General features: G+C 54.4%; 102 protein-coding genes and 1 riboswitch (1 of these 103 running past the window's edge). Of the genes, 77 read left to right on the forward strand and 25 right to left on the reverse strand.

Annotated elements, in window-relative coordinates:
- Positions 1–76 precede the first annotated feature (76 nt).
- Entirely contained in the window at positions 77–1,513 is a 1,437-nt protein-coding gene (locus IAE55_RS08595) for a SpoVR family protein (RefSeq protein WP_200631734.1), read from the reverse strand.
- A gap of 264 nt (positions 1,514–1,777) precedes the next feature.
- Here IAE55_RS08595 and IAE55_RS08600 point away from each other — a divergent pair, with 264 nt between their 5' ends.
- The 12 genes from IAE55_RS08600 (at position 1,778) to IAE55_RS08655 (ending at position 17,740) form a co-directional block, all read left to right on the forward strand.
- On the forward strand, positions 1,778–3,565 hold the full coding sequence (locus IAE55_RS08600) for a sensor histidine kinase (RefSeq protein WP_200631735.1): 1,788 nt from the start codon (positions 1,778–1,780) through the stop codon (positions 3,563–3,565).
- Positions 3,558–5,102 carry a response regulator transcription factor gene (locus IAE55_RS08605; protein WP_145946929.1) on the forward strand — a complete coding sequence of 515 codons (1,545 nt, stop codon included), beginning with the start codon at positions 3,558–3,560 and terminating at the stop codon, positions 5,100–5,102. The genes IAE55_RS08600 and IAE55_RS08605 overlap by 8 nt, the downstream gene beginning before the upstream one ends.
- A 243-nt stretch (positions 5,103–5,345) precedes the next feature.
- Positions 5,346–6,329 (forward strand): ABC transporter permease, encoded by a 984-nt coding sequence (locus IAE55_RS08610; protein ID WP_116232201.1) that lies wholly within the window; start codon positions 5,346–5,348, stop codon positions 6,327–6,329.
- 16 nt (positions 6,330–6,345) lie between these two features.
- Positions 6,346–7,245, forward strand: coding sequence for a carbohydrate ABC transporter permease (locus tag IAE55_RS08615; protein ID WP_076170554.1), 900 nt, complete (start codon positions 6,346–6,348; stop codon positions 7,243–7,245).
- A 109-nt stretch (positions 7,246–7,354) separates the two neighbouring features.
- Positions 7,355–9,052, forward strand: coding sequence for an ABC transporter substrate-binding protein (locus IAE55_RS08620; RefSeq protein ID WP_200631736.1), 1,698 nt, complete (start codon positions 7,355–7,357; stop codon positions 9,050–9,052).
- A gap of 501 nt (positions 9,053–9,553) precedes the next feature.
- The gene (locus IAE55_RS08625; RefSeq protein ID WP_145946933.1) at positions 9,554–11,281 is read left to right on the forward strand and encodes an ABC transporter substrate-binding protein; all 1,728 of its coding nucleotides are present in this window, start codon (positions 9,554–9,556) and stop codon (positions 11,279–11,281) included.
- 212 nt (positions 11,282–11,493) lie between these two features.
- Positions 11,494–12,168, forward strand: coding sequence for a nicotinamide riboside transporter PnuC (pnuC, locus tag IAE55_RS08630; protein ID WP_200631737.1), 675 nt, complete (start codon positions 11,494–11,496; stop codon positions 12,166–12,168).
- Entirely contained in the window at positions 12,168–13,175 is a 1,008-nt protein-coding gene (locus IAE55_RS08635) for an AAA family ATPase (protein ID WP_200631738.1), read from the forward strand. The genes pnuC and IAE55_RS08635 overlap by 1 nt, the downstream gene beginning before the upstream one ends.
- A gap of 131 nt (positions 13,176–13,306) precedes the next feature.
- Positions 13,307–15,010 (forward strand): molecular chaperone HscC, encoded by a 1,704-nt coding sequence (locus IAE55_RS08640; RefSeq protein WP_200631740.1) that lies wholly within the window; start codon positions 13,307–13,309, stop codon positions 15,008–15,010.
- Complete coding sequence (locus tag IAE55_RS08645; RefSeq protein WP_200631741.1) at positions 15,007–16,359, forward strand: J domain-containing protein; 1,353 nt, start codon at positions 15,007–15,009, stop codon at positions 16,357–16,359. Before IAE55_RS08640 ends, IAE55_RS08645 begins: the two co-directional genes overlap by 4 nt.
- Before the next feature lie 15 nt (positions 16,360–16,374).
- On the forward strand, positions 16,375–17,094 hold the full coding sequence (locus IAE55_RS08650; protein WP_200631742.1) for a DUF1266 domain-containing protein: 720 nt from the start codon (positions 16,375–16,377) through the stop codon (positions 17,092–17,094).
- A gap of 91 nt (positions 17,095–17,185) precedes the next feature.
- A complete protein-coding gene (locus IAE55_RS08655) occupies positions 17,186–17,740 on the forward strand; it encodes an NADAR family protein (RefSeq protein ID WP_186381968.1) in 555 nt (184 codons plus the stop codon).
- 295 nt (positions 17,741–18,035) lie between these two features.
- On the opposite strand, the gene yhbH is transcribed toward IAE55_RS08655, so the two are convergent.
- Positions 18,036–19,193: a sporulation protein YhbH gene (yhbH, locus tag IAE55_RS08660; RefSeq protein ID WP_145160244.1), complete on the reverse strand. Its 1,158-nt coding sequence runs from the start codon at positions 19,191–19,193 to the stop codon at positions 18,036–18,038.
- Between the two features lie 238 nt (positions 19,194–19,431).
- Positions 19,432–19,541: riboswitch (TPP riboswitch) on the forward strand.
- 143 nt (positions 19,542–19,684) lie between these two features.
- On the opposite strand from yhbH, the gene thiE reads away from it, so the two are divergent.
- The 6 genes from thiE (at position 19,685) to IAE55_RS08690 (ending at position 27,678) form a co-directional block, all read left to right on the forward strand.
- Entirely contained in the window at positions 19,685–20,332 is a 648-nt protein-coding gene (gene thiE, locus IAE55_RS08665) for a thiamine phosphate synthase (protein ID WP_105441808.1), read from the forward strand.
- A complete protein-coding gene (gene thiS / locus IAE55_RS08670) occupies positions 20,316–20,513 on the forward strand; it encodes a sulfur carrier protein ThiS (RefSeq protein WP_089545768.1) in 198 nt (65 codons plus the stop codon). The genes thiE and thiS overlap by 17 nt, the downstream gene beginning before the upstream one ends.
- 8 nt (positions 20,514–20,521) lie before the next feature.
- Positions 20,522–21,301 carry a thiazole synthase gene (locus tag IAE55_RS08675; RefSeq protein ID WP_105441807.1) on the forward strand — a complete coding sequence of 260 codons (780 nt, stop codon included), beginning with the start codon at positions 20,522–20,524 and terminating at the stop codon, positions 21,299–21,301.
- Positions 21,302–21,328: 27 nt separating this feature from the next.
- Positions 21,329–22,483, forward strand: coding sequence for a glycine oxidase ThiO (thiO, locus tag IAE55_RS08680; protein WP_200631744.1), 1,155 nt, complete (start codon positions 21,329–21,331; stop codon positions 22,481–22,483).
- Between the two features lie 563 nt (positions 22,484–23,046).
- Positions 23,047–24,273: an S-layer homology domain-containing protein gene (locus IAE55_RS08685; RefSeq protein WP_200631745.1), complete on the forward strand. Its 1,227-nt coding sequence runs from the start codon at positions 23,047–23,049 to the stop codon at positions 24,271–24,273.
- A 675-nt stretch (positions 24,274–24,948) separates the two neighbouring features.
- Complete coding sequence (locus IAE55_RS08690) at positions 24,949–27,678, forward strand: DUF5704 domain-containing protein (RefSeq protein WP_234489411.1); 2,730 nt, start codon at positions 24,949–24,951, stop codon at positions 27,676–27,678.
- A gap of 78 nt (positions 27,679–27,756) precedes the next feature.
- Here IAE55_RS08690 and IAE55_RS08695 read toward each other — a convergent pair whose 3' ends face one another.
- From IAE55_RS08695 to IAE55_RS08715, 5 genes are all read right to left on the reverse strand, one after another.
- Positions 27,757–28,602 (reverse strand): carbohydrate ABC transporter permease, encoded by an 846-nt coding sequence (locus tag IAE55_RS08695; protein ID WP_397344938.1) that lies wholly within the window; start codon positions 28,600–28,602, stop codon positions 27,757–27,759.
- Positions 28,603–28,656: 54 nt separating this feature from the next.
- On the reverse strand, positions 28,657–29,538 hold the full coding sequence (locus IAE55_RS08700; RefSeq protein ID WP_089545774.1) for a carbohydrate ABC transporter permease: 882 nt from the start codon (positions 29,536–29,538) through the stop codon (positions 28,657–28,659).
- A gap of 94 nt (positions 29,539–29,632) precedes the next feature.
- Complete coding sequence (locus IAE55_RS08705) at positions 29,633–30,970, reverse strand: extracellular solute-binding protein (RefSeq protein WP_145025376.1); 1,338 nt, start codon at positions 30,968–30,970, stop codon at positions 29,633–29,635.
- A 119-nt stretch (positions 30,971–31,089) separates the two neighbouring features.
- Positions 31,090–31,884: a response regulator transcription factor gene (locus IAE55_RS08710; protein WP_200631754.1), complete on the reverse strand. Its 795-nt coding sequence runs from the start codon at positions 31,882–31,884 to the stop codon at positions 31,090–31,092.
- A gap of 2 nt (positions 31,885–31,886) precedes the next feature.
- On the reverse strand, positions 31,887–33,650 hold the full coding sequence (locus IAE55_RS08715) for a sensor histidine kinase (protein ID WP_200631757.1): 1,764 nt from the start codon (positions 33,648–33,650) through the stop codon (positions 31,887–31,889).
- Between the two features lie 252 nt (positions 33,651–33,902).
- On the opposite strand from IAE55_RS08715, the gene IAE55_RS08720 reads away from it, so the two are divergent.
- The 8 genes from IAE55_RS08720 (at position 33,903) to IAE55_RS08755 (ending at position 45,611) form a co-directional block, all read left to right on the forward strand.
- Complete coding sequence (locus IAE55_RS08720) at positions 33,903–35,468, forward strand: response regulator transcription factor (RefSeq protein ID WP_234489412.1); 1,566 nt, start codon at positions 33,903–33,905, stop codon at positions 35,466–35,468.
- A gap of 4 nt (positions 35,469–35,472) precedes the next feature.
- Positions 35,473–37,275 (forward strand): sensor histidine kinase, encoded by a 1,803-nt coding sequence (locus tag IAE55_RS08725; protein ID WP_200632162.1) that lies wholly within the window; start codon positions 35,473–35,475, stop codon positions 37,273–37,275.
- A 26-nt stretch (positions 37,276–37,301) separates the two neighbouring features.
- Positions 37,302–38,846: a response regulator transcription factor gene (locus IAE55_RS08730; RefSeq protein WP_200631759.1), complete on the forward strand. Its 1,545-nt coding sequence runs from the start codon at positions 37,302–37,304 to the stop codon at positions 38,844–38,846.
- Between the two features lie 131 nt (positions 38,847–38,977).
- Entirely contained in the window at positions 38,978–40,672 is a 1,695-nt protein-coding gene (locus IAE55_RS08735; protein ID WP_200631760.1) for an ABC transporter substrate-binding protein, read from the forward strand.
- A gap of 90 nt (positions 40,673–40,762) precedes the next feature.
- Positions 40,763–41,722 (forward strand): ABC transporter permease, encoded by a 960-nt coding sequence (locus IAE55_RS08740; protein ID WP_152400901.1) that lies wholly within the window; start codon positions 40,763–40,765, stop codon positions 41,720–41,722.
- A gap of 2 nt (positions 41,723–41,724) precedes the next feature.
- The gene (locus IAE55_RS08745; protein ID WP_186320158.1) at positions 41,725–42,684 is read left to right on the forward strand and encodes a carbohydrate ABC transporter permease; all 960 of its coding nucleotides are present in this window, start codon (positions 41,725–41,727) and stop codon (positions 42,682–42,684) included.
- A gap of 156 nt (positions 42,685–42,840) precedes the next feature.
- Positions 42,841–43,857 (forward strand): endo-1,4-beta-xylanase, encoded by a 1,017-nt coding sequence (locus IAE55_RS08750; protein WP_200631762.1) that lies wholly within the window; start codon positions 42,841–42,843, stop codon positions 43,855–43,857.
- A gap of 467 nt (positions 43,858–44,324) precedes the next feature.
- Positions 44,325–45,611: a glycoside hydrolase family 30 beta sandwich domain-containing protein gene (locus IAE55_RS08755; protein ID WP_200631764.1), complete on the forward strand. Its 1,287-nt coding sequence runs from the start codon at positions 44,325–44,327 to the stop codon at positions 45,609–45,611.
- A gap of 163 nt (positions 45,612–45,774) precedes the next feature.
- Here the strand turns inward: IAE55_RS08755 and IAE55_RS08760 are convergent, their stop codons facing one another.
- The gene (locus IAE55_RS08760; protein WP_145160218.1) at positions 45,775–47,010 is read right to left on the reverse strand and encodes an MFS transporter; all 1,236 of its coding nucleotides are present in this window, start codon (positions 47,008–47,010) and stop codon (positions 45,775–45,777) included.
- A gap of 485 nt (positions 47,011–47,495) precedes the next feature.
- On the opposite strand from IAE55_RS08760, the gene IAE55_RS08765 reads away from it, so the two are divergent.
- The 15 genes from IAE55_RS08765 (at position 47,496) to fba (ending at position 64,319) form a co-directional block, all read left to right on the forward strand.
- A complete protein-coding gene (locus IAE55_RS08765; RefSeq protein ID WP_105441794.1) occupies positions 47,496–48,674 on the forward strand; it encodes an ROK family transcriptional regulator in 1,179 nt (392 codons plus the stop codon).
- Positions 48,675–48,698: 24 nt separating this feature from the next.
- The gene (locus IAE55_RS08770; RefSeq protein ID WP_200631768.1) at positions 48,699–49,706 is read left to right on the forward strand and encodes an asparaginase; all 1,008 of its coding nucleotides are present in this window, start codon (positions 48,699–48,701) and stop codon (positions 49,704–49,706) included.
- Between the two features lie 247 nt (positions 49,707–49,953).
- On the forward strand, positions 49,954–51,603 hold the full coding sequence (locus IAE55_RS08775; protein ID WP_105441793.1) for a peptide ABC transporter substrate-binding protein: 1,650 nt from the start codon (positions 49,954–49,956) through the stop codon (positions 51,601–51,603).
- Between the two features lie 124 nt (positions 51,604–51,727).
- Positions 51,728–52,663 (forward strand): ABC transporter permease, encoded by a 936-nt coding sequence (locus IAE55_RS08780; protein ID WP_076170525.1) that lies wholly within the window; start codon positions 51,728–51,730, stop codon positions 52,661–52,663.
- Between the two features lie 13 nt (positions 52,664–52,676).
- Positions 52,677–53,591 (forward strand): ABC transporter permease, encoded by a 915-nt coding sequence (locus tag IAE55_RS08785; protein ID WP_234489443.1) that lies wholly within the window; start codon positions 52,677–52,679, stop codon positions 53,589–53,591.
- A 12-nt stretch (positions 53,592–53,603) separates the two neighbouring features.
- Complete coding sequence (locus IAE55_RS08790; protein ID WP_200631769.1) at positions 53,604–54,614, forward strand: ABC transporter ATP-binding protein; 1,011 nt, start codon at positions 53,604–53,606, stop codon at positions 54,612–54,614.
- Positions 54,611–55,630, forward strand: a complete 1,020-nt coding sequence (locus tag IAE55_RS08795; protein ID WP_105441789.1) for an ABC transporter ATP-binding protein — start codon at positions 54,611–54,613, stop codon at positions 55,628–55,630. Before IAE55_RS08790 ends, IAE55_RS08795 begins: the two co-directional genes overlap by 4 nt.
- A complete protein-coding gene (gene pepV / locus IAE55_RS08800; RefSeq protein ID WP_145160210.1) occupies positions 55,627–57,060 on the forward strand; it encodes a dipeptidase PepV in 1,434 nt (477 codons plus the stop codon). Before IAE55_RS08795 ends, pepV begins: the two co-directional genes overlap by 4 nt.
- A 42-nt stretch (positions 57,061–57,102) precedes the next feature.
- The gene (locus tag IAE55_RS08805) at positions 57,103–58,560 is read left to right on the forward strand and encodes a leucyl aminopeptidase family protein (protein ID WP_200631771.1); all 1,458 of its coding nucleotides are present in this window, start codon (positions 57,103–57,105) and stop codon (positions 58,558–58,560) included.
- The gene (locus tag IAE55_RS08810) at positions 58,557–59,261 is read left to right on the forward strand and encodes a copper homeostasis protein CutC (protein WP_145160206.1); all 705 of its coding nucleotides are present in this window, start codon (positions 58,557–58,559) and stop codon (positions 59,259–59,261) included. Before IAE55_RS08805 ends, IAE55_RS08810 begins: the two co-directional genes overlap by 4 nt.
- Before the next feature lie 32 nt (positions 59,262–59,293).
- The gene (locus tag IAE55_RS08815; protein ID WP_234489413.1) at positions 59,294–60,250 is read left to right on the forward strand and encodes an ROK family protein; all 957 of its coding nucleotides are present in this window, start codon (positions 59,294–59,296) and stop codon (positions 60,248–60,250) included.
- 280 nt (positions 60,251–60,530) lie between these two features.
- Positions 60,531–61,592, forward strand: coding sequence for an SIS domain-containing protein (locus tag IAE55_RS08820; protein ID WP_145160202.1), 1,062 nt, complete (start codon positions 60,531–60,533; stop codon positions 61,590–61,592).
- A gap of 20 nt (positions 61,593–61,612) precedes the next feature.
- A complete protein-coding gene (locus IAE55_RS08825; RefSeq protein ID WP_145160200.1) occupies positions 61,613–62,398 on the forward strand; it encodes a DeoR/GlpR family DNA-binding transcription regulator in 786 nt (261 codons plus the stop codon).
- A gap of 30 nt (positions 62,399–62,428) precedes the next feature.
- Entirely contained in the window at positions 62,429–63,433 is a 1,005-nt protein-coding gene (locus tag IAE55_RS08830) for an ROK family protein (RefSeq protein ID WP_145160198.1), read from the forward strand.
- Positions 63,434–63,455: 22 nt separating this feature from the next.
- Positions 63,456–64,319 (forward strand): class II fructose-1,6-bisphosphate aldolase, encoded by an 864-nt coding sequence (fba, locus tag IAE55_RS08835; RefSeq protein ID WP_076170514.1) that lies wholly within the window; start codon positions 63,456–63,458, stop codon positions 64,317–64,319.
- Between the two features lie 87 nt (positions 64,320–64,406).
- On the opposite strand, the gene IAE55_RS08840 is transcribed toward fba, so the two are convergent.
- The gene (locus IAE55_RS08840) at positions 64,407–65,081 is read right to left on the reverse strand and encodes a TetR/AcrR family transcriptional regulator (protein ID WP_145160196.1); all 675 of its coding nucleotides are present in this window, start codon (positions 65,079–65,081) and stop codon (positions 64,407–64,409) included.
- A 284-nt stretch (positions 65,082–65,365) separates the two neighbouring features.
- Between IAE55_RS08840 and IAE55_RS08845 the strand changes: the two genes are divergently transcribed.
- From IAE55_RS08845 to IAE55_RS08870, 6 genes are all read left to right on the forward strand, one after another.
- Positions 65,366–66,118 (forward strand): SDR family NAD(P)-dependent oxidoreductase, encoded by a 753-nt coding sequence (locus IAE55_RS08845; RefSeq protein ID WP_145136115.1) that lies wholly within the window; start codon positions 65,366–65,368, stop codon positions 66,116–66,118.
- 158 nt (positions 66,119–66,276) lie between these two features.
- A complete protein-coding gene (locus tag IAE55_RS08850; protein ID WP_200631773.1) occupies positions 66,277–67,446 on the forward strand; it encodes a DUF4349 domain-containing protein in 1,170 nt (389 codons plus the stop codon).
- A 146-nt stretch (positions 67,447–67,592) separates the two neighbouring features.
- Positions 67,593–68,273, forward strand: a complete 681-nt coding sequence (locus IAE55_RS08855) for a Na-translocating system protein MpsC family protein (protein ID WP_105441777.1) — start codon at positions 67,593–67,595, stop codon at positions 68,271–68,273.
- A 114-nt stretch (positions 68,274–68,387) separates the two neighbouring features.
- Complete coding sequence (locus IAE55_RS08860; protein ID WP_186381966.1) at positions 68,388–68,774, forward strand: response regulator; 387 nt, start codon at positions 68,388–68,390, stop codon at positions 68,772–68,774.
- 86 nt (positions 68,775–68,860) lie between these two features.
- Positions 68,861–69,637, forward strand: coding sequence for a delta-lactam-biosynthetic de-N-acetylase (gene pdaA, locus IAE55_RS08865; RefSeq protein ID WP_076170508.1), 777 nt, complete (start codon positions 68,861–68,863; stop codon positions 69,635–69,637).
- Positions 69,638–69,820: 183 nt separating this feature from the next.
- A complete protein-coding gene (locus IAE55_RS08870; RefSeq protein ID WP_145160190.1) occupies positions 69,821–70,978 on the forward strand; it encodes a phosphodiester glycosidase family protein in 1,158 nt (385 codons plus the stop codon).
- Positions 70,979–71,014: 36 nt separating this feature from the next.
- Here the strand turns inward: IAE55_RS08870 and IAE55_RS08875 are convergent, their stop codons facing one another.
- Positions 71,015–71,866, reverse strand: coding sequence for a DegV family protein (locus tag IAE55_RS08875; protein ID WP_145160188.1), 852 nt, complete (start codon positions 71,864–71,866; stop codon positions 71,015–71,017).
- A 49-nt stretch (positions 71,867–71,915) separates the two neighbouring features.
- Positions 71,916–72,353, reverse strand: a complete 438-nt coding sequence (locus tag IAE55_RS08880) for a hypothetical protein (RefSeq protein WP_105441772.1) — start codon at positions 72,351–72,353, stop codon at positions 71,916–71,918.
- Positions 72,354–72,584: 231 nt separating this feature from the next.
- Here IAE55_RS08880 and IAE55_RS08885 point away from each other — a divergent pair, with 231 nt between their 5' ends.
- A complete protein-coding gene (locus IAE55_RS08885; RefSeq protein ID WP_105441771.1) occupies positions 72,585–72,965 on the forward strand; it encodes a DUF423 domain-containing protein in 381 nt (126 codons plus the stop codon).
- 106 nt (positions 72,966–73,071) lie between these two features.
- Here the strand turns inward: IAE55_RS08885 and IAE55_RS08890 are convergent, their stop codons facing one another.
- Positions 73,072–73,602, reverse strand: a complete 531-nt coding sequence (locus tag IAE55_RS08890; protein WP_105441770.1) for a hypothetical protein — start codon at positions 73,600–73,602, stop codon at positions 73,072–73,074.
- Between the two features lie 216 nt (positions 73,603–73,818).
- Between IAE55_RS08890 and IAE55_RS08895 the strand changes: the two genes are divergently transcribed.
- Entirely contained in the window at positions 73,819–74,121 is a 303-nt protein-coding gene (locus tag IAE55_RS08895) for a YunC family protein (protein WP_076170502.1), read from the forward strand.
- Positions 74,122–74,242: 121 nt separating this feature from the next.
- On the opposite strand, the gene mtnA is transcribed toward IAE55_RS08895, so the two are convergent.
- Positions 74,243–75,328, reverse strand: coding sequence for an S-methyl-5-thioribose-1-phosphate isomerase (gene mtnA, locus IAE55_RS08900; RefSeq protein ID WP_145136099.1), 1,086 nt, complete (start codon positions 75,326–75,328; stop codon positions 74,243–74,245).
- Positions 75,325–76,548: an S-methyl-5-thioribose kinase gene (gene mtnK, locus IAE55_RS08905; RefSeq protein ID WP_200631775.1), complete on the reverse strand. Its 1,224-nt coding sequence runs from the start codon at positions 76,546–76,548 to the stop codon at positions 75,325–75,327. Before mtnK ends, mtnA begins: the two co-directional genes overlap by 4 nt.
- 321 nt (positions 76,549–76,869) lie before the next feature.
- Here mtnK and IAE55_RS08910 point away from each other — a divergent pair, with 321 nt between their 5' ends.
- The 6 genes from IAE55_RS08910 to sufB all read left to right on the forward strand — a co-directional run bounded on the left by IAE55_RS08910 (position 76,870) and on the right by sufB (position 83,118).
- Positions 76,870–77,331, forward strand: a complete 462-nt coding sequence (locus IAE55_RS08910; protein ID WP_076170500.1) for a Dps family protein — start codon at positions 76,870–76,872, stop codon at positions 77,329–77,331.
- A 616-nt stretch (positions 77,332–77,947) separates the two neighbouring features.
- A complete protein-coding gene (gene sufC, locus IAE55_RS08915; RefSeq protein ID WP_105441768.1) occupies positions 77,948–78,730 on the forward strand; it encodes a Fe-S cluster assembly ATPase SufC in 783 nt (260 codons plus the stop codon).
- 25 nt (positions 78,731–78,755) lie between these two features.
- Positions 78,756–80,060, forward strand: a complete 1,305-nt coding sequence (sufD, locus tag IAE55_RS08920; RefSeq protein ID WP_076170498.1) for a Fe-S cluster assembly protein SufD — start codon at positions 78,756–78,758, stop codon at positions 80,058–80,060.
- On the forward strand, positions 80,057–81,268 hold the full coding sequence (locus tag IAE55_RS08925) for a cysteine desulfurase (RefSeq protein WP_076170497.1): 1,212 nt from the start codon (positions 80,057–80,059) through the stop codon (positions 81,266–81,268). Before sufD ends, IAE55_RS08925 begins: the two co-directional genes overlap by 4 nt.
- Positions 81,268–81,699 (forward strand): Fe-S cluster assembly sulfur transfer protein SufU, encoded by a 432-nt coding sequence (gene sufU / locus IAE55_RS08930; protein WP_116232670.1) that lies wholly within the window; start codon positions 81,268–81,270, stop codon positions 81,697–81,699. Before IAE55_RS08925 ends, sufU begins: the two co-directional genes overlap by 1 nt.
- A 21-nt stretch (positions 81,700–81,720) precedes the next feature.
- The gene (gene sufB, locus IAE55_RS08935) at positions 81,721–83,118 is read left to right on the forward strand and encodes a Fe-S cluster assembly protein SufB (RefSeq protein ID WP_076170496.1); all 1,398 of its coding nucleotides are present in this window, start codon (positions 81,721–81,723) and stop codon (positions 83,116–83,118) included.
- A 228-nt stretch (positions 83,119–83,346) separates the two neighbouring features.
- Here the strand turns inward: sufB and IAE55_RS08940 are convergent, their stop codons facing one another.
- The gene (locus IAE55_RS08940) at positions 83,347–84,396 is read right to left on the reverse strand and encodes an HD-GYP domain-containing protein (protein ID WP_145160182.1); all 1,050 of its coding nucleotides are present in this window, start codon (positions 84,394–84,396) and stop codon (positions 83,347–83,349) included.
- Positions 84,397–84,485: 89 nt separating this feature from the next.
- Positions 84,486–85,214, reverse strand: coding sequence for a molybdopterin converting factor subunit 1 (moaD, locus tag IAE55_RS08945; RefSeq protein ID WP_145160180.1), 729 nt, complete (start codon positions 85,212–85,214; stop codon positions 84,486–84,488).
- Positions 85,215–85,344: 130 nt separating this feature from the next.
- Between moaD and IAE55_RS08950 the strand changes: the two genes are divergently transcribed.
- The 10 genes from IAE55_RS08950 (at position 85,345) to IAE55_RS08995 (ending at position 94,862) form a co-directional block, all read left to right on the forward strand.
- Complete coding sequence (locus IAE55_RS08950) at positions 85,345–86,781, forward strand: bifunctional metallophosphatase/5'-nucleotidase (protein WP_438822529.1); 1,437 nt, start codon at positions 85,345–85,347, stop codon at positions 86,779–86,781.
- Between the two features lie 21 nt (positions 86,782–86,802).
- Complete coding sequence (locus tag IAE55_RS08955; RefSeq protein WP_105441764.1) at positions 86,803–87,630, forward strand: undecaprenyl-diphosphate phosphatase; 828 nt, start codon at positions 86,803–86,805, stop codon at positions 87,628–87,630.
- A gap of 134 nt (positions 87,631–87,764) precedes the next feature.
- Positions 87,765–88,847, forward strand: coding sequence for an HD-GYP domain-containing protein (locus IAE55_RS08960; protein ID WP_234489446.1), 1,083 nt, complete (start codon positions 87,765–87,767; stop codon positions 88,845–88,847).
- Between the two features lie 298 nt (positions 88,848–89,145).
- A complete protein-coding gene (yfkAB, locus tag IAE55_RS08965) occupies positions 89,146–90,279 on the forward strand; it encodes a radical SAM/CxCxxxxC motif protein YfkAB (RefSeq protein ID WP_145160176.1) in 1,134 nt (377 codons plus the stop codon).
- Between the two features lie 34 nt (positions 90,280–90,313).
- Positions 90,314–91,657, forward strand: a complete 1,344-nt coding sequence (locus tag IAE55_RS08970; RefSeq protein ID WP_438822528.1) for a hemolysin family protein — start codon at positions 90,314–90,316, stop codon at positions 91,655–91,657.
- Positions 91,658–91,667: 10 nt separating this feature from the next.
- On the forward strand, positions 91,668–92,699 hold the full coding sequence (gene ytvI / locus IAE55_RS08975; RefSeq protein WP_076170488.1) for a sporulation integral membrane protein YtvI: 1,032 nt from the start codon (positions 91,668–91,670) through the stop codon (positions 92,697–92,699).
- A gap of 246 nt (positions 92,700–92,945) precedes the next feature.
- Positions 92,946–93,188, forward strand: coding sequence for a spore coat associated protein CotJA (locus IAE55_RS08980; protein WP_145136083.1), 243 nt, complete (start codon positions 92,946–92,948; stop codon positions 93,186–93,188).
- Positions 93,172–93,447 (forward strand): spore coat protein CotJB, encoded by a 276-nt coding sequence (locus IAE55_RS08985; protein ID WP_076170486.1) that lies wholly within the window; start codon positions 93,172–93,174, stop codon positions 93,445–93,447. The genes IAE55_RS08980 and IAE55_RS08985 overlap by 17 nt, the downstream gene beginning before the upstream one ends.
- A gap of 35 nt (positions 93,448–93,482) precedes the next feature.
- On the forward strand, positions 93,483–94,052 hold the full coding sequence (locus tag IAE55_RS08990) for a manganese catalase family protein (protein ID WP_116232253.1): 570 nt from the start codon (positions 93,483–93,485) through the stop codon (positions 94,050–94,052).
- 123 nt (positions 94,053–94,175) lie between these two features.
- Entirely contained in the window at positions 94,176–94,862 is a 687-nt protein-coding gene (locus IAE55_RS08995) for an HAD family hydrolase (RefSeq protein WP_145025294.1), read from the forward strand.
- Between the two features lie 62 nt (positions 94,863–94,924).
- Here the strand turns inward: IAE55_RS08995 and IAE55_RS09000 are convergent, their stop codons facing one another.
- The 6 genes from IAE55_RS09000 to IAE55_RS09025 are packed head-to-tail and all read right to left on the reverse strand — an operon-like array spanning position 94,925 to position 101,596.
- On the reverse strand, positions 94,925–96,085 hold the full coding sequence (locus IAE55_RS09000) for a YheC/YheD family endospore coat-associated protein (protein WP_145160172.1): 1,161 nt from the start codon (positions 96,083–96,085) through the stop codon (positions 94,925–94,927).
- Entirely contained in the window at positions 96,067–96,588 is a 522-nt protein-coding gene (locus tag IAE55_RS09005) for a GNAT family N-acetyltransferase (protein ID WP_089545810.1), read from the reverse strand. The genes IAE55_RS09000 and IAE55_RS09005 overlap by 19 nt, the downstream gene beginning before the upstream one ends.
- Before the next feature lie 22 nt (positions 96,589–96,610).
- The gene (locus IAE55_RS09010) at positions 96,611–97,717 is read right to left on the reverse strand and encodes a YheC/YheD family endospore coat-associated protein (RefSeq protein ID WP_105441881.1); all 1,107 of its coding nucleotides are present in this window, start codon (positions 97,715–97,717) and stop codon (positions 96,611–96,613) included.
- Positions 97,718–97,719: 2 nt separating this feature from the next.
- On the reverse strand, positions 97,720–99,096 hold the full coding sequence (locus IAE55_RS09015; RefSeq protein WP_105441757.1) for a YheC/YheD family endospore coat-associated protein: 1,377 nt from the start codon (positions 99,094–99,096) through the stop codon (positions 97,720–97,722).
- The gene (locus IAE55_RS09020; protein ID WP_105441756.1) at positions 99,096–100,217 is read right to left on the reverse strand and encodes a YheC/YheD family endospore coat-associated protein; all 1,122 of its coding nucleotides are present in this window, start codon (positions 100,215–100,217) and stop codon (positions 99,096–99,098) included. The genes IAE55_RS09015 and IAE55_RS09020 overlap by 1 nt, the downstream gene beginning before the upstream one ends.
- 11 nt (positions 100,218–100,228) lie before the next feature.
- Positions 100,229–101,596, reverse strand: a complete 1,368-nt coding sequence (locus IAE55_RS09025; protein WP_200631777.1) for a YheC/YheD family endospore coat-associated protein — start codon at positions 101,594–101,596, stop codon at positions 100,229–100,231.
- A 291-nt stretch (positions 101,597–101,887) separates the two neighbouring features.
- Here IAE55_RS09025 and IAE55_RS09030 point away from each other — a divergent pair, with 291 nt between their 5' ends.
- From IAE55_RS09030 to IAE55_RS09040, 3 genes are all read left to right on the forward strand, one after another.
- A complete protein-coding gene (locus IAE55_RS09030; RefSeq protein WP_089545814.1) occupies positions 101,888–102,235 on the forward strand; it encodes a YlbF family regulator in 348 nt (115 codons plus the stop codon).
- A gap of 84 nt (positions 102,236–102,319) precedes the next feature.
- Positions 102,320–102,607, forward strand: coding sequence for a hypothetical protein (locus IAE55_RS09035; RefSeq protein WP_076170477.1), 288 nt, complete (start codon positions 102,320–102,322; stop codon positions 102,605–102,607).
- A 128-nt stretch (positions 102,608–102,735) separates the two neighbouring features.
- The gene (locus tag IAE55_RS09040) at positions 102,736–104,070 is read left to right on the forward strand and encodes a DRTGG domain-containing protein (RefSeq protein ID WP_152400974.1); all 1,335 of its coding nucleotides are present in this window, start codon (positions 102,736–102,738) and stop codon (positions 104,068–104,070) included.
- A 187-nt stretch (positions 104,071–104,257) separates the two neighbouring features.
- Here the strand turns inward: IAE55_RS09040 and IAE55_RS09045 are convergent, their stop codons facing one another.
- The 3 genes from IAE55_RS09045 to IAE55_RS09055 are packed head-to-tail and all read right to left on the reverse strand — an operon-like array spanning position 104,258 to position 105,453.
- The gene (locus tag IAE55_RS09045) at positions 104,258–104,596 is read right to left on the reverse strand and encodes a YtpI family protein (RefSeq protein WP_308737496.1); all 339 of its coding nucleotides are present in this window, start codon (positions 104,594–104,596) and stop codon (positions 104,258–104,260) included.
- Positions 104,597–104,619: 23 nt separating this feature from the next.
- Positions 104,620–105,123: a hypothetical protein gene (locus IAE55_RS09050; protein ID WP_076170475.1), complete on the reverse strand. Its 504-nt coding sequence runs from the start codon at positions 105,121–105,123 to the stop codon at positions 104,620–104,622.
- A gap of 3 nt (positions 105,124–105,126) precedes the next feature.
- On the reverse strand, positions 105,127–105,453 hold the full coding sequence (locus tag IAE55_RS09055) for a YtrH family sporulation protein (RefSeq protein WP_076170474.1): 327 nt from the start codon (positions 105,451–105,453) through the stop codon (positions 105,127–105,129).
- 155 nt (positions 105,454–105,608) lie between these two features.
- On the opposite strand from IAE55_RS09055, the gene IAE55_RS09060 reads away from it, so the two are divergent.
- From IAE55_RS09060 to citZ, 9 genes are all read left to right on the forward strand, one after another.
- Positions 105,609–109,277 carry a DNA polymerase III subunit alpha gene (locus IAE55_RS09060; protein WP_200631779.1) on the forward strand — a complete coding sequence of 1,223 codons (3,669 nt, stop codon included), beginning with the start codon at positions 105,609–105,611 and terminating at the stop codon, positions 109,275–109,277.
- Positions 109,278–109,506: 229 nt separating this feature from the next.
- Complete coding sequence (locus tag IAE55_RS09065; protein WP_200631781.1) at positions 109,507–110,013, forward strand: phosphatidylglycerophosphatase A family protein; 507 nt, start codon at positions 109,507–109,509, stop codon at positions 110,011–110,013.
- 135 nt (positions 110,014–110,148) lie between these two features.
- Positions 110,149–110,337: a glutamate decarboxylase gene (locus IAE55_RS09070; RefSeq protein WP_076170471.1), complete on the forward strand. Its 189-nt coding sequence runs from the start codon at positions 110,149–110,151 to the stop codon at positions 110,335–110,337.
- Between the two features lie 77 nt (positions 110,338–110,414).
- Entirely contained in the window at positions 110,415–111,305 is an 891-nt protein-coding gene (accD, locus tag IAE55_RS09075) for an acetyl-CoA carboxylase, carboxyltransferase subunit beta (protein ID WP_200631783.1), read from the forward strand.
- Positions 111,306–112,289: an acetyl-CoA carboxylase carboxyltransferase subunit alpha gene (locus tag IAE55_RS09080; protein WP_076170469.1), complete on the forward strand. Its 984-nt coding sequence runs from the start codon at positions 111,306–111,308 to the stop codon at positions 112,287–112,289.
- A 136-nt stretch (positions 112,290–112,425) separates the two neighbouring features.
- Positions 112,426–113,850 (forward strand): pyruvate kinase, encoded by a 1,425-nt coding sequence (gene pyk, locus IAE55_RS09085; RefSeq protein ID WP_105441753.1) that lies wholly within the window; start codon positions 112,426–112,428, stop codon positions 113,848–113,850.
- 179 nt (positions 113,851–114,029) lie between these two features.
- Complete coding sequence (locus IAE55_RS09090) at positions 114,030–114,539, forward strand: acyl-CoA thioesterase (protein ID WP_200631785.1); 510 nt, start codon at positions 114,030–114,032, stop codon at positions 114,537–114,539.
- A complete protein-coding gene (locus IAE55_RS09095; RefSeq protein ID WP_076170466.1) occupies positions 114,536–114,937 on the forward strand; it encodes an FxsA family protein in 402 nt (133 codons plus the stop codon). Before IAE55_RS09090 ends, IAE55_RS09095 begins: the two co-directional genes overlap by 4 nt.
- A 339-nt stretch (positions 114,938–115,276) precedes the next feature.
- Positions 115,277–115,343, forward strand: partial view of a citrate synthase gene (gene citZ, locus IAE55_RS09100; RefSeq protein WP_089545820.1) — the 5' end (the start) only. The gene runs 1,049 nt beyond the window's last position; 67 of the gene's 1,116 nt are visible here — the first part of the coding sequence; it begins with the start codon at positions 115,277–115,279; its stop codon lies beyond the right edge, outside the window.

Below are 115,343 nucleotides of genomic sequence, written 5' to 3' on the forward strand. Positions count from 1 at the left end.
AACGATCCGGCATCGGAGCGGTCAACGAAGCTCAACATTTACATGATCTGCTCCAATGAGCGGCTTAGAACCTCCCTCACACGAACCGCCGATGCAGCTTCTTGCCGTCGTAGGAGAACATTACCTTTTTGTCCTCGACGATGGTCTCGAGATGCACGGTGCGGCCCCACAGCTGATACACATAAGGCAGCGTGCGCTCCATGTACTTCAGGTCGAGCTCGATGCCCTCGTACATATGCTTGATCACCATCTCGCCGGTCCGCAGGTAATCGCCGTCCTCGACGACGAGGTAAGGGCTGCCGCCGTTGACTCGGGCGAAGACGAGCTGGTCGCGGATGTTTTCCCAGCTTTTATCGGTGATTTTCCACTCGGGGCCCTTTTTCTCGAAGACGTACAGGTCCAGATCCTCGGTCAGCTGCTTCGTCATGTAGTTGCGGATAAAGGAAATGTCCGAATCGAATTCGCGCACCTCGAAAATTTTCTCACGGCCCTGCCCGGGTTTGCGGCCGCCGAATTCGATTTCCTCCTTGGTCGGATGGTCCCAGCGGCGCTCGATGTCCTCGAAGATTTTCAGCCCTAAATAGTATGGATTCAGGCTGTGCCGGGACGGCTGCACGACCGAAGAGTTGAGCTTGGCGAATTCGATCGTCTCGTCGCTCGTCAGGTCCAGCTCGCGGATGATCCGCTGATGCCAGTACGAAGCCCAGCCTTCGTTCATGATTTTGGTCTCCATCTGCGGCCAGAAATAGAGCATTTCGTCACGGAGCATCGTCATAATGTCGCGCTGCCAGTCCTCCAGCACTTCGGAAAATTCCTGGATGAACCAGACGATGTCCTTTTCCGGTTCAGGCGGGAATTTACGGTTAGTCGTGCTTTCCTGGGACTCAGGCTCCGGCTTGTGATCGAGGTTCCACAAGTCGTCGTATTCGCCGGGCTGGGTCTGGATTTTGCCGGACTCTTTTTGCGCTTTCAGCTTCATTTCCATATAGCGCTGCTTATCCAGATGCTGCGGCTTGATCAGCTGCGGGTCGACATGCTCCTGGACGGCCAGCACGGCATCGATGAAACGCTCCACAACTTCGGTGCCATGCTCGAGTTCGTATTGGCTGATCCGTTCCGCGGTGGCCGACATGCTCTCGACCATGTTGCGGTTGGTGGCGGAGAAGCGGTAGTTGTTTTTGAAAAAGTCGCAGTGCGCCAAGACGTGGGCCACGATGAGCTTGTTCTGGATCAGGGAGTTGCCGTCGAGCAGAAAGGCGTAGCACGGATTGGAGTTGATGACCAGCTCATAGATTTTGCTCAGGCCGAAGTCGTACTGCATTTTCATTTTGTTGAACGTCTTGCCGAAGCTCCAGTGTGAAAAACGGGTAGGCATCCCGTAAGCACCGAAGGTGTAAATAATGTCCGCCGGACAAATTTCGTAGCGCATCGGATAATAATCCAGGCCGAAGCCGTCAGCGATCTCCATAATTTCACTAATGGCGTATTCCAGCTGTTTGATCTCGTCGCTCATTCGTTCATTGCTCCTTCCTTCTGCGGAAGAATAAAATATGATATCGGGACTATATTTCAATATATTCAGCAGCACCTCAAGTATGAACTGACATGGCCGGCTGAAAGTCCGGATTCGGTCCCGGATCATGTTGTTGGCAAATCCCAGCAGCCCGGAAATTAATGCAGTCTTCATGTCGATTTATGTTAGAATATAAGAGCATGACTCTGAGGTTTCCTATTTACGAAAGCGTTTTATATTTTTGCGGGCGGTGACTGCGTTACCATGTGGAAGTACTTTGTGCAAGCTACCAACAACATGAGGATCCGGAATAAATTGATCTTTTCCTACCTGTTCGTCGTCATGATCCCCGTGCTGATCGTGGGGGGCATCATTACCGCCTATTTCAGACAGGATGCATTGGACAATGCGATAGAGCAGACAGCCAACGATGTGGATAAAATCAAAAGCCAGCTGTCCACCATGCTGTCCGTACCGATCTCGATTTCCAACAAGCTGTACTTGGACGATAACCTGAAGGACCTGGTCAATACAAATTACACGACCATTCTGCAAATGGTGCAGGCCTATTCGAAATATAACGATTTTGATGAGCTTCCACGGCTCTATAACGAAATCAGCAACGTCCGCTTCTACCATTACAACAGGACGATGATCAACAACACCCAGTTTATTAACGTTACCGCCAAGATTGAGGGGGAAGAATGGTTCCAAACGGCCATGAACAACCCGCGGATCGGCTGGTTTTTTATGGAGGGCAGCGACATCGGCACCGAAAAGAAGCTGAGCCTGGTGCGCCGGATCAAGTTCAAGGATTACCGAACCCCGGGAGTGCTGGTCATTACGCTCAACCAGAGCATGCTGAACTCGATCCTGAGCAAGGAAACGTTCAATACGCTCATTGCGGATGACAGCGGATACATTGTGGCCGCCAAAAATCCGCAGAACGTCGGCAAAACGCTGAAACAGCTGGATTTGAACATCGATATGCATCAAGGACAGGAACAGACGATCAGCCGGCGCGTCAACGGGGTGTCCTCCAACATTATCGTGGACAAGCTGACGCCGCAGACGAGCTTGAACGGCCTCAGCGTCGTATCTGTCTTTTCGACTCAGGGCATTGTCCAGGACGCCAAAAAGGTCGGATGGATCGGCATGGCGCTGGTGATCGGCGTGCTGATCCTGGCACTCACGCTGATATTCGTCGTATCCAAGCTGACGACCAACCGGCTTCTGCATTTGAGCAGACAGCTGAACAAGGTGGCCAGGGGAAACTTCGATACAATTTCCTTCCTGGATGGCAACGACGAAATCGGGCAGCTCTCCCGCCAGTTCAACTATATGGTCCGAAGCATCAACGACCTGCTGAACCAGGTGTATGAGAGCAATGAGAAAAACACCAAGCTTGAGGTTGCGCAAAAAGAAATCAAGCTCAAAATGATGGCCAGCCAGATCAACCCGCACTTTTTGTTCAATGCCCTGGAATCGATCCGGATGAAGGCTCATTTGAACGGGGAGAAGGAGATCGCCAACATTGTGCGGCTGCTGGGCAAGCTGATGCGCAAAAATCTCGAAATCGGCAGTGTGAAAAAAACGCTGAAAGAGGAAATGGACATTGTCCGCGCGTATTTGGAAATCCAGAAATTCCGCTATGAGGACCGCTTGAGCTACGAGCTGATCGTCGAGCCGGAAACCGAACGGGTGCTGCTTCCGCCGCTGATCATTCAGCCGCTGGTGGAGAATGCGATTATCCATGGCCTGGAAGGCAAGGAAGTGGACGGGATGCTGCGCGTCCGCTGCTCGATGAAGGAAGACATGCTGCATGTCGAGGTTATCGATAACGGGGCCGGCATGTCGGAGGAACGCAGGCAATTTGTTCTGGCGACGCTGGATGCGGAAGAAGGGGAAGGCAACCGCATCGGCTTGCGGAACATCCATCAGCGAATTAAGCTGACGTATGGAGACGACTTCGGACTGCATATTACGAGTATCCCGGGACAGGGAACCAAGATGGAATTCATGATACCAACAGGGGGAGAAATGCATGTTTAACGTTTTGATTGTGGATGACGAACCGATGATCCGCGAAGGTCTCAAGACGATTATCGACTGGGAGAGCTTCGGGTTTACGGTGGTGGATACGGCGGCCAACGGCCGGGATGGGCTGGATAAAATCAAAGAGCTGAAGCCCGATCTGACCATCATCGATATCCGCATGCCGGGCATGACCGGTCTTGACGTCATTGAAGAGGCCCGGGCCGCCATGATCTCGACGCATTTTCTAATTTTGAGCGGATATGCCGATTTTGATTATGCCAAGCGGGCGATCGGTTACGGCGTAAACGGATACCTGCTGAAGCCGCTGGATGAGGAGGAGCTCGGGGAGGAGCTGCAGCGGATCGGGGCGATTCTGACCCGGGAGAAGCAATCGCATCGTTCCGCGGAAGAGGACCATGTCTACCGTGCGCATCTGCTTGAATCCTTTCTGCTGCAGGAAGAAGCGCTTCGGGATCCGGCGACGGTCATGCAGCTGGGGCTGGACTGGACGAGGTATCAGATCGTCCTGCTCGAAATCCATGGATCGGCGGACGATGCACCTTTAGCCGCCTTAAGACGAAAGCTGTCGGGCCATTTTGACGAAGCGGATCGCGTCATTGTGTTTCCAGCGGGGGCATATGAAGCTTTGCTGTGGGACCGGGGGATGTCCCGGGAAGACGATGCTGCCCACTGTTACGCGGTATGGAATGCGCTGCTGCCGGATAACAAGGGCTGGTTTGCCGCCGCCGGGGGAACGGTCACCGATATCTCGCTCATTGGACAATCGTATGCGGAGGCCGCCGAGCTGCTGCACCATCGTTTTTTGTTCCATGAAGAGCGTTTGATGCTGCCCGGAGATTTGACCCTAATGGCAGAGTCATACCCGGAGAAGGCGCCGCTCGATCCAACTGGAGAAATCGAACTGTCGGATATGCTGTATTATGCGCTGGACATCCGGAGCATGGAAGCGGTCGGCCGCTTTTTTGACGAGCTGGAGGAGCGGGTTGTCGGTTTCGGGCAGGCTGAGCAGGCCGTGAAGTCGGCGGTGACCCATATTTTGACCATGGCCATCAACAAGCTGTCGGGACAGAACCAGGCATTGTATCCACTTCTGCAGGATGCGCCGCTCTTCATTACGGAGGCATTCCGCCAGCCGACATGGGAGCAGCTGAAAGCGGTAGCGGCCGCCCATTTGAGCAGCCTGATCGAGAGGATCGGTGGCGGGAGCAAGGATGCGGTGCTGAAGCAGATGATCGATTTTATTCACCGGAACTACAAGGAGAACCTGAAGCTGGAGCTCCTGGCTCAGGTGTTTAATTACAACAGCGCTTACTTGGGGAAAATGTTCAAAAACTATACAGGCGAGAATTTCAATGCGTTCCTCGACAACGTGCGGATTGAGCACGCGAAAGAGCTGTTATCCCAGGGACTCAAGGTGCATCAAGTGGCGGCATGTGTCGGATATGCGAACGTGGACTATTTTCACAGCAAATTCAAAAAATACGTCGGGGCGTCCCCGTCGTCATTCCGGAAAAAGGAGCCTTCCGAGTAGTCTCTTATCTTTCAAGATCCTGCGGGATGATTTTGGCTATACCGTCTTTCAAAAACGTTTTCGAGGCGAATTTCCCCCTGAAAATTAGATTTTTGGGGGAATTTTTGTGTAAAGTCATGTCACATTTCGACTTTGAAAGCGTTATATCTAATTTTTATATGATTTTAGGTGAAATCCGATGGGTATTTTTATAAGCGCTTCATTTAGTAAGATTGAGTTATCAATTAGAGGAGGGGTTATTGAATGGAAGCGCTCACACCTAACACCATTCCCCGCAGCGGTCAAGATACTGCTAAAGCTCCAAAGCGTAAACGAAAGGGGGGTTTCTGGAGTACGGTGCTCCAGCAAAAATATTTATATTTAATGTCGCTCCCTTTTGTCATTTGGGTGTTCGTGTTCAGTTACCTGCCGCTTTGGGGCTGGACGATGGCCTTTCAAAACTATAAACCGGCAAGGTCATTCTCCGAGCAGAAATGGGTAGGATTTAAATATTTCCATGAGCTGTTCCAAGACGACCGGTTTTATCTGGTGCTGCGGAACACGCTGGCGATGAGCTTCATGGGCCTCATTCTGGGATTCGTGGTTCCGATCTTCTTCGCGATTCTCCTTAATGAGCTGCGTGGTATGTTCTTCAAACGGTTCGTGCAGACGGTTTCTTACCTGCCGCACTTTGTATCCTGGGTCGTTGTAGCAGGCATTATTACGAAAATGCTTTCAATCGATGGCGGTGCGGTCAACCAGATTCTGATGGCGCTCCACCTCACGGACGAACCTATACAGTTCATGGCGAAGGGAAACTGGTTCTGGTACATTGTAACCGGTTCCGATGTCTGGAAGGAAACAGGCTGGAATACGATCATCTATTTGGCAGCGATTACAGGGATTGACCCGGAGCTGTACGAAGCATCCCGCGTCGACGGCGCGAGCCGCTGGAGACAGATGTGGCACATTACGCTGCCGGGCATCCGTTCGACGATCTCGGTACTCCTGATTATGTCGATTGGCCACTTGATCAGCATCGGCTTCGAGAAACAATTCCTGCTCGGCAACAACCTGGTGACGGATTACTCGGAGGTTCTCGATCTGTACGCACTGAATTACGGTCTGAATATGGGCAGGTTCTCATACGGTACCGCCATCGGCATATTCAACTCTGTAGTCAGCATCATCCTGTTGTTTACGGCTAATGGCATTTTCAAAAAGGTTACGAAAGAAAGCATTATGTAGGAGGCGAGAAGTCGAGATGCCAAACAAAGCGTTTAATGCGACCCGATCCGATAAGATCTTCGATATATGCAACATCATCTTCATGGCGATCGTGCTGATCGTTACGCTGTATCCGTTTCTGAACGTGCTCGCCATATCGCTGAACGATTCCATCGATACGGTGCGTGGTGGCATCACCATCTGGCCGCGTGCGTTCACATTTGAAAACTATAAGACGATATTTGCTTATGACACTTTGCTTCAAGGCTTGAAAATTTCCATTTTGCGTACGATCGTCGGTGCTGTTCTGGGGCTGCTCAGCGCATCGATGCTGGCCTATACGCTCAGCCGGCCTGATTTTCAGGCCCGGAAGTTCGTATCGACATTCCTGGCGATGACGATGTACTTCTCCGGCGGCCTGATCCCGGGATACATCCTGATGCGCGACCTGAACCTGATCGGCACGTTCTGGGTATATGTTCTGCCGGGTCTCGTCAGTGCATTCAACGTATTTATCGTCCGTTCCTTTATCGACGGCTTGCCTTATGCCCTTCAGGAATCGGCCAAGCTGGACGGAGCCAACGATTTTACGGTATACTGGCGCATTATCCTACCGCTCTGTAAACCGGTTCTTGCGACGATCGCGCTGTTCCTTGCCGTAGGTCAGTGGAACTCCTGGTTCGATACGTACCTGTACAACGGCAGCAACGCCACCTGGACCACCCTGCAGTACGAGCTGATGAAGGTGCTGCAGAGCACGCAGCAGGGCGGCGGAGCGATCAACGCCAACGATATGGCCAAGCAAATGGCCCAGATTTCGCCGGAATCGATCAAGATGGCCATTACCATCGTCGTGACCGTGCCGATCCTGATCGTCTATCCGTTCCTGCAGAAATATTTTGTGAGCGGCATGACGCTGGGCGCGGTCAAATCGTAAAAAAACGCTTTTTCAGAAGTTACATTCTTATATAGAGGTATCAGCAGGCTAGCCTGTTATACAAAATAGATAAAGAAAAAGATTAGACATCATGGGGAGGGTTTACGCAATGCAAAAGAAAGCGTTCAAGGTAACCGCGATTTCTCTGATCATCGCATCAATGCTAGCGGTTGCGGGCTGCGGCGGAGGCAAGGAGGATACCGCGGCCAAAGATACAGGCGATACGACATCGCCGATCACCTTCAGTTTTTTCGGTGCGGATGCGAGTCCGAACTGGAACAAAATGCAGGATGAAGTCGGCAAGGAAATCACAGCGAAAACAGGGGTTACGATCAACGCGGAGTATGCCGTATCCGGCGGAGGTCAGGATAAGATTTCCCTGATGGCCGCGAGCGGTGACTATCCGGACCTGATCTTCGCGAAAGGCGACGTCAACAAGCTGGTGGATGCCGGCGCGATGCTCGACCTGACCGATCTGATCGACAAGTACGCGCCAAACCTGAAGAAGGTATATGGCGGTTACATGGACCGTCTGAAGTACAGCAACGATGACCAAGCCATCTATGTGCTGCCGACCAATGCGGCGGTGAACCAGCAGTATTTTGACGCCGGCGGCGGCTTTGAAATCCAGAATGCCGTGCTGAAAGAGCTGGGCTATCCGGAAGTGAAAACCGTCAAGGATTTTGAAAACGTGCTGAAAGCTTATAAAGAGAAGCATCCGACGATTGACGGCCAGCCAACCATTCCGTTGACGCTGGATGCGGACGACTGGAGAATTATGATCACCGTAACGAACCCGGCGTTCCTCGCAACTGGAGCACCGGACGACGGCGAGTATTTCATCAATCCGCAAACCTATGAGGCTCAGCTGCACTACAAGCGTCCGGAGGAAAAAGAGTACTTCCGCTGGCTGAACCATATGTACAACGAAGGCCTGCTGGATAAGGAAACGTTTGTACAGAAGAGCGACCAGTATAAGTCCAAAATTTCGAGCGGACGCGTGCTTGGCCTGATCGACCAGGAATGGGGTTATTCCGACGCAGAGAACGCATTGAAATCTGCTGGCAAGGATGAAAGAACTTACGCTCACTTGCCGGTAACCTTGTCGGAAGAATATAAGGACCACTCCTTCCAGGACACAGGCTTTACATCCGGATGGGGCATCGGTATCACGAACAACTGTAAGGATCCGGTTCGGGCGATTAAATTCCTCGATTGGCTCGCTTCCGACGAAGGGCAAGTATTGATCAACTGGGGTATCGAAGGCAAGCACTACAATGTTGTAGATGGCAAGCGCGTCATTCCTCAAGAAATTCAGGATAAGAAAATCAAAGACGCTTCCAACTTTACGAAAACATCGGGCATTGGCCTGTACACGACTTTCTCCGCTCACTATGGTGACGGTGTGAAAGATCCATCAGGCAGCTACTATACAACGAACTTCCCGGATCAAATCGTAGCCAGCTACACGGAAGCCGAGAAAGAAACGCTGAAAGCTTACGGCGCTACGACCTGGAAGGACCTGTTCCCTTCAGAGAAGGATTTCCCGGTTAAGCCTTGGGGAGCAGCGTACAACATCTCGGTTGAAGAGGGCTCAGATTATACCGTAATGTACCAGAAAACGCAGGACATTATCCGCAAGCGCATTCCGGAAGCGATCCTGACGACGCCGGACAAATTCGACGCAGTCTATGACAACATGATCAAGGAACTGAACGCCGCCGGAGCGGAAAAAATGGAACAGCAATACACCGAGCTGGTGAAGGACCGTGTCGAGTTGTGGGGCGGAACGACCGAAGCGAAGTAATTCGAATTTTTAAAAAAGAGCGATAATTTCATCAGGTAGGGCCTGCTCATAGCAGTAGGTCCTATTTGTAATGGATTTTTGTGACTTCATTTGCTTTTGTACCTTATATAATATAAATGCCGGAATAGACTATTTTATTAGCATTATTACGGGTATTTGTGATCGTAAACGCATTAAAAATTAAATTTAAAAATATGTATTAAAATGACTTGACAGTCGTTTTTAAATCTTTTATGATTCAAATATGAAAGCACTTTCATTACACATTTTCCCTGTAGGCTGTTTTCGAAAACGTTTTAAACAAAGAGGTGGAGTCGAACAAGAAACCAGAGATGTGATGTGAGGAAGTTTAGTTATCTGAGTTTTGTAAACGTATTCAATTCATCTAGGTTTCGGCACAACATGCGGCAGTGCCCAGCGTCCGTACGACGTTGATGCAATGCCGGCTCTTGAATGCAGCACGAAGTAATTCCATTAGTAATGAAGGGGGATATGATTCACATGAAGGGAAACACAAAGAAGAAGTTTGGAATGCTGCTCCTCGCCAGTGTGCTGCTCGTTTCCGCAGGCTGCAGCAGCTCAGGGGGCGACAGCAAATCCGCCGATTCCGGCAGCTCGTCTTCCAATGCAGCGCAGGATGCGAAGGCAGACGATACGAGCCCGATCACGTTCTCGTTCTTTGGCGCTGACGCCAGCCCGAACTGGAACAAGATGCAGGATGAAGTCGGTAAAGAAATTACGAAGAAAACTGGCGTGACCATCAATGCGGAGTATGCCGTATCCGGCGCAGGCACCGATAAAATATCCCTGATGGCTGCGAGCGGCGACTATCCTGATTTTATCTTTGCCAAAGGCGACGTCGACAAGCTGGTGGAAGCCGGCGCGATGATCGACCTGACTGATTTGATCGACAAGTACGGCCCGAACCTCAAGAAGGTATACGGCAAGTACATGAACCGTCTGCCTTACAGCAACGACGATAAAGCCATCTATGTGCTTCCGACGAACGGGGCGGTGGATCAGCAGTACTTTGACGCCGGTGGCGGATTTGAAATCCAGAATGCCGTGCTGAAAGAGCTCGGCTATCCGGAAGTAAAAACCGTTAAGGATTTTGAAAACGTTCTCCAGCAATATAAAGACAAACATCCGACGATCGACGGCAAGCCGACGATTCCGCTGACACTGGACGCGGATGACTGGAGAATCATGATCACCGTAACGAACCCGGCCTTCTTGACGACAGGAGCTCCGGATGACGGCGAATACTTCATTAACCCTGAAACCAACGAAGCTCAGCTGCACTACAAGCGTCCGGAAGAGAAAGAATACTTCCGCTGGCTCAACCATATGTACAATGTGGGTCTGCTGGATAAGGATACGTTTGTGCAAAAGAGTGACCAATATAAATCCAAGATCGCCAGCGGCCGCGTCCTGGGTCTGATCGACCAAGAGTGGGGCTATTCCGACGCCGAGAATGCGCTCAAGACCGCCGGCAAAGCGGAGCGCACTTATGCTCACTTCCCTGTAACGCTGTCGGATGAATATAAAGACCATTCCTTCCAGGATACCGGATTCGTAGCTGGTTGGGGCGTAGGCATTACAACGGCATGTAAGGATCCGGTCCGCTTGATCAAGTTCCTGGACTTCCTTGCATCCGACGAAGGCCAAGTGCTGCGCAACTGGGGTATCGAAGGCAAGCACTACAACATGGTGGACGGAAAGCGCGTTATCCCTGATGATGTACAGGACAAGAAAGTTAACGATAACACCAACTTTACGAAAACGTCCGGCATCGGACTGTACACCACCTTCTCCGCTCACTACGGCGACGGCGTGAAAGATCCATCCGGCAACTACTACACGACGAACTTCCCGGATCAAATCGTAGCTTCCTATACACAGCCGGAGAAAGACACCTTGAAAGCATACGGCGCAACAACCTGGAAAGACCTGTTCCCGTCTGAAAAGGACTTCCCGGTCAAACCTTGGGGCGCAGCCTACAACATGGCTACTCCTCAGGACGGCAATTATAATGTTATCTACCAAAAAACGCAGGATATTATTCGCAAGCGGATTCCGGAAGCTATCCTCGCGAAGCCGGAACAGTTCGACAGCATTTATGACAACATGCTGAAAGAGCTGGATGCTGCAGGTGCTAAAGAAATCGAAAAACAATATACAGAACTGATCAAGGAAAGAGTCGAGCTCTGGAGCGGAAGCGCTCAATAAGCCGGCCTGATCAGAGGAGCGAGGGTCCCGGGATTTATCCCGGGGCCCTTTTTTTGTTTTTTTCCAAAAAAACATTGCTTCCGGGAGAGCATCCTGCTAAGATGTAAACAACAAATTGATAATATCAATTTGATATTATTGAAATCTCATCATTACCCTCATCGGTCACGGTGATCTGTGAAGGCGTAATGGAGCAGCTGGAGGGAACGGACATGGGGAAATGGTTTAAAGGATGGAGCGCCTACGAGCTGGTATGGCTCGGCGTGTTTTGCGGAATTGCCGTCGGACTTACGGTGATTATGAAGGATAGCCTGTTCGGGTTTACCGTGTTTCTGACAGGCGTGCTGTGCGTGGTGCTGGCGGCGAAGGGCAACCTGATGAGTTATGTATTCGGCATGTACAACACGTTCGGGTACGCGTACCTGGCTTATACGAACGGGATTTACGGGGAGATGCTGCTGAATCTGCTGTTCTTCGTTCCGATGAACGTGGTCGGCTTCTTCCTATGGCGGAAGCATCAGGACGGCGGCAAGCTTGAGATGCGCCGCATGAACCTTCGAGGGATTCTGTGGACCGGAGCCGCCTGCGTGCTGGGCAGCGTGATGATCGGTTTTTTCCTGTCGCTGATACCGACGCAGAACTCGCCGTACATCGATGCGATCACCAACGTGCTGTCGGTTGTCGCAACCTTCCTGATGGTATGGCGTTATAAGGAACAATGGCTGGTGTATATCGTGCTGAATGCTTTTACCGTGCTGCTGTGGGTGCTGCGTACCCTGGACGGCAGTCCTGACGGGCTGCTCATGATCGTCATGTGGAGCGCGTATCTCATCAATGCAGCATACGGTTATTACACTTGGAACAAAGGGGCAAAGGAGGCTTACTGATGAAAAAGCTGGGACTGACGTTGGGGAAATTCGCCCCTTTTCATAAAGGGCATCAATACATGGTGGAGACGGCGCTGAAGGAGGTGGATGAACTGATCGTGGTCATTTACGATACGACGGTTACGACGATTCCGCTGCATATCCGCGCCGGCTGGATCCGGAAGCTGTATCCGGGCGTCAGGGTGATCGAAGCGTGGGACGGTCCGGACGGCTATTCGAATGACCGGGAGCATGAAATCCGGGAGGAGCAGTATATTTTGGGGCTGCTTGACGGCGAGCAGGTTACGCATTTCTTTTCGAGCGAGTTTTACGGCGAGCACATGAGCAAAGCGCTTGGCGCCGTGGACCGCCGCGTCGATGAGGCGAGGGGCGTGGTGCCGATTTCGGCGACGATGATCCGGGAGGACCCGTATAAACACCGGCAATTTGTAAGCGACATCGTATACCGTGATCTCATTACGAAGGTGGTCTTCGTCGGAGCGATGTCGACCGGCAAGTCAACGCTGACGGAGGCGCTGGCCGGCAAATACAACACAACTTATGCCAGCGAGTACGGCCGGGATTATTGGACGGAGCATCAGGTGGACCGGCGGATCAGCTTCGATGCTTTTGATGAGATTGCGACGGGGCATATCGAGCGCGAAGAGAAGGCGCTGCTGGAGGCGAACCGGTATCTGTTCGTGGACACGAACGCCATCACGACTTATATGTTCGCGCTGGATTATCACGGCCGGGCTCCGGAGCTGCTGACCCGGCTGGCGCTGGAGAACGCCGGCAGATACGATCTCTTTTTCCTGTGCGAGGACGATATCCCATATGACGATACGTGGGACCGCAGCGGTGACCAGAAGCGGCATGTATTCCACAAGCAGATTATCGCCGATTTGAAGGAGCGCCGGATTCCTTACATCCCATTGAGGGGATCGCTGGAGGAGCGGATCAAGCGGGTCGAGGAGGTACTGAAGGCGTTTGTTCCGTACAGCAACTATTTTGGAAGCCTTGTTTAAGCCAGCCCATTTATTGGATTAAAGAGGGGGCTGCTGGTAGAATAGAGAACGGATTGCTAGATTGGCCTGGAGCTTAAGGCTGGGGCCGGCTAATGAATAGGCAACATTCAACAGGAAAGAGGGGGATTTCATTGGCTGTGATCGGAATCGATCTGGGAACGACCAACAGCCTGGTGGCCTGCTGGGCCCAAGACCGTGCGGTGGTCATTCCCAACGTGCTCGGAGAACATTTGACACCGTCCATCGTCAGCGTGGACGAAAACGGCGAAATTGTGGTCGGCCGGATTGCCCAGGAGCGCTTGATTACCCATCCGGAGCGGACGGCTGCCACTTTTAAACGGTTTATGGGAACGGAGAAAAAGTACGAGCTTGGCCCTCACTCCTTTACACCGGAGGAACTGTCGTCCTTTATATTGAAGGCCTTGAAAGAGGACGCCGAGAGCTACCTGGGCGAACCCGTGACGGAGGCGGTGATCAGCGTCCCGGCATACTTCAACGATACCCAGCGCAAAGCGACGAAGCATGCCGCCGAAATCGCCGGACTGCGTGTCGAGCGGCTGATCAGCGAGCCGACCGCGGCGGCGGTGGCTTACGGCCTGCACCAGGAGCAGCCGGAAACCCAGTTCCTCGTATTCGACCTGGGCGGAGGAACCTTTGACGTCTCCATCCTGGAGCTGTTCGAGGGAGTCATGGAGGTGAAGTCTATCGCGGGGGACAATTTCCTTGGCGGTGAGGACTTTACGGAGCTGCTTGTGACGCATTTTCTGGAGACGCACCAAATGGAGTGGGAGGCGCTGGACCCGAAAACAAGATCGGCTATACATAAACAGGCGGAGAGCTGCAAGCTTGCCCTGGGGCGGGAGGCGTCGGCTGAAATGGCTTTGACGATCGATGGAACCCGGTATGAAGTGCGGCTTGACCGTAACGAATTTGAAAAGCTGGCCCATCCGCTGCTCCTGAGGCTGCGCCAGCCGATCGAGCGGGCGCTGCGAGACGCGTCCTTGTCCCCATCCGATCTCGATGCGGTGATCCTGATCGGAGGAGCCACCCGAATGACGCTTATTAAAAGCGTCATCGGCCGCATGTTCGGACGCATGCCGTACAGCGACATCAATCCGGATGAGACGGTTGCCGTCGGTGCAGCCATCCAGTCGGCGCTGAAGGAGCGGAACGAGGCGTTGAACGAGATGATCCTTACCGACGTGTGCCCTTATACCCTGGGTACCAGCATCGTACAGGAACTGGGTAACGGAGGATTCTCATCAGGACATTTCTTCCCGATCATCGAGCGCAACACACCGATCCCGGTCAGCCGGATTGAGCGGCTCTGCACGGTGTCTGACAACCAGCGGCGGCTAACCGTTGATATTTATCAGGGCGAGAGCCGGCGCGTCGAGAACAACATCAAGCTCGGCGAGATCCACATTAAGGTGCCGCCGGCCCCTGCCGGCGAACAGAAGATTGACGTCCGTTATACCTATGACATTAACGGGATTTTGGAGGTCGAGGTGGCCAGCGTTGCGACCGGCGAGAAGAAGCGCGCCGTCATCGAGAAGAACGCCGGCAGCATGACGAAGGAAGAGATCGAGGCGCGGCTGCTGGAGCTTCAGGATATCAAAATTCACCCGAGAGACCGGGCGGAAAACCGACTGCTGCTGGCAAGGGGCGAGCGGTTGTACGAAGAGGCGCTGGGCGAGAGCCGGGAAGTGATCGCTGCCTATATCGGACAGTTCGAAAAGGCACTGCATACCCAGGATGACCGCGAAATCAAAAAAGCTGCCGAGGTCTTCAAGGATCGATTGGAACAGCTGGAAAGGTGGATGAGCTTCACATGAACATCTGGGAAAGGCTCGGGATCGAGCGGACCACGGAGCTGCGCATCATCAAGAAAGCTTATGCCGCCAAGCTGAAGCAGCATCATCCCGAGGACGATCCCGAGGGCTATCAGCAGCTTCGGGAAGCTTATGAGGCGGCATCCAAGTTCGCCAAAGAGGCCAGTACAACGGTACGCGAGCCGGCTGAGAATGAGGATAAACTTTCCACGCCGATCTACCCGCTGGAGGATACCAAAGGGGAAGTTGATCAACCAAGCGAGCTTAACGCACAAACCACATATTCAAATGGAATATTCCAATCTACGGCAAGCGCAGATCCGGTCAGCCTGTGGATTCATCAGGCAGGGGAGCTGTACGACGACTTTCCGGCCCGGATTCGGGTGGAGTCGTGGGAGCGGCTGCTGAACGAGGATATCGTATGGAACGTCGATCGCGGGCCGGAACTGCAGCATGCGTTCGTGTCCTTTCTGATGTCCTGCAGGCATCTCCCGCGAGACGTTTGGCAGCTGCTGGACGGCACGTTTTACTTTACGGAAGATCCCGAAGAACTGCGGGAGCGGTATCCGACGTATTTTGCCGAATACATCCTGCAGCAGCTGGACGGATCACGGGAGCTGCGTTATGACTCGCTCGCTAACGCTCCCGTAGGGGATGCCGCGGACATTGAAAGATTTTTGGATCTGCGGGAGTCTGCGCTGGATATGCTGATGGAAGGCGAGCTGGAAGAAGCGGAAGCGTGCTTGACCGAAGCTTCGGCGTGGTTTGCGGACGATCTGGATCTGCAGCTGCTGTTGGGAAAATATAACCTGGCCGCGGGCAACCGGCAGGAAGCGCTGAAATGTTTCGTCCATGCGATCCTGCTGCAGCCGGATGATCTGGAGGCTTACCGGTACGCGGCACGGCTTCGATACGATGATCAGCGGTATGAAGAGGCGCTTTCGGATTGCGAGCGCATTTTGGCTGCCCATCCGGACGATCAGGATGCGCTCTGTTTGGAGGGACGGTGCCTCACCGCGATGGGACGGATATCGGAGGCCAAGGAACGGATGAAGCGTTCTTTTGACATAAACAATCAGCATATGAGCACCCTGATGTACTGGTCGTCTACCGCAAATAAGCATCACCACGATCAGGGGAAGATCGACCCGGCCGAGCACCGCAAGGTGGTCAAAAACAATATTATATTCGACGGTTTTTTATTTCTTCGGTTAACTTGGCTTTATATTTTTGTGTATATCGTGCTGCAGTTGTTTTTTGACGTGCCCGTTATCGTCACGGGGGTGTTCGTGGCCATTCTGCTGTGGTATTTATACAGAACGTTAAGAGCACACCGGGTGCTATCAACCTAGATAATGGAGGACGACATGCGCAGCGATTACAAGAAGAAGCAAATCAAACAGCTGGAGCTGTACTTCCGCTGTCTCTCCAGCGTATGCATCGACAGCGTGCTGGCTTATTATTATGTGCCTTACGAGTTTTTGAAATTTGAGCGTTACCTCGGGAACCGGGTTTTGAAAAAGGGGCTGCGGCTCTGGGACATCAAGGACGCCGAGACCTTAAAGACCCGGATTCGCTGGCTGCTGGAGGACGGGAACCGTGACGATTATAAGGCCCTGCACGCCGAACTGTCGGCGCTGCCGGAACAGGCACGGCAAAACTGGATGGAGGCCTCCAAAGACCATCCGGAGTATGCCCGGATGAGCATGGTTCATACGTTTCTGCCGCAGCTGCCCGCCGGAGAAATAGCCGCCTTCGGGGGCGGATGGGCGATTTTCTTGAGCCGGGTTGGGCTCGCTTACGGATATTTGACGAAGGAAGAGGCCTGGGCCATTAAATTGGAAGCGGCCGGGTATGTGCAGCAGCATTACGGCAGCTGGGAAGAGTATTTGATCGCATTTATGGCCGCCAGCCGCTTTTGGAAACCGGAGGAGCAGTTTGCAAATGTAGTCTATATCATGACCCGCGGACAGACGCTGCTGGGGATGGGTACCTTCGCTTCCCGGAAGGCGCCATGGGATATTCCGCTTGAGCCGGGAGGCGAACGAGCAGCGTACCGAAAGGGATCGGCCAGCCTGGATGCCTGAGGCTGTGATCAACGGGCATGCGGGTCACAGGGCCTTTATCAATGATTGTAGGACTTAAGCGCACGGGATGCTCTTATATAGGGGGAAGAGGATGTATACCTTGGAAGAACTCCGGAAGGCATTCCGGAAAGGGACCAAGCTGAAATATGTTTTTTTCTGGGGGCACCAGCCCGCGGCGGACGGATCTATTACGAAGAGCTGCTTCAGCCAGTGGTGGGAAGCGAAGTTTACCGTGGACGGCGTGGAATATGCAAGTGCCGAGCATTATATGATGGCCGAGAAAGCCAGACTGTTCGGTGACGAAGAGATCCGGGAACAGATTCTCGCAGCCAAGCACCCGAAGCAGGCTAAAGATCTGGGGCGGAAGGTGAGGGGATTCGATCCTGCCGTATGGGACCGGGAAGGGTACTCCATTGTGGTCCGAGGAAACGAAGCGAAGTTTTCCCAAAACGACGATTTGAAGCAATTTCTGCTGGGCACCGGGCAGCGGGTGCTGGTAGAGGCGAGTCCGGTGGATTCGATCTGGGGCGTGGGGTTGGCCGCAGATGACGAGGCGGTCCTGAACCCGCTGCTGTGGAAAGGGAAGAACCTGCTTGGCTTTGCCTTGATGGAGGTTCGGGACCGGCTGCAGGCGGAAGAAGCCTAGCGGAAGTACGAAACATGGACGTCGTGCGTGCGGGGCCTAGCGGGAGTGAAGAACTTGGCAGCAGTAAGGGCACGCTGGCAATGAGGAGCACGTTGGCAATGATGAGCATGCCATCAGTGAGGAGCCTGGCAGGAGTCAGGATCAGTCGATTGTGGGAAAAAGGCTGCAAATCGAGGGTCATGCTATATAGAGGTCACCCGGCCATGCAAAAAGGTCGTTGTTGGTTACTCAGCGTAACGGGACAACGACCTTTTTATATGCCATAATTTTGCGTTCCAGGAGACGGTCCTTCGGCTTAGGTCAGTGCGCCTTCCTGCTTTTTAAAGAACGTACGCAGCGCCTGGTAGACCTCGCCCTTTTCCTTGATGACGTAATACATGAACTGGTCGAGCTTGATATTCCGGTACGCGGACATCAGCGTGCTGCTCCGGTTGTACTGGTTGACCTCCCCGTAACCGAACATGTTGCTGACTTTAAGCAGCTCGCCAATCAGCCGCACGCAGCGTTCGTTATCAGAAGTCAAGTTGTCGCCGTCCGAGAAATGGAACGGATAAATATTGTACTTGGCGGGCGGGTAGCGCCGGTCGATAATTTCCAGCGCTTTCTGGTAGGCGGACGAGCAGATCGTGCCCCCGCTTTCGCCCCGGGTAAAGAAATCTTCTTCGGTGACTTCTTTGGCCTCCGTATGGTGGGCCACAAAGACAATGTCGACCTTTTCGTATTGGCGGCGCAGGAAGCGGGTCATCCAGAAGAAGAAGCTGCGCGCACAGTATTTCTCAAACGTGCCCATCGACCCGGACGTATCCATCATCGCAATGATGACCGCGCTGGAATGGGGAACGACGACGTCCTCCCACGTTTTGTAACGCAGATCGTCGGGGCTGATATGGTGAATTCCCGGCTTGCCGCTGGTGGCGTTGCGCCGCAGGTTTTCCAGGATCGTCCGCTTCTTGTCGATGTTGGACTGCATGCCTTTTTTGCGGATGTCGTTGAACGTGATCGATTCGGTTTCGACTTCCTGCTGCTCTTTCGGCTTCATATTCGGCAGCTCCAGCTGGTCGAACAGCATATTTTCCAAGTCTTCCATGCTGACCTCGGCTTCCATAATGTCCTGGCCGGGCTGGTCGCCGGCTTTTTCGCCTTGACCCGGCTTTTGCACCGGATCCCTGCCCAGCACGTCTCCCACCTGGCTGTCGCCGTCTCCCTGGCCGACATGCTTTTGCTTCTGGTAGTTATAAATGAAACGGTATTCATCGAGGCTCCGGATGGGTACCTTGATGATTTGCTTACCGTCCGACATCACGATGTTTTCTTCTGTGATCAGGTCGGGCAGGTTCTGCTTGATGATTTCCTTAACCTTCTCCTGATGGCGGACCTGATCCTGGTACCCTTTCCGGTGCAGTGACCAGTCCTCCTTGGACACCACAAACAGCGAATGATCGTCTGATGGCATGTTCAGGCACCTCCCATGTTCCCATACTCAGCACAAACTTTGGCTTGTTAAACATTTATATTCACGGGCGGGGATGATATGTGATGACGCAAGAGATAAAATAAGAAGTTTGCCGCACCCAAATATATGAAATTTTGCGAGAATCGCTGCTATGGATGAGATAGGCGTTCCGATGCCGGTGATCTCACTCTGGCTATTGCCAAAAGTCAGCAGTTTGGGCTATAGTGGTTGTGAAATTAAATAGGAATGCGGGTGCTGGATGAAGTCCGGCTGAGATGGCAGCCTTATGCTGCGGACCGTTAATCTGATCCAGGTAATGCTGGCGTAGAGAATATCATTCGAATTGCGGTGCCATTCGTGTATTTCTCGAATGGTTTTTTTGTGTTAACCGGGTAAGAGGGCGCTTTCGCAAAATGAGGGCTTACCCTTCGCGATGATAGAAGCCGGCATGAAATGGAGGGAAAGGCAAAGGAAAGAGAGGAGAAGCAGTCATGGTCGATTTTCGTCTGTATGCGATTACCGGCGAGACGTTCCATCCGGGACGCCGGCTGGTGGACGTGATGGAGCAAGCCATTCGGGGAGGCGCGGATATCGTTCAATTCCGCGACAAAACAAGCGGCAGGGAAGAGCTGCTGCGCAAGGCGGCGGAGTTGCGGGAGCTGACCCGCCGCTACGGTGTTCCTTTTATCGTGAACGATCACGTTGATATCGCGATGGAGGTGGACGCCGACGGGATTCACCTCGGTCAAGGTGATATGCCGATCGCGGAAGCCAGAAAGCTTGTCGGCTCCAAGATCATCGGCATATCCACCCATGCAATTTCGGAAGCGCAGCTCGCCGAAGCGGAAGGGGCGGATTATATCGGCGTCGGGCCGATCTATGCGACGGCTACGAAAGCCGATGTGGTGGATCCGGTCGGTCTTTCGTACATTCGGGAAGTCGCCGGGGTCATCAAGATCCCTTTTGTGGCGATTGGCGGCATCAAGCTGGGCAACGTGGACGAAGTGATCCGGGCCGGTGCGAGCCGCGTCTGCGCGGTGAGCGAAATCGTCGGCAGCCCTGACCCGGAAGCGGTATGCCGGGCGTTCATTCACAAGCTTGAAGGTAGAGGAGGAGCGGCGGATGGAACTGGTCATTAACGGAACAAAGCGGGAGCTGGCGGCCGAGACGGTAGCCGATGTCCTCCGCCTGCTGGGGCTGTCCGGCAGGCCGGTCATGGTGGAAGCGGACGGACAGGTGCTGAAGATCGAGCAGTGGGAGACGACTCCGGTTGTGCCTGGAATGAAGCTGGAGCTGGTCCATTTCGTAGCGGGAGGTTGAGGGGAAAAATGAGCAGAGATAATTGGCAGGTTGGCGGACAGGAACTGTCGTCGCGGTTATTTTTGGGGACCGGGCTGTTCCCCGATCCTTATGTGCAGATGGAGGCGATCAAAGCTTCGGGAACCGAGGTGCTGACGTTCGCTATCCGCCGGATCCATCTCGATTCGGTGGAGGATGACTCCATTCTGCAGCATGTGGAGCCCCAGAAATACATCTATCTTCCCAACACGTCCGGGGCGACAACGGCTGATGAGGCGGTCCGGATTGCCCGCCTGGCGCGGGCTTCGGGACTCAGCGACTGGATCAAGGTGGAGATTAGCGCCAATAAGCGGACGCTCCTGCCCGATCCGATTGAAACGTTAAAAGCGACGGAAATATTGGTCAAGGACGGTTTTACGGTACTGCCGTATATCTCCGACGATCCGGTGATCTGCAAAAAGCTGGAGGATGCCGGGGCAGCCGCGGTTATGCCCGGCGCAGCGCCTATCGGGACCGGCCTCGGCATTCTGAATCCGTACAATCTCGGATTGATCGTGGAGGAGCTGTCGGTCCCTGTCATCGTGGATGCGGGGCTGGGGACGGCCAGTGACGTGGCGCTCGCGATGGAGCTGGGAGTCTCCGGCATTCTGATGAATACCCCGGTGGCCAAAGCCAAGGACCCCGTGATGATGGCCCGGTCGATGAGGCTGGCGGTTGAGGCGGGGCGTTTGGCTTACTTGTCCGGGCGGATTCCGAAGAAGAAATATGCTTCGGCCAGCAGCGGCCTGGAATCGCTCGTCATCGAATAAAAAAGGATGGACAGGGGGGCTGTAACAATGAGCGGAGACATCATCGTCATGGGCGGCGGCATCATCGGATTATCCTGCGCGCTGGAGCTGCGCCGCCGCGGCCTGCACGTCACGCTGCTCGAAAAAGGACCTTGCGGCGGGCAGGCCTCCGGCGCGGCGGCAGGGATGCTCGCTCCGTATTCAGAGAACGTGGAGTCGCCGGACGAGTTCTTCCGGTTGTGCCGCGAGAGCTTGTCGCTGTATCCGCAATGGCAGCAGGCGGTGAAGGACATCTCCGGCGTCTCCTTCGAATATGCCGAAACCGGCAGCTTGTACATCGCGAGGCACGAGGCGGATTTGCTTGCGCTGGAGAGCCGGTTGGAATGGCAGCGGAGCTGGTGCTCCGGTGGCGAAATATTAACGGGGAGCGCGCTGTTCGATGCCGAGCCGGGACTGACCCGCGAGGCAGTTGCCGCCTTGCGGACTCCGGTGGAGAGCCATGTGTATGCCCCGGATTTGACGGAAGCGGTCAAACGGGCCTGCCTGGCCTCCGGCGTGCAGATTCATGAGCATCTTGGCCGGATCGAGCTGGCTGAATGGCGGGAGCGGGTTGCGCTGAGGGCGCAGAGTGGCGAGCGGTTTGAAGCGGACCGGCTGCTGATCAGCACCGGCGCATGGGTACAGGAGATGTCGGAACCCCTCGGTATCCGGATTCCTGTACATCCGATCCGGGGGCAAATTTGCGCCTACACTTGGAACGAGGAGCGCGAGCCGCTTCGGCATCTGGTGTTCACCAGCCAGGGATACCTGGTCCAAAAAGCAAACGGAACGCTCGTGTGCGGCGCCTCGGAGGATATCGCCGGGTTCGACACGTCCGTCACGGACAAAGGGATCCGGCGGCTGACGGAGTGGAACAAGCAAGTGCTGCCTGTTCTTAGTGAGGTGCAGCCGTTTCACCGCTGGGCGGGACTGCGCCCGGCGGTGCTGGACGGCCGGCCGCTGATTGGGCGGCTGGACGACGCCGGCCATATTTTTGTGGCCGCGGGTCATTATCGCAACGGCATCCTGCTCAGCCCGGTCACGGCCGCGCTGATCGCCGATAGCGTGGAGGGCAAGCCGCTGCCGGAGTGGTGTGGAGCGTTCCGGCCGAACCGGTTCGGTGAGGTGCAGGCGGGCGCTTTTTCGGACAAAATAAAGGATTGACGTCGTTAAATATTGATTGTTCTAGCTAATAAAAGTACGGACAATATAAAGTTATTCGTTTGGCATGAAGCACATGGCAAAGCAGGAATGCATTCCTGCTTTGTTTTTTTGTGTCGGGCGTCGCAAAAGCTATTTGCAGCACGTGCATCTTATATATCCATTAAACCCATATAATTGAAGTGATGATGTATTAGTGACAATTAATGACAAATTTTGCGAAAATCCTGTAGTATACTGCAAGTAGTCCTATGCTAAATAGGAAAGAAGTTTCACAGTAATACATAAGGAGGTGTGGCTGCTTAGGGCCACGCGTGGGCAAGCAGTCCCGTCGGTTAAGAAAACATATTTTTTAGCAAGAGAGTTTAGAGCAACACAAGAAGCAGGGATTCAGTTGGTATCAGGTTGTCTGGAACAGTCAGGAAGTCAGGAGGTTACCTGGTAGTCAGTAAGTTAGATGGTACCTGGGTATCGGAAACAGTCAGAAAGTTAGAAGGGATCAGGGAAGTTAAGAGATTTAGTAAATGCAAAGCATCATATTTTAGGAGAACAGGAGCGGAAGAAGTATGTTCAAAGCGATGTTGATGACCATTTTTGCCGGGGCGATGATTCTTGGAACGGCAGGAGCAATCGAGCAGCCGGTGCCGGCCGCAGCGGCGGCGGCTTTTAAGGACGTGTCTGTGTCCCACTGGGCGTATCAGGCCATTAACGATGCGGTATCCAAAGGTTATCTCAAAGGTGATGGCAGCGGAAAATTCAGACCAAACGACCCGGTTACTCGGGCTGAGTTTGCAGCAATTCTGGCCAGGGTGTCGACGAACGAAAACGCTGGCGGAGCAGCGGCATTTTCCGATTTGACCGGGCACTGGAGCGAAAAGGAAGTGAGCGAGGCAGCGGGGAAGGGCTTTTTCAGTCCGGCCGATTATGCAAACGGCTTTAAGCCGGGCACTCCACTGACGCGGGTGGAAATGGCGAAGTGGATGGCCTCGGGACTGGCGGCCCGCGACGGAGAGTACAAGCAGGCGATCGAGGACACGAAGGACACCATCGTTCCGGTGACGGAGTATTACAAGGGCGGCTTGAACAAGGCCGACTATCCATATGTGTCGGTCATGCTGGGAGCGGGACTGATGTCCGGGTACCCGGACGACAGCTTCGGCGGCGGCAAAACGACCACGCGTGCGGAGGTCGCGGTGATTATTCAGCGTTACGAGACGACGCAGACGAAGGCGCCAAGCGCTTTTAAAGGGTTGAATGAAATGCGGGAAGTGGGGACGACGGGGACGAATCTCCGGACGGTGATCCCGGCGTACCAGTATGCTGAGGGTCATGAGCTTAAAACGATTCTGGGCAAGGACGTAAGCTTAAGAAACAATACTGGAAAAGTGAAAATATATCATTATATTTTCATGAGTGGGCTGAGCGCGGACCAAACGGGAAGTATTTATGGGCGGATGTTTGTGGATACAAATAAAATATTTTTTGAAAATTCGTATTTAGTGTTTATAGATTCGTCAGTAATTGCAAACAAAGAAGGTTTTGACTTACGAAGTTATTCAAATGGACTTAAATATCGTCTACAAGGGGGAAGCAGAGTTTTTGGCTCGACTTCAGATAGATTTGGTTACACTACTCTTCCAAGTGAAGGGCCAGTTGATATGTTTAAAAAGGGAGTAGAGACTAGATTTTGGAGTTCATCTTCGGTAGAGAGAAATCTAACGACGGGTAATTCAGAAATTGAAAGTGTCTTTGCAGACGATGGCTCTTATGGCGCCATTTTATTGCAGAAATGATAGTTGGGAGTGGCTATCGAATTGGTTAAGTCCATAAAAAAAACATCAATAATCTTTACTCTTTCCTTAGTAGTGATTGGTTGTCTCCCTTTTAGACATATATACTCCGCTGAAAGTTACCCGTCCGACAGTATTGTTTCTCCTCCCACTGGGCCTCAGATTCGCCAAGTGGTAACAAAATCGGTGACAGCTAAGGCACATGCTAATCCGGGAGTATATTGGTACCAATTAAATGACGGTTCGTTTCAAGCAGATAGAAATGATAATGGAATCACTGATATTGCTGCTATGGGAGGGAAAGACAATGCACCATACCCATTGGAGACGGAAACTGGTGCTAAAATCAATACATTGGACTACTCCCCGAGTGATTTTTTAGATTTAGCCGGTCAACCAGTTCCCAAAGGTGCTGTGGAAAACCTGAAATTGATGAAAGACGGAACAAAGTTTACTGATAGTATTTATTTTAAGCCAGGCACTAAGCATGTACCCAATTTAGTATTTCTCGAAGATAATACAAGTCTCTTTCTGTGGGTTATCACTGGAGGTGAAACATTTACTCATAGAGAGAAACTGGATATCAACAAAAGGCCAAATGGATATCCAAAATTTCTTGTTGAATATGATATCGATCTAGACCTTAAATGGGAAGGCATCGCCAAAGAAATCAAGGAAATGCGGGTGACTCCCGCGAGTGCATCGATGAAACCCGGGGAGAAGAAGAACTTTAAAGCCGAGGTGCGCACGAAGCCTTTCAGCGTGAAAGGAGATACCAGCTTCGGCGATTTCGTTGATGTGACCACCCGAACCGAGACGGTGTGGAGCTCCGACAAAAGCGCGGTGGCGACGGTGGACAGCAGCGGGAACGTGACCGCCGTAAGCAAAGGCACGGCCAAAATCACGGCCATATGGAAAAGCGGCCTCTACTACCTGTACGGCACAGCCACCGTGACTGTCGGCGATGGGGGCGGGGACGGACCGCCGCCGGTCGATCCCCCGGATCCCGAGGTAAGCTGCACCGAGCCGGCGCCGGGTCAATCGATGACCGGCAAATACATGGACCCCGTCGTGACAGCCAAAATCAAAGCTGATGCCCGCGGCAGCGAGCGGTTTGACGTGCTTCAGGGCATTCCGACCTCCGAGAGCCTATACGGCAATGTGCTCGCCCGGAATCACCTGTACCAGGACAAGTTCGTACAGATGACCGGGACGTGTACATATACGGTTAACGTAACCAAGGAGTACACGCTGAAGTGGGATCCGGGCAAGGAAGTGCCGAACGCCGACGGCAAAGGAACGCATATCGAGCCGGATCCGCAGAGCGAGACCGAAAGCAAAACGTATACCTACCAAATTGAGCGGCGGTATGCTTTCTGGAAAATCGATAACCTGGAAGTCTACCAAATCCGCGAGGCGATTCTCGACAATTACGCCCTGCCGGGCGGCCGGATTGCCATCCAGCCGAGTGGTTACAGTCCACCGTATTATGCTGCTGCGACGACTGGAAATTACGATCCGCCTGCTCCGCCTGGAGAGCTTACGGCTGCCGGACAGACGCTGACCGGGGGCAAGTCCAAGCCGGCGGTGCCGAATGACGAAGGCGCCCTAAAAGGGGAAGCGGAGAAAGCCGTCGGCAAAATCCAGGTGACGAATGACTCGCTGGTCTTTAACGGACAGACGATTATGAACAACCAGAAGGTTGAGGAATCCGGCCCGACCCCGTCTCAAATTCCTGAGCCGCCCCAGATCAGTGATAATGTGCTGTACAGCCCGGGAAATCTGATCGATCGCAGCAAAACCAATAAAAAGGATACGCCGAGCGCGGGTAAAATCGAATATGACCTGATGCCGGGAAATATAAACGGCGGGCAGAACCAGGAGTTTCCGATCTACGGCATCAACACCGTGACGGTCCATACGCCTGTGGTCAACTATTCCTCCGTGTCGGACGATGCGGCCCACAACCAGAAAACGAATCCGGACGCCGGCCGGTCCGCCCTGATTCTGGAACGCCCGTTCACGGTCCGGATTCCGACGAGCGGGCAGCATGTCAGCTATCCAGGTTACGGCAACCGGGATTACGCCAAGTATTTCCGCACCAAGCAGGTCAAGTTCCCTTTTGACGTCTATGATGGGAACCGGACCACCTTTATTCCGAAAAATACATGGGTGGACATTCCGGTCGGCCAGATGGACACGACATTTTATTTGCCGGTATGGGTGGACGAAGGTCCATACCAGATCGCGTTTCGCAATATTGCCGAAAATGCCCCGGCCGACTATACGCAGCAAAATGACGCCAATACGAGCCTGGTGCATCATGCCGCATACGATGAGGTGGCGGTTGATGTCATTGGACGGCTGTACGATTTTCATGTGACCGATATTGCCGATTACAATTGGGAGACCGTGTTCCGGTCCCAGAAGGGCAGCGCGATCCAGACGGGCGTCTCCTATTGGGTTGGTCAGAAAGGGATCGATGGCGATCCGCGTGGCAATGCAGCCGTCTTTACGCTGCCGATCCGTCCGGGAAGCAGCCCGCTGCAGGGTTTCAAGAACGTGTCCGTCAAGACCGGGTACCACTTCAAGTTTGATTTTAAAACGAAAGGGAATATGTTCGGCCCGCTGGACGGCATCCGCATTACGCCAACCTTCTATTATGTCAGAAAAGACGGGAAGGCCGTCAACGGCCGCGGGGATACGCGGATTCCGGTGGATCTGTACTACAGCACCAGCTCGAAGCATTTTGTGAAAATCGGCTCGTCCGCGGATCAGGTTCAGCGTTACGTCATCTTAAATGACCGGCTGCGGAACGTGCCCGCGCAGGAGCTGCGGGATACGGCAGGCTACAAGTTTAATCATGGCGGCGCAGCCGGGGGGCAGAACCGGAACGAATACATCAGCAGCTATGTAAACAAGTATACGAAGCAAAAGACGCCGGTCGGGAGCTACAGTCTGCTGCTTCTACCTGAACAGCTGCGGACGTTTCTCAGCCTGAAGGACCCCGTACCCGAATCGGTGGACCGCGAACGTGCTGACGTATCGATCCAGAAATGGTACGGCGAGTACAGCCTGCCGGCCGATCCCTATGTGGTTGAAGCGGGCACGAATGTGGCGGAATACGGGCGCACGCATGGCGGGCTGGACGACAAGTCCCCGATTTTTCTGAAGAACGGCTACATCGTCGTGAACTTCAATATCGAGTCCATTCAGGCGGGCGACTTGAAAAATCCGCATTTGCAGTACATTTACGCCCCGCTGATGAATCAGTGGCAGATGGAGGGCTTTAACCGGAACATCCAGGATGCCTACGGGAACCGGTTTGCGCTAAAAGACGGCGACGTCGTCTTTTACCAGACCGATCAATCTAGCAGGGATGACTTCAGCAGCCAGGTGCCGCATTAACGGAAAGTCAGTATAAAAGGGCTGCCCTTAGGTCAGTTTTGACCTTGGGGACAGCCCTTTTTTTGTGCGCTAAATGTATCAACCTTTGACCGACCCGGCGGCGATGCCCTCCACGATCCGGTTGCTGAGCACCAGGAAGATGACGAGAATCGGCAGGATGCTGATCATCAGCGTCGCCCCGATGGCGCCCCAGTCGGTCGTGTACTGTCCGACGAAGTTCTGGACGCCGACCGTCAAGGTCTTCAGGTTGTCCGAGCTGATGAAGGTGTTGACGAAAATAAACTCGTTCCAGTTATAAATCATGTTGATGATCGCAGCCGTGGCAATAACGGAGAACGTCATCGGCATCACGATCCGGAAGAACATGCGGTTCACGGAGCAGCCGTCCATAATGGCGGCCTCTTCCACTTCCCGCGGCAGCGCGTAATAGAAGCCGAGCAGGATCATGATCGTAATCGGCAGGTTAAAGGCGGTGTAGGACAGGATGATGCTGAGCTGGTTGTCCGTCAGCCCCACTTTTTGAAACAGGATAAACAAGGGAATCAGGGTCGAATGCACCGGGATCATCATGCCCACCATGAACAGGCCGAGGACGAGCGAGCTGAGCTTCCAGCGCATCCGGGTGATCGCAAAGGTCACGAAGCTGGCGAGCAGAATCGTCAGCACGACGGCAATGACGGTGATCAGGACGCTGTTAATAAAATAACGGCCGATATTTCCCTGCTGCCATACGTTTTCATAGTTCTCCCATTTGGGATGGCTGGGGAGGGCGAAAGGAGGAAGATTGAATACCTCCTGGTTATTCTTCAAGGAAAACAAAAGCAGCCATACCAGCGGCAAAATTTGCAGGACCGCTCCCGCAATCAGCACGACATAGAGCAGGCCCGAGCCGATTCTGGCGCCAACAGGCCGGGAAGACCGCATCACGGGAACGGATACGGCCGGACTTGCGGTTCTCATCATAAGCACCTCCTCTTATCAGGAATATTGAATCGTGTCTTTGGAGGCCGTTGCCTTGCGGATCGCCCAGGTGGCGACCATGCAGATGATCAGCAGGAAGAAGCCGATCGCACTGCCGTAGCCGAAATCGAATCCGCGGAACGCCTTTTGATACATATAGGACGCCATTACTTCGCTGGCCCCGTTCGGCCCGCCGTCTGTCATGACGTAGATCAAATCGAAATATTTCAGCGAGCCGACGACGGCCAGCACAATCGTGACTTTGACAACCTCGGAAACGAGCGGCAGCTTGATTCGGAGGGCAATTTGCCACGGATTGGCTCCGTCGATCCGGGCTGCTTCAATGAGCGATGCCGGAATGTTTTTCAGGGCGGCGTAGTAGATCAGGATGTAGAAACCGGCGTACTGCCATAGAATCGGAATGAACAAGGCGTACAGCACGAGCTTCGGATCCGACAGCCACGCAGGGGGATCCTCCACGCCAAGCGACACGAGAAACGTATTGAGGATGCCGTTTGTCGGATGGTAGATTTTCAGCCACAGCTGGGCAATGGCTACCGAAGAGAGCAGCATCGGAATCAAATAGATTTTCCGGAGGAGTCCCGCCCCCTTGATGTTCCCGGCCAGGATCAGTGCAACGATCATATAAACGGCCAGGCTCACCGTCGATAGTACCGCGAATAATAATGAATGGTACACGCTGTTCCAGAATGCGCTGTCCTTCATCAGGCTGGCGTAGTTCTCCATCCCGATAAAACTCATGCTGCTGACGCCATCCCATTTCATCAGGCCGTAGTATCCGGTAAGAACGATGGGAATATAAATGATGGCCATAATCAGAAGCAGGGACGGCAGCACGTATAGGGCGATGATCTTTTTGTTCGACATCACTTTGTCCATAACTAGGAAGCCTCCTTACGATGCTAGTCGGATACGAGAAAAGGACGCCCCGTCGGAGCTCGCCGGTTCGTCCTTTCATCCCCTACCATGACGGTTACTTGCCGGTCTTTAACGCCTCTTCCTGCTTTTTGGCGAATTCCTCCGGTGTGATGGCATTGCCGAGCAGTGCCTGAATCAGGTTGTAATGTTCTTCTGCGGCACCCGGTTTCATTTGTACGTCCAGATAGAGAATGACTTTGCTGGCGTTATTCAGTTCGTTCAAGACGTCAATGAACATTTGCGGCAGCTTGACACTGGAGGTGTCGACCTTTGTTCCTGGGATAATGCCTGCGTCAACCACGGACAACTCACCCCATCTTTTGACGAAGTAGTTGACGAACTTCTTGGCATCCTCTTTGACCTTGGAGTTTTCGGAGACGAACATACCGACGCCGACGCCGCCGACCCAGTCGTTAATGTTCCCCTTGCCGCCTTCGATCGTCGGGAATTTGAAGAAGCCGATCTTGTCCTTGAATTCCTGCGGGATATCCGGATTGGTCGTATAGTTTGGCACTTCCCACGTTCCCATAGCGTACATGGCCGCTTTCTCGTTCATGAATTCGGATTTGGCCTCGTCGTTGGACAGCCCGTTAAAGCCTTTTACAAAGGCATTGCTTTTCACCAAATCCTGGGCTTCCTTGGCGGCCTGGATCAGGCTTGGATCACTGAATGTGCTGCTGGCTACCGCCTGATCCTGCACGTCCGGACCACCGAGCCGGTCAGCCAGGTACATGTACCAGAAGGAGCCGGTCCAGGCGTCTTTCGATCCAAGAGCGATCGGAGTGACTTTGTTATCGTTCAGCGTTTTGATGATATTTTTGAACTCTTCATAGGTTTTCGGCGGCTGCAGATTGTATTTGGCAAAAATCTCTTTGTTGTAATAAACAGGCACGATGTTCAGCTCGACAGGCAGCGCGTATGTTTTGCCGTCCACGGCGTAGGCTTCGGTCGTTCCCGCTACAAATTTGTCTTTCAGGTCGCCTTGAAGCAGGTCGTCCAGCGGGGCGAACATGTTGCCTTTAACGTACGGCTCCAAAAATCCGGCAGCCCATGTAAAGCCGACGTCCGGCAGGCTGTTGGAGGCGGAGAGGACCTTCAGTTTATTTTTGTACTGCTCGTTCTCAAGCACTTCCGTTTCGATTTTGACGTTCGGGTTGGCCTGCTCGTATTCGCTGATGATTTGCTTCGCCAGCTTGTTCTGGGCGGAATTGCTGCCATCCGGCCACAGGTGCATCATTTTGATCGTGACTTTATCACCGGAACCACCGGATGAACTCCCGCCGCCGGCGGCCGTCTTGCCGTCGTCCGAACTGTTTTTACTTCCGCCGCAGGCCGACAGCACGAGTGTCAATGCCAGCAGCAGCATGGATGCGGATAACCATTTCTTTTTCATAAATGCCCGTTTCCCCCTTCGTATCATCGCGAGAGATGTATGCGCTTTCCCTCTGAAGCCAAGTGTAGCATCCCGTATTAGGAGGACATAAGGGCACAGCGTTTGGGTATAGTTCCACTTTATTTGGGTGCTGCCTGACCACCTTTGCGGTAGGCGCCAGGACTTGCGCCTTCGTAGTCCTTGAAGACCTTGTTAAAATACTTGGTTGTCTGATAGCCGACGCGTTCGGCGATTTCCGAGACCGGCAGCTTCGTCTGCAGAAGAAGCTCCTTGGCCTTCTGGATTCGGAGCCGGGTGACATATTCGATGAAGGTCATTTCCATCTGCTCCTTAAAAAGGACGCTGAAATAGCTGGGGTTCAAATGGACGTGATCGGCCACCTCCCGCAGACCGAAGCCTTGATCCAAATGCTGCGACACGTATTGAAGCGCTTCTTGGACCGGCTCTGCCAGCGTATTCACGTCCCCGGTGGCGTCAAGGAGCTTGCTGTCGACCATGCGCTGGATTTTGTTCATCCGCGAGCGTTCCTCCTGAACCTGGAGCGCCTTCTCTACAGCATCGAACAGCTTGTCCTTGCGGATCGGCTTGAGCAAATAATTGACGACGCCCAGCTGGATCGCCTGCTGCGCATACTCGAATTCGGCGTAGCCGGAAATCAGAATAATGGCCGGCTGGGCGGCCGTTGATCCGGATTCCAGCTGCTGCACCAGATTGAGTCCGCTGATCTCCGGCATGCGGATATCGGTAATAAGCAGATCGACCGCCTCGCGCTCCAGCAGGTACAGGGCGTCGCGGCCGTTGTCCGCCGAAATGACGCTGCATGCGCCGTTCCCCCAGGTTTCCAGCATGCGGGTCAATCCTTGTCTCGTTCGGGGTTCGTCATCTACGACTAAAATCGTTTTCGATTTAACCATCGTTATATCTCTCCTGTCTGGATCGGAATGGTTAAGCTTACCCGGGTTCCCCGGTGGATTTGGCTGTCGATCGCCAGCCCGGATTCATCCGGCCGGTCCCCGCCGTAGTAGAGCTTGATCCGCTGCTGGACATTAAAAATCCCCATGCCGGAGCCTTTGAAGGGCGGCGTCATTCCGGTCTGGAGCGCCGTGACGATTCGGCGGAGGTTGTCCTCGTCGATGCCTTTTCCGTCGTCGGTCACCGTGACGACCAGATGCATCTGATCCGCGGACAGGGAAACGCCGACCGACACCTTGCCGGGGCCGATCCGGCCCTCGATGCCGTGCAGGATGGCGTTCTCCACCAAGGGCTGGATCAGGAGCTTTGGCATCGGCACCGATGCCAAAGCCGGCGGCGACGAGATCGACCAGGACAGCCTGTCGCCGAGCCGCATTTTCATGATAAGCAGGTAGCGCTCGATATGCTCGAGCTCATCTTCGAGCCGGACCCATTCCTCCTTGCCCGGCCCGGTGATCGTATAACGGAACAGATCGGCCATCGCCACGACATATTCGGCCAGCTCGTCTTCGTCTTTTTCCATGAGAGACCAGTACAGCGCTTCAAGCGTGTTAAACAGAAAATGTGGATGGATTTGGGCCTGCAGCGCTTTCAATTCCGTGCGGCTCTGCAAAATTTCCTTCTCGTAAACGAGCCCGATCAGCTCGTTCATATGCTCAACCATTTGGTTGTAGGAGTGATTCAGCTCGTTGATTTCAATGGTGGACGAAATTTGCACCGTCGGCTTGAGGCCGCTGAGCCGGGCGCTGCGCATCGTCTTGATCAGGCGGAAGACCGGCCGCGTGATCAGGGTCGACAGCAGGAAGGACAGCAGGATGAACAGGATGCTGCCGATGCCCGCGGAGACCAGGATCGCGGTGCGCAGTACCGAAATGCCGCTTGTGATCGCACTGATTGGCGTCAGGATCAGCAGTGTCCATCCGGTCAAGGCGGACTGCTGCTTGACGAGCATGTACTTTTGTCCGTCGATGGCGACGACCGCGTCGTTCGTATCCACCAGGGACTTGATGCGCCAGGGCGTGACCTGGTCGTCGTTCACGGCGATGAGGCTGTAGTTCCGGTCGGCAAGCAGCATCGTTTCGCGGCCGCCATCCTCGTTCAGCGCCTCGTCGATTTGAAAAATCTCACGGTTCATCCGGATGAGGAGATACCCGCCCGGCCTGAACCATTGGTCCATCAGACTGACGCTGCGGATCGCCAGCACGGAATTCGGATCCAGCGGATCGATCCCGATCCAGACGATGCGCCCCTTTTCCTCGCGGGCGTTATCGATCCACTTCTGGCTGATCCTGCTGTTCAGATGGCCTTCATCCAGCGGGAACAGCCTGCGTTTGCTGCCGCTGTACAGCTCGACCGAGTTGACGCCGTCGGCATAGGTCTGAACGATTTTGATGCTGTTCAGCAAGGACTGGCGTTCCGAGAACGTCGCGTGCCTGCCTGCCGACTCGTTCAGCAGCACCTGCTGAACGTAGGTATTGGTGGCGACCTGAGTGGTCAGGGAATCGATTTGGTTCAGAACGGCCTCAAGCCTTCCGCTCGCCTGAATGGCCGTTTGTTGAATGTGCTTCTCCGCGTTGTTTTTCAGCAGCCTGGAGACTGTATCGAAGTTCACGATCCCCACAACCGACAAAATAATGAGCATCACAAACAGAAAGCCGAAGAGCATTTGGTTCCGGAGCGTGTTGAACCGGTTCAGTTTCGTTCGCATCAGGGTCAACCTTTCTGAACGGAGAGTGGTATGGAAGAGGAATGACATAGTTGAAATGTAACCTAAGTCAGCGGTTTCTGTCATTATCCTTTTTCAGGCGGGCATGGCGTAAAGATGCAGAAAGAGAACGGTTTCTTTTTTACAACTCTTTTGCTAAAATCAGGCTAACTTAGAAGGTAATAGAGGGAAACCTGCCATACACACCTTTGTGAATGCGCTTACAACCGGTGGGTCAATGAGTAAGGAGCGAGGATGATGTTGAACGTACTTTTGGTGGACGATGAGCCGTGGGTTCTTGAGGGCCTCCGGACGATGATCGACTGGAACAAATACGGTTTTCAGGTTTGCGGGGAGGCACAGAGCGGGCCGGATGCGCTGCGGTTCATTCAGGAGCATCGTCCGGAGCTGGTGGTCACCGACATCAACATGCCGGTGCTGAGCGGCATTGAATTGATCGAGCAGTCCAATCAGCTGCTGGCCAAACCACCCAAATTCGTCGTACTGAGCGGCTATGACGACTTTTCGTACGCCCAGGCGGCGATGCGGCAGCGGGTGGCTGAATATCTGCTTAAACCGGTGGATGACGAGGAGATAGGCGAACTGCTCGTCAAGCTCAGCCGGAAGATCGGCGATGAAATTGAAGCAGAGCATCATCAGGCGAAAAAGGAGCTGTTGGCCGTCAGCCATATGATGAACAGGCTGATACAGGGAGAGCACGGCGAAGCCATGGAGGAGCAGATCAAGCGCTCCCTGAAGCTGGAGGGCAATTCAGAATTGCAATGCTTGCTGGTATGGATAGAAAACGTATTCGATCCCGCTGAGGTAAGTCCGCTGCTGACTCGAGGATTTGAGGGGGAAACAGGCTGTCTTTTTCAGGACGGATGCGGAAGAATGGGATTTGTCGTGCAGTCCGGCGCCTCAGTTTCGGGCCGTCTGCAGGAAGCCGCAATCCAGATTCACCGGGAGCTGACTGAACGGCTGGACGGGCCGGTCATTATTGCCGTCAGCGAGCCGAAACGCAGTCTGCGCTCGATCCGGGAGTTGTATGCCCAAACGGTGGAAGTCGTGGAGCGGAAGCGCTGTTTGGGGAAAAGCGGGGTGTTTTTCTACCAGGAGTGCATCCGTCCGGTAAACCGGGAGCTGCTCCTGCAAACATTCAAAACGCTTCTGGAAACGGTGCAGGAAGGGGATCCGGAAGGCATCACCGCTTGTGTTAGGGAATCTTTCGCATGGATTGCCGCGGGTCCTGTGGAGCTGGAATGGGTGAAGACCCATGTGGCGGATATGGAATGGTCCGTCTGCGGCCTGATCAAGGACCTGAACGGCGACCCGGCCGCTTTGATGAAGGCGCAGGAAAGGCAGCTTGGCACGCTTGGTGAAATCAGGGATTACCGGGCACTTCAGGCCTATATGGAGCGTTTTTGCCTTCAGGCGGGGGCCCTTATGTCCGAACTGAAGCTGAGCAGCGAAAGCAACACCATTTACCAGGTCGTGCAATACGTCGACCGCGAATTCCGCGGAAGGCTGCAGCTGCAGGATTTGGCCCGGCATTTTCATATGAACGCGACTTACTTGGGCCAGCTGTTCAAGAAAACGACGGGGAAGCCGTTTAACGAATACCTCAATGACAAGCGGATCGAAGAGGCGAAAAGGCTGCTCAAGCGCTCCCCGCTCAAAATCTCCGACGTGGCGCTTCAGGTGGGCTACCCGAACACGGACTATTTTATTAACAAATTCAAGATGAAAACCGGCATGCTGCCTTCGGCCTACAAGCAGGATGCCGGAAATTCGCCGGATGGACCGATGGGGGAGCGATGAAATGATGTCCACGCGCAAATTCAAGCTCCGGAAGATCGTCAATGATATTCCGCTGAATTATAAATTTCTGCTCATTTTTATCGTCGGCGTGCTGCTCCCGGTGATCGTCATCAACCTGGTGGTGACGGACCGCCTGTCGGACCTGATCAAAGCGCGGGAGGAGCAGAACCTTGATATCTCGATCGAGCGGGCGAGAAAGGATATTCACGATTTCATCGACGGCGGGGTAGCGGTCAGCCATGCCTTAAGCAGCGATAAGACGCTGTATGAAATACTCGACCGGAAATATGCGAGCCAGATCGATTTTTATGACGCCTTTGACGAGCAGCTGCGCAACCGGGTGACCAGCTACATTCCGGTGAACAACCAAATCGAACGCATCAGCATTTTCACGGATAATCCGACGATCGTCGACGGAGGGAACTACCACATCATCGATGACGAGGTCCGGGCGAGCGACTGGTATAAATTGTGGAAGGACTCGCAGAATCCGGTGTTCGTTGCGGCGTACCGGGCCAACCAAGCCAGCAGCAGCGTGTTTATGGCTCCTTATTTGAGCGTGATCGAGCGGATGGATTATTTTGATAACTACGACCACTATCAGAAGCTGCTGCGAATCGACATCGACCTGAACAAAATTTATGACGTGATTGTCCGGGAAAAAGATTACCTGGATCTTTACCTGGTCAATGAGCGGAACCAAATCATTATGTCGGCCCAGAGCGGATACCAGACCGGCACGACGGACGCGTACCCGGTGTTCAAACTGTCTGCTGAGGACAAGGAACAGGACGTTCATTCGGTCAATATCGGCACCGCCAAATACGTCAAGGGATGGCGGCTGATCGGGATCACCAAGGGTGTGCGCATCACCAATGCGATGAACGAAATGAGATTGTACGTCGGAATCGTTGCAGCTGGGATTACCCTGTTCACGACGGGATTTATTTTCATTATGCTGAGATCCTACAATTACCGCGTGAAGCGGCTGGCACGGCATATGCAGAAGGTGACGAATGAGAAGTTCGACCTGATCCAGATCGACGAGGGGCGTGATGAAATCGGCGGACTCATCCGCAATTTCAACAAGATGACCGGCCGGATCAAGTTCCTGATCAACAACGTCTACAAGCTGGAAATCCAGCAGAAAAACCTGGAGATGGAGCGGGTGCGGGCCGAACTGAACTTTTTGCAGAGCCAGATGAATCCCCATTTTCTGTTCAATACGCTGAATGCGATCCTCGTCGTCTGTACGAAAAACCACTACACGGACGTAACCGACATCATCAAGAGCCTGTCCAAGCTGCTGCGGCGGCTCCTCAGCTGGAAGGAAGACATCGTGACGCTGGAGGAAGAAATTATGTTTATCGACATGTATCTCAAAATCGAGAAGTTCCGGTTCCGTGACAAATTCGAATACCGTTTCGATATCGATCCGGACGCGCTGCAGTATAAAATTCCGAAAATGAGCATTCAGCCGCTCGTGGAAAATGCCTGTAAACACGGGCTTCAGGCGATCGACGGACAGGGCATCGTAACGGTCAGCGCTTACGTTACCGAAGAGCGTCTGCGCATCGTTATTGCGGATAATGGCAAAGGCATGGAGCTGGAGCGGCTCAAGGAAATTAAAAAGGCGGTACAGACCGAAGACGAGTCCGGCGCCAATATCGGCATCCGCAACGTGTACCGGAGACTTGAGCTGTACTATCACGATCAGGTGCGCTTTGATATCGTAAGCAGCCCGCAGCAGGGCACGACCGTATTTTTTGAAATTCCGATCAAGTTTCTAAGCGGTATGGCAGGCTGATCGATCCGTAATACAGGAGGGGAACCATGACATTTAAAGTGTTGTTGATCGATGACGAACCCGCTGCCCTGGAGGGGCTGGAGCTGTGGATCGACTGGGAGGAGCTGGGCTTTGAGGTGTGCGGCCGCGCAAGCAACGGAAAGGAAGGGCTGCATTTAATCCGGGAGCTGGCGCCGGACCTGGTCATCACCGACGTACGGATGCCGCTGATGGACGGGCTTGAAATGATCGAGGCATGGAGCCGGGAGGGGACAGCGCCGGTCAAATTCGCCATTGTCAGCGGATTTGGCGAATTTAAATACGCCCAGAAGGCGCTGCGATACGGCGTCAATGCGTACCTGCTCAAACCGGTCATTCCGGAGGAGGCGGCTGAGCAGATCCGGGACATTCGGAGGGAGCTCGTGCGGGAGCGGGAGGAACAGAGCCTGACGAGGATGGCTTCTTACGAAGAGGCGGTTTCAATGATTAAAGATCTGCTGAGCGGCGGCCCGGACGCCTTGGACGACAGGGAGAAGGAGGTAACCCGCCTGTCAGATGCCATGCCGGCATGGAACATGTGCCTGGTGCAGGCGGCGCCGGATCCTCTTGCCCGGCTGCGGACGAAGGCTGCCGCAATGGCAGAGGCGGGCGAATACATATACCTGGTCGATCTGGAGCCGAGCAGCTTCGGGATCGTGTATGGTTGGGACTCGGCAGAGGATAACGATAAGGCAGCTTGCGCGATGCCGGAGGAGCTGCTGGCGGATAGCGCGGACGGACAACGGGTGTTTATGGCGTCAGGGCAGGCGGAGAACAGCCTGCTTCGGATCAGCCGCTGCTGCAAGACGGCGAAGAAGGCCATACAATATGCTTTTTACCTTGATCATGCTCCGGGCTTGATCCTCTACGAGCAGGTGGAACATCTCCAGTTTGAGGATCATTTCGAGCGGTTGGATCTGTTTGAAGAAATGCTCCAGGCTGTGTCGCTGCTGGACATGCCGGCTTTGCGAAAGGCGGTACAGTTAGCGGATTCCAGTCTGCGGGAGTCCATGCCGAATCCGGACATCGTCAAAAAACTCGCTATCCATGTCATGTATCAAATCATGAGCCATATGCGCGAAGCAGCCGGCACTGCAGCGGAGCCCTGGATCGAAAAGTACAACATTCCTCGGATATCCGGCACTGTGATGACGCTTGGCGACGTGATCGGCGATCTGCTGTCCTGCGCCGAGGGCTGCATTGACTTTTTTATGCGGGAACAGCAGCGGCAGTCCCAGGGCATTGCCCAGGAAATTATCGACTACGTCCGCGAGCACTACCGGGAGCCGCTGACGATCCGCAAGCTGGCTGAGGTCTTCTACCTGCATCCCGTTTATCTCGGCCAGCTGCTGCTGAAGAAGAACGGCATCGGCTTTAACGAAATGCTGCATAATCTGCGGATTGAAGAGGCTGTACGCCTTCTGGAAAACAGCAGTTTGAAGAACAGCGAAATTGCGGAGCGCGTCGGGTACGGCCATTACGGCCAATTCCTCAAGCAGTTTGAAGCGAGGCATGCCGTGTCCCCCAATGAATACAAAAAAAGGATGTTCTAAAGTTTTGAAGGTGACTCCTTTAATTCCGATATAGTTTCGGCTATGGCAGCGCTTTTACAATAAAGACAGTTACATGAAAAGGCTTACAATAAAAAGCTTGGTGTGGCTAAAATTTGACGGAGGTGCTTTACATGGGGGGAAGATTTAAACCGCTGGTTCGTCTTGGCATACTCATGGCGATGACGTTCAGCGTAGTCCTGTCCGGCTGCGGCGGCAGCAAAGACAACAGCGCAGACAACGGCAGCAGCTCTACAGGGCAGACAGCGACGGGCAGCAGCAGCGACGGAAAGGTGGAGCCGTTCAACGTGAGCGTTTTCATCGGGGAAGCCGGGCAGCAGCCCACTCCGGACAACAAGATTTACAAAAAAATCAAGGATGAGACGGGAGCCACGTTTAATTTCGAGTTTTTGGCAGGCGACATTAACCAGAAGCTGGGCGTCATGATTGCCGGCTCCGACTACCCGGATCTGATGACCGGCAACACGAAGCTGACAGCGGCTGGAGCCTATATTCCGCTGGAGGATTTGATCGAGAAGTACGCGCCAAATTTGAAGAAGCATTATGAAAAATACTGGAACATGATGAAGGACCCGAACGACGGGCACATTTATATTCTGCCGAACTATGGAGTATACAACGGCAAGCTGAACAGCACCTGGTATTCCGGGCCGGCGTTCTGGGTTCAGAAGGACGTGCTGGCTGAGGCCGGCTATCCGAAGGTGAAGACGCTGGACGAGTACTTCGACCTGATCGCCAAGTATAAGGCGAAGCATCCGACCATCGACGGCAGCCCGACGATCGGTTTTGAGATTTTGAACTATGACTGGAAAAACTGGGGTCTCTTTAACCCGCCTCAGCATCTGATTGGTCATCCGAACGACGGCGGCGTTGTTGTGAACAACGGTGTAGCCGAAATTTTTGCCGATAAGGATTATGCCAAGCAATATTACCAGAAGCTGAATCAAATGAACGAGCAAGGGCTGATCGACAAAGAGACGTTCGTACAGAACTTTGACCAGTACCTGGCCAAACTGTCCAGCGGCACGGTGCTCGGCATGTTCGACCAGCACTGGAACTTCCAGAATGCCGAGAACTCGCTGATCACCCAGAAGAAGTTTAACCGGACGTATGTGGGACTTCCGCTCGTATATGACACAAGCACGAAGGACTATTATCGCGACCGGGCTGTGCTTAACCTGAACAACGGCTTCGGAATCAGCGTCAATGCAAAGGATCCTGTGAAGATCATCAAGCTGCTCGACACCTTGATCACGGAAGATTGGCAAAAAGTGTTCTCATGGGGCATTGAAGGTGAGGACTACATCGTCAACGAGCAGGGCCGTTTTATGCGAACCCAGGAGCAGCGGGATAAGCAGTCGGACGGAACATGGAAGCTGGCGAACAAAGCTGACGCCCTTTTCGGAAACCTGCCGAAAATCGAGGGAAGCTTCAGCGACGGCAACTCCACCGACGCCGCTGCACAGCCGGAAGAATACAAAGCGGGCCTGAACGATTACGACAAAAAATTCCTGGAAGCCTACGGCTTTGACAGCTACGTCGATTTCTTCAGCGAGCCGCCGGAGAATCCAATTTACTACCCGGCCTGGTCCATCGATCTGGTCGAAGGATCGCCAGCCAAAGTAGCGAACACGAAGCTGAACGATCTGTCCACCAAGTATTTGCCGAAAGCCGTTTTGGCGAACCCGTCCGATTTTGATTCGGTATGGAATGAGTACACGTCACAAATTCACAAGGTCGATGTCAAGGCGTACGAAGACAAGATCAACGAGCAAATCAAGTGGAGAATCGACAATTGGAGCAAATAAGGGTTCACAGAAAGTGGGAGGCGCGAATGAGCGCCTTCCGCTTTATAGATACCCGCTCCGGAATTTGAATATGGTGAGGAGAGCAAACGTATGGCTGTGACTGTAACCAATAAGAAAGCTGTCCGGAAACCAGAGAAGAAACGGAAGCTGACCTGGGCTGTGCTGAAGAGCCAGCAGCAGTTGATCTGGATGTCCGTGCCCTTGACGCTGTATATCATTTTATTTGCCTACGTTCCGGTCTGGGGCTGGACGATGGCATTTCAGAACTACAAACCGGCGCGTTCCTTCAGCCAGCAGGACTGGGTCGGATTCAAGCAGTTTAAATTTTTGTTTACCGATGACGATTTCATGCGGGTGCTGCGTAATACGCTCGGTATGAGCATTATCAATCTCGTGCTTGGTTTCGTAACGGCAATCGTGCTCGCGCTGCTGCTCAACGAAATTCGAAAGGTCATTTGGAAAAGGACGGTACAAACGATTTCTTACCTGCCGCACTTTTTGTCCTGGGTTATCGTGACCGGGATCGTAGCCACCTCGCTGGCTTCCGACGGCATTGTCAACGATATTTTGATGAAGCTGCATTTGATCAAGGAACCGATTTTATGGCTTAGCGAAGGAAAGTATTTCTGGGGCATTGTCGGTGCTTCCCATGTGTGGAAAGAAGTGGGCTGGAATACGATCATCTATCTGGCCGCCATGGCGTCGATCGATCCCGCGCTGTACGAAGCGGCGGAGATGGACGGAGCCAGCCGCTACCGGAAGATGCTTCATGTAACTCTGCCGGGGATCAAATCCACGATTGTCATTTTGCTCATCATGTCCATCGGCCATATTTTGGACGCTGGCTTTGAGGTTCAGTATCTGCTCGGCAACGGGCTGGTCGTGGACTGGGCTGAAACGATCGATATCTTTGTCTTGAAATACGGGATCGCTCAAGGAAACTATTCACTTGCCACAGCCGGCGGGATCTTTAAAACGGTCGTGAGTGTCGCCCTGTTACTGGTGGCCAACTGGACCGCAAAGCGGCTTGGGGAAGAGAGGCTGTTATGAGTATGGAAAATCATCAAATCAGCCCGCAGGGAGCGGCTGGTGTTACGATAAGAAAAAGCATGCGCTCGAGCAAGGTTGAGCCGGTGCTGTTCAATACGTTTAATGCGATTTTTATGATCTTTTTGGTGGTTGTCACGCTGTATCCGTTTTTGAACACGATCGCCGTGTCGCTGAATGCGGGCAACGATACGATCCGCGGAGGCATTTATTTATGGCCACGGCAATGGACGCTGCAGAACTACAAGGCGGTGTTCGCATCGGGCACGATTTATGACGCGTTTTGGATCTCTGTGGCTCGGACCGTGCTGTCCACGGTGCTGAACATCTTCCTGACAACGATGCTGTCGTATACGCTGAGCCGGAAGGAATACGTCTTCCGCAAGCCGATCACCGTCATTTTCGTGCTGACGATGTACTTCAGCGCCGGCCTGATCCCGGGATACTTCCTGATCAAGGACCTGCACCTGCTGAACAGCTTCTGGGTGTATATTTTCCCGTCCATGATCAGCGCGTTCAACATGATCGTCATCCGCACCTATATCGGAACGATTCCGGACAGCCTGGTCGAATCGGCCAAGATCGACGGCGCCGGGGATTTCAAAATTTTCCTGCGGATCATTTTCCCGCTGTGTACACCGGTGCTGGCCACCATCGCACTGTTTGTGGCCGTAGGCGCATGGAACTCCTGGTTTGACGCATTCCTGTATACCTCCTCCAGACAGGAGCTCAGTACACTGCAGTATGAGCTGATGAAACTGCTCTCGTCGAGTATGAATTCCAACAGCAATCCGAACGTGGCGGCAGGCGTCGGCGTGAACCAGGAAACCGCGGTATCGATGGTGACGCCGCTCTCGATCCGCGCAGCCATAACGATTGTAGCCTCCGTTCCGATTCTGGTGGTCTATCCGTTCCTGCAAAAGTACTTTGTGGTCGGGCTCAATGTCGGCAGCGTGAAAGAGTAACGGAGTCAAAAAACGGAAAAGCGCCGTGGATGGCGATTTTTCGAACCCTAAGGGAACCGCATAGGGGCCTTTTAGTGGCCTCCTAAGCGGTCATGGTAGCGGCCGCCAGATTTCACTAAAGTCCAAATTAACACCCATAGGCAGGAGGAGTCTGTCATGAATTCAACGGGTACGCATACCGAGCAGGCGCTGAAGGATCTTTTCGCGCAGCATTTCCGGATCGGAGCGGCGGTCAATCCGCGGACGATCCGGTCGCAGGAGCAGCTGCTGGCACACCATTTTAACAGCATTACCGCGGAAAACGAAATGAAGTTCGTCAGCGTTCATCCGGAGGAAGGCGTGTATACGTTTGAGGATGCTGATCTGTTGGCCGATTTCGCCGGCAGGCACCAAATGGCGATGCGCGGGCATACGCTCGTCTGGCATAATCAGACCCCGGACTGGCTGTTCGAGGACAGCCAGGGACGGCCGGCAGGCAAGGCCTTATTGCTTGAGCGGCTCCGCTCGCATATCGATACAGTGGTGGGGCGGTACAAGGGCCGGCTTTATGCCTGGGATGTGGTCAACGAGGTTATCGCCGACGAAGGCGACGCGCTTCTGCGTCCGTCGAAGTGGCTGGACATCGCCGGGCCGGAGTTTATCGCCAGGGCGTTCGAATACGCCCATGACGCCGATCCGGACGCCCTGCTCTTCTACAACGACTACAACGAATCACATCCCGCCAAGCGGGATAAAATCTACGCGCTGGTGAAGTCCTTGCTGGAGCAAGGCGCGCTGATCCACGGCATCGGCCTGCAAGCCCATTGGAACCTCTTCGATCCGTCCCTGGATGATATCCGTGCGGCGATCGAGAAGTATGCTTCGCTCGGCCTGCAGCTGCAGCTCACCGAGCTGGACGTGTCGGTCTTCCGCTTCGATGACAGGCGGGCCGATCTGACTTCGCCGGAGCCGGGCATGCTCGAGCGTCAGGCGGAGCTGTACGAGGGCGTGTTCGGTCTGCTGAAGGAGTACCGCGACGTCATCAGCGGGGTGACCTTCTGGGGGGCGGCCGACGACTATACGTGGCTGGACGATTTTCCGGTGCGCGGCCGCAAAAACTGGCCGATGCTGTTCGATGCGCAGCACCGTCCGAAGCTGGCTTATGACCGGATCGCCGCGTTGTTTGCGGAGTAGGCGGAAACGCAAAATAGCGAAGAAGCGGAATCTTGCAGCTTGCAGCAAGCAAGCGCCTGGTATTCGATGATGCCGTTCTCCTATGATCTACGGGGGACGGCTCATTCCTTTACCAATGGGATGTTCTAAATCGGAATACATTCGTAGCATGGAAACTTCGATGGGGTTCGGGCAGAAACGTCATGCGTCTTACCGACAGGGAAGCATTGATATCAAAGAGCGGCTGGCTGAGCGAGGGATTGGGGTCTCGCCCATCGATGGTTATCCGAATCTGAGATGAAGGGGAAATCAAGACTTAAACAGGGGGGTGAGAGGAAACCGAATTTTAGTCCGGCAATATAGAATGAACTAAACAAAGAATGTTATAGGCCGTATTGGGCCGTTATAACAGGAAGTTTTAGTGCAACCCTTTTGTTCAATCTATATAGCTAAATGATTCTATCAAGAGAATGGAGGTATTGATAGAAATGCACGCAACGTGGTCACGTCTGAAAAAATCGGTTTGCGGATGGTTAGCCGGTGTAGCGGCCCTGTCGATCGTACTGGCCGTGCCGGGGCCGGCTCAGGTGTCGGCTTCAAGTAACGCCACCATCAACTTATCGGCGGAAAAACAGGTGATTCGCGGTTTTGGGGGAATCAACCACCCCGTCTGGATCGGGGATTTGACGGAAGCCCAAAGAGAAACGGCCTTCGGCAATGGGGACAACCAGCTGGGCTTTTCCATCCTCAGAATTCATGTGGATGAAGATCGGAACAATTGGAGCAAGGAAGTCGAAACGGCCAAGAGTGCGATTGCACATGGAGCCATTGTGTTTGCATCTCCTTGGAATCCGCCGAGCGATATGACAGAGACGTTCAACCGGAACGGAGATACGTCGGCCAAACGCCTAAGATACGACAAATATGCCGACTATGCCCAGTATCTTAACGATTTCGTTACTTTCATGAAGAACAACGGTGTGGATCTATATGCGATATCCGTCCAGAATGAGCCTGATTATGCCCATACCTGGACGTGGTGGACCCCTGAAGAGATGCTTCGCTTTATGAAGGAAAATGCAGGTTCCATTAACTGCCGGGTTATCGCGCCGGAATCGTTTCAATACCTGAAAAACATGTCCGAACCTATTCTGAACGATCCGCAGGCCCTGGCCAATATGGACATTTTGGGTACCCACCTGTACGGGACGCAGATCAGCGATTTCGCGTATCCTCTCTTTAAGGAAAAGGGAGCGGGCAAAGAACTGTGGATGACGGAAGTATACTATCCGAACAGCGAGGCTAACTCTGCAGATCGGTGGCCCGAGGCGCTTGACGTGTCCTATCATATTCATAATGCGATGGTAGAGGGAGATTTCGAGGCTTACGTATGGTGGTATATCCGCAGGCAGTATGGTCCTATGAAAGAGGACGGTACGATAAGCAAGCGCGGGTATAATATGGCTCATTTCTCCAAATTTGTCCGCCCCGGTTATGTCAGGGTCGATGCAACGAAGAACCCCGATACCAACGTCTACACTTCTGCATATAAAGGCAACAACAAGGTCGTGATTGTGGCCATTAACAAAGGCACCTCAGCGGTAAGCCAAACCTTCACCTTGCAAAACGGCAAGGCGTCTAAGGTCACCCCATGGGTAACGGACGCCAGCAGAAATATGACCGCCGGATCTTCGATTAAAGTAAAGGGCGGTTCTTTTACGGCCCAGCTTCCTGCCCAAAGCGTGACAACCTTCGTAGGCGAATTGGCGCATTAAACGGTGCAAACTAAACGGTGGGATAGGATGATAATTTCAGCCCGCCGGTTCGTTAAGCGGGAACGATATGTAATTAAAAAAAGAACACCTCCCATCCAAGGGAGGTGTTCTTTTGCTTATCTCTGCAATCCCGATTACATGCTCAATGCTCAAAAGCCTGGTCTTATTTGCTAACCGTTCCTGCCACCGGAACCGTCTGCCGTCTGCGCTCCTGCATATAGACGGCCAGCACGATCAGGAAGGCGAGCCCGACGAGCAGGGCGCCGATCCAAGGCAGGGAGGTGAGCCCCATCTCGTCGATGACCCAACCGCCGAAGAAGGCGCCGAACGCGTTGCCGAGGTTGCCGGCCGAGTGATTGGAGGTCGAGGCGAGCGCGGGCGCCTCCTGCGCCAGGTTCATAATTTTCACCTGAATGCCCGGCATGACCGCAAACGAAGCGGCTCCCCACAGGAAGATAGTAACGACTGCGCCAACTGGGCTCTTGACGGTAAAAGTGAAAATCGTCAGCAGCACACAGATGGAGAGAAAGATGCCCAGGATCGCGGGCATCAGCTTCCAGTCGGCGAGCTTGCCGCCCAGCATGTTGCCGACCGTGACCCCGATGCCGAACAGGACGAGAATCCAGGTGACGCTGCTTTCATGGAATCCGGTCACCTGCTCCAGCAGCGGGGCGATATACGTAAAGACGGCGAACAAGCTTGAGTTGCCGACGGCGCAGGCCAGCAGGATGATCAGCAGCTTGGGCTGGGCTACCGCCCTGAACTGCTTGCCCAGGCTGGCCGACTCATCGCGGCGGATCCGCGGGATGAACAGGACGATGCCGATCAGGGCCACGATCCCCATCACCATGATCGCGCCGAAGGAGGCGCGCCAGCCCAGGTGCTGGCCGACAAAGGTGCCCACCGGCACGCCGATAATGTTGGCGATCGTCAGGCCCGCCATCATGATGGATACTGCGCCGGCCCGTTTATGCGGCTTGACGAGGCCGGAAGCGATGACGGCGCCGACGCCGAAGAAGGTGCCGTGGCACAGCGCCGTTATGAGGCGGGCTGCCATCAGCACGGTATAGTTCGGTGCGATGACGGCAATGCCGTTGCCGAGAATGAACAGCGCCATCAACAGGCAGAGCAGCAGCTTCTGCGGAAGCCGGTGAGTTAAGATGGTCAGGATCGGGGCGCCGACCGCCACGCCAAGCGCGTAGCTGGTGATCAGCTGCCCGGCTGTGGAGATGCTTACGTTCAGATCATCGGCTACATTTGGCAGAATGCCCATGATCACGAATTCGGTCATGCCGATCGCAAAGGCGCCCACCGTCAGCGACAGAAGGGAGACAGGAAAGGGTTCCTTGCCCTTTGCCGCCGTACGGGAATGGAAATCTGGAGTAGAAGTAGAATTCATGCTGCAGCTTCAACCTTTCTGAAAACCAGACGGTCGCCGTCCGGATAATGTTCTTCCTCCATAGTAACAGGAAAACAGGGGATTTTCAGAAAAAGTTTCACGGGTACTAGTTAGATAAGGTGTTTGTTAAGGGCAGAAACGTTCTAATCTTTGAAAGAAAAAGTTGACACAAAGTGTTATAGTAAGCGGTTTAATTGGTATTTTCATTGAAAACCTAAATCTGAAAATTTGCATTTCATTCGATGGAATTTCCTCAAAAACGGAAATTCAGACGAATTTCGACAAAAACATGACATATATATTGACACGAAATCTCAATTCTATTAAAGTTCAATTAATAACATCACTGGAGAAATTATAAGACCAAAGTCGGACGCCAATTCGGGTAATTATCCCTAAATGCCGAGTTTAAATCCACTGTGTTCCATTTTCCTGCCAAGATTTTCTCCATAGGTGAAATTAATTAAAATGGAGGACCGTCTCCGATGCAGAAGCACGATCAGGATTATATCCGGAGGAAAAACAGAAGTACGGTGTTTGAACTGATCCGTAAACACTCGCCCCTGTCCCGTGCCGAGATCGCCAGACTGACAGGAATGAGTCCAACGACGGTCAGCCGGATCGTTTCCGAGCTGTACCAGCAGGACTTTATGCATGAGATCGAGCAGACGACGACCGGCGTCGGACGTAAAGCTGTGATGCTGCACGTGAATCCCGGCTCGGTGCTCTCCGTGGGCGTTGAAATCGACCGCGGCGGCATCCGGATTGGCATTGTGGACCTGGATGGCAAGGTGGTCCACAGTACGCAGGTGACGCGCGATTCCCGCGAAACGCCGGAGGCAACGCTGGAGCGTATCGCCTCGGCCATAGAGGAGCTGATCCAGGCGGAGGACATCGACCGCCGCAAGGTGGTCGGCATCGGCGTCGGACTGCCGGGCATTGTCGACTACGCCGGGGGCAGCGTGGTACTGTCCGCGCAGCTTGGCTGGAAGCAGACCGACATCGCCGGGGAGCTCCGGCGGCTGACCGGATTTGAGGTCGCCGTGGATAACGAGCTGAAAGTCCGTGCGCTGGCCGAACACCAATATGGCTCGGCGAGAGGATCGAGCCGCTCGGTGCTGATCGGCTTCGGCAGCGGGGTCGGCTCCTCCCTGATCATCGATGGGGAAATCTATCGCGGGGAGACGAACAGTGCCGGGGAAATCGGGCATACGGTAGTAGACCCGGGAGGCCTTCTGTGCGAGTGCGGCAAGGTCGGCTGCCTGCAGACCTATATCGCCGAAGCGTCGCTTGTTGAGCAGGCCAACAAAATCAAACCGATCGGATCGCTGGAGGAATTGTTCCAGGCGAGGAAGGACGGAGAGTATTGGGCGGCGAGCATTGTGGACCGGGCCATGACTTTCGTAGCGGTCACGGTCAGCAACATTGCCTGCGTATACAACCCGGATACGGTGATTCTGACCGGCAAGCTGGTGGAAAGCTTCCCTGAAGTCCGGGACTTCATTTCGGACAAATGCATGGATCAATTTGTGTGGGAGCCGCTGCGCGGAACCTTCCAGATCGTCTACTCGTCTCTGGAGAGCGACGGCGTGGTGATCGGATCGGGCATACTGGCCCAAAACCTGTTCCTGGACATCGACAGACAGATGGAGCAGGCAGACTAAATTTAACGAAGCGGGTGTTGACGTATGAAATTGGAACCGTTGGTGGAGGAATACCGCGGCGGCGTGCTGGAGAACGTGCATCTCGGCGTGCTGTGCGGCGTCTCGGATCAAGGAGAAGTCATCTATGAGGTGGGCGATGCGGAGCATATGACCTTCCTGCGTTCGGCGGCCAAGCCGTTCCAGGCGATCCCGGTTATGAAGCAGAACATCGCCGAAAAGTACGGGCTGACGGATGCGGAAGCCGCCATGTTCGCCGCCTCCCACCGGGGCGAAACGTATCATATCGAAGCATTGGAATCCATTATGGCCAAAACCGGCCTCAAAGAAGAGCAGCTGCTGTGCTGCCCGACCTATCCGCTAAACGATGAGCCGAAGTTCGCCCTCATGCGGGAAAATAAACCGCCGCGCAAGCTGTATCATAACTGCTCCGGCAAGCATCTCGGCATTCTGGCCGCGGCGAGGGAGATGGGCTTGCCGACCGAGACTTACTGGCAGCCATCGCATCCGCTGCAGCAGGACATCCTTCACACGCTCGCGGACATGGCCGAATATCCGGTCGATCAGATTAAAGTAGGCGTTGACGGCTGCGGATTTCCGATCTTTGCGCTGCCGCTGAAATCGATCGCCACGGCATACCTGAAGCTGGCCTGCCCAGAGCTGATCCGTGATGCCGGGACGCGGGAAGCCGTGCAGCGTATGGTCCGCTATATGCACGCGGCGCCGGACAGTATCGCGAGCCATCAGTTTATCTGCTCGGAGCTGCTGCGGGACGACAACATCGTCGCCAAGGGAGGAGCCAAAGGTGTCTACTGCTTCTCTTTAATTCGGGAACGCGTCGCTTTTGCGCTGAAAGTGATCGACGGCTCGGAGACACCGTGGCCGATCACCGTTGCTTCGATCCTCGAGCAAATCGGATACAGCAACCAGGCCACGATTGACCGTCTGTATACGGTCGTTCCAAAGGAAATCAAGAACGACAACCACATTGTAGTCGGCGAGCGCAGAGCCGCTTTTACCCTGGCAGGTAAGTAAACGCAAGCTTCTAATTGAAGTAATCCTCTCCTTTTTCGAAAAATGCTTCGATCTACGAAACTAGCAATTTGGCAGTAACGAATAGAGGAAGCAGGAGAAACCAAGCACCTGATTGCCATTGACACGCAGTACCGGAAGTTCTTCAGCATGAATGAGCACAAGAGATTCGGATTCACCCGCGGCTTCCTTCGGAAACGGCGGTGCAATCATACATTCACAAAGGGGACATAAAGGAGTGGGACATGCAATGAAAAGGAAAAAGGTAAGCTTGCTGGCGACGCTGCTCGTCGTATCAGCCATTTTCACAGGATGCTCGTTCACCGGCGGCGACAGTAAAGGCGCGAGCTCGGGCACGACGGGGGACACGGGCAATGCCGCACAGACGGCGTCCAAAGAGCTGAGACTGTCCGTAGAAAGCGAAATTAAAGACCTGAATCAATGGGCGGCATCCGACGACGTATCGTTTACGGTGCTGAACAATATCGGAGAAGGGCTGTACCGCCTCGATCCGAAGAACGAGCCACAGCCGGCCATGGCAGAGAGCTCGGAGCTGTCCGAAGACAAACTGACATATACATTCAAGCTGCGCGCTGACGCCAAATGGAGCGACGGATCGCCGGTAACGGCAGCCGATTTCAAGTTCGCCTGGCTGCGTGAAATGGATCCGAAAACCGGAACCAACGGCTATTCCTTTATTATGACGGACTACATTGTTGGTGCAGCCGAGTACGCAGAAGGCGGTTCGGCGGACAAAGTCGGCATCGAAGCGAAGGATGACAAGACGCTGGTCGTTCATTTGAAGCAGCCGACGCCTTACTTCCTGAGACTGACTTCGCTGGCTCCGTACTTCCCGATGAAAGAGGAATTCGTGAAGTCCCAAGGCGAAAGCTATGCGCTGAGCCCGCAAAACATGCTGTTCAACGGTCCTTACACGCTGACTTCGGTCGATGCAGCCAGCGGTGCGGTGCTCGAGAAGAATGCCGGCTACTGGGACGCTGCGAACGTCAAGGTGGATAAAGTAGACCTGAAAGTCATCAAGGAAAAGAGCACGGCGCTGAACGCTTACAAAGCCGGACAGCTTGACCGCGTGCTGCTGCAGTCTTCCGATGTCAATGCATCCAAGTCCGACCCTGGATTCGGAACAGGCATCAACTTCAGAACGACGTACCTGCAGTTCAACCTGAAGGCAGACGGCGTGAGCAACATCAACATCCGCAAAGCGCTGGAATACGGCTTCGACTCCAAGCTGCTGGCGGACCAGGTGCTGAACAACGGTTCCAAAGCCGCTACAGGACTGATTCCGGACCAAATGAGCGCAACGGGAGGCAAAAGCTTCCGCGAAATGCAGGGCGACCTGATCACGCCGGATGCGGCCAAAGCCAAATCCTATTGGGAGCAAGGGGTTAAAGAGCTGGGTAAAGCGCCTAAAATTACGATGCTCGTAGCGGACACCTCCGAAACGAAGGACGTCGCTACCTTTATGCAGAGCGAGTTCAAGAAAAACCTCGGCATCGACGTGGCCATCGACACCAAAACGGCGAAAGCCCGCGGACAATTGATGGACAACAGCCAGTATCAGATGGCGATTACCGCATGGGGCGCCGATTATGATGATGCCATGACGTATCTGGATCTGTGGGCAAACCACACACCGTACCGCGGTAACTATGAAAATCCGAAGTACGACAAGCTGATCACTGACGCCAAGAAAGAAACGGACGAAGCAAGACGGATCGACATGCTGCTGGCTGCCGAAAAAATTCTGACGGCAGAAGACGTCGTGGTCGTTCCAATCTACTTCGGCGGATACTCCTACCTGCTGAGCGATAAAGTCGAAGGACTGGACTACCATCCATACGGCAACCCGGTTGACTTTAAATATGCAAGCATCAAGTAATGCCGCTTCACATGGGCATGTATCGGGAGAGGAGAGAAGCGCGGCTTCTCTCTTTCCCTTTCCTGGATCAAGCTCCGGGACGTAATGAAAATTTTGAAGGCCCCGCGTATTGGGAGGTGCAACATTGAAACGGTATATCGGCATCCGGATCGTATACTTACTGCTGACGTTGTTTATTATTACGACCGCCACCTTTTTCCTGATGAAAGCACTGCCTGGCACTCCGTTCGATGAAGAGAAGCTTCAGCAGCTGCCGCAGGAACAAAGACAGATGATTTATGCCAGCTACGGCTTGGACAAGCCCGTTGGCGTGCAGTACGTGAACTATTTAAAAAATATTGTCAAAGGCGATTTGGGAACGTCGTTTTTCTACACCGGTCAACCTGTAAAGGACATCATCATGAGCCGGATCGGACCTTCGGCCTTGATCGGTCTGCAAGCGGTTCTGCTGGGACTGGCCATCGGCATGATCCTCGGGATCATCGCCGCTTACCGCCATAACTCCGGCTGGGACTACGCCACCATGATTATCGCCGTTCTCGGCGTGTCGGTGCCGAATTTCGTGCTTGCGGCGCTGCTGCAGTATTTTGTCGGGCTCAAATGGGGGCTTCTGCCGGTCGCATTCTGGGAGAGCTATCCCAGCTCCATCCTGCCGTCCATTGCGCTCTGCGTCGGCGTCATCGCCTTGATCGCCCGGTTTGTACGGACAGAGATGCTGGAGGTGCTTGAGCAGGATTATGTCACGACGGCTAAGGCAAAAGGGCTTGGGTTCGCGCGCATCATGTTCCAGCATGTGATCCGCAACTCGCTCATTTCGGTCATTACGATTCTTGGTCCGATCGTGGTCAATTTGCTGACAGGTTCGCTCGTCATTGAGAATATTTTTGGGATTCCGGGGATCGGGAGCCTGTTCGTCGATTCGATCAAAATGAACGATTATTCCACGATTATGGGGATCACGATTTTTTACAGCGCCTTCTATGTATTCGTCATGCTGATCGTGGATCTGCTGTACGGCCTGGTGGATCCGCGGATCCGTCTGGCATCGGGAAAGGAGTGAGGACATGACGCAAATGGATAACGTGGATGCGCTGTTTAAGCCGGCCGCCGCAAAGCCGGACGAACGGGAGAAGATCGCGGGCAAATCCTTGACGGCTTTTCAGGACAGCTGGAGGCGGCTTCGTCAAAATAAAGCAGCGATCGTCAGCTTGGTCATCCTGGTCATCATGCTGCTGCTGGCGATCGTTGGTCCGTGGATCGGACATCACGACTATTACTCTACCGATTATAATGCCGTCTATCAAAAACCGAACGCCGATCATTGGTTCGGCACCGATAAATTCGGCCGGGACCAATGGGCCCGCGTATGGCAGGGAACGCGCGTGTCGCTCCTGATCGCCGTGCTCGCCGCCGCGCTCGACCTCGTCATCGGGGTTGCCTACGGCGCCATTTCCGCCCTGTTCGGCGGAAGGGTTGATAACGTGATGCAGCGGATCGTCGAAATTTTGACCGGGATTCCGAGCCTGATCATTATCATCCTGCTGATGATGGTGATGAAGCCGGGGATCGTGACCATCATGGTCGCGATGTCCATTACGGGCTGGGTCAACATGGCCCGGCTGGTCCGGGCACACATTATGAAGCTGAAGTCGCAGGAATTCGTCCTGGCGGCCCGTACGCTGGGCACGTCCACCGGGCGCATTATTACTAAGCATTTGATTCCGAATACAATCGGCATCATCGTCATCAACACGATGTTCACGATTCCGTCGGCGATCTTTACCGAAGCGTTCCTGAGCTTTATCGGCCTTGGACTTCAGTCACCGATGTCTTCGCTCGGGGTGCTGATTAACGACGGCTTCGCATCCTTGAATACGCAGGCATACCTGCTGCTGTACCCTTCGATTGTCATCGTCCTCATAATGGTAACGTTCAATATTCTGGGTGACGGGCTGCGGGATGCGCTGGATCCGAGAATGCGGAAATAGGGGGAAGAGAGAATGGACAACTTGCTCGAAGTGCAGGATTTGCAGGTCAGCTTTTTCACATATGCGGGCGAAGTGCAGGCCGTGCGCGGCGTCGGATTTTCCCTGGGCCGGGGCGAGACGCTGGCGATTGTGGGGGAATCCGGCTCCGGCAAATCGGTGACTTCCAAAAGCATCATGAGGCTGCTGGCGAAGTCCGCAAAAATTAAACACGGCTCGATCCGTTATGAAGGCAAGGATATCGCGTCGCTGCCGGAAAAGCAGATGCAGGATATCCGGGGCCGGGACATCTCGATGATCTTTCAGGACCCGATGACGTCGCTGAACCCGACGATGACGATCGGCAAGCAGATCACCGAGGTGCTGAAGAAGCACCGCAAGCTCGGCGGCGCGGAAGCCAACCGGCGGGCGGTGGAGCTTCTGGACCAGGTCGGCATCCCGAATCCGGACAAGCGGCTGAAGCAGTATCCGCATCAGCTGTCCGGAGGCATGCGCCAGCGCGTGGTCATTGCGATTGCACTGGCGTGCAACCCGAAGGTGCTGATCGCCGACGAGCCGACGACCGCGCTCGACGTGACGATCCAGGCGCAAATTCTGGAGCTGATGAAGAAGCTGCAGGAGGAGCTGGACACGTCCATCGTGCTGATCACGCACGATCTGGGCGTAGTCGCGAATATGGCGTCGCGCGTAGCGGTCATGTACGCCGGTAAAATCGTGGAAACCGGTACGGTAGACGAAATCTTTTACGAAGGCAAGCATCCGTATACCTGGGGGCTGCTCGCTTCCATGCCGAAGCTGAATGAGAAATCGGAGGAGCTGACGGCTATTCCCGGCACGCCGCCGGACCTCAGCGACCCGCCCAAGGGATGCCCGTTTGCGGCACGCTGTCCGTACGCCATGGAAATTTGCCACGAATATATGCCAGAATATACAGAGCACTCGGAGACGCACCGCGCGGCCTGCTGGCTGCAGGACAGCCGGGCGCCGAAAGTGCAGAGTCCGCTTGCGGGAGGTGATCGGCCATGAAGCACGAGAAGGGGACAAAACCGCTGGTCGAGGTCAAGCATTTGAAGAAGCATTTTGACGTGGGCCGCGGACAGATTCTGAAAGCGGTGGACGATGTCTCGTTCGACATTTATCCGGGGGAGACTTTCGGTCTTGTCGGCGAGTCGGGCTGCGGCAAGTCGACGCTGGGCCGCACGCTTATCCGTCTCTATGAAGCGACGGAGGGGACGGTCAGCTTTGACGGCGAGGCAGTGCACGGCCGTAAATCCAATGCCGAGCGGAAGAAGCTGAGCCGGAGCATCCAGATGATCTTCCAGGATCCGTATGCGTCGCTGAACCAGCGGATGACGGTGACCGACATCATCGCCGAAGGCATTGACGCCCACGGCATCGCCAAGAACCGCAAGGAGCGCCAGCAGATGGTCTACGACCTGCTGGAGACGGTCGGACTTAACCGCAGCCACGCTGAGCGGTTCCCGCACGAATTCTCCGGCGGCCAGCGCCAGCGGATCGGCATCGCCCGGGCGCTTGCGGTTCATCCGCGGTTCGTGATCGCCGATGAGCCGATTTCGGCGCTGGACGTATCGATCCAGGCACAGGTCGTGAATCTGATGAAGAAGCTGCAGCAGGAACTGGGATTAACGTATTTGTTCATCGCTCATGACCTGTCGATGGTGAAGCATATCAGCGACCGCATCGGGGTGATGTACCTCGGGGGCATGGTGGAGCTTACGAGTAGCGACGAGCTGTTTGAGAATCCGCTGCATCCATACACCAAAACGCTGCTTTCGGCGATCCCGATCCCCGATCCGAAGCTGGAGCGCGGCCGGGAACGCATGGTGCTGCAGGGAGACCTGCCAAGCCCAATCAACCCGCCGAGCGGATGCCGATTCCGGACGCGCTGCCCGTTTGCCACGGAGCTGTGCGCTGCGGAAACGCCGGTATGGCAGGAAGCGGAAAAAGGGCACTGGGTAGCGTGTCATCTGTATGATCCAAGTAAAAATATGACTGTAAATAAGGAGGGAGCCGGCGCATGAGCTGGTACGAAATGGCCGAAGAGCGGGAAGAGGCCTTGATTGAAGATCTGTCCGGACTTCTGAGAATCGACAGTGTCTATGATCCGGACACCAGCGGCCCTGGGCAGCCGATGGGCCAAGGTGTTGCGGAGGCACTGCAATATATGCTGGACCTGTGCGCCGCCGAAGGCTTCCGTGTCCGGAACCTGGACGGATATGTTGGATACGCCGAATTCGGCCCGGAATCGGCCGAGAACTATGTGGCCGTTCTGAGCCATCTGGACGTCGTTCCGGCATCCGGGAAGTGGACGACCCCTCCGTTCGAGCCGTCCGTTCGGGGCGGCAAAATTTTTGCACGCGGCGCCGAGGACGATAAAGGCCCGGCGATGGCTGCGTTTTACGGACTCAAAATTGTCAAAGACATGGGGCTTCCGCTGAAGCACCGGATCCGCCTTATTTTTGGAACGGACGAGGAGCGGACAGGGAAGTGCATGCAGAAATATAACGAGCTGGAGCCGGCACCGATTTGCGGATTTACGCCGGATGCCGATTTTCCGATCGTTCGGGCCGAGAAGGGGCAGATCAATACGCGGCTGCTCTTTAAGCCGATCGAGGAGAGCGATTCGTCCGGCTACGAGTACCGGCTGCGGTTGTTCACGGCTGGCGAGGTGGCCAACAGCGTGCCAGAAGGGGCGCGCGCCGAGGTTGCGGGAGATGCAGGCAGCCTGAGTGCGATGCAGAAGGCTTATGAGGACTACTGCGCGTCGGAAGGGCTGAAAGGAAGCTTTGAGATCGATGCGGACGGGCAGGCAGCGAGCCTGTCGCTGACCGGTAAGACGGCCCATGGCATGGAGCCGCAGCTCGGCATTAATGCGGGCCTCAAGCTGATCCATTTTCTGAAGGAGTTCTCGTTCCCTTCGGGTGCGGAGCATTATCTCCATACGGTCGATGCGCTGATGTACGGCGATATCCACGGGCGTGCCTTCGGCATTGCAATGGAAGACCAGATCACCGGACCGCTGACGGTCAACACAGGGCTGCTGCAGTATGATCCGGAAGGAGAATCGTATTTTCACATCAACCTGAGATATCCGGTTTGCGGAAATCAAGCGGATATTCTGGAGAACATCGGGGTCCGGGCCTCGGCCTGCGGCCTTGAAATCGAACCGCCGAGCTTGAAACATCCGCACTGCGTGCCGGACGATCATCCGATGATCGAAGCGCTGCAGCGGGTCTACGAGGCGGAGACGGGGCAGCCGGCCGAGCTGCTGTCAACCGGCGGCGGAACTTATGCGGCGTATATCGCAAACGGCGTCGCTTTCGGCCCGGTATTTCCGGGCATGGGCAATTCGGCACATCAAAGGAACGAACATATCGACATCGATGCACTGATTCGCTCGACGGCAATCTATGCCCGGGCGATGCATGAGCTGGCCAATCTGAACCTATAATCTGCGGCTTAACCAAAATTCTTGTAAAGGAATGTACAGCTGATGGAATTGATATCAGGAACAGGGCAACCGGCGGATGTAACGATCTATCCGGTGTTTGAGGACAGCGAAGGCGAACCCGCCGGGCTCACCCTTCGCGAAGGGATGGGCGGCCGCGGCGCCGTCCATTGGTTTTACGGACGGCACGGGGAGCAGGATATTCTCGTCGTCGGTCTGGGCAGCCGGGACAAATTCGGCATGGAGGCGCTGCGGGAAGCCGCCGGCGGGGCGGGCCGCGAAATCCGCAAAGCGTCCTTGAGAACCGCGTCGATCGACGGTACGGCCCTCTGCGACATTTTCGGGGAAGGCGAATGGCCCGAACAGGCGGCCGTCGCCTGGGTCGAAGGATGGCTTCTGGGCACATATGTGTTCGATAAATATACATCCCGCTACAAGAAGGGGCAGGTGGATTGGATTCGGATCGAGTCAGATGCCGAGCGCAGCTATGCGGAGGCGGCCTGGCTCGGACGCGCGCGGGCCGAAGCGGTCGCTCTGGCCCGGGACCTGTGCAACGAGGCGCCGAATGATCTTCATCCGGCCAGCTTCGTGCAGCGGATCAAGACGGTCTTTGCCGGCCGGAACGTGAAGCTTCACGTGTACCAGGGCGAGGAGCTGAAGCAGCGGCAGATGAACGGCCTGCTGGCTGTCGGCAGCGGAAGCAAGCATCCGCCGGCCATGGTGGAGATCGAATACTTCGGCGATTCTAACGCCCCGCATCTGGCGCTGATCGGCAAGGGGATCACGTTTGACATGGGCGGCATGAACCTGAAAGTCGCCCGGGATCTGAGCGACGCCCGCTTCGATATGGGCGGGGCCGCGGCCGTCATTGGCGCAATGGATCTACTCACCCGGCTGGAAGTGAAGGCGAGAATCACTGCGCTCATTCCGATCGCGGAAAACGTGCCGGATGGGGACGCCATCCTGCCGTCGCATGTGATCCGCTATCCCAACGGATTGTCCGTGCAGGTGGTCAACACGGATGCCGAAGGACGGCTGATCCTGGCCGACGCCATCCTGCACGCTGCCCGGAGCGGGGCCGAGCGGATCATCGACATTGCGACGCTGACCGGTGCGGTGGGACACGCGCTGGGGCTGCGGGTGGCCGGCATCTGGGGCGACGCCGGGTTCGCCGAGCAGCTGATGCGGATCGGCAGCAAGAACGGCGACCCGATCTGGCGCCTGCCGCTCGTCGATGAGGACGAGGAGCTCCTGGGCAGCCCCTACGCCGACCTGGCCAACCTGGCCTCCAGCCCTTATGGGGGAGCTAATATGGCGGCCTTGTTCCTGCGGCGGTTTGTGCCCTCTAAGGCGCGCTGGTGCCATATCGACATGGCCAATACGTCCCAGGTACCGGCGGACCGGGGGTATAAAGCTGCCGGGGCTACCGGTTACGGAGTCCGGCTGCTCGCCGATTTTGTGACGGAACAGGCCAATTCTGGAAATGGAGGCACTGCGGAGTGAAGCTGGAAGTGATCGCAACCAATTTGTACGACGCGCTCGTCGCCGAGAATGCGGGAGCGGACCGCCTGGAGCTGGTGACGGGTATTATGGAAGGCGGATTGACGCCGGGTCCGGGCATGATCCGCAAGGTCGTCGGCTTGATGAGCATTCCGGTCCATGTCATGGTCCGGCCGCACAGCCAGTCGTTCGTCTACGACCAATACGACCTGCTGACAATGCGTGAGGATATCGCCTTTATCAAAGAGTGCGGGGCGGCGGGAATCGTGCTTGGAACGCTGAAACCGGACCGCACGGTGGATATCGAAGCGCTGGAAATGCTGCTGAAGGAGGCCGACGGTCTGAACGTGACGTTCCACCGGGCCTTCGACGAAATCGACGATCAGCTCGGCGCGCTCCGGACGTTATCGGCATATCCGCAGATTAACCGGATTCTGACTTCCGGAGGGCCGCGGCCCGCGCCGGAGTCGACGGACCGCATCCAAGCACTGGTCGAGGCATCAGCCGGAACCGGCATCCGTATCTTGGCTGGATACGGCTTGACCGTACCTGGGCTATCGGAGTTCGTCCAGAAGACGGGCGTGCCTGAGGTCCATTTCGGCTCGGCGCTGAGAGCGGAAGGGAATTACCTGCTGCCGCTCGATTCCGAACGGGTGAAGGCGGCGGCGCAGACGGTGAAATCCATCGCAAAGTCAGCAGGGTAACAACAAAATACTCGATTACTGTGGTGAAATCATTGGACAAACAACCTAAGATGATCGTCGGAGTTGATCTCGGCGGAACGAAAATCGCAACAGGGCTTTTGGACGCCAGCGGACGGATGCTGGCCCGGAGCCAGAAGGCGACCGCAGGGCTGAAAAGCTCGGAAGAGGTCATTCAGGCGATCGTAGATACGATAACGGAAGTGAGTGGAGAACACGAAATCGCCGGTGTCGGCTTGGCCTCCCCGGGGGCGGTCGACACCCGCCGGGGAATCATCCGCAACGGGGTGAACCTGCCCGGATGGAACGGCATTTCGCTGCAGGCGGAGCTGGAGAAGCGGCTGCAGGTGCCGGCCAAGCTGATCAATGACGCGAACGCGGCGGCATGGGGAGAATATGTGTACGGTGCAGGACGCGGGGCACAGAGCATGGTTTACGTCACCCTGAGCACCGGCATCGGCTCCGGCCTGGTTCTTGACGGGAAGCTGTACCTGGGGACAAGCTCCTTCGCGGGCGAGCTCGGCCACACGGTGGTCGACCCGAACGGGGCGCTCTGCGGCTGCGGCCAGCGGGGCTGCTGGGAGACCTACGCTTCGGGGACGGCCATCGCCCGCCAGGCATCCGAGGCGGCTGCAGCGGCGGCGGAAGGCATGACGCAGATGACCGCGCTGGCTGAAGCGGAAGGCGTGCCGCTGAGCGCCAAGCATGTGTTTCAAGCCGCGGCGATGAACGACAAGCTGGCCCAAGAGACGCTGGAGCAGGTTATACATTACACGGGCCTTGGACTCATGAACATCATTCACAGCTTCAATCCGGATTGCATCGTCATTGGCGGCGGCGTCAGCCGCGCCGGGGCCGCCTTCTTCGAGCCGCTCCGGTGGAAGACCGGTGAGCTGGTCATGGAGCCTTATCGGGGCACTTACGCCATCAAACCCGCTGAGCTCAAAGACGATGTGGGCATTATCGGGGCTGCAGCGCTGTTCGTGGAATAGACGGCTGAAAAATTAGCCGCCATCTTATGCATTATGCGTGCATTTTAAAGAGGCAGCATGGATAGGAGTTAAAAGGAGAGGGCAAATCCATACACGTTATGGATTTGCCCTTTTTTTGTTGGAGCTGCTGAGTTTTGAAGAGGGTACGTCGATCCTAATTGGGAGCTAATTTTGCAATTTTACATCAATTTAATGATTGAATATTTCAATGTATTGCAATATAATGCCAATAGAAACAACCGCAATACTACCAATATGATGAGATCGGGGTGGATATTCATTGGCACAGACTCAAGGCGTACTGACGTATCCAGAGATCGGCGGACAATCCGACGCGCTGGCGGCTGCCTGGAAGCAGCTAGAGGCGCAGCAGGAATGGATCTCCCAGTTTATCGGCAATTCTTCGTTTGATGAAGTGATTTTTATCGGGTCGGGGACTTCCTATTATTTGGCGCAGACCGCCGCATCCACGTTCCGCAAATGGACGGGGCGCAGCGGTGCGGCCTATCCGTCATCCGAAATCTTCTTGTTCCGGGAGCAGGCGGTTCCGCCCGGAAAACGTGTGCTGCTCGTCGGGATTTCCCGTTCGGGAGAGTCGACGGAGGTTATTCTCGCACTGGAATCGGTGAAGGATTTGCCGGATTGGACGATCTGCAGCATCACCTGCGATGAGGAAAGCACAATGGCGAAGCTCGCCCCATACTTACTGTCACCGCTCGGCAAGGAGAAAAGCACCGTCATGACGAAATCTTTTAGCAGCATGACTTTTATGCTCCAAGCGGCGATGGCTCGCGCTGCCGGCAAGACGGAGCAGCTCAAGGAACTTCAGGAAGCTGTGGAACTCAGCGCAGGCGTGGTATCCAAGGCGGACGAAACTGCCAAGGAACTGATTTCCGGCCATCCGGAGCTGAACAAATTCATATATTTGGGCATGGGATCCTATTACGGGCTGGCGCAGGAAGCCTGCCTGAAGATCAAAGAAATGTCCTGCGTATGGACGGAAAGCTTCGGCACGATGGAATTCCGGCACGGACCGAAATCGGTCGTCGAGCCGGGAACGATGGTCTGCCTGCTGCTGTCGGAAACGGCAAGGAACTATGAGATCAAGGTAGCGCAGGAGATGAAAGAATACGGCGCGCATGTTGTCATCATTACCGCGGACAAGGGCGGAGACACCGGCTTTGCCGATCTCGTGTTCGAGACCGGAGGCCGGGCGCTGTCCGATGAGGCGAGAGCGGTGCTGTACATGCCGCTGGTTCAATATATTGGGTATTACACCGCACTGCGGGAGGGGAGAAATCCGGACAGCCCGCGGAATTTGACCCAGGTGGTCAAAATTTAAACCATAAGGAGAGAATCGCTTTGAGTGAACGAAATGGATCGAAAGAAGAACGCCGGGAACAGATATTGGACTACATCCTGCAGCACGGCTCTATTTCCCTTCAGGAGGTGACGGCCCGCTTCAAATGCTCTGAGGCTACGGCACGCCGGGATCTGGAGGCGCTTGAGAAATCGGGACGGGTCATCCGCACGATGGGCGGAGGCGCCAAATCCGCGGGAATCACCGCCGGAAGGGAAATTCCATTTCACGAGAAGCAGAACAAGCTGTACCAGGAAAAGGAAAAAATCGCCGCCATGGCGGCTTCCCTCGTGCAAGAGGGGGACGTGGTCGGCCTGACGGGCGGGACCACGACGTATCTCATTGCGAGGGCACTCAAGAACCGCCGCAATATTACGGTGGTGACCAATGCCGTTAATATTGCGATGGAGCTGTCGGAGAACGAAGACCTTCAGGTTGTGCTGACCGGCGGCATGCTGCGCAGCAAAAACTTCGAGCTGTGCGGACCGCTTGCCGAGCGGACGCTGGAGGCCATCAACATTCACACGATGTTTATGGGGATCGACGGTTTTTCGGCGGAACAGGGGGCCAGCACTTATTCCGAGCTAGAAGCGAATACGGCGATGATCATGATGAAGCGCACCAACCGCACCATCGCCGTATTTGACCATACGAAGAACGGCCGCAATTCCCTGTTCCAAGTGGCGCCCGTGGCGGCCCTGCACGGAATCATTACGGATGAGGACCCCGGAGAGGAGCTCCGCGGCCGGTTGAAAGAAGTCGGGGTGCAGGTGCATGTCGCGCAATAACATTCTGTGAAATAAGGGCAGGTGCTCAGCATGGAAGTGTTTGCGGGAGTCGATGTCGGCGGAACGAATATCGTATGCGGTCTGGTATCTTCCGCCGGACAAGTGGTTCATAAGCTGAAGCGGCCGACGGAAGCCGGACGCGGTCCGGATGCGGTACTGGAAAGAATCGCCGCAATGATCGAGGAAGCGGTCGCCTCGTACCGCGGGGAAGACGGACAGCCTGTAACGCTCGCGGCAGCGGGAATCGGACTGCCGGGGCTGGTCGATCCCGAGGAAGGCATCGCCAAGTTTGCCGGCAACCTCGGATGGCGCGACCTTCCGGCCGCCAGCCGTCTGAAGGCCAGGCTGCAGCTGCCGGTATTTATCGATAACGATGTCAGAACGTATGTGTTTGGCGAGGCGCTGTATGGAGCCGGTGCAGGCACAGGCCACGTCATCGGCGTGACGATCGGCACGGGCATCGCCTCGGCCATGGTGAATGAGGGGAGCCTGTTCTACGGCTTCCGCCATATGTCCGGGGAGCTGGGGCATATCGTCATGGAGGGGCTCAGCGATCCGTGTCCATGCGGCTTGACGGGCTGCCTGGAGACTTACGCCTCCGCCTCCGGTATGGTGCGGCAGGCCCGGAAAGCGATAGAGTCCGGCGAGCCGACGGTGCTCCGCAGCTGGTTTCCGGGCGAACGCCTCGCGGAGCTGACGGCAGCAGATTTGTCGCGGGCTTACGATCAGGGCGATGCGCTGGCCGTTTCCATTCTGGAGCGGGCGGGTTCGCTGCTCGGCCAGGCGCTGTCCTACGCCGTTTCGCTGAACAGCCCGGAGATGATCATTATCGGCGGCGGCGGGGCGCTGGCGGGAGACCGCATTTTGAAGCCGCTGGAGCGGGAGCTGATGAGCCGGATCCTACCCGATTACCGCGATCGGCTCAAGATCGTTCCCGCCATGCATAACGACGATGCGGGCGTGACCGGGAGCGCTATGTACGCAAAGCATAAATATACCGCACTGAGCGGATTGATACAGGACAGCAAGGCATAACAAACGGGAAGGGGAAAACACCATGTCACTCGTTTCGTCTACGTCTTTACTGCAAGAAGCAAGGGCCAAACATTACGCCATCGGGGCCTTTAACGTGCATACACTGGAAATGCTGCAGGCTGTGGTCGAGGCGGCCGAAGAAGCACAGTCGCCGCTCATTATCCAGTCTACGGTGGGGACCGTCAAGCATCTGGGGGCCGATTATATCGCTGCTGCCGCCAGGGTGGCGGCGGACCGCGCCAGCGTGCCCATCGCACTTCATTTAGATCATTGCAACGAATTTTCCGTCATTATCAGCTGTATCCGGGCGGGCTATACGTCCGTCATGATCGATGCGTCCCATTCCCCATTTGAGGAAAATGTGGCCATGACCCAGAAGGTGGTCGAAGCCGCCAACGCCGTTGGCATCAACGTGGAGGCGGAGCTCGGCAAGGTCGGCGGCGTCGAGGACGACATCGTCGTCGACGAACGCGACGCCTTGCTCGCCGATCCGAAAGAATGCGCCGAGTTCGTGGAGCGCACCGGCGTGCATACGCTCGCCCCTGCGATCGGCACCGCCCACGGCATCTACAAGGGGACGCCGAATATCGATTTCGACCGGATCGGGCGCATTGCCGAAGCCGTTGATGTTCCGCTCGTCCTGCATGGAGGCTCCGGCATTCCGGAGGAGCAGGTGAAGCGAGCGGTCAGTCTCGGCATGGCCAAAATGAACGTGGCTACCGAACTGCGCATCCTGTTCTCCGACGCCATCAAGCATGTCTTTGCCGAGAACCCGGATGAGAACGACCCGCGGAAATACATGGTTCCTGCCAAGAAGGCGCTGAAAGCGGCGGTCATTGAGAAAATGCAGCTGTGCGGCTGCGCCGGCCGGGCAGGGGACTTTTAAACGCCAACGCCATTCACAAAATAATTGAAACAAGCCTGCTTAGAGCCCGGGGAGCCGGGGAAGCAGGCTTTTTAAATTCATGGGATGTTATAAATCTGAAGAGGCAGATCCCGGGTTCTTCAAATAGTCGAGAAACATCCGTTTCAGCAGGTCCAGCTGGACGTCCGCGCTGACGATGGACTCGAACATCACGATGCTGCGCTGCAGCGACAGCTTTTTCGAAAAAATGCCGAACGCATTGACCACGGTCGACAGGGTTTCCTCTAGGGGGAGATCGGAGCGGACCGAACCGTCCCGGGTGCAGCTGGCAATAATTTCGGCGAATGCTTCGGAAACCTTGCGGTGGACGTCGTTGTACTGCTGAATATCCTCCAGCGGCTCAGCCTGCTGGGCGGCATAGCTCTCAAACGCCTCAAGGAACCGGCTTCTGCTGCTCAATTCCGGCAGTTGGAGATTCAGAAAATGATCCAGCAGCGCTTCAAGCTTCTCGATGCCTCTCACCGATGTAGCGGCAATTGCCCGGAACGCCTCTTCCTCCAGGCTGATCAAATGCGTGGCGACCGCCACGATCAGCTTGTCCTTCTTGGGAAAATACCGGAACACCGTAGCAATGCCCACATTATCTTCCGCAGCGATATCCCGCATCGTCGCCTTGTCGATCCCTTTGCGATTAAAAACCCGCTCAGCTGCCTCGATAATGCTGCTCTCGCGCGCTTTTTTACCTTCCAGCCGTTCCTGTTCCCATCTTGTCTTCGGATCCATAATTGTGAGTCAACTCGCCTTCCGGGTGAAAAGATAAAATCGTAAAAAATGCTATCAAAACCACCCGTAGAAGTCAACGCTGTCCAGGTGCAGAGTCCGGGAATCAATGGGATGACTGTGGGAAAGATTGAAGGGAAAAACAAACGGTGATATAATTGGTTTTGTGATGATAGTTCAACTATCACGACCTCTGATTTTACAAGGTCATGCCCGCCCAATATGGGCTGGATGTTGCCTCGTTCGTAATCATCTTGGAGCAAATAGGGAAAGGGAGTCTTAACAATATGGGCAGAGTACAGGGGAAAGTAGCGATCGTCACCGGCGCAGCCGGAGGCATGGGCAAGGCGGACGCCGTTCTGTTGGCGCAGGAAGGCGCCAAGGTGGTCGTCACCGACATTCAGGAGGACAAAATCCAGGCTGTCGTGGAAGAGATCAAACAGCAGGGCGGAGAGGCTATTGGCTTCCGTCATAACGTTACCTCCGAGGAGGAGTGGCAGCATATCGTGGACGAAACGGTCAAAGCGTTCGGCACGATCGACGTTCTCGTCAATAATGCCGGCATCTCGCTGGCCAAATCGCTCGTGGACACATCCATGCAGGATTGGGACAAGGTCATGTCCATCAACCTGACAGGCAGCTTTCTCGGTTTGAAATACGTGGTACCGGTGATGCAGCGCGGGGGCGGAGGCTCCATCATCAACATTTCTTCGATTGCCGGGCTCACGGGAAGCAACGGAGCAGGACCTTACACCGCGAGTAAGGGCGCTGTCCGGATGCTAACGAAGGCGGTGGCTGTGGATTACGGCAAGGACAATATCCGCTGCAATTCGATCCATCCGGGTTACATTGAAACACCGATGACCGAAGGATTGTTTGCCAACGACCAGATGACGGGCTGGTTCCGCTCCAAAACGCCGCTGCCTCGCTTGGGCAAACCGGAGAACATTGCGGCCGGCGTGCTGTTCCTGGCATCCGACGAATCCTCTTTTATTACCGGAGCCGAGCTGGCCATCGACGGCGGCGTATCCGCGACCTGATTTTTGATTCTGCGAATCCATACACATGAATGAAGCATAGAAGCCTTCCGGGGTACACCCGAGGGCTTTTTTTCTTTTTTTGTCCGCAACCTTCGGAGCCCTCCTGACGTTAGATAGGAAAATATAAAATATTTTCCATTTCTGAGGAGGAATGAAGTATGCGCACTTGGGGGTCATGGCTTGCCGCATTCATGTTTGTCATTCTGTTGGTAACCGGCTGCTCGTCCGGGAGTTCAAAGGACAGCGCCAGCAGCGCCGGCGGGACCGTCGAAAGCTCCGCGGCTTCAGACCATGCGGCGAATACCGCTGCGGTTCAGGACCAGCAAGCATCTACAGCATCAACGGCGGAGGAGAAGTCATCGCTGGCGGCGGAGCCGGAGCAGCAGGCCGGTACCGTTAAGGCTTTGGAGGCGGACACTGCGCCGGAAGCCGGGTTCACCGCCCAGGACCTGGCCGGCGGGTTAAACAAGAAGCTCATCTATAAGGCGCATCTGGTAATGGAGATTCAGGACTATGCCAAGGCGCAGACCGAAGTGAGAAATATGGTGACCTTGTCGGGCGGTTATATCGTCAATTTTTCCGAAACGGATTCAGCCAGCGAGCGGGGAGGTACCTTTATCCTCAAGGTCCCTGCATCGGGCTTCTCGTCCTTTTTGAATCGGCTCGAGCAGATCAAGCATGATTCGCTTCAGCGCAGCATTGAGGGCCAAGACGTGTCCGAGGAATACGTGGATTTGCAGGCGAGATTGAAGGCTAAGCAGGTGATGGAGGAGCAGTATATCGCTTTTATGAAAAAGGCGACAAAGACCAGCGACCTCGTGGCGTTTGCCAAAGAGCTGGAGAGGGTTCAGGAAGAAATAGAGCAGATCAAGGGCCGCATGCGTTATATCGATCAGAATGTGGCTTATTCCACGGTGGAGCTGCGCATTTACCAGCCGGAGAAGACGCTGCCCAAAGCCGAGCCTGATCGCCAGCAGGCCCCCCTTGGCAAGCGTGCGGGAGATGCGCTGCAGGGAAGCATGGACGTGCTGACGCAGATTGTCCAGTGGATCATCGTCATCCTGTCGGGAGCCGTTCCTGTTCTGATTCTTGCTGCGATCGTGCTTCTGATCGTCTGGATGGTCCGCAAAGGCCGGAAGCAGCAGCGGGCTGAAGCCGCCGCGCGGAGGAAGACATGGAACGAGGAGCGCCATAGACCTGCCGGTCCTACAGACGGTCCTATAGAACAGCAGCAGGAAGAATCGGATCCTACACGGGCGGAACGAAGCGAGGAAGCTCCTAAGCAACCCGATTCCGACTCTGACCCCGATTCCGACCCCCATAAATAAGGCCATCCCATGGATGGAAGGAATGAGCCGGACGCACCTGATTGCGCCCGGTATCTTTTTGGGTATATACCTCTTAATAATGACGCAAGATGAAATCAATTGAATTAACGTAAGCGTTGCACTATGATGAGAAGGAGAGAGCTGTCATGTTGTATACAGCCAATCACACCAACCAAATCGCGGCATTTACCGGCAAGCTGTTAAGGGACAGGTTCGGCAAAGGGCCGGAATCGGTGCACGTCTCCGTCGGGAACTATGCGATCGCACTCCATATCCGCAATTTCATCGGACCGGTCGAGAAGTTCCTGTTAAACAAGGAAGAGGAGAAAGCTTTCCGATATACCCGCGAGCTGCTGATGGAGTCTTTGCTTCCTGAACTGAAGGCGTATTTGGAGAAGGAAATGGACATCCGTTTGGAAGAGGTATACTACGACTGGGGATTACATAACGCTTCGGGGATCATTGTCGGACTTAAGGCAGACCAGACCATCGAAGCCGAGGATTATGCGGGTCGGGAAGCTCTACATAATGAAGTTAACCGGATCACCGGTATCGTCCAGAAGGTTCCCAGGAAGGTGTACTCCTGGTGGATGAACCCCAAAACTTTAATTGTCGTCCGGGAAGGAATTCTGATTCTGATCGAGAAGGAATTAATCAGTACCGGTTTTGAAGAAGTATTGCGGACAACCAAGAGAAAGCTTGAGAAGCGGTATTTTGAGGAAGAAACCCAGCTGGGGGGAATTTTGGGCCGGACCCTGGCCGATTTTTACGTGGACTGGGATTTTAATAGGGATAAAAGCGTGATCGCCTGCACATTCCAGGATTAGGCGGTCACCAGGCGGTAATGGGTCAGACATGATTGGAACATGAGCTGAACATAAGCCAAAGAAGGAGCTGGAACGCTCTTTCTTTGGCTTTTTTTCATGGTAGGAGGTTTAAAGATGAAGAGCAATTATGACATTTTATGTGTGGAGGACGACGGAATTAATATGTCTCTCATGCGGCATATTTTCAAAAAAATTCCTAACGCCACCATGTGGGAGGCCTGTACGGGGGAGGAAGCGGTAGAGATCGCCACGGCCAGATGCCCCGATCTGATTATCATGGACATCCAGCTGCCCGGAATGAGTGGATACGATGCTCTAGCTTGCCTCCAGGCCAATGAGAAGACAAGGGCAATCCCGGTGGTGGCCGTCAGCTCTTATGCGATGGCGTCGGATATCGCCAAGGGGAGACAGGCAGGTTTTATCGAATACATTACGAAGCCATTCTACATTAAGCACTTTATTCAGGTGATCGATTCCATTCTCCGGCCGCTGCCATTTTGAAAATATCACATAACTTTGCATCGGATGTGGCATATTACGTTATAGCTTTGAGTAGCCTATAATCCAACGCAGGGGGAAATTTCAAGATGAAGCGTTTTGCGTTTGCTGCGGTTGCCGCACTGTTACTGTGCTGCGGATTTTTCCAGGAGACAGCGGCTGCGGACAGCCCTTATCATTTTGGCTTTAAGAAAAGCAGGAACGGTCAGCTTCCTTCCATCAACGAAGAAGGCTTTAAAGACATTCTGCAGAAGAACGGTGCAATTTTCCTGGGGGATACAACCCAGAAAGAGCTGTATTTGACGTTTGACAACGGGTATGAAAACGGGTTCACCCCTAGAATACTGGATGTTTTGAAAGAAAAGAAAGTGCCGGCGATCTTTTTCCTGACGGGACATTATGTAAAGGACAAGCCGGAGCTCGTAACCCGGATGGTCACCGAGGGCCATCTGGTGGGCAATCATTCCTGGACGCATCCGGATATGACCCAGATTTCCAACGCGCAGCTCAAGGAAGAGCTGGATAAGGTCAAGCAGAGCGTAACCGGGACGACCCGCCAGAAGGAGATGGCATACGTGCGTCCTCCCCGGGGGATTTTCAGCGACCGCACGCTTGCGGCATCACGCGCTGAAGGTTATACGACGGTATTCTGGTCCGTAGCGTACAAGGACTGGGACGTGAACGATCAGAAGGGGGCTGACTATGCCTACCGTCAAGTGATGGCTCAGCTGCATCCGGGGGCGGTCATTCTGCTGCACTCCATTTCGAAGGATAACACGGAGGCGCTGGCCCGGATCATCGACGATGCCCGTAAGCAGGGCTATGAGTTCAAAAGCTTGGACCAACTGAAGCGGCCCACTTACTAATCCGAATAGGAAGACGCCAGGCCAATGTGCCTTGGCGTTTTTTTGTGCTTTACGGCAGCGGTAATGGAAAATATTTGAATAAAATTGTTGATAATGCCCGAATATATGAAACCTTCCTCCCTGATTTCGCGTCTATTCTACGTGGGACTTAGGACCCGAGTTCATGAGATGGGGGAAGTAACCATGGAGCAAGCATCGCTGCCCAAACGTTCAAGCGTAAGAAACCAACGGTCCGCTCCAAAAGGGACACAGAAAAGGAAAAAGAAAAGGGGAGGTTTCCGTCGGTTCAGCATACGCTTCTTCTGGAGCCTGGTTCTGGTCGGTGCCGCGGCGGCCGCGTGGTTGTTCCTGACGGTATCCGGCAATCATTTTCGTTACCTGATAGCGGATACGCTCATAACGACACAGCATCGCTATTTGGCGAAATATATTATTGGGCAGGACGAGCTGAACAAGCGCGTAGCGGAATACAACAAGCGGTTTGAAGCCATGGGCGTCGAAAAAGATACGCACCAAATCAAGCTGCCGGTGCAAACCCAGACAGCTTCCGCCGAAGCCGGCAAGGAGACGGAGAAGCCGCCCCTTGTGGAGATTGAGGAAGTTTCGGGTAAAGGGTATCACGGGTATGTAATGACCGTTCACGATCCGAAAAAAATCCGTCTGGGCGTTCCCGCAAAGCGCGGCAAAGGCGAGAAGGTCTCGAGCATGGTCAAGCGCTACGGCGCGATTGCCGGCGTGAACGGAGGCGGATTCGCCGACCCGAACTGGAAAGGGAATGGCTTTAAGCCGATCGGCATCGTCATATCGCAGGGGAAGCTGTATTACAACGGATTGGGAAAAAATGCGACCACCCAGGTGGTAGGCATTGACCGGGACGGCAAAATGATCGCCGGCAACTATTCGCTGAAGGAATTGGATCGGATGGGGGTTCAGGAAGCGGTGACGTTTCAGCCGCGGATCATCGTCAACGGCAAAGGGCTCATAAAGAATGCCGCCGAAGGCTGGGGCATCGCGCCGCGGACCGCCATGGGCCAGCGTGAGGACGGGGCCATCCTGTTTGTCGTCATTGACGGAAGACAGCCGACGTACAGCGTCGGAGCCAATTTATACGATGTCCAGCAGATCATGCTGAAGCACGGGGCGGTGATCGCTGCCAATCTGGACGGAGGATCCTCCACCGTCCTCGTCAAAGATAATGAAATTGTGAACAAACCGTCATCGGAATACGGGGAACGGTATTTGCCTACCGCGTTTCTGGTGTTTGAACACCCCGAGCAGGCGGACATCCCGAATATATGGGCGGGCCTCAATCCGAGGGATATCGACCCTTCGAAGAAGTAGGAATCGTTTATATATAAAAGAAAAAAAGCCTGAAAATCAGGCTTTTTTGGAATAAATGATTCCGATCGTTTTGGCACCGCAGTGGGAGCTAATGACGCAGCCGGCATCCGAGAGGGCAACCTCGCGGGCGCCGGTTTTTTGTTCCAGCAGCCTTTTGATCGCTTCCGCGTCCTCTGCCGCCATGGAATGGGTGACGAAGATGAGATCGTTGTCCATCTCGTCCTTCTTGTCCAGCGCATTGTTGACCATCTGCTCCAGGGCTTTTTCCCGCTTGCCGCGGACCTTGTAGGCCGGAGTCATCTTACCGTCGATCACTTTGATGACCGGCCGGATCTTGAGCAGGCTGCTCATGAGGTTCTGCATGCCTGTGCAGCGTCCGCCCTTGTACAGATATTCCAGCGAATCAATGACGAATTCGGTCTCTACGAGCGGCTTAACGGTCTCCACGATGCTGGCGATTTCACGGGCGCTTTTCCCCTGTTCTGCCGCGGCCACCGCTTTCATGACCAGCAGGCCGATGCCGGTGGTCAGATTCCGTGAATCCACGACCGTGATTCGTCCCTCCGGGAACTCCTCACCTGCGATCAGCGCGTTCTGATAAGTCGAGGATAGCTCGGACGACAGGCTGATATAAACGATATCCCGTCCTTCTTCCACAAACGGGGTGAATGCCGCGATAAAATCGGACGGAGACGGAGCGGCCGTCTTGGGAAGGCTGCCCGTCTGCTCCACCTTGGCATACAATTCGGGTGTCGTTAAGTCGACGCCGTCCCTGTAATTCTGGTCCCCGAACGTAACGTACAGCGGAATAACGCCGATGTCATGGGCTTTGATCCAATCGTGAGGAAGGTCGCATGTGCTGTCGGCAAATATTTTGACTTGAGACATAAGATCACCTTTTTCTTCTAATAGACTGCTGGACTGCGGGTAAAGTTTGCTAGACTGCGGCAGAGGCCATGAAGTATATAAAGAACAAGCCGATACTGAGCACGATGACGGCATTCACAATAAGCCCGATGATGGCAAAGATCTTTTTGCGGTTCTTGATGGCCGTCCCCACAATGCCCAGAATCGTTCCGACCACGTTGATGAGAACCAGTGCGATCATCAGCAGACCGACAACACCGAGGCCAAGGACCGCATTGGAATTCGGACCGTCCAGCATGCCTTCTTCGAGATAAGGAGCCATAATGGCGCCTGCTGCCGCGGCACTGATGATATAACCCAGCAAACTGACCAGGCCCATGACAAAGGATGCGATGCCGGGCCCGGAATGCTTCAGCGCAGCAGGGGGAACGAACTGAGCATGGGGCGAATGGGGCCCCGGGTTCTGCTGGAATCCGTCCGGCTGGTGCGGAGGCTGGTTTGAATCCATGAAATCACTCTCTCCTTCGAATCGATAGATATGCTTCTTACTTTTCCATAAGATCCCGTAAAAATCAAGCTGATTTGGGCAGTCTTGTGCCATGGTGGTGGAAAAGGCGGTGTCCGATCGGTTAAAATAGTTAACAGTTTGTTAGTAGATAGAATGAACTGAAGAAAATCATATTTTAACAGGCTTTAGTTCAATCTATATAGATTAGGAACATCCAAAGGAGTTGTCGATGTGCAGCGCAAATTTATATTGACCGGCGCCCTGATGGCGATGCTGTCCGTGGTGATCGGAGCATTCGGAGCCCACATGCTGGAACCTATCGTCGGAGAGTCGGCGATGAAGGTTTATGAAACTGGGGTTCAATATCATATGGCGCACGCCTTGGGGATCATACTGATTGGGGTCGTTGCGGGGTTATGGGGGGATTCGCGCAAGCTGGCCTGGGCGGGATGGCTGCTGCTGGCCGGGATCATTCTGTTTTCCGGAAGTCTGTATGTTCTCGCCATCACCGGGATCAAAGTGCTTGGCGCCATTACGCCGCTTGGAGGCGTTGCCTTCATCATCGGCTGGATCTGCCTGATTGCGGAAGCCGCATCGCGCAGACGATCCTGACCCTCCATACCGGAGGAGAACAGAAGAAAGCCCGTCTTCGGCTTAGTGAGCCGGGACGGGCTTGTTTTAGTGTTATAAGCTTCGGAGAAACGGCATCCTTATCCTACTAGATGACCTCGTCCACTTCGTTCAGCTTAAAGGTATAAACCTGTTTCTCATCCACGTGATATACGTTCAGCATCTGGTGTTCCTCATCATAATTCAGGATCCGGCACGGCATATGAATGTGCTGCCCGCTCCGATTGGCCGTCAGCCGGATCAGCCGGTTGTCACGGATGTATACCTGAATCCAATCATAAATGTCCGAACCGCCATGCACCGGGTTTCGGGGCGGCTGGCTTTTTGCATTTTTCCCCACGGCCGCTGTACGCAGCTCCGCTTCCTTGATCGGAGCAGGGGGAACGGACGGATGGGAAGGCTCTTCTTTGGAAAGGAGAGATTTGCGCTTGTCCTGAAGCATCGATTCAATCAACCGCCCCAGTTCAATTCCCGATTTGATGCGAAAATCCGCAATATGCCCGTTGCCGTTCAGCATGCCGAGGAGTTCTTGAAGCGCCAGGGCATTAGAGGGACTTTTCACTAAGATGTCGACGTTGAATAAAAAACCCGATTCGTCATTGGATTGATTGTTGTCCATGGATCCCCCAAACTATACGTTCAAATTAGATATGAAAGTGATTAAATAATATCATGAATGTGAATAGAATCATAGTCCTAATGTCGGAGTGGAAAGCAACTTTCTTCCTATTTATTTCGGCGCATTTTGGTTATGGACGTCCGCACAGTCACCCCCTCACCAGGGCGAATACAATGATGCTGGATGGATATCACGCCTGGGGAGGTGTACAGCTGAATGGTGACCATGGTGCCGATTACCGTCGGGGGCCACAGCTTTGTTGGGGTAGAGGTCAAATTGCCCAAGACGACGCTGCTCACGATCAACTCGCCGAAAGGGTACATTATGTGCGGGGCGCTGGACGTAGGCCTGCTTAACACGAGACTGGCGGAGCGAAAAATCATTGCGGGCCGTGCTGTCGGCGTCAAAACGCTGCAGGAGCTGCTTGAAGCGCCGCTGGAGTCGGTGACGACCGAGGCCGAGGCGCTCGGAATCGTTCCGGGCATGCCAGGGCATGAAGCTCTGTTAAAAATGGTGTAATGGCCTCACGGCCGCCGACTGGAAAGCAATAAAAAGCCAGCCCGGGCAGGGCTGGCTGAGCCGGTGGCATTTCGGCGATTAGAGACACTAGCCCGAAACGAAGCCACATTGGCCATGCTCATTAAGCTTGGAAAAGAGCGGCGAGGTTCTCGGCGAACGGCGCTTTGACGATCCCCTTTTCCGTGATGATGGCTGTTACATATTCGTGAGGCGTGACATCAAACGCCGGGTTGTAGACCTTGATGCCTTCGGGAGCGGTTCTCTTCCCGAAGCCCTCGGTGACTTCCTCAGCGGGTCGCTCTTCAATCGGGATGTTGTCCCCTGTAGGGGTGTTCAGATCGATCGTCGACAACGGGCAGGCGACGTAGAACGGAATGCCGTGGGCCTTTGCCAGCACGGCCAGGCTGTAGGTGCCGATTTTGTTGGCGACGTCGCCGTTGGCGGCCACCCGGTCGGTGCCAACGATCACCGCCTGCACCCATCCCTTGGACATGACCATGCCTGCCATGTTATCGCAGAGCAGCGTCACGTCAATTCCGGCCTGCTGGAGCTCGAAGGCCGTCAGCCGCGCGCCCTGCAGCACAGGTCGCGTCTCATCGGCATACACTTTCAGCTGTATGCCCTGTTCCTGGGCCAAATACATCGGCGCGGTCGCCGTTCCGTATTTGGCCGTAGCCAGCCCGCCTGCATTGCAGTGGGTGAGCACGCCCATGCCGTCCCGGAACAGGGGCAGTGCATTCTCCCCGATGCGGCGGCACACTTCCTCGTCCTCCGCTTGAATCGCGTTGGCCTCGGCCAGCAGGGCCTCGTTCAGGTCGGCAACGCTGCCTCCCCGGCCGGCCAACTCATGCGCTTTCCCTTTCATCCGGTCCAGCGCCCAGAACAGATTGACCGCCGTCGGCCGCGAGGTGGCCAGATAGGCGCTGACCTTGACGACATGGTCGTCCCAGGCGGCGGCATCGACGCCTCCATACTGGCGCGCCCCGAGCACCACGCCGTAAGCGGCGGCGATGCCGATGGCCGGTGCGCCCCGGACTTTCATCGCATGGATCGATTCCCACACTTCTTCCGGCGTGTATAAATCCAGATAGACGATGGCGTCCGGAAGCAGGCGCTGATCCAGCAGGATCAGCTTGTCGCCGCCCCATTGGACGGAAGTTAACGGTTCGCTGCGTCGTTGTGTTTGTTCTTGGTTGTCATTACTCATTTTACGGCTCCTTTAAGCGGCTCGGCTTCCTTCACCAGCCGGACGATGTCTTCGCCGGACTGGATGGTCCGGTTGAATAGAACGAGCTGTTTGCCGATAGCCAGCGCCGTACGCTGCGCCTTCTCCCGCTGCTTTACGTCCGCGATCGTGTCGATGTCGGCCACATGGGACAAGCCGACGATGCGCCGGATCATTTTGCAGCCGGCGAATCCGCAGGCATCCCGCAGTACTTTGGCCACGTAGGCGTCCTGGTAGCCGGGTGCTTTCGCAAGCGGGTCCCTTGCATCCTCATCCCACAGCTTGCGGAAGCGGATTTCAAATTCGGACCATACGTCCGAAACCATGCGCAGAAGACGCTCTTGATTGCCGAGAACCTCCGATTCTGCGGCATCCCAGCCTGGCCGGGAAGCGTAGTTCAGCAGCAGGTTGCCGATGACGGCGCCGAGGTCGAAGCCCATCGGCCCGTAGTAGGCAAACTCGGGGTCAATCACTTTGGTCGATTCCGGTGTGACGAAAATGCTGCCGGTATGCAGGTCGCCGTGAACCAGCGCTTCGGTCCGGGTCAGGAAGGCTTCACGGAGCAGGGCGACTTCCAGATGGAGCTTGCCGTTCTCCCGCAGCTCCTTCGCCTCATCCTCCAGATAGTCCGGGTAGTTGTTGTTATCGGAAAACCGGTATGGATCGTCAAAGATCAAATCCTCGGTAATTTTGCACAGATCCGGATTGATGAATTTACGTACCTGTTCTTTCTTTTCCTGCGGGTTCAGGTACAGATCCGAGGTATAGAACAGCGTTCTGGCCGTAAATTCGCCGATATGGCGGGCAAACAACGGATAGGCTTGTCCTTCGATCAGCCCTTTGCGCATAATCGTATGGTCGCTCAGGTCTTCCATGACGGTTATCGCCAGGTCATCGTCGTAGGAGAACACCTGCGGTGCCAGTCCGGGACACAGGCGGTACTGCACTTGAAGCGCCTCGCGTTCAATGCGTGCCCGGTCCAGGGACAACGGCCAGGATTCCCCGACCACCTTCGCATAAGGAAGGGCTTGTTTGACAATGATACTTTTATCGCTGTTCCGGTCCGTAATATGGAACACTAAGTTCAGGTTGCCGTCACCGATTTCTTTGCATTCCAGCTGCGCATTGGGCGTGAAATGCCCCGGAATGCCGCGGACGAGAGAAATGGCGTCTTGGACGGTGAGCGGGTGATATGTGGACATGGAAGTCACCTCCGTATAATAAGGAAACGCGAATAAAGCCAACTTGTTCACTTGGTTATAAAACAGTATATCGGATTGCCGACCTCTTTTGAATCTTTTTTTCAGTGAGAGCGTTTGAAAACGAAAGACCCTGCCATTTATGGGCAATTGTTTCGTGCAGCGGGTTGAAGGGTAAGATAAGGGCAGGGAGGCACGCAGCCCAGATTACTCTCGGAAGAGCCTCCCCATACTTATACGAAAACTCCAGCCGGACCCCGAAGCAGCCGTTGTATGCGGCAATGGAGAGGGAAGGCCATATACTTAAAAAAGGAAGGGATATTCATGGCAAAAACGTCATCCAAATCGAAAACATCCACTTTGGAGCAAATCCTGAACCAACAAGTTGCGAACCTGAACGTCCTGTATGTCAAAATCCATAATTACCATTGGTATGTAAAGGGTGAGCATTTCTTTACCCTCCACGTGAAATTTGAAGAGCTGTACGACGATATTACACTGAAAATGGACGAAGTGGCTGAACGGCTGCTTACGATTAAAGGAAGCCCGGCTGCGACGATGAAGGAGTACCTGGACATCGCAACCATTCAGGAAGCTTCCGGCAATGAAGACCAGCGCAAAATGGTGCAGACCCTGATCGAGGACTTTGCCACCGTTGCCGAGGAAATGAGCGAAGGAATCAGCCTGGCGGAGGAAGCCGGCGACCATCCGACGGCCGATATGTTTATCAAGATCAAGAGCGATCTCGAAAAGCACATGTGGATGCTCCGTTCTTACCTGGGATAAGGGATGCTTCTTTCGCGAAAGCCTGGAAGTGCGCTGGCCGCCAGCGCACTTTTTGTGTCCCGGATCAACCTTTGACGGCATAACGTATAAGACCGCGTTGCCTTTTTGATTAATCAGACATGAATCGGACGTACGGGAAATTGAGAAATGGGATCCGGTCTCTGGCGGCTGTTCCCGGTCATGAATCCGAGCGTCTGCGCGGTTGTCAGGATCCTCCATGCTGCTGTTCCCTGGATGTGGAAATGCAATCCATAACATATCGCAGAATGTTCACGAAATGCCAGCTGGTGATGAGAACGATAGCTCCGTTGCCGGATGCTGCAGAACTTCCGCGAAACCGTTCGTCATGAACAGCATCCATGGAAAAATTTGATATTGTAAGGAAACAGGCTTGGCTGCAACCGCGGCGAAGCCTGTTTCTGTAATGAAACACCAGGTTTACTACGAGGGGCGGTTGATATGATTCGCCATTTATTATAAAATTGTGATAATCATTGAGAATCAATTTAGACTCATTACAAATTGATAATAATGATTGATTGAAATCGGGGAGCGCGTCCCTGTTGAAATAGACTTTCTGATTTCGGCAAAACATTTAACGGAGGGAAAAACGAATATGGCTACTAATTTCACCATTGAAGGACTTAAAGCGACAATCGAGGGCAAGGAAATCCTGAAAGGCATCAACCTGGAAATGAAGGGCGGAGAAATCCACGCCATCATGGGACCTAACGGTACCGGTAAAAGTACACTTGCTTCCGCTTTGATGGGACATCCTAAATACGAAGTAACGGACGGCAGCGTAACCCTGAACGGCGAAGACGTTCTGGAAATGGGCGTTGACGAGCGTGCGCGGGCCGGCCTGTTCCTGGCTATGCAGTACCCGAGCGAAATTACGGGCGTGACCAATTCCGACTTCCTTCGCAGTGCCATCAATGCACGCCGTGAAGAGGGCAATGAAATTTCGCTGATTCGTTTCATCCGTCAAATGGAAGCGAAGATGAAAGAACTCGATATGAACCCTGAGTTTGCCCATCGTTATTTGAACGAAGGCTTCTCCGGCGGTGAGAAGAAGCGTAACGAAATTTTGCAAATGATGATGATCGAACCAAACATCGTCATCCTGGACGAAATTGACTCCGGTCTGGATATCGACGCTTTGAAAATTGTTGCCAGCGGTGTAAACGCGATGCGCAGCGACGACCGCGGTTTCTTGATTATTACCCACTATCAGCGCCTGCTTAACTATGTGAAGCCTGATTTTGTACATGTTATGATGCAGGGCCGTATCGTGAAATCCGGTGGTCCTGAACTGGCGGAGCGCCTGGAAGCGGAAGGTTACGATTGGGTGAAGGAAGAGCTCGGCATCGAAGACGAAACTGTAGGTCAAGAAGCGTAAAGATAACGGAAGGAGGAGAACGAAGATGACAACACAAACCATTCTTCCGGTTAACGCTGAAGGCCTGAGCGCGCTGTCGAAGGGCAGCAACGAGCCGGCCTGGCTCACGGAAAATCGTCTGAAAGCATTGGAACTCGCGGCAACCCTCGAGCTGCCGAAACTCGAAAAAACGAGAATCGAACGCTGGGACATTCAAAACTACGGAAGCTTCAAATCGGTAAGCCCGATTGCATCCCTGGCTGAAGCTCCTGAATCGATTCGGGAACTGATCAAGGACCAGGAAGCGGGCAACCTGATTATCCAGCGCAATTCCGGAACCGTGTATACGAAGCTGTCCCCTGAGCTGGCTGCTCAAGGCGTCATTTTCACCGATCTGGCGACGGCGGTGAAGGAGCACGAGGATCTCGTTAAGGCTCACCTTCATACGGCTGTTACAGCGGATGAGAGCTCCGTAGCCGCACTGCATGCCGCATTGTGGAACGGCGGGGTGTTCCTGTATGTTCCAAAAAATGTGGAGGTATCCGTACCGCTGCAGGCCGTTCTGTTGACAGACGACGAGGAAGCGACCTTTGCCCCTCATATTCTGGTCATTGCCGATACGAACAGTTCTGTAACCTATGTAGATAACTATGTATCGGGTACATCCGGTAAACCGGTCACTCATAACGGCGCCGTTGAGGTATTCGCTAAATCGGGAGCGAAGGTCCGGTTTGCGACCATTCATCAAATGGGCACGAACGTGACGGACATCAGCTACCGCCGTGCTGTGATCGAGAACGACGCGTCCATGGAATGGATCGTCGGCGAAATGAACAGCGGTGATACCGCCAGCGATACTTACTCGATTCTGAAAGGAAACGGATCGACGTCCGATTCCAAGATCATCGCCGTAGGCTCCGGTTCTCAGAAGCTGAACTACACGACTCGTGCGAACCACTTCGGCAAGAGCTCCGAGAGCCAAATGATTACCCGTGCGGTCATGCGTGAAGAAGCACAGGCCATCATCAACGGCATCACCAAGATCGAGAAGGGCGCGACCAAATCTGACGGACAGCAAACGGAGAAAGTGCTGATGCTGAGTCCGAAAGCACGCGGTGACGCCAACCCGATCCTGCTGATCGACGAGGACGACGTTAAGGCAGGTCATGCTGCATCCGTCGGCCAGGTCAACCCTGAACAAATTTACTACCTGATGTCCCGCGGGATTTCCCGCGAGGTTGCCGAATCCCTGATCATCTATGGATTCCTGGCACCGGTCGTATCTCAGATTCCGCTTGAAGGCCTGCGCACGCAGCTTCAATCGGTCATCGAAGGGAAGTTGGGACAATGAACCGCGACATTCTCGAGCAGTTTCCCATCCTGAATCAGGAAATAAACGGCCACCCGTTGGTATATCTTGATAATGCGGCGACTTCCCAGAAACCGCTCGCTGTGATCGAGGCTGTCAAACGCTATTACGAGCATGACAACGCCAACGTGCACCGCGGGGTGCATACGCTTGGAAGCCGTGCAACGGATGCTTATGAAGGCGCGCGCGAGAAGGTAGCTAAGTTCATTAATGCGAAGAGCACGAAGGAAATTATTTTTACGCGGGGAACGACGACAGCCCTGAACCTGGTGGCTTCCTCGTTCGGGCGCTCGATTTGCCAGGAAGGCGATGAAATCGTCCTGACCCCGCTGGAACATCACAGTAATCTAATTCCTTGGCAGCAGGTGGCAAAAGCCACCGGCGCCACGTTGAAATATGTTAAACTACAAGAAGACGGTTCAGTCACCTTGGCCGAAGTCGAGAAAGTCGTCACCGAGAAAACCAAGATCATCGCGATGGGCTATGTGTCCAACGTCATGGGCGTGGTTAACCCGGTGAAGGAAGTTGCCGAGCTGGCGCATCGCCACGGCGCGTATATGGTCGTGGACGGCGCCCAGAGCACGCCTCACATGAAGATCGATGTTCAGGATCTGGATTGCGACTTCTACGCATTCTCCGGCCACAAGATGTGCGGTCCTACCGGCATCGGTGTACTGTACGGCAAAAAGGCGCTGCTCGAATCCATGGAACCGGTGGAATTCGGCGGTGAAATGATTGACGATGTCGGACTATACGATTCTTCCTGGAAGGAGCTGCCCTGGAAGTTTGAAGGGGGCACCCCGATTATCGCCGGAGCGGTTGGGCTTGCTGCAGCCATCGATTTTCTCGAGGAAATCGGCATGGACCAAATCGAGGAGCATGAGCAGAAGCTCGCGAAGTATGCGATCGAGCGGTTATCGGAAATTGAAGGCCTGAAGCTTTATGGTCCGCGTGTACGTAAAGTGGGCTTGGTCACCTTCAATTTGGGAGATGTGCATCCGCATGATGTGGCTACGGTTCTGGATGCCAGCGGGGTTGCGATCCGCGCAGGCCATCACTGCTGTCAGCCGCTCATGCGTTGGCTTGAGGCCAGTGCCACCGCCCGTGCAAGCTTTTATCTATACAATACCGAACAAGATGTAGATCGTCTGATCAGCGCCTTAATCCAGACAAAGGAGTATTTTGGATGATGGAACTTGACGACTTGTACCGGCGTGTCATAATGGATCATTATAAAAACCCCCGCAATCGGGGCAAATTTGAAAATGAAGCCGTGACGGTGGATCTGAACAACCCGACCTGCGGCGACAAAATTTCGCTTCAGCTTATTGTCGATAACGGCATGGTCAAAGATGCCAGATACACAGGCGAGGGCTGCTCCATCAGCATGTCCTCCGCCTCGATGATGACCGAAGCGGTCAAAGGCAAGACGCTTGAGGAAGCGAAGGAAATGGCTTCACGCTTTTCGTCGCTGATGCAGGGTGAGGACGTTCATTTTGACGATTACGAAGATATCGAAGCCCTGTCCGGAGTTAACAAGTTCCCGGCCCGCATTAAATGCGCAACGCTCGCTTGGAATGCACTGCGGAAAGGTATTGACGAGGAACGCATTAACCACTAACGATAGGGAGGCTGAATACTCATGGCCAAAAAAGCGCCTGAAATAGAAGAGTATAAATACGGATTCCGCGACGAACATAAAGCGGTATTCCAAACCGGTAAAGGACTTACCCGTGAGATTGTTACCGAAATTTCCAAAATCAAAAACGAGCCGGAATGGATGCTTGAATTCCGTCTGAAATCATTGGAGCAGTTCGAGAAAATGCCAATGCCTCGCTGGGGCGGCGACCTGGATGAACTGGACTTCAACGATATCCAGTACTACGTAAGACCTTCCGAGAAGCAAGGAAAGACGTGGGAAGAAGTACCGGCTGAGATCAAAGAAACCTTTGACAAGCTGGGTATTCCGGAAGCCGAGCAGAAATTCCTGGCCGGTGTATCCGCCCAGTATGAATCCGAAGTTGTGTATCACAACATGCAGAAAGACCTGGAAGACCAAGGGGTTATCTTCATGGATACCGACACGGCGCTGAAAGAGCATCCTGAAATTTTCAGAGAGCACTTTGCGACTGTCGTTCCTCCTACCGATAACAAATTTGCTGCACTGAACAGTGCGGTATGGTCCGGCGGAAGCTTCATTTACGTTCCAAAAGGCGTTAAATGTGAAATTCCGCTGCAGGCTTACTTCCGGATCAATTCCGAGAACATGGGCCAATTCGAACGTACGCTGATCATTGCGGACGAAGACAGCTTCGTGCATTATGTCGAAGGCTGTACCGCTCCAATCTACAGCACGAACTCGCTGCACAGTGCGGTTGTTGAGATCATCTGTAAGAAAAACGCACGCGTACGTTACACGACGATCCAAAACTGGGCGCCGAACATCTACAACCTCGTTACCAAACGGGCGGTAGCTGAAGAGAACGCCACGATGGAATGGGTAGACGGCAACATCGGCTCCAAACTGACGATGAAATATCCGGCAGTGCTGCTGAAAGGACGCGGCGCGAAAGGCATGGTGCTGTCCATTGCGGTTGCAGGCAAAGGCCAGCATCAGGATGCAGGCGCCAAGATGATCCACTTGGCTCCGGATACGACGTCCACGATCGTATCGAAGTCGATCAGTAAGCACGGCGGCAAGGTCACCTACCGCGGTCTCGCTTCCTTCGGCCGCAACGCGGAAGGCGCGAAAGCCAACATCAAGTGCGATACGCTGATCCTGGATAACGAGTCCACTTCGGATACGATTCCGTACAACGAGATCAAGAACGACAACATCGTTCTGGAGCACGAAGCGACGGTATCCAAGGTATCGGAAGATCAGCTCTTCTACTTGATGAGCCGCGGACTCACCGAAGCCGAGGCGACGCAAATGATCGTTATGGGCTTCATCGAGCCGTTCACGAAGGAGCTCCCAATGGAATATGCGGTCGAAATGAACCGCTTGATCAAATTCGAGATGGAAGGCTCCATCGGTTAATAGAAAGCAAACAAAGCGTGTACTGCGCAGCCGTTACGGCGGCTTCGCGGGCACGCTTTCTTATTAGATATAAGAAAGTAAAAACTTCGAAGACTCGGTATCTTTTATATCGCAAGAAAAGCTCCGGATAAACGCGGCCTGTCTTTTATGAAAGTCCGTCGATAGGTATTTTTTTCGTCACATTCAAAAAGAAGCCCTCAGTTGAGGGCTTCTTTTGCATTGAACGGGTTACATATAAATTTGATCGATGGCAATATTCCGGTCAGAGGACAGATCGATGAACCGGTCCTCGGTCTTCACAAGCGGACGGAAGAAATCCGCCGGATTGGTCATGATAATGGTGCCGGTTTCCCCGGAAGTCAAGGTGACCCGTTTGCCGATAAAGTTCGGGAGCATATGGCTGATAAACGCCTGGGTTGCCCGGGGGCTCAGCTTACCGAAGCTGAGGCTGTACAGCTCGCGGAGCACGGTCAGCAGTTCCTGCTTCGTCTGATACACACGGTTCGTTGTCATCGCACTAAACACGTCGGCCACCGCGGTAATCCGCGAAAAAGGATGGACTTCAAGCTCGCCGCACTGGTGGGGATAGCCGCTCCCGTCGTCACGTTCGTGATGCTGCAGCGCGACCAGCGCGGGAATTTCATCGTTGGTGGAGCTTCGGATGATATCGTAACCGTAGACGGTATGACGCTTCATTTCTTCAAATTCTTCCGGCGTAAGCTTGCCGGGTTTGTACAACAGCTCGGCGGGGACGAGGCATTTGCCGATGTCATGCAAAAAACCCGCTTTTCCAGCTGCGAAGGCCTCCTCGGGAGCATACCCGAGCCAGGTAGATATGTAGTAGGAAAGAATGCCGACCTGAACGGAATGTTGGTATGTATATTCGTCTTCCGGATTGATGGACAAGAGGAGGGAGACCACGTCGGTATGGGTGCTGAGCCGGTCCACCAGCGGCTCCATAATGTCATTGACGACGGTCGTGTTGATCCGGCCTGTCGAAAGGGCTTCCAGATACAGCGACTCAAACCCTTCCACCGCTTGTCCAACCTGTTCTTCCACCTTGGAAGCAGGTTGACCGGAAAGGAACGGTGATGAAGCGGTCGGCTCATCCGGCCGGGAGGGGTCAACCTCCACATAAGCGATGCCATGTTGAATCAGCTTGCTGATCTCTTCAAGCTTCAGTTCCTTCCCTTTGTGGAGCACATGAAGCCCGATATCGTTAAACGTATCGGCTTGAAGCCGATCACCGGGCCGTAATTCCGTGACATGAACTCTCAAAACTGATCGTCACCTCATTGTTCAGATTGGAACCTATTGTTTTGAAATCTATATTAGCAAGAAAAATATGGATTATCAACGAACTCTTCTTAGACGGAGGGGGGGAGCGTCGGGTCCCATGGCCCCTTTTGATGTCCCTTCCATTCCGACCCGTCCTCCCAAATTTCCTTCTTCCAAATGGGCACGGACTGCTTGAGCTTCTCAATCGCATACCTGCTCGCTTCATAACAAGCCTCCCGGTGCCCGGTCGATACCGCGATGATGACGCTGATCTCTTTCACATCGACTGTACCGATCCGGTGTGAAATCGCACAACGTGTGCCCGGCCAACGTTCGGCGATTTCACGGCCGATCAATTCAAGCTGCGCCAGTGCCATCGGGATATACGCATCGTACTCCAAGTGAACGGTGCGCTGCTCACCCGTCATTTCCCGGGTTGTCCCGACAAAAGACAGCGTGGCGCCATGGTTGTCGTCCAGCACCTTGGACGTCACCTCATCAACGGACAGCGGCTGATCGGTAATACAGTATAAGCCGTCCGCTGATGCTTCCTGTACTGAGCTACCTCCGTCTCCGCCCGATACGGGCGGAATCAGGGCGACTTCGTCACCTTCCGTAATAAGCTCGTCACCCGGCGCATAATTCTGATTAACGGCAACAAAAGAAACGGAGATCTGCGCGGCAGCCTCCGGGTACAATTCGGTCAGCTTTTGTTTCAAGCCGTCGGCTGTGATGGATTCCCCTTCGACGGACAAAGGTAAAACAGAGGTTTGGAGCCGTTCTGCAAGACCGGCAAACAATCGAATATCAAGCTGCATTTCTTTCTCTCCTCGGGCGTGGTAGTTCATGTCTTCAATATACCATATCCACTTTGAAAATGTTATGCTTATCCCTAGGAGCATTTGGGCCTGACAAGGCGAGAACAGTGAAAGGGGAGGTTACCCAATGATGCTGCAGAACCAGGCAAAATCGATTACAATCCTGCATACGAATGATATACACAGCCACTTTGAAACGGTTAGTTCCATTGCAGCCCTGGCTGCCGCCGAACGCGCTCAGGCGGCGGAGAGTCCTCTTTTACTGGTGGATATAGGAGATCATATGGACCGGACGGCCGTCGAAACCGAGGGGACGATGGGCCAGACGAACATCGACATATTGAATTTAACGGGATATGAGGCGGTGACGATTGGGAACAATGAGGGGCTGACATTTACCCCGGACGTGCTGGAACGCCTTTATGCGGGCCTGCAGTCCCCGGTTATTTGCTGCAACATCCATGAGCAGCTCAGCTCGGCGCCACCCGCATGGATGAAGAAACGCGTCATTCTGAACAAGGACGGGATCCGGATCGGGCTGACGGGAGCTACGGCCCCGTTCGCCGACTTCTACAAACTGCTCGGCTGGGATGCCCTGGAGCCGCTGCAAGCGTTGCAGGAGCAGGTGGAGGCGCTGCGTCCGGAGGCCGACATCGTGATCGTTTTATCCCACCTCGGGCTGACTACCGACCGGCTTATGGCAGAACGGATTCCGGGTATCGACCTGATTCTCGGCGGGCATACCCACCATCTGCTGGAAGAGCCGCTGCGGATCGGTGATACGGTGCTGTGCGCAGCGGGAAAGTACGGTCAATACGTGGGTAAGGTCGTCATGACTCAACAGGATGACGGCCGTTTCCGTGTCATCGAGGGAGGATGCCAGCCGGTCGATACCGGTCTTTTGGATGAAACGGTGTCCCGTGCCCTTGGAATTCATCGCGAGCGGGCCGAAGAAGCCCTGAAAGAGCCTGTGGCGGTTACGGACCGGCCGCTGTCCCTGACGCATACGGGAGAGTCGCCGTTCGGCAATTTGCTGGCGCAGTCGGTCCGTCAGTTTACCGGCGCGGAGCTGTCGCTTGTCAACACGGGGCAGCTGCTGGGCGATCTGCCGGAAGGGGAAATTACGGCGGGACTCCTTCACGAGCTCTGCCCATCTCCGATTAACCCCTGCGTGATCAGTCTCAAAGGGGAGCATATCCGGCGAAGCCTGGAGGAGAGCCTCCTGCCGGAATATTGGAGCAAGGAAATCCGGGGATTCGGGTTCCGCGGCAATGTACTCGGCAATATCGCGGTGGACGGAATTGAAGTCTTGTACGATCCAAGCCGCATCCCTTATGATAGGATTGTTCAAATTTCGCTTCAGGGAGAGCCGCTGCGGGACGACCGGATGTACACCGTTGGAACGTTGGACATGTTTACGTTCGGGACGGGATATGAGCAGATTTCTCGGGGGGAAGATCCGAAATACTTGCTTCCCGAGTTTTTGCGGGACCTGCTGAGACTTGAGCTCCAGCGTCCCGGAAGTCTGGATACCTGCGGCAAGCACCGTTGGATCGAGGTTGTTTAAGAAGGACCAGAGGAGGAAGAAATGGATACCATTACTGCAATTATCTTGGGGATTGTGGAGGGGGTTACGGAATTTATTCCGGTCTCTTCAACGGGGCACATGATATTGACGTCCAAGCTCTTGGGCTATGATGAGCAGGATCCCATCATGAAAACCTTTGAAATCGTTATTCAGCTGGGGGCCATTCTGGCGATCGCCCTCGTCTATTGGAGACGGATTCTGGATCTGCTCGGCATCAAGCGGACCATGCCCGAATCCGGAAGCCTGCGGTCCGGCAAGAAACTGAATCTGCTGCATGTTATCATCGGGATCGCCCCTGCACTCATTGTGGCCTTTTTTGCCAGGGACTTTATCAAGAGCCTGTTCAGCGCAAATACGGTGATCTGGGCGCTGATCGTGGGCGGGATCTTCATGATTTTTGCCGAGTGGTTTAACAAGTCCAAAGCCAGAATCACCGCAGAAACGATGGATGACCTGTCGTACAAGCAGGTGCTGTTGATCGGGCTTTATCAAATTTTATCTGTCGTATGGCCGGGATTTTCGCGTTCGGGATCCACGATTTCCGGAGGGATGCTGAGCGGGGCAAGCTACAAGGCGTCGGCCGATTTTTCGTTTCTGATCGCCATTCCGATCATGTGCGCCGCTTCCGGCTATGAGATGCTGGATTCGTACAAGTATATGACCAAGGATACGATCGGCATGTTCGTCATCGGATTTATCATAGCTTTTGTGGTGGCCTATGTCGTTGTGCTTGCTTTTATGAAATTGATTCAAAAAATTCGTCTGACCCATTTCGCCATTTACCGGTTTGTGCTTGCCGCCGTGTTCTGGCTGTTCGTTATGCGCTGATTCAAGAACCGTAATGTGTTGGACTAATTCCGCATAGCGTGAATGGGCTACATAGGATGGCAGGGGGAAACTAGGTAAACGGACCTGGGAAGCAATAACCGGGCGGCCGTGATTTTAGGCAGGAGTGGATCGTGTTGCGTTTGGTACCCGTTCCGATGCTGCAGCAGGGAATGAAAATCGGCAAAAAGATATACAGCGACGAGGGTGTTGTGCTTCTCGCGGAAGGCGTGGAGCTCACCTCCTTGCTGATCAGCCGCCTGCAAAAGCTGGACATCGGTTATATTTATGTGGAAGATCATCTGACGGAAGGCATCGATATTCCCGAAATGCTCCGGGAGGAAACGAGGCGTCAGGCTCTTCATAATATTCGCGTTAATTTTCAGCGGTTATCCGAAGCCTCTCCGATTACTGGAGGGTATCACCATCTCGGAAAGCAGTTCTCCAAGGTGATGGAGTCCATCCTTGAGGATGTCAGTTCCCAAGAGGACTGTATGATCATGCTGATGGACATGAACACCGCAGATCATTACTTATATAAGCATTCCTTAAATGTGTGCGTATATTCACTTGTGCTGGGAATTGCGAGCGGTTATACGCAGGACCAGCTGATGGTGCTGGGGCTGGGTTCGCTGCTGCATGACATCGGAAAAACCCAAATTCCCCAAAAAGTGCTGTTCAAGCCGCAAAAGCTGGATGATGAGGAATTCCGCCTCATGCAGGCGCATGCCCAAATCGGCTTTAAAATCCTGAAGGACGAGCCGAATATTCCGCTCCTGGCCGCGCACTGCGCCTTTCAGCATCATGAACGGATTAACGGATCAGGTTATCCGCGCGGCATCAAGGGTGATGATATTCACGAATATGCCCAGTGGGTGGCGCTCGCCGATTCCTACGATGCGATGACCTCGCACAGGGTGTATCGGCCTGCGATGCTTCCGCATCAGGCCGCTGAAGTGCTGTACGGCGGGGCAGGTACCTTGTACGACCAAAAGAAGCTGGAGCTGTTCCGGGATAAAGTGGCGATCTATCCGCCCGGCTTGTCGGTCAAGCTGAGTACCGGGGAGACGGGAGTGGTGTCGAAAATTCACGCCCATATGCCCCATCGTCCCGTGGTCCGCATCTTGCAGGATCCGGAAGGGGTGCCGCTGCAGGCACCTTACGAGGTGGACCTGTCCCAGTCGCTCTCCGTTATTATTGACGGCGTTCTCGGGGATTAGGGAGAGCAGAAATTAGCATTTGTCATGACCGGAAGACCCATAAAGCGAGCGGTATCGGGCGGTAATGGATGCGGTGGAAATTCGATTTCCCTGCTGCCCGCAGGAGCCGCCGGTTTAGGGGTCTTTTTTCTTCTTGTCCCGGCATACCTATTCAGACAGAGAGATTTTTCGCGCTTCATGGTATGATAGAAGGAATGACATATTCATCCTGAGACAACCGGACTGCTCTCGGTCTGGAAAATAAAGGTTACACAAAAACCGTGTTTTGGGTTAAATAAAGAAATAAGGTGAGTAAATAATGAATACTGTAAATACCCAGGGAGCACTTGCCCCCTTATCTCCGAGCAACGACCCATGGGATCCGATTGAATCCCTTCGTACATATGGCCGACATGTGCTGACCAGTGTCGAAATGACGGTGACGCATTTGTGCAATATGCGCTGCGAGCACTGTGCGGTCGGCGATATGCTCGTCATGAAAGAGGCAGAATTTCTTCCGCTGGATTTGATGCTGCGGCGTCTGGACGAGGTAGAGCATCTGCAGACGATCAGCCTGACCGGAGGCGAGCCCTCCTTCCGGGAGAAGACGGTGAAAGAGGTCATCGTCCCTCTGCTCAAATATGCTCAGGACCGGGGAGTCCGCACGCAGATCAACTCCAATTTGACGCTGGATATCAGCAGATATGAAGCGATGCTGCCGTACCTTGACGTGATGCATATTTCGTTCAACTATTTGAACGGAGACGATTTCCATGAGGTGGGCTTCGCCAACAGCAACCATCCGGTTCCGAAGGAAACCGCCTACCGCATGTATGACAAAATGATGGAGAACGCCCTGAAGCTGAGCGAAGCGGGCATGTTCATTTCGGCAGAGTCCATGATTAATTACCGGACGCATACAAAGCTTGCAGGAATTCACAAACTAATAGGGGAAATGGGCTGCCGCCGCCATGAAGTGCATCCGATGTATGCCTCCAATTTTGCCACGGAGCTTCCGGTGCTTTCTTTGGAAGAGACGCGCAGAGCGATCCACAGCTTGCTGGATGTTCGCGATCCGCAGATGTGGATGCTGTTCGGAACGCTCCCGTTCTTCGCGTGCAGCGATATTCACGAGGATCTGAAGCTGATTCGCAGGCTTGCGGATGCGCCGAACGTTACCGTGCGCAACGATCCTGACGGCCGCAACCGCGTCAACGTCAATTTGTTCTCGGGCGACGTCTACGTCACCGACTTTTCCGATATTCCGGCGTTCGGTAATATTCAAACCGGCCGCCTCGACGACATCTTTAATGCGTGGCAGACCGGGCACCCGCTGAACAAGACGGTGAACTGCCATTGCGACGCTGTGGGCTGCTGCGGCCCGAATCTGCTCGTGAAGGACATGTATTATAAAGATACCGATTTTACCGTGAAAAAAGCGAACTTATTATAGAAATGGGGCGTTGTCATTGGAAGGGGAGTTAGAAATAGGCAAATTGCTTTTAAACCTCTTTTTTGTTCTGCTGCTGGTATTTTTTAACGGCGTGTTTGTGGCCGCCGAATTTTCGCTTGTAAAAATGAGGCAGTCCCGGCTGACGCAGCTGGTCAGCGAAGGCAACCGGCTGGCCGGCTATGCGCTCCGAGTGAACAACAAACTGGACGCTTATTTGTCCGCTACCCAATTCGGCATTACGCTGGCATCCCTCGGTCTCGGCTGGATCGGGGAGCCGGCCATTTCGGAACTACTGGTAGAGCCCTTGATGTATAAAATGGGGATTACCGACAGAACGCTCATCGCCACCGTATCCGTGGTGCTCGGGTTCTGTGTCATTACTTTCTTACATATCGTGCTTGGGGAACTGGCCCCCAAGTCGCTTGCCATTCAGAAAACGGAAGGGGCCGCCCTGCTGCTGTCCGCTCCGCTGATGGCCTTTTATAAAATATTTTTCCCTTTCATTTGGCTGCTCAACGCTTCCGCCAACGGATTGCTTCGCTTGTTCGGCGTTCATCCGGCCAGCGAAGCAGAAGCTGCGCATTCTGAAGAGGAAATCCGCATATTAATGAATCAGAGCGCCAAAAGCGGGGTCATCGATAAGGACGAGATGAAGTTGATGGACAACATCTTCGAGTTCTCCGACCTGCTGGCGCGCGAAATTATGCTCCCACGGACGGATATGGATTGCCTGTACACGACGAATACGCTGGAAGAGAACCTGCAAATCATCAGTGATACGAAGCATTCCCGTTATCCTGTCGCCGTGGAGGACAAGGACCAGATTATCGGATTTGTGCATATTACCGATTTTCTCCTGGCCGACGCCGAGCATCAGAAGGAGCTGACCTCGCTGGTCCGTCCGATTCTGAACGTGCCGGAGTCGATGGAAATCAGCCATGTGCTGCGCCTTATGCAGAAGAAGCATGCCCAGCTGACGCTGGTGGTCGACGAATACGGCGGCACGGCCGGCATGCTGACGGCCGAAGAGATCCTCGAAGAAATCGTCGGGGAGCTCTATGACGAATTTGAGGACGAGCGTCCCGATGTCGAAATCCAGGAGGATGTCATCTCGGTTGACGGGCGGATGCTGATCGAGGATGTTAACGATCTGACCGGCGTCATCATTGAGGATGACGAGGTTGATTCGATCGGCGGCTGGCTGTTCAAGGAACTGGAAGGCAATCCGGTAAAAGGCAAAAAGGTCCAGGTGAGCAATTTCGTGTTTGAGGTCGAGGAATCGACCAAGCTCCGGATTACCCGGGTTAACATTCACCGCGTTGCCGATACGGAAGTCATCAACGAGGAGGAACAGGAAGGGACGGATAACGGGGATTAAGGAGTGAAGCATGACTGGCAAACAGCTGGTGTTCGTCGGTGTGGGACTGCTCCTGCTGTATTTGCTGTTTACGGCAGGCGCCCCTTTTGTACTGGCTGCGCTCGTGGCCGTTTCGCTGGAGCCGATCAACCGGATGCTGATCGGGAGGCTGAAATGGAACCGTGTCGCTGCCGCTTCGCTTACATGTACGTTGTTTATGCTCATGATTCTTCTTTTGGTGTACATGCTGGGTTTTCAGGTTTTCGCCCAGCTGCTGGAATACTGGAAGAATGCGCCGGCATACTTTGCGTCGGCCGACGATTTCGTGCAGACGACGCTGATCCAGGCGAGAGGGCTGTTTGACCGGTTTCAACCGGAGCTGGCCGAGAGCCTGAGGGAAATGCTGACCAATCTGACGTCATACGCCGAGTCGCTCATCAACTCGTTGTCGTCAACCTTTTTATCTTTCGCCAAGGGTATCCCGGGCACGTTCGTGTTTTTGGTGGTTTTCTTTGTCGCTGTCTATCTGTTCAGCTTTGGACTGGAGACGATCAAGGCAGGGATTCTATCCCTGTTCGAGGAGGAGACCCAAGACCAGATCAACGAGGTGCTGCACAGCCTGAAACGGTCCATCTTCGGCTTTATTCAGGCCCAGATGATCCTGAGCGCTTTTACCTATGTATTGACGCTCACGGGGCTGCTCATCCTCGACATTCATTACCCGCTGGCGATTGCCCTGCTGATCATGGTCGTCGATATTTTGCCGATTCTGGGGGTCGGCTCGGTGCTGATTCCCTGGGCGGTATACCTGTTTATCGTGGGCGACTCTTATACCGGCTTTGGGCTGATGCTGCTGTTTGGGGTCATTACGATTGCCCGCCGGGTGGTCGAGCCCAAAATCATCGGCGATTCGGTCGGCATCGGCGCCCTGTCGGCTCTGGTGAGCATGTATATCGGCTTCAAGCTCGTCGGCGTGATCGGCGTCTTTATCGGCCCGCTGGTGGTCATTATTTATTCGGCGGTCCGGAAAGCAGGACTGTTCCAGATCAAGATCAGATTTTAAAAGTTCATCATCTCATTGAAGGCTCGCGCTTCATCCAGTGCTTCGACAGGAGCTGCCAGAGTCCTTTACACTGACCCCTTGGCGGTAAATCGACCGCAAATCAGGGGTCTTTTTGTTGTCCCATGAACTTTTTTGTTCAGATTCCGCGGATGGGTCATATGTTTAATTACGAAGAGTGTCTGATTTTTCGCCTTCTCGAGGGAAATCAGCGACTTTAGTATGGACAACAAAAAGGAGGAGCAAGTGGTGAACTCACAGGTACGAGTGTATAAGCCTTTCATTGGCCCGTTTGATCCGTGCCCGCCGCTGCCTTACAGGACGTACGTCGTCCCGCCCAACCAGTATATCGTGTTCCAGCCTCTGGACTGGCCGCAATTCAGCCTCGCCGAGGCGCTGAAGCTGGGAACGCTTTGGCCGAACCTTTACAGCCCTTATGAATCTAAAAGCAAAAGAGTGGAGGAGGTGGGGAGTGATGGAGAACCAGTCTAAACCGGCGGTGGATCAGCGCTATTACGAGCTGCTTGAAAAGCTGCAGATGATCGATTTTGCCTTGGTCGAGCTGAATCTGTTCCTGGATACGCATCCGGACGATTTAAAAAGCATCGAGCAGTACAACCGGCTCGCCCAGGAGCGGATCCCGATCGTCCGGGAGTTTCAGGAATCCTATGGACCGTTGATGCATTTCGGCCATGCCTATTCGAAGTTCCCGTTTGAATGGCCGCAGGCCCCGTGGCCATGGCAGGTGTAACCGGCAAAAGAATCTAAAGGAGGCGAATGTCCCGCATGTGGATATATGAAAAAAAGCTGCAGTATCCGGTCAGGGTCGGCAAGTGTGATCCATATATGGCCCGGTTGCTGCTGGAGCAGTACGGCGGTGCCGACGGGGAATTGGCCGCTGCCTTGAGATATTTGAATCAACGGTACACCATCCCGGATAAGGTCATCGGCATTCTCAACGACATCGGCACGGAAGAATTCGCACACCTGGAAATGATTGCCACCATGGTTTATAAATTGACAAAGGACGCGACGCCAGATCAGCTGAAGGCGGCCGGACTCGCAGATCACTATGTCAACCATGACAAAGCTTTGTTCTACCAAAATGCTGCCGGGGTCCCATGGACGGCGGCGTACATTCAGGCCAAAGGCGATCCGCTCGCCGATTTATATGAGGACATCGCCGCAGAAGAAAAGGCCAGGGCTACATACCAGTGGCTGATTGACATGACTGACGACGTCGACCTGCAGGATGGACTGAAGTTCCTTCGGGAGCGGGAAATCGTCCATTCGACCCGGTTCCGGGAAGCCGTGGAAATCATTAAAGATGACCGGGGTAAAAAACGTTTCTTCTAAAGGTTAACCTTTTTTACGAAGGACCGAAGTTTACAAGGCTTGTCACTTCCCTTATCATAGGCATGTAATTGGGTGATACTGAGTATTACGCATTAAAGCAGGCAATGAAAGGGAAGATAACCGATGGACAAAGAGAAGACATTGAACAAGCCGCAGGCGATATTATTCGACATGGACGGCACGCTGTTCAAAACCGAATCGCTGCTGCTGCCGGCCCATCAGCGGTTGTTCGACAAGCTGCGAGAGGAGGGGCTGTATACTGCACCGACACCCCCGGCGGAACGGATGATGGGCAGTCTCGGGATGCTGCTGGAAGACATTTGGAAAGTGGTTATGCCGGACGGCAGCGAACGTGCCCATGCGCGTGCTAACGAGCTCCTTCTCCAGCTGGAATTGGAGGGGCTCAAGGCAGGGAACACCGAGCTCTATCCCGGCGTGAAGGAAACGCTGGCACGTTTGAAGGAGCAGGGCGTGCGCCTGTATGTAGCAAGCAACGGGCTGGAGCATTACGTAAAGGGAATCGCGGAGGCCCACGGCATTCTGGACCTTTTTGACGGCCTGTACAGTGCCGGGGAGCACGGAACCAAATCAAAGGTGCATCTTGTGGAATTACTGCTTCAGCGCGAAGGCGTAAGCACGGCCTGGATGGTGGGCGACCGATCTTCGGATGTGGAAGCCGGCCGGAAGAACGGCCTCGCCGTCATCGGATGCCAATACGCCGGGTTTGGAAACCCTGATGAACTGGCAGGGTCCGACGTCCTCATCAGCTCGTTCGACGAACTTCTGGGGCTGTATGCCTCATCGGTGTAAATCGGTGATGAGCCGCCTTTGAAGGCAATCATCATAGCTGCATATAAAGAAAACAAACCGCGCTAGAGCTGCGGTTTGTTTTCTTTTGTTTCACCTGTATCTGCTGTATTTGCTTTATTTGCGGTTTCCGTCTTCTGCTTGTAAACCCACAGGGCGTATTCCAACGGTCTGGTGATGGCCGTGCGGTACAGTTCGGGCTCGCCGATCTGGGAGAATACTTCCCTCGCGGGTTTGGGATTGACTTCGAGCAGGTAAATCCGGCCTTTCCGGTTGATGGCGAGATCGAGCGCCAGCTCACACAGCGGTCCGTACTGGTGCTCCAGATAGGCGGCGATGTCCACGCCCATCTTGCCTGCCGTCGAGATGACTTCCTGCCGTTGCTCCTCATCCGTGATCCAAGAAGACAGCATTTGATGAGCGGGTACGGCTCTTCCGCCGCCGTGCAGGTTGGAGGTGACGCTTCGCGGCGCCCCCACCCGGCCGGCAATGCCGGTCAACTGCCAATGCCCCTCCTTGTTTTTCTGCACCAGCATGCGGTAGTCATGAACCCGGCCGTCGGGAAGCTCCACGGCGATGCCTTCCTGGATCAAATACCGGTCCTTCATATTCCAGTCGCTCAGAATGGCGCCGAGCCGGGAAGCGTGGATTTTTTGCGGAGAGATGATTTTCCGCTGCTGATTCCGTCCTTGAATGTAGTACTGGGAAGCAGCCTTCAATTTTTCAATCCGTAAAATACCCCGCCCGCCGGTTCCGTTGATCGGTTTTAAAAACACGACAGACCTGTTCTTCAGCATTTGGTGGACGTCTGTCAGTCCGTGATACAGGCGCGTTTCCGGCAGAAACTTCCGGAATTCCGCCTTTTTGGACAGCACCTCGTGAATGGTCCATTTGTTGCGGAGCGGTTTGTTCAGAAACAGCATTTTGCTGTACCGGCTCCGGAACTGCAGAAGCTGGGCAAAGCGGGGGCTCTTCTGGATGCGGCACCGGTCGTAAATCATATCCGGGAAGTTTCTCCACCGCCGGGTCCACTTCTTTTGCTTTGCGTCGTATTCCATGGCAAAGATTTTTTTCTTGCTGTCGCTGACGTCCATCGGGGTAAACACAAATACGTCAAGTCCCAGCTTGCCGCCTTCAACGATCATTTTCTGATAGATCGGTTTTTCCTCCAAATGCTTATGCTCGTTCAGATACAGCGTCAAGATGCCTAACACGGGTAGCGGCACAGGGGATCACCTTCTTGGGTCAGAGTAATGGATGCACCATCCGGATCTCCACACGGCCCCTCCATGACCAGGGCAGGCTCTCCGGCAGCCCCCTGGTGGACGGCGACGGCGTGAAGTCCGGCGCGAAAGCACATTTTAACAAAAGGAAGCCGGCTCAGAAGAGCCTCGCATCGCATGGTGCCTAACTGCCGCAGCTGCGAGGCCAGAAGGGAGGTGCCGATCCCTCTTCCGCGGTACAGCGGATGGACGACGACGAGACACCCCTCGGTCCCGTAGCCCGATACAAAGCTGACACCGGCCAGACGTTCCCCGTCTTCGCACCGGACGGTTGCGGCCATAAGCGAGGTTCCCGGCGCAGCGAGCTGCTCCGCCGTCAATCGGGCAAGAAGAATGAACTCCGCGCGCGCCGCCTGATTTCCGCCGTGTTCAAACACAAATTTGAGAATTTTGGCGTGCTGGCGCAGCCAATCTTCACGGGTCGGGGTTATCGTTAAGATCTGCACCTGTCAATCACTTCCCTTGCAATTACATTTTAGGTTGATTGGAGAGATATTCGCTGTATTGGAAAATTCGCTTGAGAGACCGCTTCCGGATATGCGGTTCATCGAATTTCATCGGCTTGGCGTTTGCCTCAAAGAACCAGATATTTCCTGACTCGTCAATCCCGAGGTCCATCGACATCTCTCCATGTTCGTAGCCGGAAGCCTTCTCAATCTGGCGGGCGATGATGATCGCCGTCGTTCGGACGCGGTTCAGAATTACGGCCGACATCTCGGATCCGAATACATCGGACAGGAGCTTGCTGGGATCCTCGATCGTGCCGCCTCTCGGCACATGGGTCGTAATGCTCTTAGAACCCGCCATTCTGGCTCCGACACCGGTAACGCCCCATAAGCCTTTGTTGTTTTTTTGCAGCAGCGCCCTTAGGTCAAAGTGCCGGTTGTTGACGGATGCGAGCTCGATGCCCTGTTGAATAATGTAGCGTGCGCTGCCGGTTTCGCTTTTGATCCGTGCCCAGAGGCGGTACAGATTCCGCGTTTTGTACGTGGTGCTGGATCGGTGGTGCTGAACTTTGAGCCGGTAGGGAAGCAGTTTGTCCCTCTGGTATCTCAGCATCATAATGCCTTTTCCGGCTTTTCCGCTTTCGGGCTTGAGGTAGAGGCAGGGATAACGCTCAAGCATTTTCTGCAGCGTGCTCACGTTTGTGAAGCGTTTGGTTTTCGGTACCAGATGCTCCGTCGCTTTGGAGCTTCTGAGCCATTCGAACAGATGCCATTTGTTAAAGAAGTGCGGATTGAACAGCGAAATGGATGGATGTTTCATGCATTCCTTGATTTTCTGGCGCACAGCGGGCCGGAGTTCGTCTTCACGCTGCGGAATCCGGTTATAGATGACCTGGGGCAGCGGAAAATACTGTTGTTCCCAGGTCTCCTCGTCATTCAGCGTAAATCCCTTGATCCGATCCTCCGTCAGCTTCAGATCTTTAGCTGTGACTACATAGACAGGAAATCCCATTTTCTGTCCTGTCTTGACAATATCTTCAAAGTTCTGTTGATTTCCCCGGAAATAACCGTGGGAATCCGACATGGTCAGGATGGCCACTACGGGTTTGTTGTCGGTATGACTCCGGATGTTCACTCCACATCCCTCCTGCGGAACTTGCTCAAATACAGGCAGTGTTCAAGAATATGCTCTACAGATGCCTTGCCTTCCGCCTTGAGGGAAGGATGGCTGAAAATGGAACGGCCCGGCTTGGCGTTCGCTTCAAACATCCACACTTTCTCGTCTTGGTCGATACCCAGGTCAAAACCGATTTCTCCAAGGAGGTGCTGGTGATGGAACTCAATCGCTTCGGCCAGGGTAATCGCGACTTTTTTGGCGTTTTGCAGCACCTCGTCGGATCTGTCGCCAAAGGTCCGGCTCAATGCCTGTTCAGGAGTAAGGAGGGAGCCGCCATTCTTCAGGTGGGTCGTTACGCTGCCGCGGCCGGCCTTTTTGGCGCCGACACCGACAACAACCCATTTGTTGTTGCCGTTCTTATGCATATGGAAGCGGAAGTCGATCGGGCAGTTGTCGATTTCGACCAGCCGGATTCCCTGCTGAATGACATACGTTTCCAAGGTGCGGCCATGTCTGGATTTAAGCATCCGCATCAAGCTGTTGAAGTTGCTGAAACGAAGCAGAACGTTGCCGCCTCCCTTGCGGTAACGGGCGAAATATCCCCTTTTCGGGAGGTAAGTCAAACGATAGATGCCTTTACCCAAGCTTCCTGCGGAAGGCTTATAGTACAGAAACTGATGCCTTTCAAGCATATCCTTGATCCGTTCCGGGGAAGGATTGATATGGGATTCGGGCACGTACCTGTTCACCGTGTTGTCGTCTTCAAGCAGGCGGTAGATGTCGGATTTGTTGAAGAAGCTCCAGTTAAAAAACGGGATTCTCTTGCGGGTCAGCCGCTCTCTGAGCTGATTGATGGAAGAGGAGGTTTCCGCTTTCCGGCTCGGGAGGCGGTTGTAGACGACATCGGGCAGCGGAACGGTTTTACGGTAAAAAGTGCCGTTGTCGTTCAGAAAATAGCCCCGGACCGTCTCCTGCTGCCAGTTGATGTCCTTGGGCGTAAAGGCGAAAATATACGATTTCCTTTTTCCCTCGCGGAGAAGCTGCTTGATGAAATTCGTCCGGGAAGCAAACGGCTGCGATGGCGATGTGCTGGGGCCATCCGAGAGCACGCCGATCAGAGGACCGAGCTGGACTTCGTCCTCCTGAAGGTTTCTCAGCATGACCCCGCCGGCGTTTGGAACGTGGATGCCGCTTCGGACACCTGAGCTGAGGAAGAGGTGCTTACCCGTCTTTTTAATGGGCTTAACGGTTGCGTTAACCATGTCTTTTCCCAGACGGAGCTGAATATTCTTTTTGCCGGACAGCTTGAGGCTTTTCATCAGCGAATTCGAAATGTAGACGACTTTCTCGGGCTGCTGCGAAAAATGAACATTACAAAATGTCAAACTCATCAATTTACCCTCCTAAGTTGTCGAAGCAATAAATAGCGGGCATAACGGAGCGGATTTTCCGTAGCGAGAACATCGCTGCCTGGTTCCCCAATGTGCCGGAAGGAGGTGCGCCCCGGTTTGGAATTGACTTCAAGCAGCCAGATTCTCCCTTTCGTATCAATGCCAAAATCGATACCCAGTTCTCCGAGCCGGCCATAACGGCTTTCCAGAATCGGCGGAATCTTCTCCGACAGATTATGAAGACGATCCCTTATGTGTTCTGCCCGGTCAGCCCGGAATTGTTCGGTCAGAAAAGGCAGGACAGACAGAGGTTTTCCTCCGCCGTGAAGGTTTGAGGTAATGCTGTCCGGGTTGCCCAAGCGCAGCGCCATGCCGGTATGCATCCACGAACCCGTTTCATTTTTTTGCATCAGCACTCTAACGTCAAAAGGGGCGCCGTCTGCGCTGTACAAATGCAGGAAGGGCTGAATCAGGTACGAACGCTCCCCGGTAAACCGCCGGATCCATGCCAGGCCGCATCGCGTATCGTCGAAATGCTTCACAAACGGCAGGTTGCTTGCGCTTCTTCCCCGGATCGTCAGAGATCCGTCTGCAGCATGGCGTGTGACGCGAAGCGTATTTTTTCCCTGGGATCCGCTCATCGGCTTCATGAACAGCTCGCCGTCATATTTCTCCAAGGAGCGCAGCAATTGGCTGCTCCCGCGATAGACGGCAGTCGGGGGAAGAAACGGCAGTAGGCCGGGCTCCTTCCGGAGCACTTGGTCCACCTGCCCTTTCCCGGGAAGTCCGCGGGACCACAGGATCCACCTCTTCCCTGAAGGGGCGTCCGCCAACAGTCTCGCCGCTGCCCGGTATTCGCTGCCTCGCTGCGGAAAACAGCGGTCGTAGACGATATCCGGAAAGGGGACCGTGGTTGCGTGCCACGCCCCATTGCTGAAGATATATCCCTGGATTCTCTCCTGTCCCTTGGGCACGCCGTCAGGGCAAAAAACGACGACCTGAATACCGTATTTCCTGCCGGCCAGAGCTAATCGGCGGGCGTATCCTTCTCCCGAGAAGGGAGGGGAGCCCGGTGTGGAGGAACTTAGGATCCCAATGGTTCCGATTGTGGTTGATTTCATCGCGGCACCTCCTAAAACCCTGACAAGAAGGCGCAGTATTCCAGCAGGCGTTTGACGGAAGGCCTTATTTTCTGTTCGTGGAGCGGCGTATTGTCGTTTTTGGAAGGCTTGGAATTGACCTCGAGCAGCCATATTTTACCGGAGGTATCCATGGCCAGGTCGATGCCGAGTTCGCCGAAATGGGCGGGCAGCAGCGCATCCAGGCCTTTGGCAATGTCCAGCGAAGCCCGCTGCAGCTTGGCGTGTGCGGTGCTTTTCACGGCCGACGGGAGGGCGCAGCGGTTCACAGCTTCCTTTACGCTGCTGAGGGTTCCGCCTCTGGCGAGGTTCGAGACAAAATGGTTCCCGCCCGCGATCCTGGCCACGACCGAGGTCACGCTCCATTTACCCAGTCCGTTCTTCTGGACGAGCGCACGGAAATCGATGGGCCGTTTGCTGTGGTCGATGAGCGTCAAGCCCTGCTGGATTTGGTAGCGGGTGCTTTTCATCTTTCCGGAGACGTTGGTAAATAGTTTGTTAAGGTTGGGGTAGCTTTGTTTTTTGGGTCCGCCCACCGATGTTGCCAAAGTTTGGTAGGTGCCGTCAGACTGCCTGGAGATCCGGATGATCCCTTTGCCGAGGCTGCCCCGCACCGGTTTCAGAAAAACAACCGGATACTGGCTGCACATCTTCTTCAGGATGGAGTAGCCGGTCAGCAGGTGCGATTCCGGCATGAGCCGGGATAAGGAGGAGTCCTGCTTCAGCGTGTCGAACACTTCATTTTTGTCCAAAAACTTTTCGTTGAATATGTGGCTCCCGTAGCGGGATTTTACTTCTTTCATAAAATGCTGTACGCTAGGTTTATTCTCCATTTTGCGTGTCGTCAGGCGGTTATTGATGACATCTGCGATAGGCATCGTTGTCTGGCGCCATCCGCCGTCATAGATCCAGCCATGTATGCTGCTTGCACTCTCGGTGATGTGATTCGGAGTGAAGAAGTATACGTATGCACCCTGCTTGCGGCAGGCGTTGACGAGTTCCCTGCAGAACATGGAAATGGAACCGAACGGCTTTTCCGGTGTGTCAGGATAATCCCGGCTGATCAGGACACTGATGAGCGGACCCAGCCTGAGCGTTCTGCTGGATGAGCTGTATGCCACTCGGAGCACGGGACGGGACGCTAAGCCCATTTTGCGGGCCAGTGGCTCGCTGATGCGCAGGCCGGAATATTTTGCTGCGGAAATAACGGTGATCTCTTGTCTAAAGGAACCAAAGGACAGCTGCAGAGGCCGGTCGGTGGGAATCTTCCACTGTTTGATCAGTCTCTCGCCGAGCATGACGGTGTTTTCTTTCACAATGCCCGGGCTGAACGTTTGGACCGGTAGCTTTTTTTTGGACATCGTGGATCTCCTTCCAACAACAACTTGATGTCTACAGGGCAGATAAGGAGCATCTGCAATATTGCATGTAATGCATCATATGAGGACATATATCCCTTGGTGATTGACCCACTTTTATAAAAACCGGGATTTCAGCCCTTCATTTTTCCGGAGACGGTCGGATTGATAAGCTGTGAGCGAAGCAAAAGCTTGCGATTATCGCAGGATTCACTTCCGCGGGAGCCAGCGGTCCGTCTTCCATAAAACACGTCGATTGGTGACTGCCCAAATTTAAGGAGGAAATGACAACCTATGAACATTTATGACAAAGCGCACGATTTGGCCAAAGCCCTAAAGGAAAGCTCGGAGGTCCAGGAAATCAGCTCGGCGATGAGCCTGATTGAAGCGGATCCGGAGAGCAAACAAATGCTCGAGGATTTCCGCCAGCGGCAGATGGAAATTCAGCAGCGGATGATGTCCGGGGATATGCCATCCCAGGAGGAGATGGAGAAGATGGAGAAGCTCTTCGACGTGCTCAGCCTGAACCTGAACATCCGCCGGTTGTTTGAAGCGGAGCGCCGCCTCAGCACGATCATTGAGGACGTGAATAAAATCATTTCGGACAGCCTCCAGCATCTGTACGGGGGACAAAGCCTGTAGGTTGGACAAAACTTTTCTCATATTTTTGCAGACCCCTTCATAGAGTAGAAATATAGAGTTACCAAATGAAGGAGCTGCGATGAGATGAAAAAAAGAAGCAAACTGAAGCATTCCATTTACCTACTTCTCGCTCTGGCGATGCTGGTGTACGCTCTGCCCCGGATCAACTTCAGCGGCGGATGGACTTGGGCTTCCGGGTTCGGAGCGGCTTGGGCCGTGTTTGCCTTCCTGATAATCGGCTCACACCTGCATTATTTGCTTGGGGTGGACGAAGAGAAGCAAAGAGCGCTGGAGCGCATCCGTAAGGCCAAGCTGCAGCAGTGGCAGCTGAAATGGCCGGAGGAAACACAGCAGCGTCAGGAAAATGTATAAATGCGATAAAAAGCTGTCTTGCGCAATGTTATTGCGTGGAGGCGGCTTTTTTTGCGCTGTTATTTTCCGGCCTCAACCATGATATAATAGTACAGTATGGTACAGATAGAAACGTGGGGGTGTAACAGTTGGAGGGCCGCGATGAAACGATTACGAAACATGAGCAGCTGCTGCAGCATATCGAAGGGCTGAAAATTGGCACCAAGATTTCGGTCCGCAAGCTGGCGAAGGAAATGTCCGTTAGCGAAGGGACCGCTTACCGGGCGGTAAAGGACGCCGAAAATCTGGGCATCGTCGTGACCAAGGAGAGGATCGGCACCGTCCGGGTCGAGAAGAAGCCGCGGAATATTTCCGAGCAGCTCACCTTCGCCGACGTGGTCGAGATCGTGGAAGGCCACATGATCGGCGGAGCCGATGGACTTAATAAACATCTGCATAAATACGTCATCGGCGCCATGGAGGTGGACGCCATGGCCCGTTACATCGACGCGGGCAGCCTGCTCATCGTCGGCAACCGCTCCGACGCGCATTCGCTGGCGCTGGAGCAGGGAGCGGGCGTGCTCATCACCGGCGGATTCGGAACGAGCCGGGAGGTCAAGGAGCTGGCCGACACGCTCGACCTGCCGATTTTTTCATCGCGCCACGACACGTTTACGGTGGCGTCGCTGATCAACCGGGCCATTTTCGACCGCCTGATCAAGAAGAAAATTATGATCGTCGAGGACATCGTCAACACCCGGGCCAAAATCCACGCCCTCAAGCTGTCGAGCACCGTGGCGGATTGCAAGGCGCTGGCGGATCAGACCGGACAGCTGCGGCTGCCGGTCATCGACGAGTGGAACCGGGTGCTCGGTATCGTGAACCGGAGCGATATGAAGGACCTGCCCGATGGGCAGAGCATCGAGAAGCTGCTGGTCCGCAATCCGGTCACGGCCGGACTGCAAACCTCGCTCGCGTCCGCAGCGCAGCTCATGATGTGGGAAGGCGTGGACTTTCTGCCGATCGTCGATCGCAACCGCAAGCTGGTGGCGACCGTGTCGCGGAAGGAAGTGCTTCAGGCCATGCGCGACGCCCGCAAGCAGCCGCAGCTCGGCGAGACGTTCGACCATTTGATCTGGAACGGATTTGCGGATGAGCGGGATGAGGAGGGACGGCTCTTTTTCCATGGCTTTATTACGCCGCAGATGGCGACGGATCTCGGTACGATTTCGGAAGGCATCCTGACCACGGTGATGACGCAGGCGGCGCTGCGGGCGGCGAAGGATATGACGGGGAATGACTTTGTCCTGGATAACATGTCAACGTACTTCGTCCGCCCGGTGCAGATCGAGGATCCGGTGACCGTCATGCCGCGGCTGCTGGAGGCGAGCCGGCGGACGTGCAAGATCGAAATCGAAATGCTGCATGACGACAGCCTGGTGGCCAAAGCTGTGCTGACGCTTCATTCTATCGAGCATGGATAACAGGTAACGGGTATGGCTGGATTGTCCATGGTCTTAGCCAGACATAAATATAACCGGCAGCATCTTTGATCAAAGATACGGCCGGTTATTTGTTGTGTGTGGCCCCGATTTTCTCCCGCACATTAAAGTTTAGGTCTTGTCCACGCTTGGAAGATTCAGGTTACTCTGCGCAATTGCAGCATCAGGTTCAAGCTTTCGTATCTGAGGATTTCATGCGGCTGAAATGTCCCCGATTCCGGATGCCCGCGAAAATATTGAACGCCCCGAGGACGAGGAACAGCCCCTCGATAACGACCGCAACGGTCGATCCGTGGAAAATAAACATGCAGATCAGCGCAAGCACGACCAGCATCATTCCAAGGCAGATATTCATATTCGAGCCGTACAAGCCCCGGTCACGGACATCGGCGGAACGCCGCGCGCGGTAGCTGTAGTAAGCGGAACATAAACAGGTAATCACCAGCAGCGCAAATAGGCAATAGCGGATGACGGAAATCATCGAATGCTGCAGCTCCTTTACTGTCAATAACTTCAATATTCCTCATTGTATCACGATTTGCCGACCGAAGCGACACTTTGAGGCTCGATGTCGATCCAGATCTGGAGCACGCCCTCCGCCACCAGCATCGTCTTGATTTCGATGGAATACTCCTTATCGCGCACCCTGTAAATTTTGCGATTGAGGAGGTTCCGGGCGATTTTGCTGTCCTCGTCGATATCGAAAATGTTCCGGCCCCGCAGCACCTCCAGATCCTCACCGAGCTTGCGGATCACTTCCTTGACGATGACCGGATCGAGAGGCGGATCCTGCTGCTCCGCGCGGATTTTGATTTCCTTGATCACAGTCTGCTGATTGTTGTACTTTTTCAGCGTTTTGATGTCGTCCTCGTACTGCTGGATCCGAAGCTCCAAGTCCTGATTGGACGCCCAAAGCATGTCGAAGCTGGAGTGGAACACCGAATTATACACGACGCTTCCGATAACGGCGCCCAAGACGAAGACGGCGGTCAGTTGGGAGAAATGGCGGTATCGGCTGAACGGAGGAATTCGCATCGGCTACTCCCTGCCGCCGCAAACCCATTTGACCAGCTCGCTGCCCATGTGAGCGCCGAGGAAGGCGAAGAGGAGAAACAGAACCTGCTTGATGGCGGGGGAAAGATTGCCCCCCATAAAATTGCTCTCGATGACCCGCATCGGATCGATCGTGCCGCCGATCGCCGCCGCCATCGCCCATATTTTAATCCGATCGGCCACCTCGAGCATGGTGTGTGTCGGTGATTGCAGCGAAATGACCGCACCGATCCCGCCGACCATCGCACCGCCCAGCACGATGCCGAAAGCGATAAAGAAATCCAGTATGGCTTTGGATAAAAACACGCTCATGATTCCCAGTCCTTTCCCAAGGAGGTCGGAAACGCCTTGTCCAGCGGTTTCCTTATTCCATTCTATGGGCGGTCCTAGGCGGATTATGATAAAATAATAAATAGTGCATGAAACGTTAAAAACCAGTGATCACTGCGGCGAAAAGGAGACGAGACATGAGTTCATTTGTGCATCTTCACGTGCATAGCGAATACAGCCTTCTGGATGGAGCGGCACGCATCTCGGACCTTGTCCGGCGAGCCGCGGAGAACGGAATGAAGGCGCTGGCGCTGACTGACCACGGGGTCATGTACGGCGCGGTGCCATTTTATAAAGCCTGTGTGGCGGAAGGCATCAAGCCGATTATCGGCTGCGAAGCCTATCTGACGGCCGGTTCCCGCAAAGAGCGCGGCAGCCGCAAGGATCAGCCGATCTATCACCTGATCCTGCTGGCCAAGAACGAGACGGGTTACCGCAATCTGATGAAGCTGTGCTCCATCGGGCATTTGGAAGGTTTTCACTATAAACCGCGCATCGACATGGATGCGCTCGCGAAATATCATGAGGGCATCATCTGCCTGAGCGCCTGCCTCGGCGGGGAAGTGCCCCAGCATCTGCTGCATGGCCGGACCGAGGAGGCGCGCCGGGCGGCGCTGCGGTACCGGGACATTTTCGGCGAAGATTTTTACCTGGAGCTGCAGGACCACGGGCTGCCCGAACAGAAGCGGGTCAATCCGCAGCTGATCGAGCTCGCCCGGGAGCTGGGCGTTCCGCTCGTGGCGACCAACGACGTCCACTATCTCGTCCGTGAGGATGCCTCTATGCAGGACGTCCTGATCTGTATCGGTACGGGGAAAACGGTAGAGGACGAGGACCGGCTGCAGATTCAGACGGACCAGCTGTACCTGAAGAGCGGCGACGAAATGGCCCGCTTGTTCCCGCATGTCCGGGAAGCCTTGGACAATACGCTCCTTATTGCGGACAAATGCAGCCTGGAGCTGGAATTCGGCCGGTCCATTCTGCCGGAATACCGCCCGCTTCCCGAGGGGCAGACAGCTGCCGAATACTTGCGGATCCTGTGCCTGGAAGGACTGGAAAGCCGCTACAGCACGACCGGCCTGTGGGACACCGAAGAAGGAAAAAGAGAGCTTCTCCAGCGCCTCGACTATGAGCTCGGTGTGATCGGGAGCATGGGGTTCAGCGATTACTTCCTCATCGTTTGGGATTTTATCGCCTATGCCCATCGGCAGGGAATCGTAACGGGGCCCGGACGGGGTTCGTCCGCGGGCAGTCTCGTCGCATACGTGCTCCGCATCACGAACGTCGATCCGATCAAGTACAACCTGCTGTTCGAACGTTTCCTGAACCCGGAACGGGTGACCATGCCGGATATCGATATCGACTTCAGCGATGAGCGCCGTGACGAAGTAATCGAGTATGTGGCGGATAAATACGGCAGCGAACACGTCGCACAGATCATCACCTTCGGGACGATGGCCGCCCGCGCGGCGGTACGCGACGTGGGACGCGCCTTGAACGTATCGTACGGCGAGGTGGACAAGGCGGCCAAGCTCATTCCGAACGCGCACGGGATCAACATCCGCCGGGCGATGGAAATCAGCGACGAGCTGAAGAAGCTGTACGAGCAGAGCCCTAAAACCCGCGAGATGCTTGACATGGCCATGAAGGTCGAAGGCATGCCGCGGCACGCATCGACCCACGCCGCAGGCGTGGTCATATCGCGCGATCCGCTGACCGATGCGGTCCCGCTGCAGGAGGGCAGCGAGCGAACCGCGCTGACCCAATATCCGATGGAGCAGCTGGAAAGCATCGGCCTGCTCAAAATGGACTTTCTCGGTCTGCGCACCTTGTCGATCATCGAGCGGTCCATGGGCTGGATCGGGGAAATGACCGGCAGCGCGCCGGACTTCGCGCAGGTTCCGGACGATGATCCGCTGACCTATGAGATGCTGGGGAGCGGAGATACGACCGGCGTGTTCCAGCTGGAGTCCGCCGGCATGCGGCGGGTGCTCAAAGAGCTGAAGCCAAGCGTATTCGAGGACGTCATCTCGGTCGTGGCGCTGTACCGCCCGGGTCCGATGGAGTTTATCCCGAATTTCATTCAGGCGAAGCATGGTACCATCCAGGTCGACTACCCGCATGACGATTTGAAGCCGATCCTGGCCGACACCTACGGTATCATTGTGTACCAGGAGCAGATCATGAAAATCGCCTCGCTGATGGCGGGCTTCTCACTCGGAGAAGCCGATCTGCTGCGGCGCGCCGTATCCAAGAAGAAGCGGGAAGTGCTCGACCGTGAGCGCAGCCACTTCGTGGAGGGCAGCCTGAAGCAGGGATATACCGAAGAAGATGCGAACAAGGTATACGACATGATCGTGCGCTTTGCCGATTACGGTTTTCCGAGAGCCCACGCGGCAGCGTATGCCGTTCTGGCATTCCAGACCGCTTATCTCAAGGCGCACTATCCGGTGCAGTTCATGGCCTCGATGCTGACGGCCGTCATGGGCAGCCACCGGAAGGTCGCGGAATACGTGGTGGAGTGCCGCCGGATGAACATCAAGGTGCTGCCGCCCGACGTCAACGAGAGCGGCGTGCTGTTTACACCGGTGGCGGTAAGCGCGGAGGACGGGCAGCCGGCCGAAGGGCCGGGGCATATCCGGTTCGGGCTGGGGGCCATCAAGAACGTGGGTACCCAGGCGGTGGAAAACATGATGCGCGTCCGGGAAGAGAAGCCGTTCGAAAGCCTGCTCGACTTCTGCCGCCGGATCGATCTGCGCGTCTGCAACAAACGGGTGATCGAGTCGCTGATCCAGGCGGGCGCTTTCGATTCGCTGCCGGGCCACCGCGCGCAGCTGCTCGCCATGCTGGATGAGACCGTCGATGCCGCCGTCAAATGGCGTAAGGAACGCGAGGATCTGCAGATCCAGCTGTTTGATTTTGTCGAAACGACGAATTGGGAGATCGAATATCCCGACATTCCGCCGTTTTCCGTTTCCCAGCAGCTGGAGCACGAACGCGAGCTGCTCGGTCTGTATCTGTCCGGCCACCCCCTGGACGACTTTGATGAAGTATTGGACGAACCGGGCGTGGAGCGGCTGATGAACCTGGCCGAGGCGGCGGATGAAGCGAAGGTGGTCGTCGCGGGCATGGTCGTGTCTGTCAAGTCGATCACGACCAAGCAGGGCAAAGCGATGGCCTTCATGGAGCTGGAAGACCAGATCGAACGCTGCGAAGTGGTGCTGTTCCCTGAAGTTTGGAAGCGCAGCGCGAGCTATGTAGGCAAGGGCGAGCTGCTGGCACTGCGCGCCAAGGTGCAGCAGCAGGACGAGGGCTTCAAGCTCCTCGCCGAGGAAGTGCTGCCGCTGGCCGGGGCCCCGCTTGCCCAGATGGTCAAGCGGAACCAGGCGCCAGCCGGCGGCAGATCCTTCGCCGCGGGGTCGGGGCCCTCGCGGCGGCAGGGCGCGCCTGCGGGCCGCCCCGCTCCGCAGGCAGCCGCCGGCGATGCTGCCGCGCCGGCCGACGCCCCGGCGCGCAAGGAGCAGGGCGGCGGCGCACCCGCCCCGGCGAAGGAACAAGCGCGCCGCCCCACAACGGCGGAGCAGCGCGTCTTCGTCAAGATTACGCCGGAAGCGGAGAACCCGGACCTGCTTGCCAGGCTGAAGCAGCTGCTTCAGGAGCATCCGGGTCCGGTGGCTACGGTGCTCTTTTATGAGCAAAGCCAAAAGCTCCTTGCGCTCAGCGACAACTATCGGATCAAACCGTCGCCCGGATTTTTCGAAATGATCGAAAACATGCTCGGCAAAGGGACGGTCCGGATTAAATAGAAGCACGGATCAAAGGGCGGCTGGCAGAGGCCGCCGGCAACAGTTCAATAGTTCAATGACCCTCCGGACTTCTGCGGAAATGACACAGATTTTACGAACGTTTCCCGAGCCTCCCGCATACACTTAGGAACACCTAGGGACAACATTATCATGTGCCGCCCGGCTGCCTTGGGCAGACGCATCTTTTCGAAAGACCCGGGGGCGGGCGTGCCGTGCGGGAGGAATAAACATGTCATATGATGCAGCGATTGCCATGCTGAGCCGCAGGGGAGTCAAAGTCGGGGACATTGCCGATATCGTGTATAAACTGCAAATCCCGTACCATCCGGAACTGGAGATCGACGAATGTGTGGAGAGCGTGAACGCCGTCCTCAGCAAAAGGGAAGTACAGTACACGCTGATGACCGGGATGGCGCTTGATGAACTGGCGGAGAAAAAGCTTCTTCCCGAGCCTTTGCAGGCGATCATGGAGGCGGACGAACCGCTGTACGGAGTGGACGAGACGTTGGCGCTCGGCATTACGAGCGTGTACGGCATGATCGGACTGACAAGTTTTGGTTTTTTGGATAAAGAAAAAATCGGTATTATCGATACCCTGAACAATAAAAAGGACGAGATCCACGTTTTTCTCGATGATCTGGTCGCCGGGCTCGCCGCCGCGGCATCCGCGAGGATCGCCCACCGGTACAAGGGAGCCAAGCAGTATCCGTCCGCTTCCGGAAATTCCGGGTTGTAACGCCCGAAGGCCTTGAACGAACCCTCTGATCGGCCTGCCCGCGTCCCATCACTTTGTTGCGGGAAAAAACGGAGTTATGTTATCATTACTCTATTATACGTGCTCAGAACATGAGATTAGGGGGTTCTGCAAGGAATGTGGACGGTCATCTATATCGCACCTACCGCCAAGGTAGCGGAAATGATCACGACCAAATTAACGGAAGAGGGATTTTTGGTTAAAAGCCGTCCGATCAATTTATCCAAGCAGCAGTTCGAGATTTTGGTTCCCTCTGGTGAGCTGGAGGAAGTCCAGGAAGTGCTTAATTCCATTTTGCATCCTTAATTTTAAGGAAACAAAGTGACGTTTATAGAGGCAGAGTGAAGAGCGGCTGGGCAAATTAACGGCTGAGAGGTGTAGTTGTGTTTAAAGACTTGTTCCAGAAAAAAAGAAAATACGCGACCATTCCTTCAGAGCGTGTAGGAAGAGGCAGCGAACCGGGTGAAGAAAGACCCCGCCGGGAAATTCCCGAAGGCCTGATGAATAAATGTCCGAAATGCGGCACCATTCAATACAGCAAAGAGCTGGAGAAGAATCTGAAGGTTTGCCCCAACTGTGGACACCATATGCGTCTGAATGCGTTGGAACGGATCCAAATGACGCTGGACGATGCAGGATTTGAAGAGTTCGACAGCGGTATGGTATCGGTCGATCCGCTCCAATTTCCGGGATATGCCAACAAGCTGGAGCAGCAGGCGCTCAAGTCGGGTCTGCGCGAAGCGGTTATTACCGGACAAGGCACGATTGAAGGACTCCCGGTTGTCGTCGCTGTCATGAGCTTCGATTTCTTTACGGGAAGCATGGGTTCGGTCGTCGGCGAGAAAATTACCCGGGCGATCGAAATTGCGACCGAAAGGGATCTCCCGCTCATTATTTTCTCGACCTCCGGCGGAGCGCGTATGCAGGAAAGTATTCTGAGTTTGATGCAAATGGCGAAGACAAGCGCTGCTTTGTCTCGATTTAACGAAAAAGGCGGCCTTTACATTTCGGTCATTACCGATCCGACGACAGGCGGGGTTTCGGCCAGCTTTGCTACGCTCGGCGATATTAACATCGCGGAGCCGGGGGCTGTGTTCGGCTTTGCCGGACGGATCGTTATCGAGCAGACCATCCGCCAGAAGCTCCCGGATGATTTCCAGACGGCGGAGTTCAATTTGGCGCACGGACAGCTGGATTTGGTCGTCCACCGGAAAGAGCTGCGCCAAATGCTGTACAAGCTGATCGAGATGCATACCGTGAAAGGGGGATATTAAGTGGCAGGAGAATTGCCTTTTGAAAAGCCCCTTGTGGAAATGCGGCAGAAGATCAATGAGCTGAAGCAGTTCGGAGCGGACAAGGGTATTGATTTTAGCGACGAGATTGCGAGATTGGAAGAAAGATACGCCCAGTTGGAAGAAGAGGTGTATTCAAATATTACGGCCGCCCAGAAAATGCATTTGGCCCGGCATCATCAGCGTCCCACTTCGCTCGATTTGATCCAGCTGATTTTCAGCGATTTCATCGAGCTGCACGGGGACCGTCTATTTGGTGATGACCTCGCGGTCATTGGCGGGCTGGCCAAGCTGAACGGGACTCCGGTCACCGTGATCGGTCAACAGCGCGGGAAGGATACGAAGGACAACATTGCCCGTTTCTTCGGCAGCGCGCATCCGGAAGGCTTTCGCAAAGCGCTGCGGCTGATGCATCAGGCGGACAAATTTAAACGCCCGATTATCACTTTTATTGATACAAAAGGTGCGTATCCGGGTAATACAGCAGAAGAGAGGGGACAATCCGAGGCAATCGCCCGCAATTTACGGGAGATGGCCGCGCTGGGTGTTCCTGTTATTTGTGTGGTCATCGGCGAAGGTGGAAGCGGCGGTGCTCTTGCGATGGCCGTCGGCAACCGTGTGCTGATGCTGGAGCATGCGATCTATTCGGCGATTTCGCCAAACGGAGCGGCTTCGATCCTCTGGAAGGACGCGTCCAAAGCGGATCAGGCGGCCGAGGCCATGAAGATTACGGCCAAAGACCTGCTTGAATTCGAAGTGATCGAAGAGATCGTGCCAGAGCCGAAAGGCGGAGCGCACCGGGACTACGAAGCGACGGCTGCTGCCATTAAGGACAGCCTGGTACGCCATCTGGGCGAACTGTCGGGACTCGACAGCGCCGCCTTGAAGGAAGACCGGTATCAGAAGTTCCGCAAGATCGGCAAGTTTGCCTATGAACAATCTTCGCATGTCGGTGTGATAGATTAGTTCTATCTGGGCAATGATGTATTATGACAAACTTTCAAACTTCCTATACAAAACTTTCGTTTTGTAGTAAATTTAATCTTTGGATAAAGATATGTAGGGTAGAGAGACTTAAAAGAATAAAACGGAGGAAACCCAAATGCGTAAAACAAAAATCGTATGTACCATCGGTCCTTCCAGTGAATCGTTGGAAAACACCAAAAAATTGATTATGGCCGGCATGAACGTTGCCCGTTTGAACTTCTCGCACGGCGATTTCGAGGAGCATGGACGCCGGATCAACAACATCCGCGAAGCCTGCCGCGAGCTTAACAAAACCGTTGCCATCCTGCTTGACACCAAGGGACCGGAAATCCGCACAGGCAAGCTTGCCGTGGAGCCGATCGAGCTGGTACAGGATGAGTACATCACGCTGACGACCGAAGAAATTCTGGGTGACAAAGACCGGATTTCGATCACGTACAAAGATCTTCCTAGTGATGTGCAGCCGGGTTCGACGATCCTGATCGACGACGGATTGATCGGCCTGACGGTTGTGGAAGTCGAGGGCACTGAAATTAAATGCCGTATTGTCAATGGCGGTACGATCAAGAGCAAAAAAGGCGTGAACGTACCGGGTGTGGCGATTTCTCTGCCGGGCATCACAGAGAAAGACGCGAACGATATCGTATTCGGGATCGAACAGGGCATCGATTTTATCGCAGCTTCCTTCGTACGCAAAGCAAGTGACGTTCAAGAAATCCGCGAGCTGCTCGCCAAGCACAACGCAGAGCACATCCAGATCATTTCCAAGATTGAGAACCAGCAAGGCGTGGACAACCTCGATGAAATTTTGGAAGCGTCCGACGGTCTGATGGTTGCCCGCGGCGACCTGGGCGTGGAAATTCCCGCCGAAGAAGTACCGCTGGTACAAAAGCGCATGATCGAAAAATGTAATGTTGCCGGCAAACCGGTCATCACGGCGACGCAAATGCTGGATTCCATGCAGCGCAACCCGCGTCCGACACGCGCCGAAGCGAGTGACGTAGCGAACGCGATCTTCGACGGCACGGATGCAATCATGCTGTCCGGGGAAACGGCTGCCGGTAAATATCCGGTGGAATCCGTTCTGACGATGTCCCGCATCGCCGAGAAGGCTGAATCCGCGCTGAACTACCGCGAGATTTTCCTGAAGCAGCGGATTGCCCAGGAAACGACAATTACCGAAGCGATCAGCCAATCGGTGGCGATTTCCGCACTCGATCTGAACGCCAAGGCGATCATTTCTTCGACGGAATCCGGCCATACGGCACGCATGGTATCCAAGTACCGTCCGGAAGCACCGATCATCGCAGTGACTACGCAGGAGCGCACGCTGCGTCGCCTGGCTCTGACTTGGGGCGTTACGCCGGTCCCAGGCAAGACTGCTACATCGACGGATGAAATGTTCGAGAATTCCTTGAAGGGCGGCCTGGAGTCCGGTCTCGTAAAACCGGGCGATCTGGTTGTTATTACTGCAGGGGTTCCGCTGGGACAATCCGGTTCGACGAACCTGGTGAAAGTCAGCCAAATTCCAAACGAATAAGAGGACTGCGGCGCAGACCGCCGCGAGCCTACCGATAGATCCATTTCATAGAAAAGCCTGTCAGGATTCACTCCTGGCAGGCTTTTTTGCTAATACCGGGCAAATTTCAGAAGCAGGCATCCCTTATGTTATACTAAATTGAAGGAAATTAATTACAGCAAGAAAGGGAACAGTGGAGGATGGGAAAAGATAACGGCATTCAGCTCAGCCGCTGGTTTACGACGTCACTCCGGGTACGCTATCAGGAAAGCGACAAAATGGCTGTCGTCTACCATGCGAATTACTTAAACTGGTTTGAAATCGGCCGAACCGAAATGATCCGCGAATTGGGCATAACTTACCGCAGTATGGAGGATGAGGGCTTGTTTCTGCCCGTCACGGAGCTTGACATGAAGTTTGTGCAGCCGGCGCGCTATGACGACATGATTACGATTTTTACGAGAATGACGCGGTTCACCAAACTGCGGATTGACTATATCTATGAAATCCGAAGACTATCCGAACAGGAGCAGGCAACGTTTGCCGACAGCGGGTATAAGATCGGCGAAGAACTGCCTGGAGAAGTGCTTGTCACGGGTTCGACACAGCATGTGTGGCTGAACCGGGACTGGCAGCCCGTAAGGCTCGACAAGCACTCGCCTGCGCTGTATACGGCCCTGTCCAAGTCGATTACAGGAGGAGAAGCATGACCGCGTTCAGAAAATGGCTGCTGGCCCTGATCATTATCGTTCCGGTGGTCGAAATATTCGGCTTCGAATGGGTGGCCACCCGGGTAGGAGCGGCCAATACGCTGCTGCTGACCATCGTCACATCCGGAATCGGCATGCTGATGATGCGCTTTGAGGGGCGCAAGGTGCTGGAGGATTCTCGGGCCAAAATGAATTCGGGCCAGGTTCCCGGCCGGAGCATGGTGGATGGCTTATGCGTGTTTATCGGAGGGATGCTGCTTGTCCTTCCTGGCTTTGTAACGGACCTGATCGGGTTTACAATGGTATTTCCGCTGACTCGGCCCTTGTACCGCTATGTCATTTTGAAGTGGATCGAGCGGAAGATGAAAGACGGAAACATTAAGATTTACCGCCGTTAGCGGCAGGAAGAGCATACCTGATAAAAAATTGTTTATTTGGCTGATAAAACAATTTGATGTTTACTGTCACCTTGTAATTGTTCACATAGACGTCAAAATACTTTATGATAATATATGGTTCCATTACTTGGCGATTGGTGTCAGGTAGAGTAGCGGACAACGGTTTTGCGGGATCCGAACAGGAGAGTACAGCCCGCCCGGTTCCGCGTTAACGGCATTATGGCACGGCCTGTCTGCTGTGGATTGCGTCGATGGACGTTTTTCTTTTCAGTAAAATGTAACTGTTTTCACGGTTCATGCATGTTGTTAAAATTCCGTTATACGAAGGAGAGATGTACGATGACAGCTACCAAAGGTCTGGAAGGAATTGTTGCCGCAGCTTCTTCCATCAGCTCGATTGTCGACG

Source organism: Paenibacillus sp. S28, from assembly GCF_016624415.1.
Classification (GTDB): Bacteria; Bacillota; Bacilli; order Paenibacillales; family Paenibacillaceae; genus Paenibacillus_AQ; species Paenibacillus_AQ favisporus.

Bases quoted from the DNA above. Each gene is read 5' to 3' on its own strand.
- IAE55_RS09020 (WP_105441756.1), bottom strand. From the start codon at position 100,217: ATGAAATCAACCACAATCGGAACCATTGGGATCCTAAGTTCCTCCACA.
- IAE55_RS08990 (WP_116232253.1), top strand. From the start codon at position 93,483: ATGTGGATATATGAAAAAAAGCTGCAGTATCCGGTCAGGGTCGGCAAG.
- IAE55_RS09015 (WP_105441757.1), bottom strand. From the start codon at position 99,096: ATGAGTTTGACATTTTGTAATGTTCATTTTTCGCAGCAGCCCGAGAAA.
- pnuC (WP_200631737.1), top strand. From the start codon at position 11,494: ATGGGGAAATGGTTTAAAGGATGGAGCGCCTACGAGCTGGTATGGCTC.
- IAE55_RS08850 (WP_200631773.1), top strand. From the start codon at position 66,277: ATGCGCACTTGGGGGTCATGGCTTGCCGCATTCATGTTTGTCATTCTG.
- sufD (WP_076170498.1), top strand. From the start codon at position 78,756: ATGACAACACAAACCATTCTTCCGGTTAACGCTGAAGGCCTGAGCGCG.
- IAE55_RS08735 (WP_200631760.1), top strand. From the start codon at position 38,978: ATGGGGGGAAGATTTAAACCGCTGGTTCGTCTTGGCATACTCATGGCG.
- ytvI (WP_076170488.1), top strand. From the start codon at position 91,668: ATGACTGGCAAACAGCTGGTGTTCGTCGGTGTGGGACTGCTCCTGCTG.
- IAE55_RS08765 (WP_105441794.1), top strand. From the start codon at position 47,496: ATGCAGAAGCACGATCAGGATTATATCCGGAGGAAAAACAGAAGTACG.
- pdaA (WP_076170508.1), top strand. From the start codon at position 68,861: ATGAAGCGTTTTGCGTTTGCTGCGGTTGCCGCACTGTTACTGTGCTGC.
- IAE55_RS08745 (WP_186320158.1), top strand. From the start codon at position 41,725: ATGGAAAATCATCAAATCAGCCCGCAGGGAGCGGCTGGTGTTACGATA.
- IAE55_RS08750 (WP_200631762.1), top strand. From the start codon at position 42,841: ATGAATTCAACGGGTACGCATACCGAGCAGGCGCTGAAGGATCTTTTC.
- mtnK (WP_200631775.1), bottom strand. From the start codon at position 76,548: ATGTCCACATATCACCCGCTCACCGTCCAAGACGCCATTTCTCTCGTC.
- IAE55_RS09060 (WP_200631779.1), top strand. From the start codon at position 105,609: ATGAGTTCATTTGTGCATCTTCACGTGCATAGCGAATACAGCCTTCTG.
- IAE55_RS08880 (WP_105441772.1), bottom strand. From the start codon at position 72,353: ATGGATTCAAACCAGCCTCCGCACCAGCCGGACGGATTCCAGCAGAAC.
- IAE55_RS08610 (WP_116232201.1), top strand. From the start codon at position 5,346: ATGGAAGCGCTCACACCTAACACCATTCCCCGCAGCGGTCAAGATACT.
- IAE55_RS08790 (WP_200631769.1), top strand. From the start codon at position 53,604: ATGGACAACTTGCTCGAAGTGCAGGATTTGCAGGTCAGCTTTTTCACA.
- IAE55_RS08710 (WP_200631754.1), bottom strand. From the start codon at position 31,884: ATGGTTAAATCGAAAACGATTTTAGTCGTAGATGACGAACCCCGAACG.
- IAE55_RS08715 (WP_200631757.1), bottom strand. From the start codon at position 33,650: ATGCGAACGAAACTGAACCGGTTCAACACGCTCCGGAACCAAATGCTC.
- IAE55_RS09030 (WP_089545814.1), top strand. From the start codon at position 101,888: ATGAACATTTATGACAAAGCGCACGATTTGGCCAAAGCCCTAAAGGAA.
- sufB (WP_076170496.1), top strand. From the start codon at position 81,721: ATGGCCAAAAAAGCGCCTGAAATAGAAGAGTATAAATACGGATTCCGC.
- IAE55_RS09090 (WP_200631785.1), top strand. From the start codon at position 114,030: ATGGGAAAAGATAACGGCATTCAGCTCAGCCGCTGGTTTACGACGTCA.
- IAE55_RS08650 (WP_200631742.1), top strand. From the start codon at position 16,375: ATGCGCAGCGATTACAAGAAGAAGCAAATCAAACAGCTGGAGCTGTAC.
- IAE55_RS08645 (WP_200631741.1), top strand. From the start codon at position 15,007: ATGAACATCTGGGAAAGGCTCGGGATCGAGCGGACCACGGAGCTGCGC.
- IAE55_RS08895 (WP_076170502.1), top strand. From the start codon at position 73,819: ATGGTGACCATGGTGCCGATTACCGTCGGGGGCCACAGCTTTGTTGGG.
- IAE55_RS08805 (WP_200631771.1), top strand. From the start codon at position 57,103: ATGGAATTGATATCAGGAACAGGGCAACCGGCGGATGTAACGATCTAT.
- thiS (WP_089545768.1), top strand. From the start codon at position 20,316: ATGGAACTGGTCATTAACGGAACAAAGCGGGAGCTGGCGGCCGAGACG.
- IAE55_RS08855 (WP_105441777.1), top strand. From the start codon at position 67,593: ATGTTGTATACAGCCAATCACACCAACCAAATCGCGGCATTTACCGGC.
- IAE55_RS08995 (WP_145025294.1), top strand. From the start codon at position 94,176: ATGGACAAAGAGAAGACATTGAACAAGCCGCAGGCGATATTATTCGAC.
- IAE55_RS08740 (WP_152400901.1), top strand. From the start codon at position 40,763: ATGGCTGTGACTGTAACCAATAAGAAAGCTGTCCGGAAACCAGAGAAG.
- IAE55_RS08860 (WP_186381966.1), top strand. From the start codon at position 68,388: ATGAAGAGCAATTATGACATTTTATGTGTGGAGGACGACGGAATTAAT.
- IAE55_RS08985 (WP_076170486.1), top strand. From the start codon at position 93,172: ATGGAGAACCAGTCTAAACCGGCGGTGGATCAGCGCTATTACGAGCTG.
- IAE55_RS08705 (WP_145025376.1), bottom strand. From the start codon at position 30,970: ATGAAAAAGAAATGGTTATCCGCATCCATGCTGCTGCTGGCATTGACA.
- IAE55_RS09065 (WP_200631781.1), top strand. From the start codon at position 109,507: ATGTCATATGATGCAGCGATTGCCATGCTGAGCCGCAGGGGAGTCAAA.
- IAE55_RS08595 (WP_200631734.1), bottom strand. From the start codon at position 1,513: ATGAGCGACGAGATCAAACAGCTGGAATACGCCATTAGTGAAATTATG.
- IAE55_RS08620 (WP_200631736.1), top strand. From the start codon at position 7,355: ATGCAAAAGAAAGCGTTCAAGGTAACCGCGATTTCTCTGATCATCGCA.
- mtnA (WP_145136099.1), bottom strand. From the start codon at position 75,328: ATGAGTAATGACAACCAAGAACAAACACAACGACGCAGCGAACCGTTA.
- IAE55_RS08950 (WP_438822529.1), top strand. From the start codon at position 85,345: ATGCTGCAGAACCAGGCAAAATCGATTACAATCCTGCATACGAATGAT.
- IAE55_RS08845 (WP_145136115.1), top strand. From the start codon at position 65,366: ATGGGCAGAGTACAGGGGAAAGTAGCGATCGTCACCGGCGCAGCCGGA.
- yfkAB (WP_145160176.1), top strand. From the start codon at position 89,146: ATGAATACTGTAAATACCCAGGGAGCACTTGCCCCCTTATCTCCGAGC.
- IAE55_RS09035 (WP_076170477.1), top strand. From the start codon at position 102,320: ATGAAAAAAAGAAGCAAACTGAAGCATTCCATTTACCTACTTCTCGCT.
- fba (WP_076170514.1), top strand. From the start codon at position 63,456: ATGTCACTCGTTTCGTCTACGTCTTTACTGCAAGAAGCAAGGGCCAAA.
- pepV (WP_145160210.1), top strand. From the start codon at position 55,627: ATGAGCTGGTACGAAATGGCCGAAGAGCGGGAAGAGGCCTTGATTGAA.
- IAE55_RS09025 (WP_200631777.1), bottom strand. From the start codon at position 101,596: ATGTCCAAAAAAAAGCTACCGGTCCAAACGTTCAGCCCGGGCATTGTG.
- IAE55_RS08795 (WP_105441789.1), top strand. From the start codon at position 54,611: ATGAAGCACGAGAAGGGGACAAAACCGCTGGTCGAGGTCAAGCATTTG.
- IAE55_RS08830 (WP_145160198.1), top strand. From the start codon at position 62,429: ATGGAAGTGTTTGCGGGAGTCGATGTCGGCGGAACGAATATCGTATGC.
- IAE55_RS09095 (WP_076170466.1), top strand. From the start codon at position 114,536: ATGACCGCGTTCAGAAAATGGCTGCTGGCCCTGATCATTATCGTTCCG.
- IAE55_RS08785 (WP_234489443.1), top strand. From the start codon at position 52,677: ATGGATAACGTGGATGCGCTGTTTAAGCCGGCCGCCGCAAAGCCGGAC.
- IAE55_RS08760 (WP_145160218.1), bottom strand. From the start codon at position 47,010: ATGAATTCTACTTCTACTCCAGATTTCCATTCCCGTACGGCGGCAAAG.
- IAE55_RS08955 (WP_105441764.1), top strand. From the start codon at position 86,803: ATGGATACCATTACTGCAATTATCTTGGGGATTGTGGAGGGGGTTACG.
- IAE55_RS08700 (WP_089545774.1), bottom strand. From the start codon at position 29,538: ATGGACAAAGTGATGTCGAACAAAAAGATCATCGCCCTATACGTGCTG.
- sufU (WP_116232670.1), top strand. From the start codon at position 81,268: ATGGAACTTGACGACTTGTACCGGCGTGTCATAATGGATCATTATAAA.
- IAE55_RS09055 (WP_076170474.1), bottom strand. From the start codon at position 105,453: ATGAGCGTGTTTTTATCCAAAGCCATACTGGATTTCTTTATCGCTTTC.
- IAE55_RS08615 (WP_076170554.1), top strand. From the start codon at position 6,346: ATGCCAAACAAAGCGTTTAATGCGACCCGATCCGATAAGATCTTCGAT.
- IAE55_RS08910 (WP_076170500.1), top strand. From the start codon at position 76,870: ATGGCAAAAACGTCATCCAAATCGAAAACATCCACTTTGGAGCAAATC.
- IAE55_RS08690 (WP_234489411.1), top strand. From the start codon at position 24,949: ATGCGGGTGACTCCCGCGAGTGCATCGATGAAACCCGGGGAGAAGAAG.
- moaD (WP_145160180.1), bottom strand. From the start codon at position 85,214: ATGCAGCTTGATATTCGATTGTTTGCCGGTCTTGCAGAACGGCTCCAA.
- IAE55_RS08730 (WP_200631759.1), top strand. From the start codon at position 37,302: ATGACATTTAAAGTGTTGTTGATCGATGACGAACCCGCTGCCCTGGAG.
- IAE55_RS08625 (WP_145946933.1), top strand. From the start codon at position 9,554: ATGAAGGGAAACACAAAGAAGAAGTTTGGAATGCTGCTCCTCGCCAGT.
- IAE55_RS08675 (WP_105441807.1), top strand. From the start codon at position 20,522: ATGAGCAGAGATAATTGGCAGGTTGGCGGACAGGAACTGTCGTCGCGG.
- IAE55_RS08875 (WP_145160188.1), bottom strand. From the start codon at position 71,866: ATGTCTCAAGTCAAAATATTTGCCGACAGCACATGCGACCTTCCTCAC.
- IAE55_RS08925 (WP_076170497.1), top strand. From the start codon at position 80,057: ATGAACCGCGACATTCTCGAGCAGTTTCCCATCCTGAATCAGGAAATA.
- sufC (WP_105441768.1), top strand. From the start codon at position 77,948: ATGGCTACTAATTTCACCATTGAAGGACTTAAAGCGACAATCGAGGGC.
- IAE55_RS08870 (WP_145160190.1), top strand. From the start codon at position 69,821: ATGGAGCAAGCATCGCTGCCCAAACGTTCAAGCGTAAGAAACCAACGG.
- IAE55_RS08695 (WP_397344938.1), bottom strand. From the start codon at position 28,602: ATGCGGTCTTCCCGGCCTGTTGGCGCCAGAATCGGCTCGGGCCTGCTC.
- IAE55_RS08775 (WP_105441793.1), top strand. From the start codon at position 49,954: ATGAAAAGGAAAAAGGTAAGCTTGCTGGCGACGCTGCTCGTCGTATCA.
- IAE55_RS08720 (WP_234489412.1), top strand. From the start codon at position 33,903: ATGATGTTGAACGTACTTTTGGTGGACGATGAGCCGTGGGTTCTTGAG.
- IAE55_RS08635 (WP_200631738.1), top strand. From the start codon at position 12,168: ATGAAAAAGCTGGGACTGACGTTGGGGAAATTCGCCCCTTTTCATAAA.
- IAE55_RS08600 (WP_200631735.1), top strand. From the start codon at position 1,778: ATGTGGAAGTACTTTGTGCAAGCTACCAACAACATGAGGATCCGGAAT.
- IAE55_RS09070 (WP_076170471.1), top strand. From the start codon at position 110,149: ATGTGGACGGTCATCTATATCGCACCTACCGCCAAGGTAGCGGAAATG.
- thiO (WP_200631744.1), top strand. From the start codon at position 21,329: ATGAGCGGAGACATCATCGTCATGGGCGGCGGCATCATCGGATTATCC.
- thiE (WP_105441808.1), top strand. From the start codon at position 19,685: ATGGTCGATTTTCGTCTGTATGCGATTACCGGCGAGACGTTCCATCCG.
- IAE55_RS08755 (WP_200631764.1), top strand. From the start codon at position 44,325: ATGCACGCAACGTGGTCACGTCTGAAAAAATCGGTTTGCGGATGGTTA.
- IAE55_RS08770 (WP_200631768.1), top strand. From the start codon at position 48,699: ATGAAATTGGAACCGTTGGTGGAGGAATACCGCGGCGGCGTGCTGGAG.
- IAE55_RS08840 (WP_145160196.1), bottom strand. From the start codon at position 65,081: ATGGATCCGAAGACAAGATGGGAACAGGAACGGCTGGAAGGTAAAAAA.
- yhbH (WP_145160244.1), bottom strand. From the start codon at position 19,193: ATGCCATCAGACGATCATTCGCTGTTTGTGGTGTCCAAGGAGGACTGG.
- IAE55_RS09050 (WP_076170475.1), bottom strand. From the start codon at position 105,123: ATGCGAATTCCTCCGTTCAGCCGATACCGCCATTTCTCCCAACTGACC.
- IAE55_RS08685 (WP_200631745.1), top strand. From the start codon at position 23,047: ATGTTCAAAGCGATGTTGATGACCATTTTTGCCGGGGCGATGATTCTT.
- pyk (WP_105441753.1), top strand. From the start codon at position 112,426: ATGCGTAAAACAAAAATCGTATGTACCATCGGTCCTTCCAGTGAATCG.
- IAE55_RS08725 (WP_200632162.1), top strand. From the start codon at position 35,473: ATGTCCACGCGCAAATTCAAGCTCCGGAAGATCGTCAATGATATTCCG.
- IAE55_RS08605 (WP_145946929.1), top strand. From the start codon at position 3,558: ATGTTTAACGTTTTGATTGTGGATGACGAACCGATGATCCGCGAAGGT.
- IAE55_RS08655 (WP_186381968.1), top strand. From the start codon at position 17,186: ATGTATACCTTGGAAGAACTCCGGAAGGCATTCCGGAAAGGGACCAAG.
- IAE55_RS08890 (WP_105441770.1), bottom strand. From the start codon at position 73,602: ATGGACAACAATCAATCCAATGACGAATCGGGTTTTTTATTCAACGTC.